111 protein-coding genes are annotated in these 100,692 nt (G+C 62.2%); 82 read left to right on the plus strand and 29 right to left on the minus strand.

Features of this window, described 5'->3' with window-relative positions:
* From AC0L2C_RS24890 to AC0L2C_RS25060, 35 genes are all read left to right on the plus strand, one after another.
* Positions 1 to 459 (plus strand): EF-Tu C-terminal domain-related protein (locus tag AC0L2C_RS24890; protein WP_353828761.1); only part of this gene is annotated, 459 nt, incomplete at its 5' end.
* 63 nt (positions 460 to 522) lie between these two features.
* Positions 523 to 831 (plus strand): 30S ribosomal protein S10, encoded by a 309-nt coding sequence (gene rpsJ / locus AC0L2C_RS24895; RefSeq protein WP_006205468.1) that lies wholly within the window; start codon positions 523 to 525, stop codon positions 829 to 831.
* 140 nt (positions 832 to 971) lie between these two features.
* Positions 972 to 1,718, plus strand: coding sequence for a 50S ribosomal protein L3 (gene rplC / locus AC0L2C_RS24900; protein ID WP_236372875.1), 747 nt, complete (start codon positions 972 to 974; stop codon positions 1,716 to 1,718).
* Positions 1,718 to 2,338, plus strand: a complete 621-nt coding sequence (gene rplD / locus AC0L2C_RS24905; RefSeq protein ID WP_027154042.1) for a 50S ribosomal protein L4 — start codon at positions 1,718 to 1,720, stop codon at positions 2,336 to 2,338. The genes rplC and rplD overlap by 1 nt, the downstream gene beginning before the upstream one ends.
* Complete coding sequence (locus tag AC0L2C_RS24910) at positions 2,335 to 2,628, plus strand: 50S ribosomal protein L23 (protein WP_010909275.1); 294 nt, start codon at positions 2,335 to 2,337, stop codon at positions 2,626 to 2,628. The genes rplD and AC0L2C_RS24910 overlap by 4 nt, the downstream gene beginning before the upstream one ends.
* Positions 2,629 to 2,651: 23 nt before the next feature.
* Entirely contained in the window at positions 2,652 to 3,485 is an 834-nt protein-coding gene (gene rplB / locus AC0L2C_RS24915) for a 50S ribosomal protein L2 (RefSeq protein ID WP_128177330.1), read from the plus strand.
* Positions 3,486 to 3,501: 16 nt separating this feature from the next.
* Complete coding sequence (gene rpsS / locus AC0L2C_RS24920; protein ID WP_006205463.1) at positions 3,502 to 3,780, plus strand: 30S ribosomal protein S19; 279 nt, start codon at positions 3,502 to 3,504, stop codon at positions 3,778 to 3,780.
* Positions 3,781 to 3,782: 2 nt separating this feature from the next.
* A complete protein-coding gene (gene rplV / locus AC0L2C_RS24925) occupies positions 3,783 to 4,172 on the plus strand; it encodes a 50S ribosomal protein L22 (RefSeq protein ID WP_023799292.1) in 390 nt (129 codons plus the stop codon).
* Complete coding sequence (gene rpsC, locus AC0L2C_RS24930; RefSeq protein WP_091591196.1) at positions 4,172 to 4,897, plus strand: 30S ribosomal protein S3; 726 nt, start codon at positions 4,172 to 4,174, stop codon at positions 4,895 to 4,897. Before rplV ends, rpsC begins: the two co-directional genes overlap by 1 nt.
* Before the next feature lie 27 nt (positions 4,898 to 4,924).
* Positions 4,925 to 5,338: a 50S ribosomal protein L16 gene (rplP, locus tag AC0L2C_RS24935; protein WP_023799290.1), complete on the plus strand. Its 414-nt coding sequence runs from the start codon at positions 4,925 to 4,927 to the stop codon at positions 5,336 to 5,338.
* Positions 5,339 to 5,351: 13 nt separating this feature from the next.
* Positions 5,352 to 5,552 carry a 50S ribosomal protein L29 gene (rpmC, locus tag AC0L2C_RS24940; protein WP_023799289.1) on the plus strand — a complete coding sequence of 67 codons (201 nt, stop codon included), beginning with the start codon at positions 5,352 to 5,354 and terminating at the stop codon, positions 5,550 to 5,552.
* Positions 5,553 to 5,563: 11 nt separating this feature from the next.
* Positions 5,564 to 5,803, plus strand: coding sequence for a 30S ribosomal protein S17 (rpsQ, locus tag AC0L2C_RS24945; protein WP_023799288.1), 240 nt, complete (start codon positions 5,564 to 5,566; stop codon positions 5,801 to 5,803).
* A 71-nt stretch (positions 5,804 to 5,874) separates the two neighbouring features.
* On the plus strand, positions 5,875 to 6,243 hold the full coding sequence (rplN, locus tag AC0L2C_RS24950) for a 50S ribosomal protein L14 (RefSeq protein WP_006205457.1): 369 nt from the start codon (positions 5,875 to 5,877) through the stop codon (positions 6,241 to 6,243).
* Positions 6,244 to 6,255: 12 nt separating this feature from the next.
* Entirely contained in the window at positions 6,256 to 6,570 is a 315-nt protein-coding gene (gene rplX / locus AC0L2C_RS24955; protein WP_013531428.1) for a 50S ribosomal protein L24, read from the plus strand.
* Positions 6,563 to 7,141: a 50S ribosomal protein L5 gene (gene rplE / locus AC0L2C_RS24960; RefSeq protein ID WP_023799287.1), complete on the plus strand. Its 579-nt coding sequence runs from the start codon at positions 6,563 to 6,565 to the stop codon at positions 7,139 to 7,141. The genes rplX and rplE overlap by 8 nt, the downstream gene beginning before the upstream one ends.
* Positions 7,142 to 7,168: 27 nt before the next feature.
* Entirely contained in the window at positions 7,169 to 7,474 is a 306-nt protein-coding gene (gene rpsN, locus AC0L2C_RS24965; RefSeq protein WP_023799286.1) for a 30S ribosomal protein S14, read from the plus strand.
* 12 nt (positions 7,475 to 7,486) lie between these two features.
* Positions 7,487 to 7,885, plus strand: coding sequence for a 30S ribosomal protein S8 (gene rpsH, locus AC0L2C_RS24970; RefSeq protein ID WP_006205453.1), 399 nt, complete (start codon positions 7,487 to 7,489; stop codon positions 7,883 to 7,885).
* 113 nt (positions 7,886 to 7,998) lie between these two features.
* Positions 7,999 to 8,532, plus strand: coding sequence for a 50S ribosomal protein L6 (gene rplF / locus AC0L2C_RS24975; RefSeq protein ID WP_023799285.1), 534 nt, complete (start codon positions 7,999 to 8,001; stop codon positions 8,530 to 8,532).
* 150 nt (positions 8,533 to 8,682) lie between these two features.
* On the plus strand, positions 8,683 to 9,042 hold the full coding sequence (gene rplR, locus AC0L2C_RS24980; RefSeq protein WP_023799284.1) for a 50S ribosomal protein L18: 360 nt from the start codon (positions 8,683 to 8,685) through the stop codon (positions 9,040 to 9,042).
* A 156-nt stretch (positions 9,043 to 9,198) separates the two neighbouring features.
* Entirely contained in the window at positions 9,199 to 9,762 is a 564-nt protein-coding gene (rpsE, locus tag AC0L2C_RS24985) for a 30S ribosomal protein S5 (protein WP_006333394.1), read from the plus strand.
* A gap of 25 nt (positions 9,763 to 9,787) precedes the next feature.
* Complete coding sequence (gene rpmD / locus AC0L2C_RS24990; RefSeq protein ID WP_006205449.1) at positions 9,788 to 9,985, plus strand: 50S ribosomal protein L30; 198 nt, start codon at positions 9,788 to 9,790, stop codon at positions 9,983 to 9,985.
* Between the two features lie 22 nt (positions 9,986 to 10,007).
* Positions 10,008 to 10,481, plus strand: a complete 474-nt coding sequence (gene rplO / locus AC0L2C_RS24995) for a 50S ribosomal protein L15 (protein ID WP_473524667.1) — start codon at positions 10,008 to 10,010, stop codon at positions 10,479 to 10,481.
* Between the two features lie 191 nt (positions 10,482 to 10,672).
* Entirely contained in the window at positions 10,673 to 12,013 is a 1,341-nt protein-coding gene (gene secY / locus AC0L2C_RS25000) for a preprotein translocase subunit SecY (protein ID WP_287067821.1), read from the plus strand.
* Positions 12,010 to 12,630, plus strand: coding sequence for an adenylate kinase (locus tag AC0L2C_RS25005; protein ID WP_287067820.1), 621 nt, complete (start codon positions 12,010 to 12,012; stop codon positions 12,628 to 12,630). Before secY ends, AC0L2C_RS25005 begins: the two co-directional genes overlap by 4 nt.
* A 191-nt stretch (positions 12,631 to 12,821) precedes the next feature.
* Positions 12,822 to 13,190 carry a 30S ribosomal protein S13 gene (gene rpsM, locus AC0L2C_RS25010; RefSeq protein ID WP_473524668.1) on the plus strand — a complete coding sequence of 123 codons (369 nt, stop codon included), beginning with the start codon at positions 12,822 to 12,824 and terminating at the stop codon, positions 13,188 to 13,190.
* Positions 13,191 to 13,347: 157 nt separating this feature from the next.
* On the plus strand, positions 13,348 to 13,737 hold the full coding sequence (rpsK, locus tag AC0L2C_RS25015) for a 30S ribosomal protein S11 (protein ID WP_023799279.1): 390 nt from the start codon (positions 13,348 to 13,350) through the stop codon (positions 13,735 to 13,737).
* A gap of 207 nt (positions 13,738 to 13,944) precedes the next feature.
* A complete protein-coding gene (locus AC0L2C_RS25020; RefSeq protein WP_023799278.1) occupies positions 13,945 to 14,955 on the plus strand; it encodes a DNA-directed RNA polymerase subunit alpha in 1,011 nt (336 codons plus the stop codon).
* 143 nt (positions 14,956 to 15,098) lie between these two features.
* On the plus strand, positions 15,099 to 15,530 hold the full coding sequence (rplQ, locus tag AC0L2C_RS25025; RefSeq protein WP_023799277.1) for a 50S ribosomal protein L17: 432 nt from the start codon (positions 15,099 to 15,101) through the stop codon (positions 15,528 to 15,530).
* A 194-nt stretch (positions 15,531 to 15,724) separates the two neighbouring features.
* Positions 15,725 to 17,212, plus strand: a complete 1,488-nt coding sequence (locus AC0L2C_RS25030) for a DegQ family serine endoprotease (protein ID WP_473524669.1) — start codon at positions 15,725 to 15,727, stop codon at positions 17,210 to 17,212.
* 51 nt (positions 17,213 to 17,263) lie between these two features.
* Positions 17,264 to 18,574, plus strand: a complete 1,311-nt coding sequence (locus AC0L2C_RS25035; protein WP_128177335.1) for a replication-associated recombination protein A — start codon at positions 17,264 to 17,266, stop codon at positions 18,572 to 18,574.
* Positions 18,575 to 18,641: 67 nt separating this feature from the next.
* Positions 18,642 to 19,019: a fluoride efflux transporter CrcB gene (crcB, locus tag AC0L2C_RS25040; protein ID WP_128169094.1), complete on the plus strand. Its 378-nt coding sequence runs from the start codon at positions 18,642 to 18,644 to the stop codon at positions 19,017 to 19,019.
* 133 nt (positions 19,020 to 19,152) lie between these two features.
* A complete protein-coding gene (locus tag AC0L2C_RS25045; protein WP_091591186.1) occupies positions 19,153 to 20,133 on the plus strand; it encodes an RluA family pseudouridine synthase in 981 nt (326 codons plus the stop codon).
* Between the two features lie 11 nt (positions 20,134 to 20,144).
* On the plus strand, positions 20,145 to 21,059 hold the full coding sequence (locus tag AC0L2C_RS25050) for a DMT family transporter (protein WP_287067831.1): 915 nt from the start codon (positions 20,145 to 20,147) through the stop codon (positions 21,057 to 21,059).
* Between the two features lie 11 nt (positions 21,060 to 21,070).
* Positions 21,071 to 21,862 carry an ATP12 family chaperone protein gene (locus AC0L2C_RS25055; RefSeq protein WP_473524670.1) on the plus strand — a complete coding sequence of 264 codons (792 nt, stop codon included), beginning with the start codon at positions 21,071 to 21,073 and terminating at the stop codon, positions 21,860 to 21,862.
* 285 nt (positions 21,863 to 22,147) lie between these two features.
* Positions 22,148 to 24,034 (plus strand): MFS transporter, encoded by a 1,887-nt coding sequence (locus tag AC0L2C_RS25060; RefSeq protein ID WP_473524671.1) that lies wholly within the window; start codon positions 22,148 to 22,150, stop codon positions 24,032 to 24,034.
* 85 nt (positions 24,035 to 24,119) lie between these two features.
* On the opposite strand, the gene AC0L2C_RS25065 is transcribed toward AC0L2C_RS25060, so the two are convergent.
* On the minus strand, positions 24,120 to 24,314 hold the full coding sequence (locus AC0L2C_RS25065) for a DUF2735 domain-containing protein (protein ID WP_128169090.1): 195 nt from the start codon (positions 24,312 to 24,314) through the stop codon (positions 24,120 to 24,122).
* Positions 24,315 to 24,630: 316 nt separating this feature from the next.
* Between AC0L2C_RS25065 and AC0L2C_RS25070 the strand changes: the two genes are divergently transcribed.
* Positions 24,631 to 25,671 carry a glutamine synthetase beta-grasp domain-containing protein gene (locus AC0L2C_RS25070; protein WP_023799266.1) on the plus strand — a complete coding sequence of 347 codons (1,041 nt, stop codon included), beginning with the start codon at positions 24,631 to 24,633 and terminating at the stop codon, positions 25,669 to 25,671.
* Positions 25,672 to 25,839: 168 nt separating this feature from the next.
* Here AC0L2C_RS25070 and glnA read toward each other — a convergent pair whose 3' ends face one another.
* Positions 25,840 to 27,249: a type I glutamate--ammonia ligase gene (glnA, locus tag AC0L2C_RS25075; RefSeq protein WP_023799265.1), complete on the minus strand. Its 1,410-nt coding sequence runs from the start codon at positions 27,247 to 27,249 to the stop codon at positions 25,840 to 25,842.
* A 54-nt stretch (positions 27,250 to 27,303) separates the two neighbouring features.
* A complete protein-coding gene (locus tag AC0L2C_RS25080; protein WP_006205430.1) occupies positions 27,304 to 27,642 on the minus strand; it encodes a P-II family nitrogen regulator in 339 nt (112 codons plus the stop codon).
* 437 nt (positions 27,643 to 28,079) lie between these two features.
* On the opposite strand from AC0L2C_RS25080, the gene AC0L2C_RS25085 reads away from it, so the two are divergent.
* Both AC0L2C_RS25085 and AC0L2C_RS25090 read left to right on the plus strand, forming a co-directional pair.
* Positions 28,080 to 29,612, plus strand: a complete 1,533-nt coding sequence (locus AC0L2C_RS25085; protein WP_473524672.1) for an NAD(P)H-hydrate dehydratase — start codon at positions 28,080 to 28,082, stop codon at positions 29,610 to 29,612.
* On the plus strand, positions 29,609 to 31,612 hold the full coding sequence (locus tag AC0L2C_RS25090; RefSeq protein ID WP_473524673.1) for a hypothetical protein: 2,004 nt from the start codon (positions 29,609 to 29,611) through the stop codon (positions 31,610 to 31,612). The genes AC0L2C_RS25085 and AC0L2C_RS25090 overlap by 4 nt, the downstream gene beginning before the upstream one ends.
* Positions 31,613 to 31,647: 35 nt before the next feature.
* Here AC0L2C_RS25090 and AC0L2C_RS25095 read toward each other — a convergent pair whose 3' ends face one another.
* Together AC0L2C_RS25095 and AC0L2C_RS25100 are read right to left on the minus strand one after the other, a co-directional pair.
* Positions 31,648 to 33,180 carry an acyl-CoA carboxylase subunit beta gene (locus AC0L2C_RS25095; RefSeq protein ID WP_128169087.1) on the minus strand — a complete coding sequence of 511 codons (1,533 nt, stop codon included), beginning with the start codon at positions 33,178 to 33,180 and terminating at the stop codon, positions 31,648 to 31,650.
* Positions 33,181 to 33,543: 363 nt separating this feature from the next.
* Positions 33,544 to 33,831, minus strand: coding sequence for a GIY-YIG nuclease family protein (locus AC0L2C_RS25100; protein WP_023799262.1), 288 nt, complete (start codon positions 33,829 to 33,831; stop codon positions 33,544 to 33,546).
* A 584-nt stretch (positions 33,832 to 34,415) separates the two neighbouring features.
* On the opposite strand from AC0L2C_RS25100, the gene AC0L2C_RS25105 reads away from it, so the two are divergent.
* Positions 34,416 to 35,837 (plus strand): DEAD/DEAH box helicase, encoded by a 1,422-nt coding sequence (locus AC0L2C_RS25105; RefSeq protein WP_245277658.1) that lies wholly within the window; start codon positions 34,416 to 34,418, stop codon positions 35,835 to 35,837.
* Positions 35,838 to 35,938: 101 nt separating this feature from the next.
* Here the strand turns inward: AC0L2C_RS25105 and AC0L2C_RS25110 are convergent, their stop codons facing one another.
* Both AC0L2C_RS25110 and AC0L2C_RS25115 read right to left on the minus strand, forming a co-directional pair.
* Positions 35,939 to 36,913, minus strand: a complete 975-nt coding sequence (locus tag AC0L2C_RS25110) for an alpha/beta hydrolase (RefSeq protein ID WP_023799260.1) — start codon at positions 36,911 to 36,913, stop codon at positions 35,939 to 35,941.
* 95 nt (positions 36,914 to 37,008) lie between these two features.
* Positions 37,009 to 37,830, minus strand: coding sequence for an SDR family oxidoreductase (locus AC0L2C_RS25115; protein WP_128169084.1), 822 nt, complete (start codon positions 37,828 to 37,830; stop codon positions 37,009 to 37,011).
* 214 nt (positions 37,831 to 38,044) lie between these two features.
* Between AC0L2C_RS25115 and AC0L2C_RS25120 the strand changes: the two genes are divergently transcribed.
* From AC0L2C_RS25120 to AC0L2C_RS25145, 6 genes are all read left to right on the plus strand, one after another.
* Positions 38,045 to 39,079, plus strand: a complete 1,035-nt coding sequence (locus AC0L2C_RS25120) for a cysteine synthase A (protein WP_077377624.1) — start codon at positions 38,045 to 38,047, stop codon at positions 39,077 to 39,079.
* Positions 39,079 to 39,822, plus strand: coding sequence for an alanyl-tRNA editing protein (locus tag AC0L2C_RS25125; protein ID WP_473524674.1), 744 nt, complete (start codon positions 39,079 to 39,081; stop codon positions 39,820 to 39,822). Before AC0L2C_RS25120 ends, AC0L2C_RS25125 begins: the two co-directional genes overlap by 1 nt.
* 51 nt (positions 39,823 to 39,873) lie before the next feature.
* Positions 39,874 to 40,725 (plus strand): 3-mercaptopyruvate sulfurtransferase, encoded by an 852-nt coding sequence (sseA, locus tag AC0L2C_RS25130; RefSeq protein ID WP_473524675.1) that lies wholly within the window; start codon positions 39,874 to 39,876, stop codon positions 40,723 to 40,725.
* A gap of 5 nt (positions 40,726 to 40,730) precedes the next feature.
* Positions 40,731 to 41,294, plus strand: a complete 564-nt coding sequence (locus tag AC0L2C_RS25135) for a GNAT family N-acetyltransferase (protein WP_027154015.1) — start codon at positions 40,731 to 40,733, stop codon at positions 41,292 to 41,294.
* A gap of 112 nt (positions 41,295 to 41,406) precedes the next feature.
* Positions 41,407 to 42,213 carry a 4-hydroxy-tetrahydrodipicolinate reductase gene (gene dapB, locus AC0L2C_RS25140; RefSeq protein WP_473524676.1) on the plus strand — a complete coding sequence of 269 codons (807 nt, stop codon included), beginning with the start codon at positions 41,407 to 41,409 and terminating at the stop codon, positions 42,211 to 42,213.
* 77 nt (positions 42,214 to 42,290) lie between these two features.
* Positions 42,291 to 42,758 (plus strand): DUF1203 domain-containing protein, encoded by a 468-nt coding sequence (locus AC0L2C_RS25145; protein WP_473524677.1) that lies wholly within the window; start codon positions 42,291 to 42,293, stop codon positions 42,756 to 42,758.
* A 221-nt stretch (positions 42,759 to 42,979) separates the two neighbouring features.
* Here the strand turns inward: AC0L2C_RS25145 and AC0L2C_RS25150 are convergent, their stop codons facing one another.
* Positions 42,980 to 44,281, minus strand: a complete 1,302-nt coding sequence (locus tag AC0L2C_RS25150) for an outer membrane protein (protein WP_473524678.1) — start codon at positions 44,279 to 44,281, stop codon at positions 42,980 to 42,982.
* A gap of 201 nt (positions 44,282 to 44,482) precedes the next feature.
* Complete coding sequence (gene ald / locus AC0L2C_RS25155) at positions 44,483 to 45,598, minus strand: alanine dehydrogenase (protein ID WP_091591151.1); 1,116 nt, start codon at positions 45,596 to 45,598, stop codon at positions 44,483 to 44,485.
* Between the two features lie 159 nt (positions 45,599 to 45,757).
* On the opposite strand from ald, the gene AC0L2C_RS25160 reads away from it, so the two are divergent.
* On the plus strand, positions 45,758 to 46,231 hold the full coding sequence (locus tag AC0L2C_RS25160) for an Lrp/AsnC family transcriptional regulator (protein WP_023799250.1): 474 nt from the start codon (positions 45,758 to 45,760) through the stop codon (positions 46,229 to 46,231).
* Here the strand turns inward: AC0L2C_RS25160 and AC0L2C_RS25165 are convergent.
* Positions 46,228 to 46,884 (minus strand): 5-formyltetrahydrofolate cyclo-ligase, encoded by a 657-nt coding sequence (locus AC0L2C_RS25165; RefSeq protein WP_128174463.1) that lies wholly within the window; start codon positions 46,882 to 46,884, stop codon positions 46,228 to 46,230. The two genes, AC0L2C_RS25160 and AC0L2C_RS25165, sit on opposite strands and share 4 nt — an antisense overlap.
* Positions 46,885 to 47,125: 241 nt before the next feature.
* Between AC0L2C_RS25165 and AC0L2C_RS25170 the strand changes: the two genes are divergently transcribed.
* Positions 47,126 to 48,391 carry an NAD(P)/FAD-dependent oxidoreductase gene (locus tag AC0L2C_RS25170; RefSeq protein WP_023799248.1) on the plus strand — a complete coding sequence of 422 codons (1,266 nt, stop codon included), beginning with the start codon at positions 47,126 to 47,128 and terminating at the stop codon, positions 48,389 to 48,391.
* A gap of 207 nt (positions 48,392 to 48,598) precedes the next feature.
* Here AC0L2C_RS25170 and AC0L2C_RS25175 read toward each other — a convergent pair whose 3' ends face one another.
* Entirely contained in the window at positions 48,599 to 49,855 is a 1,257-nt protein-coding gene (locus AC0L2C_RS25175) for an SAM-dependent methyltransferase (protein WP_023799247.1), read from the minus strand.
* Between the two features lie 243 nt (positions 49,856 to 50,098).
* On the opposite strand from AC0L2C_RS25175, the gene AC0L2C_RS25180 reads away from it, so the two are divergent.
* From AC0L2C_RS25180 to AC0L2C_RS25260, 17 genes are all read left to right on the plus strand, one after another.
* On the plus strand, positions 50,099 to 50,233 hold the full coding sequence (locus AC0L2C_RS25180) for a hypothetical protein (protein WP_023799246.1): 135 nt from the start codon (positions 50,099 to 50,101) through the stop codon (positions 50,231 to 50,233).
* 108 nt (positions 50,234 to 50,341) lie between these two features.
* A complete protein-coding gene (locus tag AC0L2C_RS25185) occupies positions 50,342 to 50,632 on the plus strand; it encodes a Dabb family protein (protein ID WP_023799245.1) in 291 nt (96 codons plus the stop codon).
* A gap of 207 nt (positions 50,633 to 50,839) precedes the next feature.
* Positions 50,840 to 51,751: a VOC family protein gene (locus tag AC0L2C_RS25190; protein WP_473524679.1), complete on the plus strand. Its 912-nt coding sequence runs from the start codon at positions 50,840 to 50,842 to the stop codon at positions 51,749 to 51,751.
* Positions 51,748 to 52,578, plus strand: a complete 831-nt coding sequence (gene kdsA / locus AC0L2C_RS25195) for a 3-deoxy-8-phosphooctulonate synthase (protein ID WP_023799243.1) — start codon at positions 51,748 to 51,750, stop codon at positions 52,576 to 52,578. The genes AC0L2C_RS25190 and kdsA overlap by 4 nt, the downstream gene beginning before the upstream one ends.
* Before the next feature lie 101 nt (positions 52,579 to 52,679).
* Entirely contained in the window at positions 52,680 to 52,883 is a 204-nt protein-coding gene (locus AC0L2C_RS25200) for a dodecin family protein (protein WP_023799242.1), read from the plus strand.
* A 97-nt stretch (positions 52,884 to 52,980) separates the two neighbouring features.
* Positions 52,981 to 53,346 carry a PRC-barrel domain-containing protein gene (locus AC0L2C_RS25205; protein ID WP_023799241.1) on the plus strand — a complete coding sequence of 122 codons (366 nt, stop codon included), beginning with the start codon at positions 52,981 to 52,983 and terminating at the stop codon, positions 53,344 to 53,346.
* A gap of 403 nt (positions 53,347 to 53,749) precedes the next feature.
* Positions 53,750 to 55,024, plus strand: coding sequence for a phosphopyruvate hydratase (gene eno, locus AC0L2C_RS25210; protein ID WP_023799239.1), 1,275 nt, complete (start codon positions 53,750 to 53,752; stop codon positions 55,022 to 55,024).
* Positions 55,025 to 55,223: 199 nt separating this feature from the next.
* Positions 55,224 to 55,547 carry an FtsB family cell division protein gene (locus AC0L2C_RS25215; RefSeq protein WP_023799238.1) on the plus strand — a complete coding sequence of 108 codons (324 nt, stop codon included), beginning with the start codon at positions 55,224 to 55,226 and terminating at the stop codon, positions 55,545 to 55,547.
* A gap of 172 nt (positions 55,548 to 55,719) precedes the next feature.
* Entirely contained in the window at positions 55,720 to 56,766 is a 1,047-nt protein-coding gene (pdhA, locus tag AC0L2C_RS25220; protein WP_023799237.1) for a pyruvate dehydrogenase (acetyl-transferring) E1 component subunit alpha, read from the plus strand.
* Positions 56,767 to 56,781: 15 nt separating this feature from the next.
* Entirely contained in the window at positions 56,782 to 58,170 is a 1,389-nt protein-coding gene (locus tag AC0L2C_RS25225; RefSeq protein WP_473524680.1) for a pyruvate dehydrogenase complex E1 component subunit beta, read from the plus strand.
* A 4-nt stretch (positions 58,171 to 58,174) separates the two neighbouring features.
* Positions 58,175 to 58,468, plus strand: coding sequence for a DUF5076 domain-containing protein (locus AC0L2C_RS25230; protein WP_036262673.1), 294 nt, complete (start codon positions 58,175 to 58,177; stop codon positions 58,466 to 58,468).
* Positions 58,469 to 58,477: 9 nt separating this feature from the next.
* Positions 58,478 to 59,887, plus strand: coding sequence for a pyruvate dehydrogenase complex dihydrolipoamide acetyltransferase (locus AC0L2C_RS25235; protein WP_023799235.1), 1,410 nt, complete (start codon positions 58,478 to 58,480; stop codon positions 59,885 to 59,887).
* Positions 59,888 to 60,034: 147 nt separating this feature from the next.
* Entirely contained in the window at positions 60,035 to 60,673 is a 639-nt protein-coding gene (locus AC0L2C_RS25240) for an SGNH/GDSL hydrolase family protein (RefSeq protein ID WP_473524681.1), read from the plus strand.
* 19 nt (positions 60,674 to 60,692) lie between these two features.
* Positions 60,693 to 62,156 (plus strand): dihydrolipoyl dehydrogenase, encoded by a 1,464-nt coding sequence (gene lpdA, locus AC0L2C_RS25245; protein ID WP_473524682.1) that lies wholly within the window; start codon positions 60,693 to 60,695, stop codon positions 62,154 to 62,156.
* Between the two features lie 96 nt (positions 62,157 to 62,252).
* Positions 62,253 to 62,510 (plus strand): GlsB/YeaQ/YmgE family stress response membrane protein, encoded by a 258-nt coding sequence (locus AC0L2C_RS25250; RefSeq protein WP_023799232.1) that lies wholly within the window; start codon positions 62,253 to 62,255, stop codon positions 62,508 to 62,510.
* Between the two features lie 132 nt (positions 62,511 to 62,642).
* A complete protein-coding gene (lipA, locus tag AC0L2C_RS25255; protein WP_027153994.1) occupies positions 62,643 to 63,608 on the plus strand; it encodes a lipoyl synthase in 966 nt (321 codons plus the stop codon).
* Positions 63,609 to 63,620: 12 nt separating this feature from the next.
* On the plus strand, positions 63,621 to 64,079 hold the full coding sequence (locus AC0L2C_RS25260) for a type II toxin-antitoxin system RatA family toxin (protein ID WP_023799229.1): 459 nt from the start codon (positions 63,621 to 63,623) through the stop codon (positions 64,077 to 64,079).
* Here the strand turns inward: AC0L2C_RS25260 and AC0L2C_RS25265 are convergent.
* Positions 64,055 to 64,564 (minus strand): CinA family protein, encoded by a 510-nt coding sequence (locus AC0L2C_RS25265; RefSeq protein ID WP_023799228.1) that lies wholly within the window; start codon positions 64,562 to 64,564, stop codon positions 64,055 to 64,057. The genes AC0L2C_RS25260 and AC0L2C_RS25265 overlap by 25 nt on opposite strands.
* Positions 64,561 to 65,790 carry a bifunctional 2-C-methyl-D-erythritol 4-phosphate cytidylyltransferase/2-C-methyl-D-erythritol 2,4-cyclodiphosphate synthase gene (locus tag AC0L2C_RS25270; protein ID WP_473524683.1) on the minus strand — a complete coding sequence of 410 codons (1,230 nt, stop codon included), beginning with the start codon at positions 65,788 to 65,790 and terminating at the stop codon, positions 64,561 to 64,563. The genes AC0L2C_RS25265 and AC0L2C_RS25270 overlap by 4 nt, the downstream gene beginning before the upstream one ends.
* A 218-nt stretch (positions 65,791 to 66,008) precedes the next feature.
* Between AC0L2C_RS25270 and dusB the strand changes: the two genes are divergently transcribed.
* From dusB to hflX, 8 genes are all read left to right on the plus strand, one after another.
* Positions 66,009 to 67,037: a tRNA dihydrouridine synthase DusB gene (gene dusB, locus AC0L2C_RS25275; RefSeq protein ID WP_287066645.1), complete on the plus strand. Its 1,029-nt coding sequence runs from the start codon at positions 66,009 to 66,011 to the stop codon at positions 67,035 to 67,037.
* Positions 67,034 to 68,176, plus strand: a complete 1,143-nt coding sequence (locus AC0L2C_RS25280) for a two-component system sensor histidine kinase NtrB (protein WP_473524684.1) — start codon at positions 67,034 to 67,036, stop codon at positions 68,174 to 68,176. Before dusB ends, AC0L2C_RS25280 begins: the two co-directional genes overlap by 4 nt.
* Positions 68,173 to 69,633, plus strand: a complete 1,461-nt coding sequence (ntrC, locus tag AC0L2C_RS25285; RefSeq protein WP_023799224.1) for a nitrogen regulation protein NR(I) — start codon at positions 68,173 to 68,175, stop codon at positions 69,631 to 69,633. Before AC0L2C_RS25280 ends, ntrC begins: the two co-directional genes overlap by 4 nt.
* Positions 69,634 to 69,803: 170 nt before the next feature.
* The gene (locus tag AC0L2C_RS25290; protein WP_287066643.1) at positions 69,804 to 72,089 is read left to right on the plus strand and encodes a sensor histidine kinase NtrY-like; all 2,286 of its coding nucleotides are present in this window, start codon (positions 69,804 to 69,806) and stop codon (positions 72,087 to 72,089) included.
* Positions 72,079 to 73,440 carry a nitrogen assimilation response regulator NtrX gene (ntrX, locus tag AC0L2C_RS25295; protein ID WP_027153990.1) on the plus strand — a complete coding sequence of 454 codons (1,362 nt, stop codon included), beginning with the start codon at positions 72,079 to 72,081 and terminating at the stop codon, positions 73,438 to 73,440. The genes AC0L2C_RS25290 and ntrX overlap by 11 nt, the downstream gene beginning before the upstream one ends.
* A gap of 188 nt (positions 73,441 to 73,628) precedes the next feature.
* A complete protein-coding gene (locus AC0L2C_RS25300; RefSeq protein WP_473524685.1) occupies positions 73,629 to 74,489 on the plus strand; it encodes a D-amino-acid transaminase in 861 nt (286 codons plus the stop codon).
* Positions 74,490 to 74,634: 145 nt separating this feature from the next.
* Positions 74,635 to 74,880 (plus strand): RNA chaperone Hfq, encoded by a 246-nt coding sequence (gene hfq, locus AC0L2C_RS25305; protein ID WP_006202172.1) that lies wholly within the window; start codon positions 74,635 to 74,637, stop codon positions 74,878 to 74,880.
* Positions 74,881 to 76,272 (plus strand): GTPase HflX, encoded by a 1,392-nt coding sequence (gene hflX, locus AC0L2C_RS25310; RefSeq protein ID WP_473524686.1) that lies wholly within the window; start codon positions 74,881 to 74,883, stop codon positions 76,270 to 76,272.
* 6 nt (positions 76,273 to 76,278) lie between these two features.
* On the opposite strand, the gene mazG is transcribed toward hflX, so the two are convergent.
* The 3 genes from mazG to AC0L2C_RS25325 all read right to left on the minus strand — a co-directional run bounded on the left by mazG (position 76,279) and on the right by AC0L2C_RS25325 (position 79,721).
* Positions 76,279 to 77,103: a nucleoside triphosphate pyrophosphohydrolase gene (gene mazG, locus AC0L2C_RS25315; RefSeq protein ID WP_473524687.1), complete on the minus strand. Its 825-nt coding sequence runs from the start codon at positions 77,101 to 77,103 to the stop codon at positions 76,279 to 76,281.
* An 84-nt stretch (positions 77,104 to 77,187) separates the two neighbouring features.
* Positions 77,188 to 78,372 carry an amino acid aminotransferase gene (locus tag AC0L2C_RS25320; protein WP_473524688.1) on the minus strand — a complete coding sequence of 395 codons (1,185 nt, stop codon included), beginning with the start codon at positions 78,370 to 78,372 and terminating at the stop codon, positions 77,188 to 77,190.
* A gap of 182 nt (positions 78,373 to 78,554) precedes the next feature.
* Positions 78,555 to 79,721 carry an OpgC family protein gene (locus AC0L2C_RS25325; RefSeq protein WP_473524689.1) on the minus strand — a complete coding sequence of 389 codons (1,167 nt, stop codon included), beginning with the start codon at positions 79,719 to 79,721 and terminating at the stop codon, positions 78,555 to 78,557.
* A gap of 352 nt (positions 79,722 to 80,073) precedes the next feature.
* Between AC0L2C_RS25325 and AC0L2C_RS25330 the strand changes: the two genes are divergently transcribed.
* The 4 genes from AC0L2C_RS25330 to AC0L2C_RS25345 all read left to right on the plus strand — a co-directional run bounded on the left by AC0L2C_RS25330 (position 80,074) and on the right by AC0L2C_RS25345 (position 82,539).
* Complete coding sequence (locus AC0L2C_RS25330) at positions 80,074 to 80,592, plus strand: sigma-70 family RNA polymerase sigma factor (RefSeq protein ID WP_023799217.1); 519 nt, start codon at positions 80,074 to 80,076, stop codon at positions 80,590 to 80,592.
* Between the two features lie 8 nt (positions 80,593 to 80,600).
* Positions 80,601 to 81,374 carry an anti-sigma factor family protein gene (locus tag AC0L2C_RS25335; RefSeq protein ID WP_473524699.1) on the plus strand — a complete coding sequence of 258 codons (774 nt, stop codon included), beginning with the start codon at positions 80,601 to 80,603 and terminating at the stop codon, positions 81,372 to 81,374.
* A 21-nt stretch (positions 81,375 to 81,395) separates the two neighbouring features.
* A complete protein-coding gene (locus tag AC0L2C_RS25340) occupies positions 81,396 to 82,112 on the plus strand; it encodes a Bax inhibitor-1/YccA family protein (protein WP_091591079.1) in 717 nt (238 codons plus the stop codon).
* A 115-nt stretch (positions 82,113 to 82,227) separates the two neighbouring features.
* A complete protein-coding gene (locus AC0L2C_RS25345; RefSeq protein WP_473524690.1) occupies positions 82,228 to 82,539 on the plus strand; it encodes a hypothetical protein in 312 nt (103 codons plus the stop codon).
* Between the two features lie 455 nt (positions 82,540 to 82,994).
* On the opposite strand, the gene AC0L2C_RS25350 is transcribed toward AC0L2C_RS25345, so the two are convergent.
* On the minus strand, positions 82,995 to 83,942 hold the full coding sequence (locus tag AC0L2C_RS25350) for a homocysteine S-methyltransferase family protein (RefSeq protein ID WP_473524691.1): 948 nt from the start codon (positions 83,940 to 83,942) through the stop codon (positions 82,995 to 82,997).
* A 243-nt stretch (positions 83,943 to 84,185) separates the two neighbouring features.
* On the opposite strand from AC0L2C_RS25350, the gene AC0L2C_RS25355 reads away from it, so the two are divergent.
* Positions 84,186 to 84,839, plus strand: coding sequence for a TetR/AcrR family transcriptional regulator (locus AC0L2C_RS25355; RefSeq protein WP_287346941.1), 654 nt, complete (start codon positions 84,186 to 84,188; stop codon positions 84,837 to 84,839).
* Here AC0L2C_RS25355 and AC0L2C_RS25360 read toward each other — a convergent pair.
* From AC0L2C_RS25360 to AC0L2C_RS25395, 8 genes are all read right to left on the minus strand, one after another.
* Positions 84,805 to 85,320 carry a YbaK/EbsC family protein gene (locus AC0L2C_RS25360; RefSeq protein WP_473524692.1) on the minus strand — a complete coding sequence of 172 codons (516 nt, stop codon included), beginning with the start codon at positions 85,318 to 85,320 and terminating at the stop codon, positions 84,805 to 84,807. The two genes, AC0L2C_RS25355 and AC0L2C_RS25360, sit on opposite strands and share 35 nt — an antisense overlap.
* Positions 85,321 to 85,403: 83 nt before the next feature.
* Positions 85,404 to 86,222: an MBL fold metallo-hydrolase gene (locus tag AC0L2C_RS25365; protein WP_473524693.1), complete on the minus strand. Its 819-nt coding sequence runs from the start codon at positions 86,220 to 86,222 to the stop codon at positions 85,404 to 85,406.
* A 3-nt stretch (positions 86,223 to 86,225) separates the two neighbouring features.
* Positions 86,226 to 87,020, minus strand: a complete 795-nt coding sequence (locus AC0L2C_RS25370; RefSeq protein ID WP_473524694.1) for a TatD family hydrolase — start codon at positions 87,018 to 87,020, stop codon at positions 86,226 to 86,228.
* On the minus strand, positions 87,020 to 88,573 hold the full coding sequence (gene metG / locus AC0L2C_RS25375; protein WP_473524695.1) for a methionine--tRNA ligase: 1,554 nt from the start codon (positions 88,571 to 88,573) through the stop codon (positions 87,020 to 87,022). Before metG ends, AC0L2C_RS25370 begins: the two co-directional genes overlap by 1 nt.
* An 80-nt stretch (positions 88,574 to 88,653) precedes the next feature.
* Positions 88,654 to 89,709, minus strand: coding sequence for a DNA polymerase III subunit delta' (locus AC0L2C_RS25380; protein WP_473524696.1), 1,056 nt, complete (start codon positions 89,707 to 89,709; stop codon positions 88,654 to 88,656).
* Positions 89,706 to 90,377 (minus strand): dTMP kinase, encoded by a 672-nt coding sequence (tmk, locus tag AC0L2C_RS25385; RefSeq protein WP_128187412.1) that lies wholly within the window; start codon positions 90,375 to 90,377, stop codon positions 89,706 to 89,708. Before tmk ends, AC0L2C_RS25380 begins: the two co-directional genes overlap by 4 nt.
* Before the next feature lie 64 nt (positions 90,378 to 90,441).
* Complete coding sequence (locus AC0L2C_RS25390; protein ID WP_473524697.1) at positions 90,442 to 91,608, minus strand: D-alanyl-D-alanine carboxypeptidase family protein; 1,167 nt, start codon at positions 91,606 to 91,608, stop codon at positions 90,442 to 90,444.
* A 107-nt stretch (positions 91,609 to 91,715) separates the two neighbouring features.
* Positions 91,716 to 92,939, minus strand: a complete 1,224-nt coding sequence (locus tag AC0L2C_RS25395; RefSeq protein WP_473524698.1) for a septal ring lytic transglycosylase RlpA family protein — start codon at positions 92,937 to 92,939, stop codon at positions 91,716 to 91,718.
* A 745-nt stretch (positions 92,940 to 93,684) separates the two neighbouring features.
* Here AC0L2C_RS25395 and AC0L2C_RS25400 point away from each other — a divergent pair.
* Complete coding sequence (locus AC0L2C_RS25400; protein ID WP_128248162.1) at positions 93,685 to 94,116, plus strand: hypothetical protein; 432 nt, start codon at positions 93,685 to 93,687, stop codon at positions 94,114 to 94,116.
* An 18-nt stretch (positions 94,117 to 94,134) separates the two neighbouring features.
* Here AC0L2C_RS25400 and AC0L2C_RS25405 read toward each other — a convergent pair whose 3' ends face one another.
* The 3 genes from AC0L2C_RS25405 to AC0L2C_RS25415 all read right to left on the minus strand — a co-directional run bounded on the left by AC0L2C_RS25405 (position 94,135) and on the right by AC0L2C_RS25415 (position 96,146).
* Positions 94,135 to 94,449 carry a hypothetical protein gene (locus AC0L2C_RS25405; RefSeq protein ID WP_128248163.1) on the minus strand — a complete coding sequence of 105 codons (315 nt, stop codon included), beginning with the start codon at positions 94,447 to 94,449 and terminating at the stop codon, positions 94,135 to 94,137.
* Between the two features lie 485 nt (positions 94,450 to 94,934).
* Complete coding sequence (locus AC0L2C_RS25410; protein ID WP_473524700.1) at positions 94,935 to 95,687, minus strand: ATP-dependent DNA ligase; 753 nt, start codon at positions 95,685 to 95,687, stop codon at positions 94,935 to 94,937.
* 36 nt (positions 95,688 to 95,723) lie between these two features.
* The gene (locus AC0L2C_RS25415; protein ID WP_128248508.1) at positions 95,724 to 96,146 is read right to left on the minus strand and encodes a low affinity iron permease family protein; all 423 of its coding nucleotides are present in this window, start codon (positions 96,144 to 96,146) and stop codon (positions 95,724 to 95,726) included.
* A 198-nt stretch (positions 96,147 to 96,344) separates the two neighbouring features.
* Between AC0L2C_RS25415 and AC0L2C_RS25420 the strand changes: the two genes are divergently transcribed.
* The 4 genes from AC0L2C_RS25420 (at position 96,345) to AC0L2C_RS25435 (ending at position 99,792) form a co-directional block, all read left to right on the plus strand.
* Entirely contained in the window at positions 96,345 to 96,827 is a 483-nt protein-coding gene (locus AC0L2C_RS25420) for a pyridoxamine 5'-phosphate oxidase family protein (protein WP_287240868.1), read from the plus strand.
* Positions 96,828 to 97,467: 640 nt separating this feature from the next.
* Positions 97,468 to 98,376, plus strand: a complete 909-nt coding sequence (locus tag AC0L2C_RS25425; RefSeq protein ID WP_287240869.1) for an MFS transporter — start codon at positions 97,468 to 97,470, stop codon at positions 98,374 to 98,376.
* Between the two features lie 61 nt (positions 98,377 to 98,437).
* On the plus strand, positions 98,438 to 98,587 hold the full coding sequence (locus AC0L2C_RS25430) for a hypothetical protein (RefSeq protein ID WP_287240870.1): 150 nt from the start codon (positions 98,438 to 98,440) through the stop codon (positions 98,585 to 98,587).
* Between the two features lie 908 nt (positions 98,588 to 99,495).
* Positions 99,496 to 99,792, plus strand: a complete 297-nt coding sequence (locus tag AC0L2C_RS25435) for a hypothetical protein (protein ID WP_128248512.1) — start codon at positions 99,496 to 99,498, stop codon at positions 99,790 to 99,792.
* A 451-nt stretch (positions 99,793 to 100,243) separates the two neighbouring features.
* Here AC0L2C_RS25435 and AC0L2C_RS25440 read toward each other — a convergent pair whose 3' ends face one another.
* Positions 100,244 to 100,369 (minus strand): hypothetical protein, encoded by a 126-nt coding sequence (locus AC0L2C_RS25440; protein WP_288142346.1) that lies wholly within the window; start codon positions 100,367 to 100,369, stop codon positions 100,244 to 100,246.
* Positions 100,370 to 100,692: the final 323 nt, after the last annotated feature.

Raw genomic sequence — 100,692 nt, forward strand, 5'->3', positions numbered from 1 at the left:
CTTGAGATCGTCGGCATCCGTCCGACCACCAAGACGACCTGCACCGGCGTCGAGATGTTCCGCAAGCTGCTCGACCAAGGCCAGGCCGGCGACAACATCGGCGCGCTCTTGCGCGGTGTCGACCGTGAAGGTGTCGAGCGCGGCCAGGTTCTGGCCAAGCCGGGCACGGTCAAGCCGCACAAGAAGTTCGTCGCCGAGGCCTACATCCTGACCAAGGACGAGGGCGGCCGTCACACGCCGTTCTTCACCAACTACCGGCCGCAGTTCTACTTCCGCACGACCGACGTGACCGGCATCGTGTCGCTGCCGGAAGGCACCGAGATGGTGATGCCGGGCGACAACATCACCGTCGATGTCGAGCTGATCGTGCCGATCGCCATGGAAGAGAAGCTGCGCTTCGCCATCCGTGAAGGCGGCCGCACCGTCGGTGCCGGCATCGTCGTCACCATCAAAGAGTAATTTGGACTTAAACCGATCTGTCGCGGGCGCTGCCCGCGCCGCGCCAGAACAAGGAAGTGACGCATGAACGGACAGAATATCCGCATCCGCCTGAAGGCGTTTGATCACCGGGTGCTTGACGCCTCGACGCGGGAAATCGTGTCGACGGCCAAGCGCACCGGCGCCAACGTCCGCGGCCCCATTCCGCTGCCGACGCGGATCGAAAAGTTCACGGTCAACCGGTCGCCTCACGTCGACAAGAAGAGCCGCGAGCAGTTCGAGATGCGCACGCACAAGCGTCTGCTCGACATCGTCGATCCGACCCCGCAGACGGTCGACGCTTTGATGAAGCTCGATCTTGCCGCCGGTGTCGACGTCGAGATCAAGCTCTAAGGAACCAGAGCGGCGGGGCGACCCGGAACTCTGAAGGAACAAGAGGCGTGGAGGGGCGAAAGCCCCGACAGGGAACTCTGAAGGAACAAGAGGCGTGGAGGGGCGACAGCCCCGACAGGGAACTCTAAAGGAATGAACCGATGCGTTCAGGTGTGATTGCAAAGAAGGTGGGAATGACCCGCATCTACAACGATGCCGGGGAACATGTTCCCGTCACCGTTCTCCAGATGGAGAACTGCCAGGTCGTGGCGCAGCGCACGCAGGAGAAGAACGGCTATACCGCCGTCCAGCTCGGCGTTGGCCTTGCCAAGGTGAAGAACACGTCGAAGGCGATGCGCGGCCATTTCGCGACCGCTTCCGTCGAGCCGAAGGCCAAGGTTGCCGAGTTCCGCGTCTCCGCCGACAACATGATCGATGTTGGCGCCGAGATCACCGTCGATCATTTCGTCGTCGGCCAGAAGGTCGATGTGACGGGAACCACGATCGGCAAGGGTTTCCAGGGCGTCATCAAGCGGCACCACATGGGCGGCGGCCGCGCGACCCACGGCAACTCGGTCTCGCACCGTACGCACGGCTCGACCGGCCAGCGCCAGGACCCGGGCAAGGTGTTCAAGGGCAAGCATATGGCCGGCCACATGGGTGACACCCGCGTCACCACGCAGAATGTCGAGGTCGTCTCGACCGATGCCGATCGTGGTCTGATCCTGATCCGCGGCGCGGTTCCCGGTTCGAAGGGCGCCTGGATCCTGGTCCGTGACGCGGCCAAGGTTGCGCTGCCGGCCAATGCGCCGAAGCCCGCCGCAATCCGCGCCATTGCAACCAATGGTGGCGCCAAGAACGATGCCCCGGCCACAGCAGATGTCCCGGCCACAGAGGGAGCGGAATAATGGACCTCAAGATCACAACGCTTGGCGGCAAGGACGCCGGCAAGGTGAAACTCTCCGAGGAGATTTTCGGCCTTGATCCGCGCGAGGACATCCTGCAGCGCGTCGTGCGCTGGCAGCTTGCCAAGAAGCAGCAGGGCACGCACAAGACCAAGGGTCGCGCCGAGATCGCCCGCACCGGCGCCAAGATGTACAAGCAAAAAGGCACGGGCCGCGCCCGTCACCATTCGGCACGCGCTCCGCAGTTCCGCGGCGGCGGCAAGGCCCACGGCCCGGTCGTCCGCAGTCACGAGCACGATTTGCCGAAGAAGGTGCGTGCGCTGGGCCTCAAGCATGCGCTCTCGGCCAAGGCCAAGAGCGCCTCGCTCATCATCATTGATGAGCTGATGCTGACTGAGGCCAAGACCAAGGCGCTGATCGCGAATTTCGCGACGCTGGGCCTGTCCAACGCCCTGCTGATCGGCGGCGCCGAGCTCGATAAGAATTTCAAGCTGGCGGCGACGAACATCCCGAACATCGACGTGCTGCCCATCCAGGGCATCAACGTCTACGACATTCTGCGCCGCGGCACGCTGGTCCTTTCGAAGGCCGCCGTCGAGGCTCTCGAGGAGCGCTTCAAATGACCGACCTTCGTCACTACGACGTGATCGTCTCGCCGGCGATCACCGAAAAGTCGACCATGGCTTCCGAGCAGAACCAGGTCGTCTTCAACGTCGCCAAGAAGGCGTCGAAGCCGGAAATCAAGGCTGCCGTCGAAGCGCTGTTCGGCGTCAAGGTGATGGCCGTGAACACGCTTGTCCGCAAGGGCAAGATCAAGCGCTTCCGCGGCACGATCGGCCGCCAGAGCGACGTCAAGAAGGCGATTGTGACGCTGGCCGACGGCCAGTCGATCGACGTCGCGACGGGTCTCTGAGCAAGACCGCGAGGACAACAGACATGGCACTGAAAAAATTCAACCCGATAACGCCGAGCACCCGCCAGCTGGTCATCGTCGACCGCTCGGGCCTCTACAAGGGCAAGCCCGTCAAGGGCCTGACCCAGGGCCTGACCAAATCGGGCGGCCGCAACAATTACGGCCGCATCACCGCCCGCTTCATCGGCGGCGGTCACAAGCGTACGTACCGCATCATCGACTTCAAGCGCCGCAAGTTCGACATTGTCGGCACGGTCGAGCGTATCGAATACGATCCGAACCGCAGCGCCTTCATCGCGCTGATCAAGTATGACGATGGCGAGCTGTCTTACATCATCGCTCCGCAGCGCATTGCTGCCGGCGACAAGATTGTGGCCGGCGAAGCGGTCGACGTGAAGCCGGGCAATGCAATGCCGCTGGCCTCGATGCCGGTCGGCACGATCGTCCACAACATCGAGCTGAAGCCGGGCAAGGGCGCCCAGGTTGCCCGTTCGGCTGGCGGTTATGCCCAGCTCGTCGGCCGCGACCAGGGCATGGCGATCCTGCGCCTGAACTCCGGCGAGCAGCGTGTCGTCCACGGCTCGTGCATGGCCACTGTCGGCGCCGTGTCCAACCCGGACCACGGCAACATCAATGACGGCAAGGCAGGCCGCACGGTGTGGCGGGGAAAACGTCCGCACAACCGCGGCGTGACCATGAACCCGGTCGACCATCCGCACGGCGGCGGCGAAGGCCGCACCTCGGGTGGCCGCCATCCGGTTTCGCCTTGGGGCAAGCCGACCAAGGGCAAGAAGACGCGGTCCAATAAGGCGACCGACAAGTTCATCCTGCGCTCGCGCCATCAGCGCAAGAGCTAAGAAGAGGTAACGCCAAGTGACTCGTTCGATTTGGAAAGGCCCCTTCATTGACGGTTACCTTCTCAAGAAGGTGGACAAGGTTCGTGAAGGTGGTCGCAATGAGGTGATCAAGATGTGGAGCCGTCGCTCCACCATCCTGCCGCAGTTCGTCGGCTTCACCTTCGGTGTCTACAACGGCCAGAAGCACGTTCCCGTTTCGGTGAACGAGGACATGGTCGGCCACAAGTTCGGTGAATTCGCTCCGACCCGGACCTATTACGGTCACGGCGCGGATAAGAAGGCGAAGAGGAAATAATCATGGGCAAGGCCAAAGCTCCGCGCAGGCTTGCTGACAACGAAGCGCGCGCCGTGTTGCGCACGATCCGTATCAGCCCGCAGAAGCTGAACCTGGTTGCCGCGCTGATCCGCGGCAAGAAGGTCGCGACAGCGCTCTCCGATCTCGAATTCTCGGCCAAGCGGATTTCCGGCACGGTCAAGAAGACGCTGGAATCGGCGATCGCCAACGCGGAAAACAACCACGACCTCGACGTCGATGCGCTGATCGTGGCGGAAGCCTATGTCGGCAAGTCGATCGTCATGAAGCGGTTCCATGCCCGTGGCCGTGGCCGCGCCAGCCGTATCGAGAAGCCGTTCTCGCACCTCACGATCGTCGTTCGTGAAGTCGAAGAAAAAGTGGAGGCCGCATAATGGGCCAGAAAATCAATCCGATCGGTCTGCGTCTCGGCATCAACCGCACCTGGGATTCGCGCTGGTTCGCCAACACCGGCGAGTACGGCAAGCTGCTGCACGAGGACATCAAGATCCGCAACTATCTTGAGAAGGAACTCAAGCAGGCTGCGATTTCGAAGGTCGTGATCGAGCGTCCGCACAAGAAGTGCCGCGTCACCATCCATGCGGCGCGTCCGGGCCTGATCATCGGCAAGAAGGGCGCCGACATCGAGAAGCTTCGCAGGAAGCTGATGGAAATGACGAAGTCCGAGACGCATTTGAACATCGTCGAAGTGCGTAAGCCCGAGATCGACGCGACGTTGGTCGCCCAGTCGATCGCCCAGCAGCTCGAGCGCCGTATCGCGTTCCGCCGCGCCATGAAGCGCGCCGTGCAGTCGGCGATGCGCCTTGGTGCCGAAGGCATCCGCATCAACTGCGCCGGCCGTCTCGGCGGCGCCGAGATCGCGCGCATGGAATGGTATCGCGAAGGTCGCGTGCCGCTGCATACGCTGCGCGCCGACGTCGACTACGGCACGGCCGAAGCACACACCGCCTACGGCATCTGCGGCGTCAAGGTCTGGGTGTTCAAGGGCGAAATCCTCGAGCACGACCCGATGGCTTCGGAGCGCCGCGCCACCGAGGGCGATCATGCGCATGGCGGTGGTGGTGAGCGCGAACGCGGTCGCCGTCGCGAAAACGCCTGAGACAGTTGAGAATTTGGAGTTAGAACGATGCTGCAGCCAAAGCGCACAAAGTTCCGCAAGCAGTTCAAGGGTCGTATCCACGGTGCCGCCAAGGGTGGCACCAATCTGGATTTCGGCGGTTTCGGGCTGAAGGCGCTTGAGCCGAACCGCGTCACCGCGCGTGAGATCGAGGCGGCCCGCCGCGCGATCACCCGCGAGATGAAGCGCGCCGGCCGCGTCTGGATTCGTATCTTCCCGGACGTGCCGGTGACGTCGAAGCCGACCGAAGTCCGCATGGGCAAGGGCAAGGGCGCGGTCGATTACTGGGCGGCGCGCGTCAAGCCCGGCCGCATCATGTTCGAGATCGACGGCGTCAATGAGGAAACCGCCCGTGAGGCGCTGCGTCTCGGCGCGGCCAAGCTCTCGGTCAGGACGCGCTTCGTACAGCGCATCGCAGAATAAGGACGGGCTGATCATGAAAGCCGAAGACATCCGGACCAAGACCCAGGACCAGCTGACCGACGAATTGGCCAGCCTGAAGAAGGAGCAGTTCAACCTGCGCTTCCAGAAGGCCACCGGCCAGCTCGAGAAGACCGCGCGCGTGAGGCAGGTCCGCAAGGACATTGCGCGTATCAAGACCATCGCTGCGGAAAAGTCCGCGGCTAAGAAGGCTTAAGGACGAAAACCATGCCAAAGCGCATTCTGCAGGGCACCGTCGTCAGCGACAAAAACGAGAAGACGGTTGTCGTCAAGGTCGAACGGCGCTTCACGCATCCCGTGATGAAGAAGACCGTGCGCATGACCAAGAAGTACAAGGCGCACGACGAGAACAACGCCCACAAGGTCGGCGATCAGGTGTTCATCCAGGAATCGAAGCCGATTTCCAAGGACAAGCGCTGGACCGTCGTGTCTTCGGACCAGGCGTAAACAACGAATTTTGGACAGACCGGGGAGGGGCTTTGCGCCCGTCCCGTTAGAAGAGAAGAAGGCGGCCAGTCATGATTCAGATGCAAACAAACCTCGACGTCGCGGATAATTCCGGCGCCCGTCGTGTCATGTGCATCAAGGTGCTGGGCGGCTCGAAGCGGAAATACGCTTCCGTGGGCGACATCATCGTGGTGTCGATCAAGGAAGCCATCCCGCGCGGCCGCGTCAAGAAGGGCGATGTGATGAAGGCGGTCGTGGTTCGCACGGCCAAGGACATCCGCCGCCCGGACGGCAGCGTGATCCGTTTCGACAAGAACGCGGCCGTTCTCGTCGACAACAAGAAAGAGCCGATCGGCACGCGTATCTTCGGACCGGTTCCGCGCGAACTCCGCGCCAAGAACCACATGAAGATCATCTCGCTCGCGCCTGAAGTGCTGTAAGGAGCCGGACCAATGCAGAAGATTAGAAAAGGCGACAAGGTCGTCGTGCTGGCCGGCAAGGACAAGGGCCGTTCGGGCGAAGTCCTCTCGGTACAGCCGAAGGAAGACACCGCGCTGGTGCGCGGCGTCAACATGATCCGTCGTCACCAGAAGCAGTCCCAGTCCCAAGAGGGCGGGATCATCACCAAGGAAGCGCCGATCCAGCTGTCGAACATCGCGCTGGCCGACCCCAAGGATGGCAAGCCGACCCGTGTCGGCTTCATCTTCCAGAAGGACGGCAAGAAGGTGCGCGTCGCCAAGCGCTCGGGAGAAGTCATCAATGGCTAAGGCTCAAACCAAGCAGGCGACTGCCCAGAACACGCCGCGCCTCAAGCAGGTCTACAACGAGACCATCCGCAAGGCGCTGCAGGAGCAGTTCGGCTACGAGAACGAGATGCAGGTTCCGCGCATCGACAAGATCGTGCTGAACATGGGCGTCGGCGAAGCGACCGGCGATTCGAAGAAGCCTTCGATCGCGGCGGAAGATCTGGCGCTGATCGCCGGCCAGAAGGCCGTCGTCACCCATGCGCGCAACTCGATCGCTGGCTTCAAGGTCCGCGAAAAGATGCCGATCGGCGCCAAGGTCACGCTGCGCAAGGAACGCATGTACGAGTTCCTCGACCGCCTCGTGAACATCGCGCTGCCGCGCGTCCGCGATTTCCGCGGACTCAATCCGAAGAGCTTCGATGGCCGTGGCAACTATGCCATGGGCATCAAGGAACACATCGTGTTCCCGGAGATCAACTACGACAAGGTTGATCAGATCTGGGGCATGGACGTCATCGTTTGTACGACTGCGAAGACGGACGACGAAGCCAGGGCATTGCTCAAGGCCTTCAACTTCCCCTTCCGCCAGTAACGGCAGCGAGAAAAGGAAAAATCTGAAATGGCAAAGACCAGCTCAGTCGAGAAGAACAACAGGCGCCGCAAGCTTGTGGACCAGTACGCTGCCAAGCGTAAGGTCCTCAAGGCGATCATCATGGATCAGTCCAAGCCGATGGAAGAGCGCTTCCGCGCTCAGCTGAAGCTTGCGGCACTGCCGCGCAACTCGGCCAAGATCCGCATCCGCAACCGCTGCGAAGTCACCGGACGTCCGCGTGCCTATTATCGCAAGCTCAAAGTATCGCGCATCGCGCTTCGTGATCTCGGCAACAACGGCCAGATCCCGGGCCTGGTCAAGTCGAGCTGGTAAGGAGGACATAACATGTCATTGAGCGATCCTCTCGGCGATATGCTGACCCGCATCCGCAACGCCTATGGCCGCAAGAAGTCGAGCGTTTCGACGCCGGCCTCGCGCCTGCGGACCCGCGTCCTCGACGTGCTGAAGGCGGAAGGCTATATCCGCGACTACAGCCAGACCGACTTCGACAACGGCAAGTCCGAAATCGAGATCGAGCTGAAGTATTTCGACGGTGCGCCGGTAGTGCGCGAAATCGCCCGCGTCTCGAAGCCGGGCCGTCGCGTTTACGTTTCGGCGAAGTCGATCCCGCACGTCGCCAACGGCCTCGGCATCGCCATCCTTTCGACGCCGAAGGGCGTGATGGCCGACCACGAAGCGCGTGAACAGAATGTCGGCGGGGAAATCCTCTGCCAGATATTCTAAGGGTGAATGGTCAATGGTGAATAGTGAATGGTGAGACTGCACGAGACTTTGATCGCGCTATTCACCATTTTACCATTCACCATTCACAGCAGTTAAGGAAAGAGGAGACAACAATGTCTCGTATTGGAAAGAAACCCGTTTCGCTGCCGCAGGGCGTGACCGCGACCGTCGACGGCCAGACCGTCACGGCGAAGGGCCCCAAGGGTGAGCTGAAGTTCGTGGTCAACGACGAAGTGCTGGTCAAGATGGAAGGCAGCGAGATCGCTGTCCAGCCACGCGACCAGACCAAGACCGCCCGTTCCAAATGGGGCATGTCGCGCACGCAGATCGTCAACATCCTGCAGGGCGTCAAGGACGGTTTCGAAAAGAAGCTCGAGATTACCGGCGTCGGCTATCGCGCCGCCATGCAGGGCAAGAACCTGCAGCTGGCGCTCGGCTTCAGCCATGACGTCGTCTACGAAACGCCGCAGGACATCACCATCACCGTGCCGAAGCCGACGGAAATCACCGTGACCGGCATCGACAAGCAGAAGGTCGGTCAGGTTGCTGCCGAGATCCGCGAATATCGCGGTCCCGAGCCGTACAAGGGCAAGGGCGTTCGTTACGCTGGCGAGAAGATCGTCCGCAAGGAAGGCAAGAAGAAGTAATTTCGTCGATGGCGAACGGTGAATGGTAAATGGCAGCACCATTTTTCCATTCACCATTCACTGCAAATCAACGCCGCGGGGAGCGGTCGCGGGAGGCTTGTCCTACCGCACAGGGTTGCCCCCGTTTTTTGAAGGCAAGGAACTGATATCATGGGCTCGAAAGACTCCACCCAACGCCGCGCTCAGCGCGTCCGCCGCCAGATCAAGAAGGTCGCCGGCGAGCGTCCGCGTCTGTCGGTCCACCGCACGTCGAAGAACATCTACGTCCAGGTCATCGACGACGCCAAGGGCCACACCATCGCTGCCGCCTCGACGCTGGAGAAGGACCTGAAGGGGTCGCTCAAGACCGGTGCCGACACTGCCGCCGCTGTGGCAATCGGCAAGCTGATTGCCGAGCGCGCCTCGAAGGCCGGCGTCAAGGAAGTCGTCTTCGACCGCGGACCGTACATCTATCACGGCCGCGTCAAGGCGCTGGCCGAGGCTGCCCGTGAAGGCGGCTTGAGTTTCTAAAGCATGATCCCCAACCGGAGGTCAGCGCAGCAATAAGTTGCAGACTTTTCGGATAAGATCATGCGAAGGGAAAAATGAGTTTCGCTCCCGGCAACCCACAGAGGGAACCGGATATCATCATCAACCGTGCTTCCGGAAAAAAACAAGGAACAGGATATGGCACAGGAACGTAGGGATGGCGGCCGCGGCCGTGATCGCGAAGAGCGCGACGACGGCATGGTGGACAAGCTCGTCCACATCAACCGCGTTGCCAAGGTCGTCAAGGGCGGCCGGCGCTTCGGCTTTGCAGCACTCGTCGTCGTCGGCGACCAGAAGGGCCGCGTCGGCTTCGGTCATGGCAAGGCGCGCGAAGTGCCAGAGGCGATCCGCAAGGCGACCGAATCGGCCAAGCGCGACATGATCTTCGTGCCGCTGCGCTCGGGCCGTACGCTGCATCACGACGTCGAAGGACGCTGGGGCGCCGGACGCGTTCTGCTGCGCGCTGCCAAGCAGGGTACCGGCATCATCGCCGGCGGCCCGATGCGCGCCGTCTTCGAGACGCTCGGCATGCATGACGTGGTCGCCAAGTCGATGGGTTCGTCGAACCCCTACAACATGGTTCGCGCCACCTTCGACGCGCTGAAGAGCCAGATGCATCCCAAGGATGTGGCTGCCGCGCGCGGCATCAAGTATTCGACCCTTCAGGCCCGCCGCGGCACCGCCGTTGCGGCCGAAGAATAGTCAACGCTGACCAGGGATATTGACCATGGCCAAGAAAGCAACCAAGACCATCACCGTCGAGCAGATCGGTTCGCCGATCCGCCGGCCGAAGGAGCAGCGCGCGACGCTGGTCGGCCTCGGCCTCAACAAGATGCACAAGCAGCGCACGCTGGAGGACACCCCCTCAGTGCGCGGCATGATCGCTGCCGTCCAGCATCTCGTCCGCGTCGTGGACGAGGGCTGAACCAGAGCGCAGGAGAACTCAGATGAAACTCAACGATCTGCGTGACAAGGACGGCGCGACGCATTCCAGGAAGCGTCTCGGCCGCGGCATCGGTTCCGGCTCGGGCAAGACCGCCGGTCGCGGCGTCAAGGGCCAGAAGGCGCGCTCCGGCGTCGCCGTCAACGGCTTCGAGGGTGGCCAGATGCCGCTCTACCGGCGCTTGCCGAAGCGTGGCTTCAACAACATCTTCGCCAAGAGCTTTGCCGTCGTGTCGCTGGCCCGCATCCAGACTGCGCTCGATGCCAAGAAGCTCGACGCCAAGACGACCGTGACCGCCGAAGCGCTGGTCGCGGCCGGCGTCATCCGCCGCGTCAAGGACGGCGTGCGCATCCTCTCCGACGGCGAGATCAAGTCAAAGCTTGCCTTCGACGTGGCCGGCGCCTCCAAGGCTGCCATCGAGAAGATCGAAAAGGCCGGCGGTTCCGTGAAGCTGCCGGAAAAGGCAGCAGCCGAGTAACGGCGATTTGAAGCGCGATCGGCAAGAGTGGAACACGTTTCGCTTTTGATTGCGCTTTGATCTTCTCAATATGGCGGCCGCGTCAACGCGGCCGCTTGCATGTTTGCAGTCCGGAGCTTATCTCGTGAGCTTCGGTGACACGCGCCGCCTGAGTTGCGGGCCATCGAGCGTGACCAAGCGGAGAATCAGGCATGGCTTCGGCTGCTGAACAACTAGCCTCGAATCTGAATTTCTCGGCCTTCGCCAAGGCGGAGGATCTGAAGAAGCGCATCTGGTTCACCGTTGGCGCGCTGCTCGTCTACCGCCTCGGCACCTATATCCCGCTGCCCGGCATCAATCCCGACGCTTTCGCCCAGGCCTTCTCGTCGCAGAGCAAGGGCGTGCTTGGCATGTTCAACATGTTCGCCGGTGGCGCCGTCGAGCGCATGGCGATCTTTGCCCTCGGCATCATGCCCTATATTTCCGCTTCCATCATCATGCAGCTGATGACCTCCGTCATCCCGTCACTGGAGGCGCTGAAGAAGGAAGGCGAGCAGGGCCGCAAGGTCATCAACCAGTATACCCGCTACGGCACCGTGCTTTTGGCGCTGGTCCAGGCCTACGGCATTGCGGTCGGACTGGAAGGCGGCAACGGCATCGTCAGCGATCCCGGCATGTTCTTCCGCATCTCGACCGTCATCACGCTGGTCGGCGGCACCATGTTCCTGATGTGGCTCGGTGAGCAGATCACCGCCCGCGGCATCGGCAACGGCATTTCGCTGATCATCTTTGCCGGCATCGTCGCCGGCCTGCCGCAAGCCATCTCCGGTACGCTGGAACTTGGCCGCACCGGCGCGCTGTCGACCGGCCTGATCCTGGCGATCATCGTTCTTGCCGTCGTCGTCATCGCGCTGATCGTGTTCTTCGAGCGCGCCCAGCGGCGCTTGCTGATCCAGTATCCAAAGCGCCAGGTCGGCAACCGCATGTTCCAGGGCGACACCTCGCACCTGCCGCTCAAGCTCAACACCGCCGGCGTCATTCCGCCGATCTTCGCCTCTTCGCTGCTGTTGCTGCCGGCGACGGTCGCCGGTTTCTCGCAGACGACCAACATGCCAGCCTGGGCCAGCACCGTCCTCGCGGCACTCGGCCATGGGCAGCCGCTCTACATGGCGTTCTATGCGGCGATGATCGTGTTTTTCGCCTTCTTCTATACGGCGATCGTCTTCAACCCGAAGGACACCGCCGACCAGCTCAAGAAGCATTCGGGTTTCATTCCGGGCTACCGTCCGGGCGAGCGCACCGCCGATTACATCGACTATGTCCTTACCCGCATAACTGTCGTCGGCGCCATTTATCTGGTGCTGGTGTGTCTGCTGCCCGAGTTCCTGATTTCAGCGACTGGCGTACCATTCTACCTCGGTGGCACATCGCTTCTGATCGTGGTCAGTGTAACGCTCGACACGGTGGCGCAAATTCAGGGTCACCTGATCGCGCACCAGTATGAGGGCCTGATCAAGAAGTCGAAGCTGCGCGGGGGGAAGAAGGCCAGATGAGGTTGATATTGCTTGGGCCGCCAGGGGCGGGCAAGGGGACACAAGCACAAAGACTGGTAGAAAAATACGGCATTCCCCAACTCTCGACGGGCGATATGCTGCGCGCTGCTGTCCAGGCCGGCACTGAAGTCGGCAAACGGGCCAAGGCGGTGATGGACGCTGGCGAACTGGTTTCCGACGCCATCGTCAACGCCATCGTCGCTGAGCGCATCGATCAGGCCGATTGTGCCGGGGGATTCATCCTTGACGGATATCCGCGAACCCTGGTGCAGGCGGACGCGGTTGAATCGATGCTCTCGGCTCGCGGCCTCACTCTCGACGCCGTCATCGAGCTTGTCGTCGACGACAAGGCGCTGGTTGGTCGAATCGGCAAGCGCGCCGAAGAGGCCAAGGCAGCGGGTCTGCCGGTGCGCAAGGACGACAATCCGGCGGTGTTCGAAGAGCGCCTGAAGGAGTACTACAAGAAAACGTCGCCGCTGATCGGCTACTACTATGCCAAGGGCAAGCTCAGAGGTGTCGACGGCATGGCCGACATCGATGCGGTGACGCGGCAGATCGACGCGGTGCTCACGGCTGCGACCCCAGCGGCGGCCCAACGGTCTGCGAACGGAAAATAAACGATTGCGCTTGACTGGAGCGGTTCGCTGGGGTATGGCGGCCCGTCTTCCTATCAGGCATGAGGCTTGCTTGCCCGCAAGGGCAAGGCAGCCGCTTTGAACTGGAAACTCCCGCATGGGCCGGCCTCCACCGGACGCGGGGCAACTTTGATAGCGCCGGCTTGTCCGGCCCACATGGAGAAGAGAAGAACATGGCTCGTATAGCCGGCGTCAACATTCCGACCAACAAGCGCGTCGTCATTGCGCTTCAGTACATTCACGGCATTGGCAAGAGCTTCGCCCAGGAGATCGTCGAAAAGGTCGGCATCCCGGCCGAGCGCCGCGTCAACCAGCTGACCGACGCGGAAGTGCTGCAGATCCGCGAGACGATCGACCGTGACTACCAGGTCGAGGGCGATCTGCGCCGCGAAGTGTCGATGAACATCAAGCGGCTCATGGACCTCGGCTGCTACCGAGGCCTGCGTCATCGCCGCTCGCTGCCGGTTCGCGGCCAGCGCACGCATACCAATGCGCGCACCCGCAAGGGTCCGGCCAAGTCGATCGCCGGCAAGAAGAAGTAATTTAGGGGAATAAGGGAGTAGGGGAGTAAGGCAGTAGGAACAGCCGCCAATTGGATTGCGCGTTTCCCTACTCCCTTACTGCCCTATTCCCCTACTCCCTTACGAAGGTGGAGCCGCTGGCATTACGGCGGTGTAGAGATCAACTGAAAGGACCATCATGGCCAAGGAAGCCACACGTGTTCGCCGTCGCGAACGCAAGAATATCTCGTCGGGCGTTGCCCACGTCAACTCGACCTTCAACAACACGATGATCACCATCACCGACGCGCAGGGCAATTCGATTGCCTGGTCGTCGGCGGGAGCCCAGGGCTTCAAGGGATCTCGCAAGTCGACCCCGTTCGCTGCCCAGATGGCTGCCGAGGACGTTGCCAAGAAGGCCCAGGAACACGGCATGCGCATGCTTGAGGTCGAGGTCTGCGGACCCGGCTCCGGTCGTGAATCGGCGCTGCGCGCATTGCAGGCAGCCGGCTTCACCATCACCTCGATCCGTGATGTGACGCCGATCCCGCACAATGGCTGCCGCCCGCGCAAGAAGCGCCGCGTCTAAAGATTGTCGCCCAAGCATTGCCTCGGGCCTGAACCGAGAGCGCAGCGGTTTTGGGGCAACGACAGGCATAAGAACAGAGACCTGAAGCGCTACGCGCTTTAGGGAAAAAATTACCGAACGCCGCGCGAACGCCAGGAGCGTTCCTCCACGGCATTCCAGGTCGCCCGCCACGATTGGATGGTGGCGGGTCAACGGAAGGAAAGCATCATGATCCAGAAAAATTGGCAGGAACTGATCAAGCCGAACAAGATCGAGTTCTCTTCGAAGAAGAAGACACTGACCACGCTGGTCGCCGAGCCGCTCGAGCGCGGCTTTGGTCTGACCCTCGGCAATGCGCTGCGTCGCGTGCTTCTGTCTTCGCTGCGTGGCGCGGCTGTGACCGCCGTGCAGATCGACGGCGTTCTGCATGAATTCTCGTCCATCGCCGGCGTGCGCGAGGACGTGACCGACATCGTCTTGAACATCAAGGAAATCGCCATCCGCATGGAAGGTGACGGCCCCAAGCGCATGGTCGTGCGCAAGCAGGGACCGGGCGCTGTTCTGGCCGGCGACATCCAGACGGTCGGCGACGTCGAGATCCTCAATCCCGACCACGTCATCTGCACGCTGGACGAGGGCGCAGAAATCCGCATGGAGTTCACCGTCGATACCGGCAAGGGCTACGTGCCGGCCGACCGCAATCGCGCCGAAGACGCGCCGATCGGCCTCATCCCGGTCGACAGCCTCTACTCGCCGGTCAAGAAGGTCTCCTACAAGGTCGAGAACACCCGCGAGGGCCAGGTTCTCGACTACGACAAGCTGACCATGACGATCGATACCGACGGTTCGATCTCGGGCGAGGATGCGGTGGCTTTCGCCGCCCGCATCCTGCAGGACCAGCTTGGCCTGTTCGTCAATTTCGACGAGCCGCAGAAGGAAGTCGCCGCCGAGCAGGTGACCGAGCTTGCCTTCAACCCGGCGCTGCTCAAGAAGGTCGACGAACTCGAGCTTTCGGTGCGTTCGGCCAACTGCCTGAAGAACGACAACATCGTCTATATCGGCGACTTGATCCAGAAGACCGAAGCCGAGATGCTGCGCACCCCGAACTTCGGCCGCAAGTCGCTGAACGAGATCAAGGAAGTCCTGGCGGCGATGGGCCTGCACCTCGGCATGGAAGTGCCGGATTGGCCGCCGGAAAACATCGAAGACCTCGCCAAGCGTTACGAAGATCAATACTGACCGGTGAATTGGGAATGGTGAAATGGTGAATGGTCGTGGTCGGCGACTTCGGAGAGGTAGAGCCCTTCCATTCACCATTCACTATTGACCATTCACAAAACGAAACAGCCGGGCCAACCGCCCACAACACCAGGAGAAGAGCCATGCGCCACGGATTTAAAGGCCGCCGGTTCGCCCGCAGCATAAGCCACCGCAAGTCGATGTTTGCCAATCTTGCCGTGTCGCTGATCGAGCATGAGCAGATCCTCACCACCTTGCCGAAGGCGAAGGATCTGCGTCCGATCGTCGAGAAGCTGGTGACGCTAGGCAAGCGCGGCGACCTGCATGCCCGCCGCCAGGTGATTGCCCAGATCGGCAATGAAGGCGTCGTCAAGCGCCTGTTCGACACGATCGCGCCGCGCTACGCCACCCGCAACGGCGGCTATCTGCGCATCATGAAGGCGGGCTTCCGCCACGGCGACAATGCCGCCATGGCGGTCATCGAGTTCGTCGATCGCGACACCTCGGCCAAGGGCGCCGGCGACCGTGCCCGCATCGAGGCAGAAGGCACCGACGAGGAAGCCGCAGCCGCATAAGCTTCGGTTTCCCTCAAGGAGTTCAAAAGGGCCTGCGGGCCCTTTTGTGCGTTCTGGACGCGGTAGGGAGCATTGCGGGGACTGTCTTGACTTAAGCCCATGTCTTTTCCTCGAGAATAATTAGATTTCATCGACTTAGCCTTTCATTTTGCACAATCGTCGGGACAATGGCGCCCGACCCCGGAGGATTCGGAATGCGCGTAAAACGGATGTCCCTTGTTCTACTCTGCGCCTTGATGGCGGCGGCGCTCGTGCCGGCGGCCAGGCAGGCGCTGGCTCAGGACACCAAGGCCGATCCCGGTCTGTCCGACGTGCTGACCGACATGTTGCGCGGCGCCGAAGGCGAAAATGCCACCTCCGGCCCAGACAAGCGCGTGCCGTTCGGCCGCGAGGAGATGCAGCTGTCGTTTGCGCCGCTGGTCAAGCAGACGGCGCCGGCCGTGGTCAATGTCTATGCCTCGCAAACGGCCAGGCTGAGGTCGCCCTTCGACGGCGATCCGTTCTTCGAAGAGTTCTTCGGCCGTTCGCAGCCGCGTGCGCAGTCTTCGCTCGGCTCCGGCGTGCTGGTCGACCCGACAGGCATAGTGGTCACCAATTTCCACGTCATCAAGGACGCCGATCAGGTCAAGGTCGCCACCGCGGACGGGCGTGAATTCGACAGCAAGGTGCTGCTCAAGGACGAGACGCTTGACCTCGCCGTGCTCAAGATCTCCGCCGACAAGCCATTTCCGGTCGTCGCCATCGGCGATTCCGACGCGCTCGAGGTCGGCGACCTGTTGTTGGCCATCGGCAACCCCTTCGGTGTCGGCCAGACCACCACCAGCGGCATCGTTTCGGCACTTGCCCGCAGCCACATCGGCGTTTCCGATTCCAGTTTCTTCATCCAGACCGACGCTGCGATCAATCCCGGCAATTCCGGCGGTGCGCTGATCAACATGGGTGGCCAACTGGTCGGCATCAACACGGCAATCTACAGCCGCAGCGGTGGCTCGATCGGCATCGGCTTTGCTATTCCCTCCAATATGGTTCGCGCGTTTGCCGATGCGGCCAAGGCCGGGCGCGACTTCTTCGAGAGGCCGTATATCGGCGCCGAATTCGAGCGCGTGACGCCGCAAATCGCCGAATCGCTCGGTCTCGAGACGCCGACCGGGGCACTGGTTTCCTCCATCGACGAAGCTGGGCCGGCGGCCAAGGCGGGGCTCAAGGCCGGTGACGTCGTGCTGTCGCTCAATGGCACGCCGGTCGAGAGCATCGAGGCGCTGGATTACCGGATGGCCACGCTGTCGATCGGCATCAATGCCAGCTTCGCCGTTCTGAGCAAAGGCCAGCAAGCGGCGATGGACATCGCGCTGGAGCGTGCGCCGGAAGGTGCGAAACTCGCGGAAGTGACGCTGCGCGGTCGCAGCCCGTTCTCCGGTGCCAAGGTTGCGGAACTGTCGCCGCGGCTCGCCCAGCGGCTCGGCATTCGCACGGACGTCAAGGGTGTTACGGTGATCGACATCAATCGCGGTTCGCCCGCAGCCGGTTTCGGCTTCCAGCCGGGCGACATCGTTCGCGAGGTCAACGGCTTGACCATCGATACCGCGGCGACCCTGGAGCAGGCAGCCATGCAGGAGACGCGCTGGTGGCGCTTTACCGTCGAGCGCGGCGGGCAGATACTGCGCCAGGTGTTGCGTTACTGAGCCCGAGCGTCGATCCTTCGGACGAGATCGCGCTCCAACGAAAAGACGTGCATGGCCGATCTGTTCAGTGTCGATGAACCGGAAAAGGCGCCGCCCGGCAGGCCGCTGGCCGACCGGCTGCGCCCGCAGAACCTCAGCGAGGTCGTCGGCCAGGAGCATCTGACCGGACCCGACGGCGCGCTGACGCGGCTGATCGGCTCCGGCTCGCTCGGCTCGATGATCTTCTGGGGGCCGCCCGGGACGGGCAAGACCACGGTCGCGCGGCTGCTTGCCGGCGAAACCAGCCTTGCGTTCCAACAGATATCGGCGGTCTTTTCCGGAGTCGCCGACCTGAAGAGAGTGTTCGAGGCGGCGAAGCTGCGCCGCACCAACGGCCGTCAGACGCTGCTCTTCGTCGACGAGATCCATCGCTTCAACCGCGCCCAGCAGGACAGTTTTCTGCCTGTGATGGAAGATGGCACCGTGGTGCTGGTTGGCGCCACCACCGAAAACCCGTCCTTCGAGCTGAATGCCGCGCTTCTATCCCGCGCCCGCGTGCTGGTCTTCCATTCGCTCGGTGAGGACAGCATCGCAAAACTGCTGGCCCGTGCCGAGGAGACCGAGGGCAGGGCGCTGCCGCTCGACGACGAGGCGAGGGCGATGCTCGTCCGCATGAGCGATGGCGATGGTCGTGCGGCACTGACGCTGGCAGAAGAGGTTTGGCGCGCCGCGAAGTCAGGCGAGGTGTTCGGCGCCGAGGGCCTGCAGCGCATCGTCCAGCGCCGCGCGCCGATCTACGACAAGGGCCAGGACGGCCATTACAATCTGATCTCGGCGCTGCACAAATCGGTGCGCGGCTCCGACCCCGACGCCGCCCTCTATTATCTCGCCCGCATGTTCGATGCCGGCGAGGACCCGCTCTATCTCGGCCGCCGCCTGGTGCGCATGGCGATGGAGGATATCGGGCTGGCAGACCCGCAGGCGCTGGTCGTCGCCAATGCCGCCAAGGATGCCTACGACTATCTGGGCTCGCCAGAGGGCGAGCTCGCTTTCGCCGAGGCCACGGTCTATCTCGCCAGCGCGCCCAAATCCAACGCCGTCTACACCGCCTTCAAGGCCGCCACACAGGCGGCTAAGGAGTTCGGCTCATTGCTGCCGCCCAAACACATCCTCAACGCGCCGACCAAGCTGATGAAGGAAGAAGATTACGGCGCCGGCTACCGTTACGACCACGACGAGCCGGACGCTTTTTCCGGACAGGATTATTTTCCGGAAAAGATGGGCCGCCGTAAATTCTATGATCCGCCCGAGCGCGGTTTCGAGCGTGATATCAGGAAGCGGCTCGACTATTGGGCGAAGCTGCGCGGCGAGCGGAAAAAGTAGGCTCGCGCTACTTTCCCGCTCAGGGGCAGGGATTGACCGAGCCACCCTGTAAGGGCAGTAAACGGCGATGATCAATCTCCTCCTCGTTGCTGCGGGCGGCGCTATTGGTGCCGGGCTCCGGCACGTCGTCAATTTCGTTGCGCTGCGTCTTGTCGGCCCGAGTTTTCCCTGGGGCACGATGGCGATCAACATTGTCGGCTCCTTTGCCATGGGCCTGTTCATCACGACCCTGGCGCGGCGCTACGGCGGATCGAACGAGCTTCGGCTGTTCGTCGCCACCGGCATCCTCGGCGGCTTCACCACGTTCTCCGCCTTTTCGCTCGATTTCGCGACGCTGTGGGAGCGCGGCGCGACGCTGCCGGCGTTCGGATACGCCCTTGCCAGCCTCATTGGCGCGATCATTGCCCTGTTTCTGGGTCTTTGGCTCGCAAGAAGCCTGCCTTAATGCTATTGCCCCCGCTTGCAGCGCCGCGTGCCCCTCAGGGCGCGCCAAGGACGCTGTAGCTTTTTGATTTGCGCATGACCCTTTCCGAAGATCGATTTCAGGTCATGCGCTAGAAACGGGTAAAAACGAGACAATGGCAGGCGTAGAACAGATCACGGTGGAGGCCGGCGAGGCGGGCATGCGGCTCGATCGCTGGTTCAAGACCCATTTTCCGGGTCTTGGCTTCGGCCATCTGCAAAAGCTGCTGCGATCCGGCCAGATCCGCGTCGATGGCGGCAGGGTTAAGGCCGATACCCGCGTCGAGCCGGGCCAGACGGTTCGCATCCCACCGCTCGAAGTGGACAAGAAGGGCGAGAGCCCGCTCACCGGTCACTCGATCCGCAACCAGGGCGACGCCGACGTTCTGGCCAAGATGCTGATCCATGAAGATCCAAAAGTGTTTGTCTTCAACAAGCCGGCCGGCCTCGCCGTCCAGGGTGGCTCAGGTGTCACCCGCAATGTCGACGACATGCTGGAAGCCTGGCGCAGCCAGAAGGGCGAGAAACCGCGTCTGGTGCACCGGCTCGACCGCGACACGTCAGGCGTGCTGGTCGTCGCCCGCACCAGGCTCGCCGCCATGAAGCTTGCCGAGGCGTTCCGGGCGCGTGAGACCAAGAAGACCTATTGGGCGCTGGTCAAGGGCGTGCCGCCGAAGCGCGAGGACAAGATCTCGACCTGGCTGATCAAGGAACCGACGCCCGACGGCGACCGCGTGCGCGTCGCCAAGCATGGCGAAAAGGGCGCCGACCACGCAGTGTCTTATTACCGGATCGTCGAGCAGGCGGCGCAGACCCTGTCCTGGCTGGAGATGGAACCCTATACCGGCCGCACCCACCAGCTTCGCGTCCATGCCGCTCACATCGGCTGCCCGATCATCGGCGATCCCAAATATTTCGAGGCCGATACCAATTGGGATTTTCCCGGCGGCATGCAGAACCGCTTGCATCTGCACGCGCGCCGCATCGTCATCCCGCATCCCGACAAGGGTTTCATCGACGTCACCGCACCGATGCCGCCGCATATGCGCCAGAGCTGGAACCTGATCGGCTTCGACGACGCCAGCGCGGAGGACTAGTTCCAGTGGGCATGGCCACAGATACGCTCGACCGTCGCGACAGGGTCGACATGGCGGCCGCCGCCATCATGGTCGGGCTGACCTTTTCCTGGGGGCTGAACTACGTCGCCGCCAAGATCTCCTATGCCGGCTACGATCCCGTTTTCCTGTCGATCGCACGGTCGGTCATCGGCGGGCTGTGCGTTCTCGTCTGGTGCCGCTGGCGCGGCATTGCGCTTTTTACCCGCGACGGAACCCTTGTCGCCGGCATTCTGGCAGGCGCGCTTTTTGGTCTCGAGTTCCTGTTTCTCTATGTCGGGCTCGAACAGACGACCGTCGCGCGCAACACCTTGCTGGTCAACACCATGCCGTTCTGGGTGCTGGTCGGCGGGCATTTCCTGCTCAACGAACGCATCACCGCGCGCCGGCTCGTCGGCCTTCTGCTCGCTTTCGCCGGATTGGTCGCGGTGTTCTCCGACCAGTTGAGCGCCGATAACGGTGCGACCCTGATTGGTGATCTGCTCAGTCTCGGCGCCGGCATTCTGTGGGCTTTGACCTACATCGTCATCAAGCGCACGAAACTGGCGGAAACGAGCGCCGAGAAGTTGCTGCTCTACCAACTGGCCGGCGCTGCGATGGTCGGCGCCTTGGTGCTGCCTTTCGCCGGGCCGCCCGTCCGCGACTTCGCCGCTTTGCCGACCTTGGCCCTCCTTTTCCAGGCGGTCTACATCGTCGCCTTCACCTATGTGCTCTGGTTCTGGCTGCTGCGGCGCTATCCGGCATCGGGCCTGTCGAGCTTCACCTTTCTTTCGCCGGTGTTCGGCGTTCTGTGCGGCGCCATCTTCTTGAACGAGCCGCTGACCATCCGTATTTTCCTGGCACTCGGCCTCATCGCAGCCGGTCTGATCATTGTGAATCGGCCGGCCCGAAAACAGATCCCCGGATGAAAGGCTCCGGCATGCGCGATATTCTCAACGACCTCGAAGCGGGAAAGCAGCTTTCCGATCCGGATCCGGTACGCCGTGCCCAGATCCAGATGAAGACGCATCTGCCGAAACGCTTCTACAAAACCGTCTCGGTCGCACCGGCCGAAGCTGGTTTTGCGGTTCATCTCGATGGCAAGCCGGTCCGTACGCCGGGCAAAGCGCTTCTGATCCTGCCGACCGAAAAAGCCGCCGCTCTGGTCGCCGGCGAGTTCGCTGCGCAAGGCGAGACGATCGACCCGATGACGATGCCGGTCATGCGTCTGGTCAACACGGCCATCGACGGCGTCGCCAGCGACCCGCAGGCGGTTTTGGAAGACATCCTGCGCTTTGCCTCGTCCGACCTGCTCTGCTATCGCGCCGACGCCCCCCAAGGGCTCGTCGATCGGCAGAACGAATATTGGGACCCCGTCATCGATTGGGCGCGGAGCGCGCTCGGCGCCCGGTTTCAACTCGCCGAAGGGGTGATCCATGTCGAGCAGCCGCGCGAGAGCATCGCGGTGCTCGGCGTTCATCTTGCCCAGCGTGCCGACCCGCTCCGGCTTGCCGCCATCCACGTCATGATGTCGCTGACGGGATCGGCACTGCTGGCGCTGGCCGTCGATTTCGGCGAGATCGACGGCGAGGCAGCCTGGGCCGCCGGCCATGTCGACGAGGACTGGCAGGCCGAGCACTGGGGCCATGACGCGGAAGCCGTCGCCCGCCGTGCCCACCGCAAGCGCGACATGATGGCCGCCGTCGGTCTCCTCGAGGCGCTCAAGGGCTGACGGCAATCGCCGCCCTCATTCGTTTCGCCTTGCCCTATTAGAGCGACGTGCGTTCCAGTTGGACGTGCAAAATACGCTCTAACACTTTGAATCTATGCATCGTGCTTTCCGAACATCGATTCCGATGTTCGGGCGATGCATTGGACCAAAGTCATAATCCCAAAGACGGGCTGCCTCTGGGCGGCGCTTTCTGTCACTTCTCGCGGCGATAGCTGCCCGAGTTCGTGTCCAGAGGCGACACCGCGCAGCATCAAGCACAGCGAGATGTCACGGGAGGACGAATTCATGGCAATGGCAGCGACCGCCGGCAGAGCAAGCCGCGGAATGACGCGGGAAGAGAAGAAAGTCATCTTCGCTTCCTCGCTCGGCACCGTTTTCGAATGGTACGATTTCTATCTCTACGGCGCATTGGCGGCAGCGATCGGCTCGACATTCTTCAACTCGTATCCGGAAGCGACGCGCAACATCTTTACGCTGCTGGTTTTCGCCGCTGGCTTCCTCGTGCGCCCGTTCGGCGCGCTGGTGTTTGGCCGCATCGGTGATCTCGTAGGTCGCAAATACACCTTTCTCGTCACTATCATGATCATGGGCCTGTCGACCTTCCTGGTCGGCCTGCTGCCTGGTTCGGCAAGCTGGGGCATTGCAGCGCCTATTATCCTGATTGCGCTGCGGATGCTGCAGGGCCTGGCGCTCGGTGGTGAATATGGCGGTGCGGCGACCTATGTGGCCGAGCATGCGCCCGACGACCGTCGCGGCTTCTACACATCGTGGATCCAGACGACGGCGACGCTCGGCTTGTTCCTGTCGCTGGTCGTCATCCTTATCGTGCAAAATTCGCTGAGCAAGGAGGATTTCGAGGCCTGGGGCTGGCGTGTTCCATTCCTGCTCTCAGCCATTCTGCTCGGCATATCGGTCTGGATTCGCCTGTCGCTTGCCGAATCGCCGACCTTCCAGCGGATGAAGGACGAGGGTAAGGGCTCCAAGGCGCCGCTGACGGAAGCCTTCGGACAGTGGAAAAATGCCAAGATCGCCATTTTGGCGCTTTTCGGCCTTACTGCCGGCCAGGCCGTGGTTTGGTACAACGGCCAATTCTACGCGCTGTTTTTCCTGCAGAACGTGCTCAAGGTCGACGGCCAGTCGGTCAACATCATGATCGCCATCGCGCTGGCGCTCGGCACGATCTTCTTCGTCGTGTTCGGCTGGCTCTCCGACAAGATCGGCCGCAAGCCGATCATCATGGCGGGCCTGGCGCTGGCGATCGTCACCACCTTCCCGTTGTTCAAGGCGCTGACCTGGGCAGCCAACCCGGCGCTCGCCACCGCACAGCAAAACACCCGTGCGACGATTACCGCTGCACCTGGGGACTGCAAGTTCCAGTTCAATCCGACCGGAACGCGCAAGCCTCTGACGTCGTGCGATATTGCGACGGACTTCCTTGCCAAGAGCTCGGTGCCCTATGACATTGTCACGACAGCGGCACCGGGGGCCGCGGCCAGTGTCAAGATCGGCACCGCAACGGTGGCGTCCTATGATGCCGTGGCAGCCGCAGGCAAGGCAACTTCAAGCGACGCCGCGTTCAAGAAGGCAATCAACATTGCATTGCGGGACGGCGGCTATCCGCTGAAGCGTGCTGCGGCCAAGGTCGCCGACCAGAAGCTTGACGCCTTCGTCGCGGCCAATCCGGAACTGAAGCTCGACGCCGCCGCAATCCGCGCCGGCGACAAGACGACGGTTGCGGCCGACCGGGCGGTCAAGGACAAGCTGCTGACGGCCGATGAGGCCGCGGCGGTGCCCGAGATCACCATCTACAGCGTCCCGGCGGCAGGCGCCTTTGCGATGTTTGCCGACCCTGAACAGGTCAACTGGGCAAAGGTCATCGGCGTCCTGTTCATCCTGGTCATTTACGTGACCATGGTCTACGGACCGATCGCCGCGATCCTGGTCGAAATGTTCCCGACCCGCATCCGCTATACCGGCATGTCGTTGCCCTATCACATCGGCAATGGCTGGTTTGGCGGCCTGCTGCCGGCGACGGTGTTCGCGCTCAGCGCCTACAGCGGCGATATCTATTACGGCCTCTGGTATCCGGTGGTGATTGCGGCGATGTCGCTGATCATCGGTACGATCTTTGTTAGGGATACGCTGGGAACGGACTTGCACGCCAAGACCTGATCCTCGCCTGACAGCAAAAATGAAAAGCCCGGCGCGAGCGATCGCGCCGGGCTTTGCAATTCGTCAAAGCGATGCGGAGGAAAGGTTAGCTGTTCCGGTCCTGTTTTTCTTCCTCGATGGCCGCTTCGTGATACCAGCCGCTTCCGAAATCCGTACGGTTGCGCAACGAAGCAAGCTCTGCCGCGAACTTAGCCTTTCCGCTTAAATTTGAGGCAGAAGCGCGCGCTGCCACCGGGAACATCAGGATTTTGGCCGACTGACGGACAGGAGTGATTTCCATAGTCGGTTTCCCTTCTTCTGCAGAGCCTTGCCGATTCAATCTTTCCCGAAGATAGGTTCTGCAATCCAGTTAGGCAATATGATTATAAAAAGATCAGTATCTGCCTGTTATTTATGCAGAGCATGCTTGTGATTGATCCGGACGCATTGCGATTACGCGGCAGCGGATTTGTCGGGATGCGGCGTCAGTTTTGTCGCATCCTTGGCCGGTGAGAATGGCACACGAATTGCTTTTTAATAACCCGGCAGGTCGGCTGCAGGGTGGCTGGCATGCCGGCGCCGTCCAGGTTCGGTGATCAAAGCAACGAGAGGCTAGAATGACGAAATACAAGCTCGAGTACATTTGGCTCGATGGATACACCCCGGTTCCCAACCTTCGCGGAAAGACGCAGATCAAGGAATATGCCGAATTCCCGACGCTCGACCAGCTTCCGCTGTGGGGCTTCGACGGTTCCTCGACCATGCAGGCCGAAGGCCACTCGTCCGACTGCGTGCTGAAGCCGGTCGCCATCTATCCGGATCCCGCGCGCAGCAATGGCGTGCTCGTCATGTGCGAAGTCATGATGCCGGACGGCGTGACGCCGCATGCATCCAACAAGCGCGCCACCATCCTCGACGACGAGGGCGCCTGGTTCGGCTTCGAGCAGGAGTATTTCTTCTACAAGGATGGCCGCCCGCTCGGCTTCCCCGAGAGCGGCTACCCCGCGCCGCAAGGCCCGTACTACACCGGCGTCGGCTACAGCAACGTCGGCAACGTCGCCAGGCAGATCGTCGAGGAGCATCTCGACCTTTGCCTTGCCGCCGGCATCAACCATGAAGGCATCAACGCCGAGGTGGCCAAGGGCCAGTGGGAATTCCAGATTTTTGGCAAGGGCTCCAAGAAGGCCGCCGATCAGATGTGGATGGCCCGCTACCTGATGCAGCGCCTCACCGAGAAATACGGCATCGATATCGAATACCACTGCAAGCCGCTCGGCGACACCGACTGGAATGGTTCCGGCATGCACGCCAACTTCTCGACCGCTTATATGCGCGAAGTCGGCGGCAAGGACTATTTCGAGGCGCTGATGGCAGCCTTCGACAAGAACCTGATGGATCACATCGCCGTCTACGGCCCGGACAACGACAAGCGTCTGACCGGCAAGCATGAGACCGCGCCATGGAACAGGTTCAGCTATGGCATCGCCGATCGCGGCGCCTCGATCCGCGTGCCGCATTCGTTCATCAACAACGGCTACAAGGGCTATCTCGAGGATCGCCGCCCGAACTCGCAGGGCGACCCCTACCAGATCGCTTCTCAGATCCTGAAGACGATCGCCTCCGTCCCGACCAGCGCCGAGGTTTCGGCCGCCGCTTGAGCGCTCGTCACGGCTCGGACCTGAGTGTCTGCGCCGTGACTGCTCTCCGTCGCGTCGGCCTTTTGTCAGGGCGACAACACCAACTGCTGGATTGAGTGTTCGCCATCCCAAACAAAAACCCCGCCGGATCGCTCCGGCGGGGTTTTGTTTGTCGCTTAGCTCGTCCGCTCAGACCGAGTAATACATGTCATACTCGACCGGGTGCGGGGTCATTTCGAAGCGCATCACTTCGGCCATCTTGAGCTCGATGTAGCTGTCGATCTGGTCGTCGTCGAAGACGCCGCCGGCCTTCAGGAAGCCGCGGTCCTTGTCGAGGCTCTGCAGCGCTTCGCGCAGCGAACCACAGACGGTCGGGATCTTCTTCAGTTCCTTAGGCGGCAGGTCGTAGAGATCCTTGTCCATCGGCTGTCCCGGGTGGATCTTGTTCTTGATGCCGTCGAGCCCGGCCATCAGCATGGCGGCAAAGGCGAGGTAGGGGTTGGCGCCCGGATCGGGGAAGCGGACCTCGACGCGCTTGGACTTCGGCGACGAGCCGAATGGAATGCGGCAGGAGGCAGAGCGGTTGCGGGCCGAATAGGCAAGCAGCACCGGCGCTTCGTAGCCCGGCACCAGACGCTTGTAGGAATTGGTCAGCGGGTTGGTGAAGGCGTTGATCGCCTTGGCATGCTTGATGATGCCGCCGATGTAGAACAGGCAGCTCTCCGAGAGGCCGGCATATTCATTGCCGGCGAAGGTCGGCTTGCCGCCCTTCCAGATCGACTGGTGGACGTGCATGCCCGAGCCGTTGTCGCCGAAGACCGGCTTCGGCATGAAGGTGGCCGTCTTGCCGTAGGCGTTGGCGACCTGGTGCACGACATATTTGTAGATCAGCATCTTGTCGGCGTTGCGGACCAGCGTGTCGAACTTGATGCCGAGCTCGTGCTGGGCAGCGGCGACTTCGTGGTGGTGCTTTTCGACACGCACGCCCATTTCGGCGAGCACGGTCAGCATTTCAGAGCGCATGTCCTGCGCCGAGTCGATCGGCGGCACCGGGAAATAGCCGCCCTTGATGCGCGGGCGGTGGCCGAGATTGCCGGTCTCGTAGTCGGTGTCGTCGTTGGACGGCAATTCGGTGGAGTCGAGCTTGAAGCCGGTGTTGTACGGATCGGCCTTGTACTTGACGTCGTCGAACACGAAGAACTCGGCTTCCGGGCCGACGAAGATCTGATCGCCGATGCCTTCCGCCTTCATATAGGCTTCAGCCTTCTTGGCGGTGCCGCGCGGGTCGCGGTTGTAGGATTCTCCGGAGATCGGATCGAGGATATCGCACAGGATGACCATGGTCGACTGCGCGAAGAACGGGTCCATATGCACCGTCTCGGTGTCGGGCATCAGCACCATGTCGGATTCGTTGATCGCCTTCCAGCCGGCGATGGAGGACCCGTCGAACATAACGCCGTCGGCAAACATGTCTTCCTCGACCTCAACGACATCCATCGTCACGTGCTGCAGCTTGCCCTTCGGATCGGTGAAGCGCAGGTCAACGAATTTCACGTCGTTGTCCTTGATCTGCTTCATGATGTCTTTGGCTGTCGTCATGTCATGTTTCCCTGTCTGATGACGTTTCGAGGAGATGATCTGAAATCAGAATCCTCAGACCGCGTCCATCCCTGTTTCGCCGGTGCGGATGCGCACGACTTCCTCGATGTTGGAGACGAAGATCTTGCCGTCGCCGATGCGGCCGGTCTGGGCCGCCTTGCGAATGGCTTCGATCGCGCCTTCGACCGCGTCGTCGCCGAGCACGACCTCGATCTTCACCTTGGGCAGAAAATCCACGACATATTCAGCGCCGCGATAGAGTTCGGTATGGCCCTTCTGCCGGCCAAAACCCTTGGCCTCCGTTACGGTGATGCCTTGCAGCCCGGCCTCCTGAAGCGCTTCCTTCACTTCGTCTAGCTTGAACGGCTTGATGATCGCTTCGATCTTTTTCATGTAAAAAGTGGCCTCCACTGTCAAAAAAGACGGGTTGTGAGCCCCGCTTGCGCCTCTTTCAAGCACGAACTGTGCCAATTTGAGGAGATTCGAAGCGGTATCACGCGATTTCGATGCCATGCCGCGTTGAGGGCTAAATTCGCGTCATTCGCTGCATTGGCTGCGTCATGGATACTGGGAACCTACACATTGTCGACGCTACAGTCCGCACAATAATTGGGCAGATAGAGCATTTCGCGGGCAGTTGTGCTTCGAGGACGCCATTGTCCCTAACGATGTGCTTACAGATCGTGCCATTTCATCGCCGTTTGCTTCGAACCGAAAACTGGACAATGTTTGACCACAGGGATCGGGGTTTGACCACAGGGATCGGGGTTTGACCACAAGGATCGGGGTTTGACCACAGGATCGGCTTGAGCCAATGCGGATCGGCATCCATGAGCAATGAAATTCTGTCTCCGGCCGAAATGGCTGAGGCCGACCGGCTGACGATTTCCGCCGGACCATTCGACGGCATTGTCCTGATGCGCAATGCAGGTGGCGCAGTCGCTGCGGTGGTGCTCGCCCATTTTCCGGCTGCCAGGCGCGTCCACGTGCTGTGCGGGCCTGGCAACAATGGCGGCGATGGCTATGTCGTCGCCCGCATTCTAAGGGACAGCGCCGTCGACGTGTTGCTGTGGGCATCCGGCTCGCCCAAAGCCGGCAGCGACGCGGCGCTCGCCGCGTCGGAATGCCGGGTCAGTCCACGGCCGCTGTCGGAATTTGCTGCCGATAAAGGTTCGATCCTGGTCGATGCGGTTTATGGGGCGGGGCTGTCCAAGCCGCTGTCCGGTGATGCCGCCAGGGCGGTCGAGGTTGCGACAGAACTGAACATGCCTGTCGTCGCGGTCGATCTGCCCTCAGGCGTGTCAGGCGACAGTGGCCAGATTCTCGGCCAGGCATTCCGCGCCCAATTCACGGTAACATTCGCGCGAAAAAAGCCCGGCCATCTGCTGTTGCCGGGGCGCGGGATGTGCGGCGAGCTGGTGCTTGCCGATATCGGCATTAGCGACGATATCGTTGCTCAGCTTGAACCGCTCACCTTCGAGAACATCCCGCCGATTTGGCTCGAAAATTTCCCGGTCCCAGCCGTCGACGCGCATAAATACAGGCGCGGCCATGTCGGCGTCTTTTCCGGCGGGCCATCGGCGACGGGTGCCGCACGGCTGTCGGCGCTTGCCGCGGCCAGAAGCGGGGCAGGGGCGGTGACCGTGCTGTCGCCGGCGAATGCCGTGCAGGTGAATGCCGCGCATCTGACTTCGATCATGCTGAAAAAGGCCGACAGCATCGCGGACGTGCAGGAATTCATCGAGGGCCGCCGGCCATCGGCATTTGTCCTCGGACCCGGATTTGGCGTTGGCGAGAAAACACGCGATTTTGCCCTTGGCGTACTGGCCACCGGGGGGCGGCAAGACGGCAAGGTCGACGGGCTGGTGCTCGATGCCGATGGCATCACTTCGTTTCGCGATACGCCCGACGTTCTGTTCGAAGCCGCCCGTCGTCTGAACGCGCCAGCGCTGGTGCTGACGCCGCATGAGGGCGAATTCGCCAGGCTGTTTGCGGACATCGCCGCAGACAAGACCCTGTCCAAGCTGGCCAAGGCGCGCACTGCCGCCGCGCGCGCCGGCGCCATCGTCGTCTACAAGGGCGCGGACACGGTGATCGCGGCGCCCGATGGCAGGGCGGCGATCAACGGCAACGGCGCGCCATGGCTGGCCACCGCCGGTTCGGGCGACGTGCTGTCGGGCATCATCGCCGGCCTCCTGGCACAAGGCATGCCGGCTTTCGAAGCCGCCTGCGCGGCGGTCTGGATTCATGCTGAGGCCGGCAGCCGTTTCGGACCTGGGCTGATCGCTGAAGACTTGCCGCTGGCGCTGGTGCCGGTGCTGCGCGAGCTTGCCGAAAATCGCAACAGGATGACCGCTGAATGAACCGTCGGCTCGCCCTGATCGCCGTGATTCTCGCCAATTTTTTCTTGGCCAGCCTGGCGCGCGCCGAAGGTCCGGTAATGATCGTCGACGATCCGGCCGTGCTGGCCGCTCTCGACGCCAGGGGTTTTGATTTCGCCGGCATTTTCGATGTCGACGGCAAGGGCGACCTGAAGACGCTCTACGACAGGGCGCCGGCCTATCATCGGATCATCGAAACGATTGCGGGCGATGTCGCCGCGCTGCGCGCCGAGATGAAGGCTGGCGGGCGGTCGCTCTACGAAGTCACCGACGGCAATGTCGGCCGCATCATCGACATGCGCTGGCTGAAGACCGACGCCGCGCGCTTTCGGCTGGTCGGTGTCGTCAACCGGCTCGATCGGCGTGATTTCGCCGAAATAGGAGGCGATGGGGGCTGCGGCGAGGTCCGTTTCATCTACCGCCTTGCCTACAGCTTCAAGAAAAACGGCAAGGTTCTGGCCTCGCGCTTGCCGTTCAATTTCAATGCCATCTATAGCGCCGCGCCGGACGCCGATGGCGGCTGCGTCGGCGTTGCCGGACGCTGGACGCCGCAGCTCGATGAGACCGTCGATATCGGCTGGCTCATCGGCGGGCCGCTTGAAAGGGCCGGGCTGAGCTTCAAGCAGCTCGAGCTCAACGCCCAGATTGTGCGCTTTCCCTCCGGCCAGGAGACCGAATTTGGCGGCCAGGCTGCCTACCTCATGCGGATTTTTGGCGTCGGTGGAGAGACGGTCAGCGAAAAGCCGCTGGAAAACACGCCCGACTTGGCGCGGCTTGCCGACGACGCCGCGCTGAAAGCAAAACTTTCCGACTATATCAGCGCCAATGTCGCGGCGGTCGATCTCGGCGTCTACGAAATCCCGGATGAATTCCTGGCCAAGAAAGTCGTCTCGTGGTCGACTTTCGGCAGCGCAAGGCAGGCCAATCACCCGTTCACGCCGCTGTTCCAGCCCGCGGATTTTTCCGGGCTGGACTATTCCGCGCTGAAGCTGCTGCGCACGCCGGAAGCGCTGGTCGAGCGGCTCGACAATGGCGCCTGCCAGGGTTGTCATCAGGCTGGTTCGACCGCCGGTTTCCATTTCATCGGCCTCGACGACAAGACGACATCGCCGCTGAACCGCATCGAGGTCGGCATCTCGCCGCATCTTCATGCCGAGATGCCGCGGCGCGAAGCCTGGCTGCGTGCGACCGCCGACGGCAAGGAGCCGAACCGCCTCCGCCCGCTGTCCTTCGCGCCGCCGGCCGCATGGAAAGACGCCCGCGAGGTCGCTTACGCACCGGCCGAGATGGCGATGCCGTGTTTGATGCCGGAGGATGCGGCCCGCTTCGGCACGACCTGGCAATGCGGCGGCGGCACCGTCTGCACGGCGCTGGCGACGGCATCGGGGGTGCGGCCGAAACTGGCGCAATGCCTGCTGCCCAAGGACAGCGAAAAGATGTTTTCCGGCCATCCATGCCTGACCGGCTCGATCGCCAGCAACGGCACGCAGCCTTTCAATGACCGCTACAGCATTACAGGCCAGTTCGCGGCCTTCGCCACCGACATGTCGCGCACCGCCTACACCTGCCGGCCACCGAAGATCGGTGTGCCGGCCGGCATCGCCTATCGCGGATGCAATGACAAGGACCGTGCCTTTGCCGGCTTCAAGCCGGGCAAGCCGATGCCGAACGAGATCTGCGGCCTGGTCGGCGGCAAGAAATTCGACATCTGCGTGGCGACCAATAATTTCGACCAGTGCTTGGGCGGCGCCGTCAACCGCGGCAATCGGCCGGCTTGCTCGGCCGACCATTTCTGCCGCGAAGATTACATGTGCCAATCGCTGCCGCCCGATACGCCCGGTATCGGCAAGGTGAAAGGTGTCGGTTTCTGCTCGCCAACCTATTTTATCTTCCAGATGCGCATCGACAATCATGCCACCCCGTGGTCTGGAGCCGTCCGCGCGACGATGGGCGCTGGGTTCGGCGCCGCGGAAGCGGAGTGAGCTTTTGCGGTGGTCGCTTTCGCGACATCAGCGCCTCACAACGGAATGTTGTCGTGCTTCTTCCAGGGGTTCTGCATATCCTTGTTGCGCAGCATGCGCAGCGCACGCGCAATGCGGCGGCGGGTCGAATGCGGCATGATCACCTCGTCGACATAACCGCGCTCGGCGGCGACGAAGGGCGACAGGAAGCGATCCTCGTAAGCCTTTGTATGTGCTGCGATCTTCTCAGCATCGCCGATGTCCTTGCGATAGATGATCTCGACCGCGCCCCTGGCGCCCATCACTGCGATCTGCGCCGTCGGCCAGGCATAGTTCATGTCGCCGCGCAGATGCTTCGACGCCATCACGTCATAAGCGCCGCCATAGGCTTTTCGGGTGATCACGGTGATCTTCGGGACGGTCGCTTCGGCATAGGCGAACAAGAGCTTGGCGCCGTGCTTGATCAGGCCGCCATATTCCTGTGCGGTGCCGGGCAGGAAGCCTGGCACGTCGACGAAGGTGACGATCGGAATCGAGAAACAGTCGCAGAAGCGCACGAACCGCGCCGCCTTGCGACTGGCGTCCGAATCGAGCACGCCGGCCAGCACCATCGGCTGGTTGGCGACGAAGCCAACCGTGCGCCCTTCGACGCGCCCGAAACCGGTGACGATGTTTTTCGCAAAATCCTGCTGGATCTCGAAGAAATCACCCTCATCGGCAACTTTAAGGATCAACTCCTTGATGTCGTAGGGTTTATTGGCATTGTCGGGGATCAGTCGGTCGAGCGACAGATCGTCATCGGTGACCGACTGATAACACTCGATCTCGGGGATTTCAGCCGTGTTGGAGGCAGGCAGCAGATCGACCAGTCGGCGCATCTGCAGCAGCGCCTCGACGTCATTGTCGTAAGCGCCATCGGCGATCGACGACTTCGTCGTGTGGACCAAGGCGCCGCCGAGGCTCTCGGCGGTTACCGTCTCGTTGGTGACGGTCTTCACCACGTCCGGGCCGGTGACGAACATGTAGGAGGTGCCGCGCACCATGAAGATGAAGTCGGTCATTGCCGGCGAATAGACGTCGCCGCCGGCACAAGGGCCCATGATCACTGAAATCTGCGGGATGACGCCGGAGGCGAGCACATTGCGCTGGAAGATCTCGGCATAGCCGCCAAGTGCTGCCACGCCTTCCTGGATGCGGGCGCCGCCGGCGTCGTAGAGGCCGATGATCGGCGCGCGGTTGCGCAGCGCCATCTCCTGCACCTTGACCACCTTTTCGGCGTGGGCCTCGGACAGCGAGCCGCCGAACACGGTAAAGTCCTTGGCAAAGACATAGACCGGCCGGCCATTGACGGTACCCCAGCCGGTGACGACGCCGTCGCCGGCGATCTTGGTTTTTTCCATGCCGAAATCGGTTGAGCGATGCTCGACATACATGTCGAACTCCTCGAACGAGCCTTCGTCGAGAAAGACGTCGATGCGTTCGCGCGCGGTGAGTTTGCCCTTCTTGTGCTGAGCGTCGATACGGGCCTTGCCACCGCCCATGCGCGCCATGGCGCGGCGGCGCTCGAGTTCCTTCAGCACGTCCTTCATCGCTCGATCCCCAAAAGAAGCTGATTTGTGGTAATCATGGCGGTAAGCGAGCGCAAGCGCCGCTTTTCGGCCTGCTTTGTTTTCGCAACGCTGGCGTGCTTTCGCCGCCGATCTCGATACGCTGGCGGGCATAGCTGGCCGTCTGTTAGGTGCGGCTTACCAACCGCTCTCGCTTCGCTTGCTGGGGCAGCGTCCGTCACAAACGGGCCGATCTCAGCGGCAAATCACTGACCTTCGAGATTAGCCGAAGCATCCCTCCACTTCGTCATCCTAGGGCGGAGCAAGGAGCGAAGCGACGCGGCGCAGACCCTAGGATCCATTCCGTGACATCAGCCGAAGAATGCAGCGGCTCTGAACCGAACGCTACCACCCGGTTCCGCGAAAAAGCTCGAACCACTCCGGATTGGCCTTCTCGATCAGCTCGATCTTCCACTGGCGCGGCCAGCGCTTCAGCGACTTCTCCCGCTGGATGGCGTCTCGAATATCGAAGTGCTCCTCGTACCAGACCAGACGCTGCGCGCCGTAGCGGCTGGTGAAGCGCGAGCCTTGGCCGGATTTATGCTCCGGCATGCGGCGGCCTAGGTCGTTGGTGACGCCGATGTAGATCGTGCCACGCTTTTGGCTCGCGGTCATGTAGGCATAGCCGGTCATGGTAGAAGGTTAGCTGGCACCGTTGCGGACGCAAGCGCCATTCTGAGCCGCTGCATTTTTCGGCCTGGGTAACGGCATGGATCCTAGGGTCTGCGCCGCGTCGCTTCGCTCCTTGCTTCGCCCTAGGATGACGAAGGCGCGGATTGGATCTGACCAATCGCCAGCGTATCGGGTGAAAGACACTCAAATAGAAGTTCTGTTCGTCCAGCATGGGGCGAGGGAATGGCCGGGTGAAGTTTGAGCAGACGTTCACGGCTGCTCTTCTTGACTGGTTCGCTGCGCTGCAACATGACGGCCCTTGCATTTCGCGGCGAACTGGGCCATATGCGGCGGCATAGGCGCTTGGGCCGGACTATCCGGCCTTCTCGACGAATGAGACTGGTTGCGTCTGTTTTCCCTCTTTCCGACATATCGGCAAGGCGGCGAAAAAGCCCCGTGGCATGATGCCTGCGGGCACGACAGCGCAGCCGTGCGGACGATAACGTCCGCCCGCCTTGTCGTTTTCATGACAGTTTTTTCGACGGCAGGTTGCGCCCTGCCGCCATCGATGTTTGCGGCCAGGAGCCGCGTGAAAGAAGAATATTTTGACCAACGAAAACACTCTGACCGGCAAGAACACTCTGCCCGGTAAAGACACTGGGGAACTTTCGGGTTTCGCAGCACTTGGCATTACGGGCGCGCTGCTCAAGGCGACCCATGGCGCAGGCTTCACCGAGCCGAAGCCGATCCAGGCCCAGGCGATCCCGCCGCAGCTGGAAGGCCGTGACATTTTCGGCATCGCCCAGACCGGTTCGGGCAAGACCGCGGCGTTCGCGCTGCCGATCCTGTCGAAGATCATCGCGCTCGGCACCAAGCGCCGGCCGAAGACCGCTCGTGCGCTGATCCTGGCGCCGACGCGTGAGCTCGCCGTGCAGATCGAAGAGATGATCAAGCTGCTCGCCAAGGGCGCGCATGTCTCGACAGCACTCGTGCTTGGCGGCGTCTCGCGCTTCAGCCAGGTGAAGAAGATCGCTCCCGGCGTCGACATTTTGATTGCCACGCCCGGCCGGCTGACCGATCTGGTGCGTGAGGGCGACCTCGTGCTTGCCGACACCAAATGGCTGGTGCTCGATGAAGGCGACCGCATGCTCGACATGGGCTTCATCAACGACGTCAAGCGCATCGCCAGGGCGACCGCGCCGGACCGTCAGACGGTGCTGTTCTCGGCGACCATGCCGGCCGAAATCGCCGAGCTGGCGAAAGGCCTGCTGAAGAACCCGATCCGCGTCGAAGTGGCGCCGCACAGCACTGCGGCGGCCGAGATCGTACAGGGCGTCGTCTTTGCCCGCACCAAGCAGAAGCGCCAGGTTCTGGCGACGATGCTCGCCGACCAGGCGATGAAGTCCGTCATCATCTTTTCGCGCACCAAGCATGGCGCCGACAGGGTGACCAAGGATCTCGAGCGCGATGGCTTCAAGGCCGCCGTCATCCACGGCAACAAGTCGCAGAACGCCCGTCAGAAGGCGCTGAACGATTTCCGCGAGGGTTCGGTGCGCATTCTTGTTGCGACCGATATCGCGGCGCGCGGCATCGACGTGCCCGGCATCAGCCATGTGGTGAATTTCGACCTGCCGGACGAGGCAGAGAGCTATGTCCACCGCATCGGCCGCACCGGCCGTAACGGCATGGACGGCATCGCCATCACGCTTTGCGACCCGTCCGAGAACAGCAAGCTGCGCCAGGTCGAGCGCATCATCCGCACCAAGCTGCCGATCGTTGCCGATCATCTCGGCAGTCCCGACCCGCAGCGCAATCCTGCCGAAAAGAACGAGCGCAGCTTCGAGCCGGCCAACGACCGCAGCGGTCGTCGCGACGGCAGGCGGCCGGGCGGCCACAACAACGGCAACAAGCGCTTCGGCGACAAGCCGGCCTTCGCCGGCGAGCGCAAGCCGGAAGGCGCCAAGGCGTTCAAGGGCAACAACAAGCGTCGTTTCGGCGGCAAGCGGCCAGCAGCGCGGGCTGCGTAACCAGATAGTGCATCCGGCCCGCGCCGGTCGGCTCGGCCCGGCTGCTCACAATTGAAAAAGGCGATCGGAGCGATGCTTCGGTCGCCTTTTTCGCCTGAGACCTACTTCACCACCGCCTGTACCCACACGACAATGCGCTGCGCCAGGAAAGCTGTGGTTGCTGGCGACAGCGCGTCTCCGGCAATGACATGATTGTCCCGATCGCCGGTATCGTCGACCGGCACCAGTTCGTGCGCCGCGCCCCAGCGCCCGGCGATGTCGCGGGTGCGGTCCGGCCGCACGATCTTGTCCGAATCGGAAAAGATGAACAGGGCAGGGATGGTCGCCTTCTCCACCGGCGCGCCATTGGCCAGCTCGGTCAGCGCCACCATCGGCAGCGTCGCCGCGATCGGATAGCGCCAGGTCCAGAATTTCTCGTGCAGCGCATTGCGCGGCACGAAGCTGCGCTCCTTGCCGGCGACCAGCTCGGCGATCTCTCGGCCCCACGGCATGGTCAGAAGTTCGGCGCCGGAAGCCTTGACGCCGAAATTCGGCGAGATGAATGCTATGGCCGCCACCCCGTCCGATGCGCCCGGCTGCGTCGCAGCCCAGGCTGCCAGCGAGCCGCCGGTCGAGGTGGCGATGACGATCACCTTGTCGCCGATCGCTCGGCCGATGGCGAGCGCTTCCTCATAATCGTTGATCCAGGCGTTGACGCTGCCGTCCGCCATCGCGGCACCGCCCTGTCCGTGACCGGTGAGACGGGTGTAGTAAAGATTGGCGTCGAGCCCTTCGGCCACCTCGTCGGGAAGCGGACGAACCTCGCCCTTCGACGCCGAAAAGCCGTGGATATAGACGATCGACAGCGGCGTCCTGGCGTGAACCATCGGATTGACCCAGATGATTTCCTTTTCCAGCCCGTCGTGGATATCAGGTACGGCCGCCTCCTTGCGTGCCAGGTAGGCTTGCGGGTCATCGCCGATCACGGAAGGATCGAAGCGGATCGTGATGTCGGCTGGGGCGCGCGGGCCGAAGACGTAGGCAAGGACGAGAATGACGGCGAGACCCAATACCGCAAGCACGATCCGTCGCCCCATCGCAGACTCCATGCAATTAATCTCAACCTATGGCCACGATGGCAAACAGGCAACGACGTCCCGCCGGCGGCGGGAGCGCCAACTTGATGGCCGGTCTATTCGCTCGGCGGCTTGCGGTCGAAATTCAGCGGACGCGCCTTCCAGCGGGTCGCGGTGCTGATGACCCATCGGCAGAACGGTCTCGGCAGGATTCTGAGCAGCTTCAGGCCCCAGCACAAGCGCCACGGGAAGGTGACTTCGAAGCCGCCGGATTTGATGCCGCGCGCCATGCGGCGCGAGGCGCGATTGACGGGCATCAGCCCGGGCATCGGCAGCAAATTCTTCTCGGTCAGCGGGGTGTCGACGAAGCCCGGGTTTATCACCTGGATGCGGACGTTCATCTTGTCGAAATCGTACTTCAGCGACTCGGCGAGGATATTGATTGCCGCCTTGGTGCCGCCATAGGCGGCCGTGGTCGGCCAGCCGAAATAGGCAGTGACCGAACCGACCAGGACGATATGGCCGCGCGCGCGGACGCGCATGCGCTCGATGACCGGCACCAGGCCATTGATGATGCCGAAATAATTGACATCGAAGGACTGGCGAAATCCACGGGCAGTGAGGTCTTCGCCGACGGTCGCAATATAGCTCCCGGCATTGAACACGGCCAAGACGATCGGGCCGAGATCCTTCTCGATCGCCGCGACCGTCCTTGCCATGCGTTCTTCGTCGGTGACGTCGCAAGGATAGGCCGTGACGTGGCCCGGCATCTGCGCCGTCTCGACAACAAGCGTGTCGATCGGATCGTCGTCGAGCGCCGTCACCGCGACGACATAGCCTTGCGCCGCAAGGTCCTTGGCCAGTGAACGGCCGATGCCGCTGCTGCCGCCGGTAATCCAGGCGACGCCGTGCTTCGGGTCGGCCCGATAGAGTGTCATGCTATGCCCCGCGACTTTTTCTTAGCCTGTGCTCTAGCGGTGAAGAAATCGGATGAAAAGAGCGCTTTTCAATGGTGAGCTTCAATGATTGGCTCAACGCAACATCTGTTTTAGGAAATTGCAGCCCGGAAATGCCGCTGGATCAGGCAAATTCTTGCCTTGAAACCCAAGCTTCGGGTTTCTAGGGTTCGGCCGCAAGCATAAAGGAATCTCCATGCCCCGTTCTGTGATCGAAGCGATCGGCAATACACCTCTGATCCGCCTCAACAAAGCCTCGGAAGAAACCGGCTGCGAGATCCTGGGCAAGGCCGAATTCATGAATCCGGGCCAGTCGGTCAAGGACCGTGCCGCGCTGTTCATCATCCGCGACGCCGAGCAGCGCGGACTTTTGAGGCCGGGCGGGGTGATTGTCGAGGGGACGGCCGGCAACACCGGCATCGGATTGACGCTGGTTGCCAAGGCGCTTGGCTACCGCACCGTAATCGTCATCCCGGAGACGCAAAGCCAGGAGAAGAAGGACACGATCAGATTGCTCGGCGCCGAGCTGATCGAGGTGCCTGCCGTTCCCTACAAGAACCCCAACAATTATGTGAAACTGTCGGGCCGTCTGGCCGAGCAGATGGCCCGGTCCGAGCCGAACGGCGCGATCTGGGCCAATCAGTTCGACAACGTCGCCAACCGTGATGGCCATACCCGCACCACGGCGGAAGAAATCTGGGCCCAGACCGGCGGCAAGGTCGATGGTTTCGTCTCGGCGGTCGGCTCCGGCGGAACACTGGCAGGGGTCGCCTTCGGGCTCAAGGCCAGGAGCAAGGACGTCAAGATCGCGCTCGCCGATCCGCTCGGTGCGGCGCTCTACAGTTTCTACACCAGCGGCGAGCTGAAATCCGAAGGCAGCTCGATCACCGAAGGCATCGGGCAGGGGCGGGTCACCGCCAATCTGGAAGGGTTCACGCCGGATTTCTCCTTCCAGATTCCGGACGAGGATGCACTGCCGATCGTCTTCGACCTGATCCAGGAGGAAGGCCTGTGCGTCGGCGGCTCGACCGGCATCAACATTGCCGGCGCGATCCGGCTGGCACGTGAGATGGGTCCCGGCCATACCATCGTGACCGTGCTTTGCGACTACGGCACGCGCTATCAGTCGAAATTGTTCAACCCGGAATTCCTGCGTCAGAAGCAGCTGCCGGTGCCGGGCTGGATGGAACAGCGGAGCACAATCTCGGTGCCGTTCGAAAAGGTTGCGTGATGGCTTACAGGACGGATGCCCTGTTTCGCGACGACGCCTATCTCAGGACGGCTGATGCCGTGGTTGTCGCCGTCAACGACCGTGGCGGCATCATTCTGGACCGGACGATCTTCTATGCCACGTCGGGCGGGCAGCCTGGCGATACGGGCACCCTCGAACGCGCCGACGGCAGCCTGATCGCTGTTGCCGGCACCATCACCGGTGAGACCAAGGATGACATCATCCATGTGCCGCCGCCTGAGCAGGCGGTGCCTGAGGTCGGTGAGCCGGTAAAGCTTGCCCTCGATTGGCAGAGGCGGCATCTTCTGATGCGCATGCACACAGCCTGCCACTTGCTTACCGTCGTCTGCCCGTTCCCGATCACCGGTGCCTCCGTTTCCGAGGACGACAGCCGTATCGATTTCGATATTCCGGATGCCGGCTTCACCAGGGAAGACGTGACGGCCCGGCTGATGGAATTGGTGCGGGCCGACCACCCGGTCTTTGTCAGGCTGATCACCGACGAGGAGTTGGCGGCCAATCCGGGACTGGTGAAATCGAAGAATGTTCGGCCGCCGGTCGGCACGGGCAAGATCCGCTTGGTCTGCATTGGCGAGAACGCCTCGATCGACAGCCAGCCTTGCGGCGGCACTCATGTGAAGAGCACTGGAGAAGTCGGCGAGATCCATATCGGCAAGATCGAGAAGAAGGGTCGCGAGAACCGGCGCTTCCGAATACGCTTTGGACCAATGCCGCCGGCCTGATAAACAGCCGGCCTGATAAACAGATTGTCGAAGGCGGGCAGGAGAAGAACAATGGCCGAAGACAGCCCTTTCACCGTCGATGCGGACTGGTTGCAGAAGCGCCTCGGCGAGCCTGGCCTGACCATCGTCGACGCGTCCTGGTATTTGCCGGCGCAGAAACGCGACGCGCGCGCCGAATATGACGCAGCGCACATTCCGGGCGCCCGTTTCCTGGATCACGATGCGATCTCGGATCCTGATTCCCCACTGCCGCACACGCTGCCGTCGCCGCAGCATTTCGCCCAGTATGTCGGCGCCATGGGCATTTCGGCCGACGACACCATCGTTGTCTATGACGGCCAGGGCTTCTTCTCGGCGCCGCGCGCCTGGTGGATGTTCCGTGTCATGGGGGTGTTCCAGGTCTACATATTGGACGGCGGCTTCGATCGCTGGAAAGCGGCTGGACGGCCGGTGACGGCGGAGCCGACGAAGATCGCGCCTTGCGTGTTCCATGCCGACTTCGATGCCGCTCGCGTCGCCAGCCTGGCCGACATGCGCCGGATCGTCGAGACCGGAGAAAGCCAGATCGCCGACGCGCGTTCGCCTGGCCGGTTTGCCGGTACCGAGCCGGAGCCTCGCGCCGGCGTCCGCTCGGGTCATATGCCCGGCGCGCGCAATGCGCCGTTTTCGGCGCTTGCCGAGGATGGCGAGTTGCTGTCGAAAGACCGGTTGCGCAAGGTGATCGAGGACGCCGGCATCGACCTGTCAAAGCCGGTCGTCACCTCTTGCGGCTCAGGCGTTACGGCGGCGGCGATCACGCTGGCGCTCGAGACGCTAGGCCACACCGACAACAGGCTCTACGACGGTTCATGGACCGAATGGGGTGGGCTTGGCGATACGCCCGTCGTGACGGGCAAGGACTGACTGCGATGGAAAACGGCGCGCTTGAAGACATCGAGGTCACGGTGACGTTTCTCGAAATGCATGCGCCGCCGGCCTATTCGCCGCCGCTGCCGTACAACCGCCAGATCGCATTGCTGAAAACCAAGGACATTCCGCTGCATTTCTACCGCTATTTGATGGATCGGGTGGGCCGCAAATGGCACTGGGTCAATGTGCTGAGGCTGAGCGACGAGGAGCTTTCTGCCGGGATCCACCGCGAGGACCGCGATATCAGGGTGCTGTATCTCGACGGCTCGCCGGCCGGCTTTTTCGACCTGAAGCCGCATCTGCCGGGAGAAGTGGAACTGGCCTATTTCGGCATGATGGAGCACGCCACCGGCCAAGGCATCGGCCGCTGGTTCCTGGGTGCGGCGATCGACGCCGCCTGGTCGCACGGACCAAGGCGGGTGACGGTGCAGACCTGCACGCTCGACCATCCGGCGGCATTGCCGCTCTATCAGAAGCTCGGCTTTGAACCGGTCGCGCAAAAGAAGGAGATGGTGCATCCGATGACCTTCGCCGAGCGTGCGGCCAGCGTCATGCGGCCATGATTTTCTCGGCAAGCTGAACCTTCATCGATGCTTCAGCTTGCAGTCAAACTGTTGGAGCGTTCGTCATGCATCTAAGGCGGGTGCGCTCAAACAGCGATGGGAGGATCAAACGATGACGATTCGGGTGGTGATGGCCGGTGCGACCGGCTGGGTCGGCAAGGCACTGGTTCCGGCGATCGGGGCGCAAAGCGACATGGCGCTGGCCGGTGCCGTGTCACGCAGCGGCGCTGGGCAGGATTCAGGCCTGCTGGTCGGCCTGTCGGCAAACGGTATCATCGTTGCCGCCTCGCTGGCCGAGGCAATGGAGGTGCCGTCGGACGTGCTGGTCGACTACACCAAACCGCATGTGGTGAAGGACCATGCGCTGCTGGCCATCGAAAACGGACGGCACGTGGTGATCGGCACCTCGGGGCTGGGTTCGACCGATTTCGCCGAGATCGATGCTGCAGCCCGCGCCAACCATGTCGGCGTCGTTGCCGCCGGTAATTTTTCGATCACCGCCACGCTGATGAAGCGGTTTGCCCTGATGGCGGCGAAATACGTGCCGGATGTCGAGGTCATCGATTATGCCAGCGCCAGGAAACCCGACGCGCCGTCCGGCACCGCGCGCGAGCTTGCCGAAGCGCTGGCCGATGTCCGCAGAGCTTCGACCGCGCGGCCGGTCTCGGAGGTCTCCGGTGTGCCGGGAACGCGCGGTGCGGCGGTTGGCACGGGCGAGGGGGTGCAGGTGCATGCGCTTCGCCTGCCTTCCTACATCCTGTCCTGCGAAGCGCTGTTCGGCCTGCCCGACGAGCGGCTGACCATCCGCCACGACGCCGGCTCGTCCGCTGCCCCTTATGTGGCCGGGACGCTGCTCGCCATCCGGCGGGTACAGGAGATCACAGGGCTGGTGCGCGGTCTCGACGCGCTGATGGACTGATCCAGATTGGCAGGAATCGGGTGGGAAGCGCTGGCGCAGCGACGTAATTTCCGGTCGATGACATCGGAGATTTCACCATGACCATCCAGTTCAAGGCCTTGCCCACGGAAGGCGTCAGAGCTTTGCAGCGCGGCGGGCCGGACGCCTATGGCCGGATCCCAGAGCGGAAAATATCCGACGGTGACGGCGTGCCTTGCCGCCACTGCCTGAAGAACGTCGCCGCTGGAGAAGCCTACCTTGTCCTGGCTTATCGGCCATTCCCGCAATTGCAGCCTTATGCCGAGACCGGCCCGATCTTCCTCCATGCCGAGCCTTGCGAGCGCGCTGCCGAGGCCGAGGCGCTTCCCGAAATTCTCGAAGGCAGCGACTACATCGTGCGCGGTTACGGCAGCGACGATCGCATCGTCTACGGCAGCGGCGGCGTCATCCCAACGGCCGCTATTGCGGCACGGGCCGAGAGTTTGTTCGAGCGCGACGACATCGCCTATGTGCATGTTCGCTCGGCACGCAACAACTGCTATCAGTGCCGGATCGAGCGCGCGTGACCGGATCGGTCGCAGCTGTCGTACGCCTGTCGCAATGTCGCGTTATGGAATGATTGTCGATCGATTTGCCGACCGCGGATGAACCGGCGGGAGATCTCGATATCAGAGGAAGCGGGGCTTTGGCTCCGCTTTTTTGCTGCCTGCTTTATATTTCTTTACCCAAAGAAAAAGCCCGCCGGAATGACCGACGGGCTTTGACTGTTGTCTGGACGGCTCGAAAATTAGTTGAACTTGTACTTCGCACCAATGCGGACGGTATGGAACGAAGGCGTCGAGGTGAGAGTGTCGTCCGGCAGCCCAAGTTCCGACGAGAAATCCTCCTCGGAGAACTGCGAATAGCGGTACTCGAGGCCGACGGTCACGTTGCTGGACATGGCCGTTTCCAGACCACCACCCACCGAGAAGCCGCTGGAGTCCCAATCGAGGATATCGCCGATCGGCGAAGACGCGTTCAGATCGAAGTGCTGCCAACTGTAACCACCGAGCACGTAGGCGAGGGTTGATTCGTTGACTTTCATACCGACGCGGGCAAGCACATCGAAGCCGTAATCGGTATCCAGATTGATCGATCCGCCTGGAAGTTCCAACTCGGAAGTCATGCCGGAGTAGCGGGCATCCACTATGACACCTGCGACCCAGCTGCCGAAATCATGGTCATAGCCGACGTTCAATTCGCCGAACACACCTTCGCCGCCGAGCCCGTTGAACTCGAGCCCGCCAAGCGGCGGAACCTCGATCTGATGCACCGACGCACCCGCGCCGGCGGCGCCGCCGACGTAGAAGCCGGTCCAGTTGTAGGCAGGCGCTTCAAAAGAGGCGACGCCGCCATTCTGGGCGCCAAAGCGATAGTTGGCCCCGACCTGGAACGTATGCCGCGACGTGTCGATATTGAGGGCGCCATCCGGCAAACCGAACTCGGAAAGCAGATCATCATTGGTACCGAAGCGGGTATAGCGATATTCTGTCTTGATGGTCCAGTTGCTGTTGATGGCCGTTTCAACGCCGGCTCCGACGAAGTAACCGCTCTGGTCCCAATCCAGGTCAAAACCAGCGTTGGTGTCGAGTTTGTATTTCTGCCAGGAATAGCCGCCGAGCACATAGCCCAACGTGTTCGGCGTGAACAGGTAACCGGCTCGCAGACCAGCATCGAAACCGTAGGTCTCGCGGACCGAAGCCTCTAGTCCAGCTACATCGAGCGTGGTTTCAATGTTGCCGATATGGGCGTCCAGGAGTCCGCCGATCAGGAAGCGCGGCGACACCATATAGTCGTACCCAACGGTCAGTTCACCGTATACGCCTTCACCACCAATGCCGTTCAACGAGAAGCCCGGAAGGAAATCGCTGCTGAGCTCGTGGACATTGGCGCCGGCGCCAACGCCGAAGCCGACATAGATGCCACTCCAGTTGAAGGCCGACGTTTCGACCACCGGCACAAGCGCGTCGGCGGCCTGAGAAGCCGATCCGAGCGCCAGTACGGAAACCGCGCCAAGAAGAAGAGATTTTGCGAATCGTTTGCTGGTCATTGCCCCTGCCTTTTGAAAAACCCGTCAGCCGTCTAGCACCTGCCCACGCCGGCGGATGTAACAAAAAAGCCACAACAATGACACATTGCAAGCAAAACGGGTAAAGCCGGCCGGCCTAGCGCAATTCGTGAAATTTTCTTGTGGAAAAAAGAGCCGCCGGGGGCGTCGGCGGCTCTTTCGGGAGAGGATCGAGCGGCGGGTTCAGGCGGCGAGAACGGCCTTCGGCTCGACCAGTTCATAGCCGAGCGATTCGGCCACCGCGCGGTTGGTGATCTTGCCCTTGTGGACATTGAGGCCGTTGCGCAAATGATGATCGTCGACCAGCGCCTTCAGGCCTTTGTCGGCGAGCTGCAGGCCGTAATGCAGCGTCGCGTTGTTCAACGCCTGGGCCGAGGTGACCGGCACCGCGCCCGGCATGTTGGCGACGCAATAGTGAACGACGCCGTCGACCTCATAGGTCGGGTCGGCATGAGTTGTGGCGTGCGAGGTCTCGAAGCAGCCGCCCTGGTCGATGGCGACATCGACCAGCACCGAGCCCTTCTTCATTCCCGACAGCATTTCGCGCGAAACGAGTTTTGGCGCGGCGGCACCCGGGATCAGCACGGCGCCGACGACGATGTCGGCCGAAAAACATTCCTCTTCCAGCGCCTCGACCGTCGAGTAGCGGGTGTGGACGCGGCCGCCGAAGATATCATCGAGCTGGCGCAGGCGCGGGATCGAGCGGTCGATGATGGTGACGTCGGCGCCAAGGCCGGCCGCCATCCGTGCGGCATGCAGGCCGACGACGCCGCCGCCGAGCACAGTGACCTTGCCAGGCAGCACGCCGGGCACGCCGCCGAGCAGAACGCCGCGGCCGCCATTGGCCTTCTGCAGCGCGGTGGCGCCCGCCTGGATCGACAAGCGGCCCGCGACTTCCGACATCGGCGCCAGCAGCGGCAGGCCGCCGCGGTCGTCGGTGACCGTCTCGTAGGCGATGGCCGTCACGCCCGAGGCCAGCAGGCCCTTGGTCTGCTCCGGATCCGGAGCGAGATGGAGATAGGTGTAGAGGATCTGGCCGTCACGGAGCTGGACCCATTCGTTGGGCTGCGGCTCCTTGACCTTGACGATCATGTCGGACTTGGCAAACACGTCGGCGGCCGTCTTGGCGATGGTGGCGCCGGCGGCGCGATAGGCGTTGTCGTCAGCGCCGATGCCGGCGCCGGCGCCGGTCTCGACCAGCACTTCGTGGCCATGCGCGACATATTCGCGGACCGATCCCGGCGTCAGGCCGACGCGGTATTCGTGGTTCTTGATTTCCCGGGGGCAGCCGACGCGCATCTTCTCCTCCTCCTGATCCAGCCTTTTGGGGCATGTTCGCTGTTGAGAGACAGTGAACCACGAATCGTCGCGTAGGTGTTTGCGAATACGCTTGCGCAAGACGGTGCGGTTCGATAATCGTTGCGTAAAACAGCTGGATTGTCGCAGGAATCCCGAAAAATGCCGCTCGACAGGATTGATATCGCCATCCTCGAAACGTTGCAACGGGATGGGCGGATACCCAACGCGGCGCTTGCCGAGAAGGTCGGCCTGTCGCAGTCGGCCTGCTCGCGGCGGCTCGACAATCTGGAGAAATCCGGAACCATCCGCGGCTACCACGCCCGGCTTTCCAATGCCGCTCTTGGCCACCAGATGACGGCGATCGTGCATATATCGCTGTCGGGGCAATTCGAAAAGACACTGTCGGATTTCGAGGCGGCGATAAAGCGCTGCCCGAATGTGTTGTCCTGCCACCTGATGTCGGGTGAATACGATTATATCCTGCGCATCGCGGCAAAGGACCTCGTCGACTATGAGCGCATCCACAAGGAATGGCTGTCGGCAATGCCGCATGTGACGAAGATCAACTCGTCGTTCGCCTTGCGCGAGATCGTCGACCGGACGGCGGTCGGGATGAAGCCGGAACTTGCCTAGGCTTTGAAAGCCTCCGTTACCACCCGGTCCATCGGGATATCATGCGGCTGCGGGTAGATGGTGGCGATGCGCTGCAGTTCGTAGCCGACACCGATGACCAGCGGCTTGAACGGCATCGCCGCCAGCGTGCGGTCGAAGAAGCCGCCGCCATAGCCCAGCCGATACTGTCCCGGATCGATGCCGACGATCGGCGAGATGACGATGTCGGGCAGCACCGGATCGCCTTCAGCCGGGATCGGGATATTCCAGACACCTTTTTCCAGCCGATCGCCCGGAACGTAGGCGCGAAAGATAAGCGGGCGGGCTTTTTCGACGACAACAGGCAGCGCGGTACGGCCGCCGCGGTCATTGACGGAAGCCATCCAGGCCCGCAAATCCGGCTCGCCGCGGAACGGCCAGTAGAGGCTGACCATGCGGCCGGCAATGTCGCCGATCATCGCGTCGAGGCTTTCGCCGATGCGCTGCGACATTGCCGTCCGCACGTCAGCCGGGACAGCGAGGCGGGCCGCAATCAGCCGCTCGCGCTCGGCCTTGCGCCATCGTTTCACGTCGTTCCAATCGGATAGGGGCGGCCGGAATTCCGGGTCGAACTCGTGCATGAAGCAAGGCGGCGAGGAATATCGCCCCGGACCGTCGTCATGATCGCTAGCCAAGTTCCTCTCCTTTCGTCTGCTTTCGATGAAATTATACTCGGCGGCAGGATGGGGCATGTACAACAGCGACATGTTAGGGCCGGCAGTAGGCAAAGTCGGATGTTGTTGCGGTGCACAAAAGTAGCTACATCAGCCTTGGCGAAATTGCTCCCCAGTCTGCCCTCACGGCCAACTGCCCTCACGGCCCACCTGCTCTCCCGGCCAACCTGCTCCCGGCCAGCCTGCTCCCGGAGTGAATGAGATGAACGAAACCAGACATCATGTCGTCGTCGTCGGGGCGGGCTTTGGGGGTCTCGAATTCACCCGCGCGCTTGACGGTGCGCCGGTGCGCATCACCATGATCGACAAGCGCAACCATCATCTTTTCCAGCCGCTGCTCTATCAGGTGGCGACTACGGCGCTGGCGACCTCGGAAGTCGCCTGGCCGATCCGCCATCTTCTGCGCAAGCGCAAGGATGTGACGACACTGCTCGCCACTGTCAGCGGCGTCGACCGCGCCGGCAAAAATGTGCTGCTCGATGATGGCGACGCGATCGCCTACGACACGCTGCTGCTGGCCACCGGCGCCCGCCACGCCTATTTCGGCCATGACGAATGGGAGCCTTTCGCACCGGGGCTAAAGACGCTGGAGGACGCCACCACCATTCGACGGCGCATTCTGCTCGCCTTCGAGCAGGCCGAGCGGGAAAGTGATCCCGCCAGGCGCCAGGCGCTGCTGACACTGGCGATCGTCGGTGGCGGACCGACCGGCGTGGAACTGGCCGGCACCATTGTCGAACTGGCGCACGAGATGCTGCGCGGCGAGTTCCGCAACATCGATACGCGGCAGACGCGCGTGGTGCTGATCGAGGCCGGCGACCGTATCCTTCCCAATTTCGCGCCGGAACTCTCCGACTATGCCAGCAAGGCGCTCGAGCGGCTTGGCGTGACGGTCGAACTCGGTCGGCCCGTGACACGTTGCGACGCGGAGGGTGTCGTCTTCGGTGAAACGCATCTGCCGGCCAGGACTATCCTGTGGGCAGCAGGCGTCGCCGCTTCGCCGGCCGCCGAATGGCTGGGGGCGGCAGCGGACCGCGCGGGCAGGGTGCTGGTCGAGCCTGATCTGACCGTGCCGGGCAACCCGGAGATTTTCGTCGTCGGTGACGCTGCACACGTCCTGCGGCCGGATGGCCGCATGGTGCCCGGCGTAGCACCCGCCGCCAAGCAGCAGGGCCGGCATGTCGCCGCGACGATCAAGGCCCGGCTTGCCGGCGACGCAGCCCCGCGGCCTTTCCGCTACAGGCATGACGGCGATCTGGCGACGATCGGCAAGCGCGCCGCCGCGATCGATTTCGGCTGGATCAAGCTCACCGGCCGGCTGGCCTGGTGGCTTTGGGGCCTGGCGCACATCTATTTCCTGATCGGCTTCCGTAACCGGCTTGCGGTTTCGCTGAGCTGGCTATGGATCTACCTGACAGGGCAGCGCAGCGCGCGGCTGATCACCCAAGGCGACGACGACAGGAACTGACGTCTCCGCCCGCGCACATGCATCCGCACCTCATCTGTTCCCTTATGGACTCGACCGGATTCAGGCGCGAAGCTCTGCTTCGGTCAGGACTTGACACGCTGTTGAAGGCTGGCACGTCGTTGAACAGCAGCCGCCTCGAACCGCATCATCGACTTGATGTTCGACGGAGAACCAATTGATCCCATGCGGAAATTAGTCGTCGCCACCCTAAGCCCTGTAAACCACCTGGCGGACATCGATGTAGCTGGCGCGGAAGCCGGCTTCGCAATAATGCAGGTAAAACTCCCAGAGCTTCTTGAAGCGGTCGTCGAAACCGAGCGGGACGATCTTTTCCCATGACCCACAAAAACGGTGGCGCCATTCGGCGAGCGTGCGGGCATAGTCGTCCGGGAAAATGCGCTCGCGCAGATGAGCAAGGCCATGGTCTTTGCCGAGCGTTTTCAGGATCGACGGCGTCGGCAGCATGCCGCCCGGGAAGACGTAACGCTGGATGAAATCCGGCCGGGCGCGATAGGTATCGTAGGCTTTCTCGTTGATGGTGATGATCTGCAGGCCGGCGGTGCCGCCAGGCCGCAGGCAATCCTTCATCTTGCCGAAAAACACGGGCCAGTACTTTTCGCCGACCGCCTCGAACATCTCGATCGAGGCGATGCGGTCGTAGGAACCGGTTTCGTCGCGGTAGTCCTGCAGCTTGATGTCGATCTTGTCGGCAAATCCAGCCTTCTGGACGCGTGCTCTGGCGAAGTCATGCTGCTCGCGGCTGATCGTCAGCCCGGTGACGCGGCAGCCGATCTCGCGCGCGGCGAATTCGGCAAAACCGCCCCAGCCGCAACCGATTTCAAGCACGTGGTCGTTCGCGCCGATGCCCGTGTCCTTGGCCAGCGCGCGATATTTGGCGGCTTGCGCGCTTTCCAGATCGTTGGCGCCAGCCGCATAGAGCGCCGACGAATAGGTCATGCTCGGATCCAGCCATTCCTTGTAAAAGGCGTTGCCGAGATCGTAATGCGCCGAAATGTTGCGCTTCGAGCCGGTGCGGGTGTTTTGGTTGAACCAGTGGCGGACACGCTGGACGGCGTTGATCAACCAACTGGCGCCGCCGGCGATGCGCTCTCCGATTTCTGAATTGACTACGAACAGTTCGAGGAAACTGGTCACATCGGGGCTGTCCCAATCGCCGTCGATGTAGGATTCGGCGATGCCGATGGTGCCGCCGGTGAAGGCGCGGCCGGGCAAGCGCCAGTTCTTGAGCACCAGTTCGGCGTCCGGACCCGGGCCCTTGCCGCCGACGAGGACGGCGCGGCCGTCCGGCATCCTCACCTTGAGCGAGCCACGCTGCAGGTTCATCGCCGCCGACAGCACCATGCGCGCCTTGGCCGGCAGGCCTTTGACGGTCTCGGCGAAATTGAATTCGTCCAATCTGACCGCGTCGCCCGACGCAACGCCGGTGTCTTCCTTGTGAGCCATGTCACGCCCCCGGGACTTCTGCGGCGCCGGCGCAAAATCGCCGGTTTCCAACTCTCTCGCAGTTCATCGGCAGGGCGCGAACGCCGCTTCCCGATGAATCCCCGCAGCAATCTTTCACGTCATCAAGGGGAACTTCAAGAGCCAAGGCAAGCGAGCACGGATCATGGAAAGATTTTGGGGGAGGGCGCTGATCAACGCCGGAATCACTATGGTTGCAGCCACCCGGATGCAGTAGTTTTAGCCATGCGTTATGTCATCGTCATCTGCGCCGTCACGTTCTTCCTGATCTGGGACGGGCTCTACAATCAGGGCAGCTATCTCGACACCACGGTCAGGGAGATTAACCGCATCGTGCGCTACATCACCAGCATGATGTAGGTTTCCTCGCCTTCGCCCCAACGCGTTGGTGCCGCGACATCGTTGCCGATTGACGCGATCGTGTCGCCCACACAAAACATGCCTGCACATCGATCGAGGAGGCTGGGGTTGATCCGGCATATCGTTTTCTTCAGCGCACGGCACAAAGAGGATGTCGAGGCCGTACGCACGGGCTTGCTGGCGCTGGGCAACATCCCCCATTCCCGTCAGTTCGAGGTGACGCTCAACAGCAAGGTCGACCCGCTTTCGGACGAGATCGACGTGGTCGTCTATGCCGAGTTCGAGGATGACGCCGCTCTGGCCGCCTACAAGGCGCATCCGCTCTATGCCGAGACAACCAGCCAGGTCAAACCGCTGCGCGAATTGCGCTATTCGGCGGACATTGTGGCTGCGACTTGAAGGGAAACTGACCGAAGCAGGAGCGCACCCGTCTGCGGCCATTGGTTCGGTCGGATCAGCGCCCTGCCGCTTTCGCGCGTCGCCAAGGCAGCGTGGCCAAGAACAGCCATCGCGCGTCCGCTGCCGCCATGAAATCCCTGCGCGTCAGGCGAGGGCCCTTGAACCAACTTCCGGAATGATGCACACCGCGCCGGCATGACCGAGACGATGCCAGCACGCCCTCATTCGCCCGGCGCTTATCCGCCCGGCGCTTGTCCGCTTGACCATCTTGTGCTGCCGACCGCGAGCCTCGACGTGGCGCGGGCGCGGCTGGTTTCGCTTGGCTTTGTTGTGGCGCCGACCGGCATCCATCCTTTCGGCACGGAAAACTGCTGCGTCTTCCTTGAGGACGGCACCTATCTCGAGCTGCTGGCAGTGGGCAATGCGCAAGCGGCGGCGAAAGCGGTCGCTGACGGCAACGTCTTCGTCGCGCGCGATCGTGCCTATCGCGACAGCTGCGGCAATGAGGGATTTTCCGCCCTTGCCCTGGGCACCCAGAATGCCGATGCCGATCACGCACGCTATGTCGAAGCCGGCCTGTCGGCTGGAGACATGCTGAGCTTTTCGCGCGCCTTCACCGACTCGGCGGGAAACAGCGACACGGCATCGTTCAAACTGGCCTTCGCCTCCGGCACCGGGGCGACGGATGCATTCCTGTTTGCCTGCGAGCGGATCAATGCGCCGAAAGTGGACCGGAGCGCGCTGCAGGTCCACGCCAATGGCGCAACCGGCATCATCGAAGTCGTGGCGGTCAGCACCGAGCCAGCCGAACAGCACCGATTGATTTCGATCGCGACGCGCAGTCCGGCGACCGGGCAGGGGAGCAGCACCGCGCTTGACCTGCCGAACGCGACCTTGACCCTGCTTGACCCCGCCGCCTTCGAAACGCGCTTCGGCATACCTGCCGGCGCGCCATCGGACCTCCGCTTCGTGGCGATCGTCTTTTCAGTTGGTTCCGCCGACACGGTCGCCAGGCTGCTTGCAGCAAGTTCCGTCGAACATGACATACGCGGCGATGATATTGTCGTGCGGCCGGCATCCGGGCAGGGTGCGGCCTTCGTTTTCCAGGAGAAAGCATGAGCAAGCCCAATTCGTCCGTAACCGTCGGCAATGTCGTCTTTGGCAACAGCGCGCCGCTGTCGCTGATTGCCGGCCCGTGCCAGCTTGAATCGCGCCAGCACGCCTTCGACATGGCTGGCGCGCTGAAGGAACTGACCGAGAAGCTCGGGCTGGGCCTCGTCTACAAGACCAGTTACGACAAGGCCAACCGCACCTCGCTTGGCGGCACGCGCGGCGCCGGGCTCGATGCGGCGCTGCCCGTCTTCGACGATTTGCGCAAGGCGTTTTCGCTGCCGATCCTGACCGATATCCACACCGAGGAACAGTGCGCGCTCGTGGCGCCGCATGTCGATATCCTGCAGATTCCGGCTTTCCTCAGCCGCCAGACCGATCTGCTGATCGCGGCGGCAAGAACCGGCAAGGTCGTCAATGTGAAGAAGGGCCAGTTCCTCGCGCCGTGGGACATGAAGAACGTCGTCGCCAAGGTCACCGGTTCCGGCAACGCCAATGTGCTGGTCACCGAGCGCGGCGCGTCCTTCGGCTACAACACGCTGGTGTCCGATATGCGCGCCCTGCCGATCATGGCCGAGATCGGCGCGCCGGTGATTTTCGACGCCACGCATTCGGTGCAGCAGCCGGGCGGGCAGGGCGGCTCGTCAGGCGGCGATCGGCGCTTCGTCGAGACGCTGGCGCGCGCCGCGGTTGCGGTCGGTGTCGCCGGCGTCTTCATCGAGACGCATCAGGATCCCGACAACGCCCCCTCCGACGGTCCCAACATGGTGCCGCTGAAGGACCTTCGGGCGCTGCTTGAAAGGCTGATGGCATTCGATCGCGTCGCCAAGGGCTGAGCAAGTTCAGCGGCCCAGCCCTAAGTCCGACCCGAAACTTGTGATCAACAGGCGCCAGTTGTACGCTGCCCAGGCAACCGAGTGCCTTGGAGGAGGAAGCCATGTCCGTCGCCCGCGTCACCGAAATCACATCATCGTCGAATAAGAGTTTTCAGGACGCCATCGAACAGGGGATTGCCCGCGCCGCAAAGACATTGAAGAACGTCGAAGGCGCCTGGATCCAGGACCAGAAGGTCGTCGTCGAGAACGGCACGATCTCCGCCTACCGCGTCAACATGAAGGTCACCTTCATCCTCGCTGAGTGATCAGCCCTGTACGTATGACCGCGTCCATAAAAGTCTGGAACCTTCGCAGCCCTCTCCTCATTGTCGAAGCTGAAGTGAACGACAAGAGGAGCACATCATGACAACCCAGACAGGACACACTGAAGCCATCGCTGCCTCGCGGGTGATCGGCACTTCCGTCTACAACACGGAAGGCACGCACATCGGCGACATCGAGGATGTCATGCTCGACAAATTGTCGAATGGAATCATGTTTGCCGTGATCGGCTTTGGCGGATTTCTCGGCATCGGCGAGAAATACCACGCCATTCCGTGGGCGAGCCTCGACTATGACGAGAACAAGGGCGGCTATGTCGTGCCGTTCACCAAGGAGCAACTGAAGGCAGCTCCCGCCTATTCGATCAACGAATTGACGGGCGCCGACGGCGAGGCCGCGCGTGATGCTTCATACAGTTACTACAGGGTCGAGCCTTATTGGCATTGATCTTGCTCTGCCGGAATCAAAAGGCCCCCGGTTGAACCGGGGGCCTTTTCTCTGGGATATCTACTCCGCTGCAAGGGTGGACAACTCTACCGCGCCCTGTTGAGGCTGCTGAGTGTCACACGACGTCAAAAACGCCGCCGCGATCAGGAACAAACTCACAATACCGCTCAACTGAGACATGGCGAAACTCCTCCTGTTTCGCCCCGCGCAGCTGTGAGCATAAACCAGAAAGCCGCATGCCGCCAAGGCCTATGACTGACATGACTTATGATGACAGCAATTTGTGCTTCGTGATTCGATGTGGCGGAAGTGGCGGCACTATTTGCGGACGCCCCGATTGCGTTTTGCGGCACTTTGGCTAAGACGTGCGCGACGCTTCGTCAGATCAATCGGGGACATCGCAATGACTGCCATCATCGACATTGTCGGGCGCGAAATCCTGGACAGCCGCGGAAACCCGACCGTCGAGGTCGACGTCGTGCTCGAAGACGGCTCGATGGGCCGCGCTGCGGTGCCTTCCGGCGCCTCGACCGGCGCGCATGAGGCGGTCGAGCTGCGCGACGGCGGCGCCCGCTACCTCGGCAAGGGCGTCCTGCGGGCGGTAGAGGCCGTCAATGGCGAGCTGTTCGAGGCGATCGGCGGGATGGAAGCCGAGAACCAGATCCACATCGACCAGACCATGATCGAGCTCGACGGCACACCCAACAAGAGCCGCCTCGGCGCCAATGCGATCCTTGGCGTGTCGCTGGCGGTGGCCAAGGCTGCGGCGGAAGCGGCTGGCCTGCCGCTCTACCGCTATGTCGGCGGCACCAAGGCGCATGTGCTTCCGGTGCCGATGATGAACATCATCAACGGTGGCGCCCATGCCGACAACCCGATCGATTTCCAGGAATTCATGATCCTGCCGATCGGTGCGCCGACACTGCGTGACGGCTTGCGCTGGGGTTCGGAAATTTTCCATACGCTGAGGAAGCGGCTGAAGGACGCCGGCCACAACACCAATGTCGGCGACGAGGGTGGCTTCGCTCCTAACTTGAAAAGCGCGCCCGCAGCGCTCGATTTCATCATGGAATCGATCGAGAAGGCCGGCTTCAAGCCGGGCGAAGAGGTTGCGCTCGGCCTCGACTGCGCCGCGACCGAATTCTTCAAGGACGGCAACTACGTCTATGAAGGCGAGAAAAAGACCCGCGATCCGAAGACCCAGGCCAAGTATCTGGCCAAGCTCGCCGCGGACTATCCGATTATCACCATCGAGGATGGGCTGGCCGAAGACGACTGGGACGGCTGGAAAACGCTGACCGACCTCATCGGCAACAAGACCCAGCTGGTCGGCGACGATCTGTTCGTCACCAATACGGCCCGGCTGCGCGACGGTATCCGCATGGGCGTCGCCAATTCTATCCTGGTCAAGGTCAACCAGATCGGCTCACTGACCGAAACGCTCGATGCCGTCGAGACCGCGCACAAAGCCGGCTACACCGCGGTCATGTCGCACCGCTCGGGCGAAACCGAAGATTCGACCATCGCCGATCTCGCCGTCGCCACCAATTGCGGGCAGATCAAGACGGGTTCGCTGTCGCGGTCGGATCGCATGGCCAAGTACAATCAGCTCATCCGCATCGAGGAAGAGCTCGGCAAGCAGGCGCTCTACGCCGGCAAGTCGATCGTGAAGGGCTGAGCCGCAGAAAATCCTAAAACCCAGAAAATCCGAAAACGAAAGGGCGGGGCATTCTCGCCTTTTTTGTTTCAACACCGCCAGATCCGGTCGTCCGTAACCGTCCATTAAGCACAATCGGGCGAGAAAGGGCTAGGTCGCAGAGTGGTTAGAGTGCCCTTTGCGCGTCCAGGCGCGCGCGGCGCTCTAAGGGATTTGGGTCATGTGGACACGTCAGCACAAGCAGAGAAATACCGGTCGGCTGATCATCCCCTCGCTCTGCGTGGCGTTCCTCGCCTATTTCGGCTTTCATGCCTACCACGGCGAATTCGGCATCTATTCCAAATACCGGTTGCAAGCCGAAGCCGTCGACCTGCAAGGTAAGCTCGATGCCGTCAAGGCGCGCCGGCTCGATCTGCAGCGGCGTGTTCAGCTCATGCATCAGGGCACGCTGGAGAAGGACATGCTCGACGAGCAGGCGCGCAAGGCGCTCAATGTGTCCCACGCCGACGAAATCACCATCATGTTGCCGGCTACGGCAAGATAACCGAATTCAAGTTAATCGCCGATATTTTCAACGATTTTAATCGCTTAGACGCATGTCAGCCATGCATTTTTCAGCATGGCGAAACGCTTTCCCGCGTGTTAGCCTTTGCCAAATCGGTGGGGAGAACTGATCTCCCTCAGTGTCCGCAAGAGACGCCAACAGGGAGTGATGAATGGCCACCGCCGCCAGAAAAGCGCCTGCCAAAACCAAACCCAAATCCGACGGCAAATCGGCAGGGCTTTCAGCCCCCAAACCTGTCGACTTCACCAAGGATGAGGAGCTTGACGCCTACCGGCGCATGCTGCTGATCCGCCGCTTCGAGGAAAAGGCCGGCCAGCTCTACGGCATGGGCTTCATCGGCGGCTTCTGCCACCTCTATATCGGCCAGGAAGCAGTTGTCACCGGCATGAAGATGGCGCTGATCGACGGCGACCAGATGATCACCGCCTACCGCGACCATGGTCACATGCTGGCGATGGAACTGTCGCCGCGCGGCGTCATGGCCGAATTGACCGGGCGCCGCGGCGGCCTGTCCAGGGGCAAGGGCGGCTCCATGCACATGTTCTCCAAGGAGAAGCATTTTTACGGCGGCCACGGCATTGTCGGCGCGCAGGTTTCGCTCGGCACCGGCCTCGCCTTCGCCAATCGCTATCGTGGCAACAACAATGTGACACTGACCTATTTCGGCGACGGCGCCGCCAATCAGGGCCAGGTCTATGAGAGCTTCAACATGGCCTCGCTGTGGAAGCTGCCGGTGATCTTCATCATCGAGAACAACCGCTATGCCATGGGCACCTCGGTAACGCGTTCGTCGGCCGAGACGGATTTTTCGCACCGCGGCGCCTCCTTCAAGATCCCGGGCATCCAGGTCGATGGCATGGACGTCCGCGCGGTCAAGGCAGCCGGCGATCTCGCCACCGAATGGTGCCGTGACGGCAAGGGGCCGCTGATTCTCGAAATGCAGACCTATCGCTACCGCGGCCACTCGATGTCCGATCCGGCAAAATACCGCTCCAAGGAAGAAGTGCAGAAGATGCGCTCCGAGCGCGACCCGATCGAGCAGGTCAAGGCGCGCCTGCTCGACAAGAAGTGGGCTGATGAGGACGAGCTCAAAGCGGTCGACAAGGAGGTCCGCGACATTGTCGCCGACGCCGCCGAATTTGCCCAGAACGACGCAGAGCCGGATCCGTCCGAGCTCTGGACCGATATCGTACTGTAACGAGAGGGCAAGGCCATGCCGATCGAAATTCTCATGCCCGCTCTCTCGCCGACTATGGAAGAGGGCAATGTTTCCAAATGGTTGAAGAAAGAGGGCGATAAGGTTGTCGCTGGTGATGTGATCGCCGAGATCGAAACCGATAAGGCGACGATGGAAGTCGAGGCCGTCGACGAAGGCACGCTAGCCAAGATCGTGGTTCCTGCCGGCACCGAAGGTGTCAAGGTCAACACGCTGATCGCCGTGCTCGCCGTTGATGGTGAAGACATCGACAAGGCAGGCGAAGGCATCGGCGAGGAACCTGCCAAGGCGGAAACTGCAGCGCCAGCGCCTGCTGCGGCCAAAAGCGAGGGCGCAGCACCTGTCGCCGCGGCGCCGAGAACCGAAATCGCCGCCGATCCCGACATCCCGGCCGGCACGGAGATGGTCTCGACCACGGTGCGCGAAGCGCTGCGTGACGCGATGGCCGAGGAAATGCGCCGTGACGCAGACGTCTTCGTGATGGGCGAGGAGGTCGCCGAGTACCAGGGCGCTTACAAGATCACGCAAGGGCTGCTGCAGGAATTCGGGGCGCGTCGCGTCGTCGACACACCGATCACCGAGCACGGTTTTGCCGGCGTCGGTGTTGGCGCGGCGATGGCCGGCCTGAGGCCGATCGTCGAGTTCATGACCTTCAACTTCGCCATGCAGGCGATAGATCATATCATCAACTCTGCCGCCAAGACGCTCTATATGTCCGGCGGCCAGATGGGCGCGCCCATCGTCTTCCGCGGGCCAAACGGCGCGGCCGCCCGCGTCGCCGCCCAGCACTCACAGTGCTATGCCGCCTGGTACAGCCACATTCCCGGCCTCAAAGTGGTGATGCCCTACACCGCCGCCGACGCCAAGGGATTGCTGAAGGCCGCGATCCGTGACCCGAACCCGGTCATCTTCCTCGAGAACGAAATCCTCTACGGCCAGTCCTTCGATGTGCCGAAGATCGACGATTTCGTGCTGCCGATCGGCAAGGCGCGCATCCACAAGTCGGGCAAGGATGTCACCATCGTCTCTTTCGGCATCGGCATGAGCTACACGGTGGAGGCAGAGGCCGAATTGCGTGGCATGGGCATCGATGCCGAGATCATCGACCTCAGGACCATCCGCCCTCTCGATTTCGACACCATCATCGCCTCGGTCAAGAAGACCAATCGTCTCGTGGTGGTGGAGGAAGGATTCCCGCAGAGCTCGGTCGGCGACCACATCGCCAGCCAGGTGTCGCAGCGCGCCTTCGATTTCCTCGACGCGCCGGTCATCACCATTGCCGGCAAGGACGTGCCGATGCCCTATGCGGCAAACCTCGAAAAGCTGGCATTGCCCAATGTCGCGGAAGTCATCGAGGCGGTGAAAGCCGTGACGTACCGGGGTTAACAAGATGTCGCGCGAACTAGAAGTTCCCGCGGTGGTCGTCGAGAACAGCGAATTCGATGAAATACTCCGCGTCTGGATTGGTTCGGACGCGGTCGTCACGATGCAAGACCTCTTTGGACCAAACGCTCACAACTGGGGCATGGTGCTCGCGGATGTCGGCATGCACATAGCCAGGATGAGACTGGAACAAGATGGCATCCCTGAAATCGAGACGCTTCAGGCATTGGAAGAAGGCTATCGAGGCAGAATGTCGGAGCAGTTCAATATCCAGCACCGTTCGCTAACCGGGCGGAACTGAGGAGGAAAAATGCCGATCAACATCACCATGCCGGCCCTGTCGCCCACGATGGAAGAGGGCAATCTTGCCAAGTGGCTGGTCAAGGAGGGCGACAAGGTTTCGCCGGGCGACGTGATCGCCGAGATCGAGACCGACAAGGCGACGATGGAAGTCGAAGCCGTCGATGAGGGCACGGTGGCCAAGCTGGTGGTTCCAGCCGGCACCGAAGGCGTCAAGGTCAACGCGCTGATCGCCGTGCTCGCGGCCGAAGGTGAAGATGCGGCGGCTGCCGCGAAAAGCGGCGACGGCGCTGCGCCGGCAAAGGCCGAGGCAAAACAGGATAAGGCGCCAATCTCCCCACCCGTGGGGGAGATGTCGACGAAGTCGACAGAGGGGGGCGCTGTCCCGCCAGCGGCAAGGAACGAGGCGCCCCCCTCTGGCCTGCCGGCCATCTCCCCCACAAGGGGGGAGATCAGCCAGTCGGACGGTCGCACCTTCGCCTCGCCGCTGGCCCGTCGCATCGCCCGGGAAGCCGGTGTCGATGTCTCCGCCGTGACCGGCTCCGGCCCGCATGGGCGCGTGGTCAAGGCCGATGTCGACGCAGCGATTTCCAGCGGCGGCGCCAAGGCGGCACCCGCCGCGAAAGCCGCACCTGCCGGCGCTCCGGCTCCGGCGGCCGCAGCCAAGCCAATGTCGGACGACCAGGTGCTGAAACTGTTTGCCGACGGCTCTTACGAGCTTGTCCCGCATGACAACATGCGCAAGACCATTGCGCGCCGGCTGGTCGAGGCCACGACCACCATCCCGCACTTCTACCTGACGCTCGACTGCGAGCTTGATGCGCTTCTGGCCCTGCGCGCGCAGCTCAATGCGGCCGCCCCGGTGAAGAAGACCGACAAGGGTGAGGCGCCGGCCTACAAGCTGTCGGTCAACGACATGATCATCAAAGCGATGGCAATGGCGCTGATGGCGGTGCCGGATGCCAATGCGTCATGGACCGAGAGCGCCATGGTCAAGCACAAGCATGCCGACGTCGGTGTCGCCGTGTCGATCCCCGGCGGGCTGATCACGCCGATCATCCGGCGCGCCGACGAAAAGACGCTGTCGGTCATCTCCAACGAGATGAAGGATCTTGCCAGCCGCGCGCGCAGCCGCAAGCTGAAGCCGGAAGAATACCAGGGCGGCACCACGGCGGTGTCCAATCTCGGCATGTTCGGCATCAAGGACTTTGCCGCCGTCATCAACCCGCCGCATGCGACGATCCTGGCGGTCGGCGCCGGCGAGGAGCGCGCGGTGGTCAAGAACGGTGAGATCAGAACAGCGACAATCATGTCGGTGACATTGTCGACCGATCACCGCGCCGTCGACGGGGCGCTCGGCGCCGAACTCCTTGTCGCCTTCAAACGCATGATCGAAAACCCGATGGGCATGCTGGTCTAGAAAGGAAGGAGGGGGTGCGGAAAAACTCTTCACCAGCCTTTTTGCCTTCAGCCTTTCCAGCGTCGCAACGATCGTCGTGCATTGGCTGTTCGTGGGTTGGCGGGTGAGGCGCGCGCAGGCGAATTTCGACCGGAGTGGGGCAAACGCATGAAAACAGTCCTTTGCTACGGCGATTCGCTCACCTGGGGCTATGATGCGGCAAGTCTGGATCGTCACCCGCTCAACGACCGCTGGCCGAGTGTGCTGCAGGCGACGTTGGGAGGCGGTATCGAGGTCATCGCCGAAGGCTTGAACGGCCGCACAACGGCTTTCGACGACCATCTGGCCGGCGCCGACCGTAACGGCGCAAGAGTGCTGCCGACGATCCTGATGACGCATGCGCCGATCGACCTGGTCATCATTATGCTCGGCGCCAACGACATGAAGCCGTGGATTCACGGCAATCCGGTCGCCGCCAAGCAAGGCATGCAGCGCCTGATCGACATCGTGCGCGGTCACGACTACCCGTTCGATTGGCCGTCGCCGCAAATCCTGATCGTCGCGCCGCCCGCCGTCAGCCGCACGGAAAACGCCGAATTCAAAGAAATGTTCGCCGGCGGCGATGAAGCGTCGAAGCGGCTGGCGCCGCAATATTCTGTCCTTGCCGATGAGGTCGGCTGCGGCTTCTTCGATGCCGGCTCGGTAGCCGAGACCACGCCACTCGACGGCGTCCATCTCGACGCAGAGAACACGCGGAAAATCGGGCAGGCATTGGCGCCAATCGTGCGCGTCATGCTGGAACTCTAGAGAATCATGGGAGAAATCCGTGGCTGAGAACTACGACGTCATCATCATCGGCTCCGGCCCCGGCGGCTATGTCACGGCGGTGCGTTCCGCCCAACTCGGATTCAAGACAGCGATCGTCGAGCGCGAGCATCTCGGCGGCATTTGCCTCAACTGGGGTTGCATCCCGACCAAGGCGCTGCTGCGTTCGGCCGAGATCATGCACTACTCGGATCATTTGAAGGACTACGGCTTGAAGATCGACGGCAAGGTCAGCGTCGATACCGCTGCCGTGGTCGACCGCTCGCGAAAGGTCTCGCTGCGGCTGAACGGCGGCGTCGCCTTCCTGATGAAGAAGAACAAGGTCGATGTCATCTGGGGCGAAGCCAGGCTGTCCAAACCGGCTTCCGGCGACAGACCGGGCGAGATCGTCGTGTCGAAATCGTCGAAGAAGCCGATGGAGCCACAGCCGCCGGCGCCCAGGGGCGTCAAGGGCGAGGGCACATGCACTGCCAAGCACATCATCCTGGCGACCGGCGCCAGGCCGCGGGCGTTGCCCGGCATCGAGCCCGACGGCAAGCTGATCTGGACCTATTTCGAAGCGATGGTGCCGAAGGAGATGCCGAAATCGCTGCTGGTGATGGGTTCGGGCGCAATCGGCATCGAATTCGCCTCATTCTACCGCACCATGGGCGCGGAGGTGACGGTGGTCGAGCTGTTGCCGGCGGTGATGCCGGTCGAGGACGCAGAGGTCTCGAAATTCGCGCAAAAGCAGTTCGAGAAGCAAGGCATGAAGATCATCCTCGATGCCAAGGTCACCAAGGTCGAAAAATCTGCGAACTCGGTAACCGCGCATGTCGAGATGAAGGACGGCAAGGTCGAGAAGATCACCGCCGACCGGATGATCTCGGCCGTCGGCGTGCAGGGCAATATCGAGAATCTCGGCCTCGAGGCGCTCGGCGTGAAGACCGAGCGCGGCTGCGTCGTCGTCGACGGTTACGGCAACACCAATGTGCCCGGCATCTATGCCATCGGCGACGTTGCCGGCCCGCCTATGCTCGCCCACAAGGCCGAGCATGAAGGCGTGGTCTGCGTGGAAAAGATCGCCAACGTCCCCGGCGTGCACGCCACTGACAAGCTGAAGATTCCGGGCTGCACCTATTGCAACCCGCAGGTTGCCTCCGTCGGGTTGACCGAAGCGAAAGCCAAGGCCGAAGGCAAGGACATCCGCGTCGGCCGCTTTCAGTTCGCCGCCAACGGCAAAGCCATCGCGCTCGGCGAGGACCAGGGTTTCGTCAAGACCATCTTCGACAAGAAGACCGGGCAGTTGCTCGGCGCGCATATGGTCGGCGCCGAAGTGACCGAGCTGATCCAGGGCTTTGTCGTGGCGATGAACCTGGAGACCACCGAGGAAGAGCTGATGCACACGATCTTCCCGCATCCGACGCTGTCGGAGATGATGAAGGAAAGCGTGCTCGACGCCTATGGCCGCGCGCTGAACGCATGATAAATTGAGTGCGTGAGACTCGGCACGTGAGAGCCAAGGAACTCAACCGCAAGGTAATTCGTTTCCGGATGCATTCGTCACACAAGGAGAGGGCATATGGACGTGAATGGCGTGGGCTGGATCGCAGCCATCATCATCGGCGGGCTGGCGGGCTGGCTTGCCGAGATGTTCATGAAAAGCAACATGGGCATCTTGATGAACATCGTTCTGGGCATCGTCGGCGCGATCGTGCTGAATGCCATCCTGCAGGCGCTCAACATCGGCGCCTTCGGCACCGGCTGGATCGCCTATCTGATCACCGGTTTCGTTGGCGCCTGCCTGCTGATCTTGGCAGGGCGCATGGTGCGCCGTTAGTTGCTGAACTCTTGCCATGCGAAAACGGCTGTGGCGGCATGCGCCGCCGCGGCCTTTTTCTTTGCAGCGAAAAGTCCTAGATGACTTGCTGTAAGCGAACGCGGAAGCGATCGCGAATGAACTGGATTTCTGATGGTCACCGTCCTCGACACGATCGCCAATGCGCCGCGCCTGCGGCATCCTGAAAAGGCGCACAAGCCTGACCAGGATGTGCTGCGCAAGCCCGACTGGATCCGCGTCAAGGCGCCGATGTCGAAAGGCTATGCCGAGACGCGCGACATCGTGAAGTCGCACAGGCTGGTGACGGTGTGCGAAGAGGCCGGGTGCCCCAATATCGGTGAGTGCTGGGAGAAGAAGCACGCCACCTTCATGATCATGGGCGAGATCTGCACGCGCGCCTGCGCCTTCTGCAACGTCGCTACCGGCATTCCGACCGCACTCGATCCCGATGAACCGGCGCGCATCGCCCACGCCGTCAAGCAAATGGGTCTAACCCATGTCGTCATCACCTCGGTCGACCGCGACGATCTCGCCGATGGCGGCGCTCAGCACTTTGCTGAGGTCATCCGCGCCATCAGGGCGGCAACGCCTTCGACGACGATCGAAATCCTGACGCCCGACTTCCTGCGCAAGGACGGCGCGCTGGAGATCGTGGTGGCGGCCAAGCCTGATGTGTTCAACCACAATCTGGAGACCGTTCCGTCGAACTATCTGACGGTCCGGCCGGGCGCCCGCTATTTCCATTCGATCAGGCTGCTGCAGCGGGTCAAGGAACTCGATCCCTCGATCTTCACCAAATCCGGCATCATGGTTGGCCTTGGCGAGGAGCGGAACGAGATCCTGCAATTGATGGACGATCTGCGTTCGGCCAATGTCGACTTCATGACCATCGGTCAGTATCTGCAGCCATCGAAAAAGCACCATCCGGTGATCCGTTTCGTCACGCCGGAGGAATTCAAGTCCTTCGAGACGATCGGCAAGACCAAGGGCTTCCTGCTGGTGGCATCGAGCCCGCTGACGCGTTCGTCGCATCACGCCGGGGACGATTTCGCCAAGCTGCGCGCGGCACGGGAAGCGTTTCTCAAGAAGTCCGCCTAACACACTGGTTTCATGCCACAATTCGAAGCCCATCGCCGCGTTGCGCATACGCCGGAACAGATGTTCGCTCTGGTCGCCGATGTCGAATCCTATCCGCAATTCCTGCCGCTTTGCGAGGCGCTGACGGTTCGCTCGCGCAAGGAACGCGACGGACGCACCCTCCTCGTCGCCGACATGAGCATTGGCTACAAGGCGATCCGCGAGACTTTCACCACGCAGGTGTTGCTAAAGCCTGACGAGAAGGCCATCGACGTCAAATATATCGACGGTCCGTTCAAATATCTGAGCAATGCCTGGCGTTTCGAGCCGGCCGACGGCGGCTGCAATGTCTGCTTCTTCATCGACTACGAATTCAAGAGTCGTATTCTGGGTGCGGTGATGGGAGCGATGTTCGATCGCGCCTTCCGCATGTTTTCCGAGGCGTTCGAGAAGCGCGCCGACGTCATCTATGGCGCAGCGCCGGCAGCCTGATCCGCAGCGAGCGCGCGCAAGCCCAGTTCAAGCGCGTGCCTGACCGTCTCCCGGCGGATGAACTTGCGGCCTTTGTCGGCAAACAACTGGCATTCGCTGACGACCGGCCGGCCGGTCAAGGCGATACCGAACCAGACCAGGCCGACGGGCTTTTCCGTCGAGCCGCCGCCCGGACCGGCAATGCCGGTGACGGCAAGGGTTAGCCCGGCGCGCGAATGGTCCAAGGCGCCGGCCGCCATCTCGACCGCCGTTTCCCGTGAGACCGCGCCGTGCGCCTCGAGCGTGGCGGCGGAAACGCCGAGCATCTCAGTCTTGGCCTCGTTGGAATAGGTGATGAAACCGCGGTCAACCACTGTCGAAGAGCCGGCGATGTCGGTCAAGGCGGCGATGATCATGCCGCCGGTGCAGCTCTCGGCCGTCGCCAGCATGATGCCGCGCTGTTGGCAGGCTTGAAGCAGGGCATCTGCGAGATCGCTGTTGCTCATTCGGGGACATCACCTGGAAACACGACGCTGGCGGTGGCGATGGCGGCTATGCCTTCCTCGCGTCCGACAAAGCCGAGCTTTTCGTTGGTTGTCGCCTTGATCGAGATGCGGTCCCGGGAAATCGCCAGCATTGCCGAAAGGATTTCGGTCATCGCTTCGCGATGCGGGCCGACGCGCGGCGCCTCGCAGATCAGCGTGATGTCGGCATTGGCGATGCGCCCGCCGCGCGCGCGTACCAGTTCTGCCGCATGCTCGACGAAGATCCGCGAGGCCACGCCTTTCCACTGCGGGTCCGATGGCGGGAAATGCGTGCCGATGTCGCCGGCGCCGCAAGTGGCGAGCAGCGCGTCGGTCAAGGCGTGCAGGCCGACATCGGCGTCCGAATGGCCGGACAGCTTCTTGTCGTGCGGGATGGAGACGCCGCACAGGACGACATGGTCGCCGGGCTCGAAGGCATGGACGTCGTAGCCATTGCCGGTGCGGATGTCCGGAAAACGCGGCCGTTCGCCGGAAAGCCGCTGATCCGCCATCGAGATATCCCTTGCCCAGGTGAGTTTGACATTTTCCGGCGAGCCCGGGACGATTTTCACTGGAATATTCGCCCATTCGGCAATCGCGGCGTCGTCGGTGAAGTCCGCCTTGCCCAGATGATGGGCCTTTTCGTGGGCAGCCAGGATCGGCCAGAACGGGAAGCCCTGCGGCGTCTGCGCGGCATGAAGCCCGTTCCTGGAAACCGTCTCGCCGATCATGCCGGCGGCCGATTCACGTTTCAGCGTATCGGCGACGGGCAGGGCAGGCAGCGCTCCCTGGCGCTCGCCGATGGCGGCGACCGTGCGGTCTATCAATTCCGCGTCGACGAACGGGCGGACGGCATCATGGACCAGAACCCGGCGCGGCGCATGGCTTCTCAGCGCAAGCAATCCGAGCCGCACGGAGTCCTGCCTGGACGCGCCACCAGTCACCGTGACGACCCGATCGGCGTTGGCGCCGGCGGCGCTGCGAAAAAGCTCGCTGTCGTCGGCATGAATGGCGACGACGACAGGACCGATTCGCGGATGCGCCAAAAACACGTCCAATGTGCGCGCGATGACGGCACGGCCGCCGATCCTTTGGTATTGCTTCGGCCCGTCGGCCTGACCGGCGCGCGCGCCGCGGCCGGCGGCGACGATAACGACGGCAACCTTGTCGTCCGCAGCCAAAGCCTGCTTTTTGCTTGCGTCTGTCATGCCGAGACGCTTAGCGCATCATCCCAAAAAGTGGAATCGCTTTTCGGAACAGATCATGCGCAGATGCAAAGTGCCAATAGCGTCCCCAACACGCATCGCACTTTGGCTAGTGCCAGCATTTTCCCAAATGCGCCTTAATGCGACGTCATTGCGCGTTGCACATTGCCGCCATTCTGGCTAGTGAATGTGCAGCTATTAAAAATGCTTGGTTTTTGTGCATGCTTGACCTGACCAAATTGGCATCTCCGCTGGATGTGGGTCGTGTGAGAATCCGCAATCGCGCTTTTCTCGCCCCCATGTCGGGCATAACAGATGAGCCGTTCCGGCAGCGTGCCTATGCGCATGGCGCCGGGTTGGTGGTGTCGGAGATGGTGGCGAGCGGCGAACTTGCCAGGGGCAGAGCCGGTTGCGGCCTGCGCATCCGCCATTCCGGGCTGCCGGTGCACATGGTCCAGCTTGCCGGCCGTGAGGCGGTACATATGGCAGAGGGCGCCCGTATAGCCGCGGGCGAGGGCGCCGACATCATCGACATCAACATGGGCTGCCCGGCCAAGAAGGTGACGGGCGGCTATGCCGGTTCGGCGCTGATGCGCGATCTCGATCACGCTTTGTCGCTGATCGAGGCGGTGGTCGGCGCCGTCGAGGTGCCGGTCACGGTCAAGATGCGACTCGGCTGGGACGAAAGCGCGCTCAATGCGCCGATACTGGCGCGCCGCGCCGAGCAGGCGGGGGTTCAGATGGTGACGGTACATGGCCGCACGCGCTGCCAGTTCTACCAGGGCAAGGCCGACTGGCGCGCCATCGCACGCATAAAGCAGGCTGTTTCGATCCCGGTCGTTGCCAATGGCGATGTCGGCTCGCCGGCGGAGGCAGCAATGATCCTCGACCAGTCGGGCGCCGACGCGGTGATGATCGGCCGCGCCCACTACGGCGCACCCTGGACGGCAGGCAGCATCGCGGCAGCCGCGGCAAAAGAGATGACGCCCGGTGTGCCGGAAAGCACGCAAGCGCTGGCCGACTACGTCGTTGCTCACTACCACGACATGCTATCGCTCTACGGCATCGAAAGCGGCGTGCGACAGGCGCGCAAGCATCTTGGCTGGTATCTCGACCGCCACGCCGCTGGCGTCGTCGATGAACAGCGAAAGGCCATCCTTACCTGCTTCGAGCCCGTCCGCGTCATTGCCGCGTTGCACGAGGTGTTTTCAAGCGCTGCCGAACCGATGAACCTGCGGAGCGCAGCATGAATGCCACCGTTGCACAAAACGCGGACATGGCGGACGCCGCACACATCGTGCTCAACACCATCCGCCGCCCGGTGATCATGCTCGATGCGGAAGGGTTCATCACCTTCGCCAACGCCGATGCCGAGGATTTCTTCCGCTCGAGCGCGACCATGCTCGCCCGCAACACATTACCCAAGCTCATTCCATTCGGCAGTCCGTTGCTGACGCTTGTCGACCAGGTGCGCGAGCGCCGGGCACCCGTCAACGAATACCGGGTCGACGTATCGTCGCCGCGCCTCGGCATCGAGAAGGTCGTCGACCTCTATGTCGCGCCGGTGTCGGAATTCCCGGGCTCCGTCGTGGTGATGTTCCAGGAACGGTCGATGGCCGACAAGATCGATCGTCAGATGACGCACCGCGGTGCGGCACGCTCGGTGACCGGCCTTGCCGCGATGCTCGCCCACGAGATCAAGAACCCGCTATCCGGCATCCGGGGTGCTGCCCAACTGCTCGAATTGTCGGCTTCCGACGAGGATCGCGCGCTGACCCGGCTGATCACCGACGAGACCGACCGCATCGTCTCGCTGGTCGATCGCATGGAGGTGTTTTCCGACGAGCGGCCCGTCGATCGCTATCCGGTCAACATCCATGTCGTGCTCGACCATGTGAAGGCGATTGCCAAGAACGGTTTTGCCAAGCGGATCAAGATATTGGAGGATTATGATCCATCATTGCCTCCGGTTTTCGCCAACCGCGACCAACTCATCCAGGTGTTCCTCAACCTGGTCAAGAATGCGGCCGAGGCCATTGGCGGCGACCCGCAAGGCGAGATCACCCTGTCGACCGCGTTCCGGCCGGGCATTCGTGTTTCCGTTCCAGGATCGCAGGGCCGCGTGTCGCTGCCGCTGGAATTTTGCGTGCGCGACAACGGTTCTGGCGTCTCCGAAGATATCCTGCCGATCCTGTTTGATCCCTTCATCACCACCAAGCCTAACGGGTCGGGACTTGGTCTGGCGCTGGTCGCGAAAATCGTCGGCGAGCATGGCGGCATCATCGAATGCGATTCGACGCCGCGCGCAACCACCTTCCGCATCCTGATGCCAGCCTGGAAAGAAACGCCGTTCGGCACAGACGACGACGGCGAAGGAGACCGCAAATGACGGTTCGCGGCAATATTCTCGTCGCCGACGACGATGCGGCCATCCGCACCGTCCTCAATCAGGCGCTTTCGCGCGTCGGCCATGAGGTGCGTGTTACATCCAACGCCTCGACGCTGTGGCGCTGGGTGGCCGCGGGCGAGGGCGATCTCGTCATCACCGATGTGGTCATGCCGGACGAAAACGCCTTCGACATGCTGCCGCGCATCAAGAAGGCGCGACCGGAACTGCCCGTCATCGTCATGAGCGCCCAGAACACGTTCATGACCGCGATTCGCGCTTCCGAAACCGGCGCCTACGAATATCTGCCGAAACCGTTCGACCTGACCGAGCTTCTCAACATCGTCAACCGGGCGCTTTCCGAGCCCCGACGGCCGAAGATCGATGCACGGGCGGACGAGCCGCCGGAAACGATGCCGCTGGTCGGCCGCTCGGCCGCCATGCAGGATATCTACCGCATGCTGGCGCGCATGATGCAGACCGACCTGACGGTAATGATTTCAGGCGAATCGGGCACCGGCAAGGAACTGGTGGCGCGCGCGCTGCACGAGTATGGCCGCCGCCGCGGCGGCCCCTTTGTCGCGATCAACATGGCTGCGATCCCGCGCGACCTGATCGAATCGGAACTGTTCGGGCACGAGAAAGGCGCCTTCACCGGCGCGCAGAACCGCTCCACCGGCCGTTTCGAGCAGGCCGAAGGCGGCACGCTCTTCCTTGACGAGATCGGCGACATGCCGATGGAGGCGCAGACCCGCCTGCTGCGTGTCCTGCAACAGGGCGAATACACCACCGTCGGCGGCCGCACGCCGATCAAGACCGACGTGCGGATCGTCGCCGCCACCAACAAGGATCTGCGCACGCTGATCAATCAGGGGCTTTTCCGCGAGGATCTGTTCTATCGCCTGAATGTCGTGCCGCTAAGGCTGCCGGCGCTGCGCGAGCGGTCCGAGGACGTTCCGGATCTCGTCCGGCACTTCTTCAAGCTTGGCGCCAGCGAAGGCCTGCAGACCAAGCGCATTTCCACGGGCGGCATCGAGCTGATGAAGCGCTATCCGTGGCCAGGCAACGTGCGCGAGCTCGAAAATCTTGTCCGCAGACTTGCCGCGCTCTATTCGCAGGACGAGATTTCCGCCGAAGTCATCGAGGCGGAACTGAAGACCGGCGAGCGGCCGGTCGTTCCCGGCGGCGGCAACCTCATACCCGACGATCTGTCCATCGGCCAGGCGGTGGAACATTTCCTGCAGCGCTATTTTGCGTCGTTCGCCGGCGATTTGCCGCCCGCCGGCCTCTATCAGCGCATCCTTTCCGAGGTCGAATATCCGCTGGTGCTCGCGTCGATGACGGCAACCCGCGGCAACCAGATCAAGGCTGCGGAACTCCTCGGGCTCAACCGCAACACCCTGCGCAAGAAGATTCGCGAACTCGGCGTCAACGTCTACAAATCGACCAGGCAAGCTTAGAGCGCCGTTTTCTTTCATCAAATCGTGCCCGAATTTCGGGCCGGTGAGACAGAGCGAAGCCTTTTCCGGGGGATCGAGCGCCGAAACAGTTCCGTCCAGGCCACACTTGTTGCATAATCGCCACAATGCGTTGCATACATCCGACGCAATCACTGGCTCTAGACGGCGACATGGCTCCACGGGCATCGAGACTGAGCGAAACGCTTTTCAGCGAACCCCGCACAAGTGACGGGCGCCGGCTGCTTGCGCTGCCGGGCGTGGTGGCAATTGCCGGTGCGCTGGTTACGGCGGCGATCTCCTTCGCCATCCTCGTCGGTGCCACGCCGATCACGCCGGACGAGAGCACAACGCTGGCGCTAATCGCCGTCAATGCGGCGTTCATCCTGTTCCTGATCGCGCTGGTTGGCCGCGAAGTACATCGTATCGTGATGGCGCGCCGGCGCGGCAAGGCGGCATCGCGGCTGCATGTGCGGATCGTCGCGATGTTCGCACTGGTCGCCGCGATTCCCGCCATCATGGTGGCGATCATCGCCTCGATCACCCTCGACATCGGTCTGGATCGCTGGTTCGAAATCCGCACCAAGACGATTGTCAATTCGTCGCTGTCGATAGCCGATGCCTATGTGCAGGAGAACGCGCGCAATCTCCAGGGAACGACCCTGTCGATGGCTTACGATCTCGACGCCTCCCGCACGCTCTACGGCCTCGATCGAACCGGTTTCCTCGATCTGATGAACAAGGAAGCCGTCGGACGCTCGCTGGCCCATGCCGCACTGATCAGGTCCGACGGTTCGTTCGTGATGAGCGCCAAGACCGACGCCGATTTTGCCATGCCGGAGCCGCCGGAAGGCGCCATGAGCGGTGCCGCTGACGGCAGGCCGGTGCTGATCGAGCCGAAGACGCGCAACATCATGGGCGCCATCGTCAAGCTGCGCGAGATCGAAGGGCTCTATCTCTACACCATCCGGCTCGTCGATCCCGAGGTGATCAAGGCGCGGCAGATTGTCAGGTCCAACACCGACGAATATCGCGGCCTCGAAGACAGTCGCCGCACTTCGCAGGTGGCCTTTGCACTTCCCTATCTGTCGCTGACGCTGATCATCATCCTGTCCGCCATCTGGACGGGCATCGCCGTGGCCGACCGCCTGGTGCGGCCGATCCGCCAGCTCATCGGCGCCGCCGACGAGGTCGCGACCGGCAATCTCGACGTTGCCGTGCCGGTTCGGCCTTCCGACGGCGACGTCGCCTCGCTCGGCGACACCTTCAACAAGATGCTGCTGGAGCTGAAATCGCAGCGTAACGAGATTCTGTCCGCCAAGGATTTGATCGACGAGCGGCGGCGTTTTTCGGAAGCCGTGCTTGCCGGTGTCACCGCCGGCGTTATCGGCGTCGATCCCTATGGCATCGTCACCATCGTCAACCGGTCGGCCGAAACGATGCTGGCCATATCCGCCACCGCCGCACTCGGGCAAAATCTCTCCGCCGTGCTGCCGCATGTCGGCCGCGTCTTCGAGATCGGCCGCAAGTCGGGCAAGCCCGTCCATCGCGAGCAGGTGACCTTCTATCGCGCCGGTGCGGAGCGCACCTTCAACGTGCAGATCACGGTCGAGGCCGGCGACGACGGTTCGGAGGAGAAATCCTATGTCGTGACGGTCGACGACATCACCGATCTGGTCCAGGCGCAGCGTTCCTCGGCCTGGGCGGATGTGGCGCGGCGCATCGCCCACGAGATCAAGAACCCGCTGACACCGATCCAGCTTTCCGCCGAGCGCATCAAGCGCCGCTACGGCAAGGTCATCACCGAAGACCGCGAGGTTTTCGATCAATGCACCGATACGATCATCAGGCAAGTGGAGGACATCGGCCGCATGGTCGACGAGTTCTCCGCCTTCGCACGCATGCCCAAGCCCGAAATGAAGGCCCTTGATTTGCGCGAATCGTTGCGCGAAGCCTCGTTCCTCGTCGAGGTGAGCCGCTCCGATATCACCTTCGAGCGCGTATTCGGCAACGAACCGCTCAAAGGCACATTCGACAGCCGCCTGATGGCGCAGGCTTTTGGCAATGTCATCAAGAACGCAGCCGAGGCGATTGACGGACTTGATCAAAAGGACCGCTCGCACGGCATAATCCGGATTCAAGCCGGGCGCCAGGATGGTGCGGTTCGCATCGATGTCATCGACAACGGCAAGGGCTTGCCGCGTGAGAACCGCCAACGATTGCTCGAGCCTTACATGACGACACGCGAGAAGGGCACCGGGCTCGGCCTCGCTATCGTCAAGAAGATAGTGGAGGACCATGGCGGCCGGCTCGAACTGCATGACGCGCCGGCGGATTTCCACGACGGGCGAGGCGCGATGATCAGCATCATCCTGCCGCTCGCCGCCACCGTGCCGTCGCGCGGCGAAGGCAGGACAGAACCCGAAAGAGAAACTGAAAAGGTCGGTAATGGCGTCTGACATTCTCATCGTCGATGACGAGGAAGACATCCGCGAGCTTGTCGCCGGTATCCTGAGCGACGAAGGTCACGAAACCCGCACGGCATTCGATGCCGACAGCGCCCTGGCGGCGATCGCCGACCGGGCGCCGAGGCTGATTTTCCTCGACATCTGGCTGCAAGGCTCGCGCCTGGACGGGCTGGCGCTGCTGGACGAGATCAAGACGATGCATCCGAGCCTGCCGGTGGTGATGATCTCGGGCCACGGCAACATCGAGACCGCGGTCTCGGCAATCCGCCGCGGCGCCTATGACTTCATCGAAAAACCGTTCAAGGCCGACAGGCTGATCCTCATCGCCGAACGTGCGATTGAAACCTCGAAGCTGAGACGCGAGGTTTCGGATCTCAAGCTGCGCAGCGGCGAGACCTTCGACCTGATCGGCATGTCGTCGGCGATGAGTCAGTTGCGCCAGACCATCGAGCGCGTCGCGCCGACCAACAGCCGCGTCATGATCATCGGCCCCTCCGGCTCGGGCAAGGAACTCGCGGCGCGCGCCATCCACACGCTGTCGGCGCGCAAGGGCGCCCCGTTTGTCACGCTGAGCGCCGCCAACATCACGCCCGAGCGCATGGAGGTCGAGCTGTTCGGCACCGAATCAAACGGTGTCGAACGCAAGGTCGGCGCGCTTGAGGAAGCCCATCGCGGCATTCTCTACATCGACGAAGTGGCCGACATGCCGCGCGAAACGCAAAACAAGATCTTGCGCGTGCTGGTCGAGCAGCAGTTCGAGCGGGTAGGGGGCACCAAACGGGTCAAGGTCGATGTCCGCATCATTTCGTCGACGTCGCAGAACCTGGAGGCGATGATCGCCGACGGTCGTTTCCGCGAGGATCTCTATCACCGCCTGGCGGTGGTTCCGGTTATGGTGCCGGGATTGGCCGAGCGGCGTGAGGACATCCCCTATCTTGTCGACAATTTCATGAAGCAGATCGCCCGCCAGGCCGGCATCCGGCCGCGGCGCATCGGCGACGACGCGCTGGCGGTGCTGCAGGCGCACAACTGGCCAGGCAACGTTCGCCAGTTGCGCAACAACGTCGAGCGGCTGATGATCCTGGCGCGCGGCGACGATATCGACGCACCGATCACCGCCGATCTCTTGCCTGCCGAGATCGGCGATGTCATGCCGCGCACGCCGAACCAATCCGATCAGCACATCATGGCGCTGCCGTTGCGTGAAGCGCGCGAACAGTTCGAGAAGGACTATCTGATCGCCCAGATCAACCGTTTTGGCGGCAACATCTCGAAGACGGCCGAGTTCATCGGCATGGAGCGCTCGGCGCTTCACCGGAAGCTGAAGTCGCTGGGCGTCTGACAGCCAATCCGGTCGTGGCCTACGCAATTATCGGTTACGGCGGCGGCGGAATCGCATAAGAAACGCTGCCGCACGTCTTTCGGGACGCGCAACGGACGCTGTAGCATTTTGTTTTTTGTGCATGGTCTTCCCCGAAAAATGGATTCCGATTTTCGGGGGCCATGCGCAGACTTCTTCAGGGGTGACCCATGCCGCGCATTGCCTATGTGAACGGGCGCTATGTCGCTCACGCCGACGCTTTCGTGCATATCGAGGACCGTGGCTATCAGTTCGCCGACGGTGTCTACGAGGTCTGCGAGGTGGCGCGCGGCTTCATCGTCGATATGCCTCGCCATCTCGGACGGCTGAACCGCTCGCTGACCGAATTGTCGATCGACTGGCCGGTCACGCCGGGCGTGTTGCCGATTATCCTGCGCGAGGTGGTCCGCCGCAACCATGTCGCCGATGGCCTGGTCTATCTTCAGGTGACGCGCGGCGTCGCCAGCCGTGATTTTGCTTTCCCGGCAGGCACGAAGCCGTCGCTGGTGGTTACCGCCAGGAAAGCCGACCCCGCTGCTGCCGCCAGGAGGGCCGAAAGCGGAATCAAGGTCATCACCGTACCGGAGAACCGTTGGGACCGGGTCGACATCAAGTCGGTCGGCCTGCTGCCAAATGTGCTCGCCAAGCAGAAGGCCAAGGAAGCCGGCGCCCAGGAAGCCTGGTTCGTCGATGCCGACGGCACCGTCAAGGAAGGTGGGTCGTCGAACGCCTGGATCATCACCAGGGACGGCGTGCTGGTGACGCGTCCGGCCGAGCACGGCATCCTGCGCGGCATCACCCGCACCACGCTGTTCGACGTGGCCGCCAAGCTCGGCCTGAAGATCGAGGAGCGGGGCTTTTCGGTCGCCGAAGCCAAGGCCGCGCGCGAGGTTTTCATCAGCTCCGCGACCACAATCGCCATGCCGATCGTGGCGATCGACGGTGCTCCGGTCGCCAACGGCCATCCGGGCTCGATTACACTTTCCTTGCGGCACGCCTTTTTTGACGTTGCGGAAAAAAGTCCAGCCTGATAACCGCACAGGTGGAATGAACATCAATATATCTCGTTCTGCTTGTCGTTATTGACGGCAAGACGGTGTTTGCGCGCTTGACATGTGCCAGCTAATTTGGCGCATTGGCCTGCAAACCGAAGGGGATCGGCGAAAGACAAGAACAATGGCGGAACGATCGCAAAATCTTCAGGACCTGTTCCTGAATTCAGTTCGCAAAAGCAAAAACCCACTCACCATCTTCCTCATCAACGGCGTGAAGCTGACCGGCGTGGTCACTTCCTTCGACAATTTCTGTGTTCTGCTGCGTCGAGACGGCCACTCCCAGCTCGTCTACAAGCACGCCATTTCCACGATCATGCCGAGCCAGCCGGTTCAGATGTTCGATGGCGAGGAAAGCCAGGGCGCCTGATTGGCACGTAAGAAAGACGCGGATCGCAGCGTTCGCGAAAAACCAGCATATCAGCCGGGGGCGGAGGCCGAAGGCCCGACCCGGGCCGTGGTCATCGTGCCGGTGCTTACCCGTCAGCCGCGCGGCGACGAAGACACCAATCGCCCGCGCCTGACGCGTTCTGCCGAGGCCCGCCACGACGAGGCGGTCGGCCTTGCCCAAGCCATAAACCTCGACCCGATCCATACCGCTGTTGTGACCGTCAGCGATCCCCGGCCTGCCACCCTGCTCGGCAGCGGCAAGGTCGCGGAGTTCGCCGAGATCGTCAAAGAGGGCCGTGCCGAACTGGTCATTGTCGACCATCCGCTGACGCCGGTGCAGCAGCGCAACCTGGAGAAGGAATTGAACGCCAAGGTGCTGGATCGCACCGGCCTGATCCTGGAAATTTTCGGCGAGCGCGCGCGGACCAAGGAAGGCACGCTGCAGGTCGATCTGGCGCACCTCAACTATCAGAAGGGCCGGCTGGTGCGAAGCTGGACTCACCTCGAGCGCCAGCGCGGCGGTGCCGGTTTCCTCGGCGGGCCTGGCGAAACGCAGATCGAATCGGACCGCCGTGTCCTGCAGGACAAGATCAACAAGCTCAAGCACGAGCTCGAAACCGTGCGACGCACCCGTGACCTGCACCGCGCCAAGCGCAAGAAAGTGCCGTTCCCGGTCGTGGCCATCGTCGGCTACACCAACGCCGGCAAGTCGACGCTGTTCAACAGGCTGACCGGAGCAGGGGTGCTGGCCGAAGACATGCTGTTCGCCACGCTCGACCCGACACTGCGTCGAGTGCGGCTGCCGCACGGCACGCCGGTCATCCTTTCGGATACGGTCGGTTTCATTTCGGACCTGCCGACGCATCTGATCGCGGCCTTCCGGGCAACGCTCGAAGAGGTGGTCGAGGCCGATCTCGTCATCCATTTGCGCGATATTTCGGACCCCGACACGGCCGCCCAGGCCGAGGATGTCGAGCGCATCCTCGCCGATCTCGGCGTCGATGCCGGCGACGGCAGGCGCGTCATCGAAGTGTGGAACAAGATCGACCGGCTCGATGCAGGCAACCGGGAGCGGTTGCTCGCCGACGGGATCGACGGCAGCAAGGCGCCGCCGATTGCCATATCGGCCGCCACCGGCGAGGGCATCGATGTGCTGAAGGCGATCATCGAGACACGAGTTTCAGGCGAACTGGAAACGCAGACCGTCACGCTCCAGCCTGACCAGCTTGGGTTCGTCGACTGGCTCTACCGCAATGGCGACGTCGTCTCGCGCACCGACAATGAAGATGGCGGCATAACCGTGTCGCTCAAAGCGACGCGAAGCGCACACGAAGAGATAGAAACCAGATTACACCGTAAAAACAACGGGTAATCGCCGTTACTTCGCGCTTTTGGCTTGCTGCCAAAGCGCCTCCATCTCGTCGAGCGTCGCCTTTTCAAGCGTGTTTCCGGACCTTTCCAGAGCGAGCTCGACATAGTGGAACCGCGAGCGGAATTTCTCGTTGGTGCCGCTGAGCGCCGCTTCGGAATCAACCTTGAGATGACGCCCGAGATTGACGAAGGCAAACAGCATGTCGCCGAACTCGTCCTTGATCGAAGCCGTATCGCCATTGGCAAGGGCCTGGCGCAACTCGCCGATCTCTTCCTCGATCTTGTCGAGGATCGGCGTCGCCTCGCTCCAGTCGAAGCCGACGCGGGCCGCTTTTTCCTGCAGCTTGAGCGCCCGCGTCAAAGCGGGCAGGGCAACCGGAACGCTGTCCAGAAAACCCTTGCCATGATCCTCCGGATCGTGCCCGCGGGCGAGGCGGGCATTTCGCTTTTCCGCTTTTTCCTCGGCCTTGATCTTCTCCCACATGCCCTTGGCCATGCCGGCGCTGCGCGCCTCATCGTCGCCGAAGACATGCGGATGGCGGCGGATCATTTTTGTGGTGATGGCCTGGACCACGTCGCCAAAGGCGAATTCACCGGCCTCCTCGGCCATCTGCGCATGGTAGACGACCTGCAGCAGCAGGTCGCCGAGCTCGTCGCGCAGATCGTCCAGGTCGCCACGCGCGATGGCGTCCGCCACCTCGTAGGCTTCCTCGATCGTGTAGGGCGCGATGCTCGAGAAATCCTGCTCGACGTCCCACGGGCAGCCGGTTTCCGGCGCCCGCAGCGCCGCCATGATCTCGATCAGCCGGGAAATGTCTTTCGAGGGTTTCATCGGTCGCATGCTAGCCTGCGTCCGACGGTGCAGCCAACGCCGTCGCAAGGCGAGGGGCGATTGTCCACAGCGCCGCTCAAAGTCTCAGTCGAGCACAGAGACGATCGCCTTGGCGAGCGCGTCCATGCCGTCCTCCGGCAGGCCGGCGACGTTGATGCGGCTGTCGCCGACCATATAGAGGCCGTGCTCGGCGCGCAGCCGCTCGACCTGCGCTTCGGACAGGCCAAGCCGGGAAAACATGCCGCGATGGCTGGCGACGAAATCGAAGCGATCGGAATTGGACTGCCGCCGCAGCGCTTCGGCGAATTGCACCCGAAGCCGCAGCATGCGCAGGCGCATCTCCTCGAGCTCCGCTTCCCAGTCGGCGCGCAGCGTGGCGTCTTCAAGCACGATGCGCACGGCGGCCGCGCCGTGGTCCGGCGGCATCGAGTACATGGCGCGCGCCGCCGACAGCATCTGGCTCATTGCGACATCCGCCTGCGCGCTGTCTTTTGCCAGGATCATTGCCGCGCCGACGCGGTCACGATACACGGCAAAGTTCTTCGAGCAGCTCGAGGCAACGACCATTTCCGGGACTTTTGCTGCCAGCAGGCGCAAGCCGGCGGCGTCAGCGTCAAGGCCCTCGCCAAACCCCTGATAGGCAATGTCGACAAAGGGCAGCAGGCCGCGCTCGACGACGAGGTCTGCTATTTTAGCCCACTGCGCGATGTCCAGATTGGCGCCTGTCGGATTGTGGCAGCAACCATGCAGCAGCACCACGTCGCCGCTCCTGGCGGTCGCCAGCGCGCTCATCATGTCGGCGAAGCGAACAGCACCTGAGGCTGCGTCGAAGTAGGGATATTCGCGTATCTGCAGGCCGGCGGCGCGCATCACCGGCATGTGGTTCGGCCAGGTCGGGTCCGACAGCCAGATCGTCGCGTCGGATCGCGTCCTCTTGAGCAGCTCGGCCACCAGCCGCAGCGCGCCCGAGCCGCCGGGCGCCTGCGCCGCACGGATGCGCGTTAGCGCGGCCGCAGGGCCAAAAACCAGCCTCGCCATCGCCGTGTTGAAGCCGGTATCGCCGGCAAGCCCAAGATAGGTCTTGGTGTCCTGGCTCTGCCGCAATCGTTTTTCGGCTTCGCGCACGGCGCGCATCACCGGCGTCTTGCCATCGCGATCCTTGTAGACGCCAACGCCGAGGTCGACCTTGCCGGGGCGGGGATCGGCACGATAGAGGCCGATCAAGGCGAGGATCTTGTCGGCTGGGGCAGGCTGGAGGTTTTCGAACATCGGCGCGGCTCCGTTGGCGGCGGAGTGATACGCAAATCGGCTGTGCTGCGCCAGCGGTTTTCATTTGCGCCAGGCTGAAAACCGCCAACCGGGAGACTGGACACAGGAATCCAAAGCGTGGCCTGGAGGCGAGGCTCGCACCGGCGAAAGGCCTTGATCGCACGGCGCGTCGCGCCGTTCCATCATGCCGGTTTGAGAGCAGCAGACGGCAAGGCGGCTCCAGATTGCCGCTTCTTGCCGCCCCAACCGATCCGCGGCAACCATTCGAGGTAGTAGGCGAACCCGAACTGCAGCGCGATGCCTGTCGAGATCAGGATCGCGTCGTCGAGGAGGCCGCCCGGGCTGACGACCTTCATGACCTGCGCGATCATGGCGAGGATCGTTCCGGCGATGAAGACCGGCAGCGAATGCTTGCCGAGAACCGCGAGCGGGTGTCCGGGCCTCGTCTTCGCCAGGTTGGAAAGCGCCGGGATTGCCACGATCAGATAGGCGATCGCCAGAATGTGCATGAGGCGCGACAGCGACAGGAACGTCTTGTCGAAGCCAGTCAGCACGGTAGGCAGGCCGGAGGCCGTCTCGATGCCCCAAAGCGGCAGCCGCACCCAAATCAGCGCGCCGACCAGATACAGGACGGCCGCGCTCGCCATCATCCAGTTGAAGCGGATTTCGCCGCCGCGCTTGATATGCAGCATGCCGGCGATGCCGATGACGAAAAGAAACTGCCAGGAGAGCGGGTTCAGGAACCAGAAGCCGTCGCCGGGAAAATTCGAAGGCGCGATCTGGAAAATGCCGGCGATGAGCCAGAGGAGAGCGGACGCAGCAAGCATCAGGCGCAGGCTGAAAGTGCCGATCCACAGGAAAAGCGGCATCATCAGAAGTACGACGGCATACATGGAAAGAATGTTGTTATAGCCGATCTGATGCCCGAGCGCCGCGATGCCGAGCAGCGCTTCCGGCGTGTCCTCGATGATCATCTGGATGTTGATCAGCTTCAAAAGATCGGGCCGCGAGAAATGCAATGCAGCCGCCGAGAAGATCGCCAGCGTCGCGACAGTGGTCATGACGTGGGTGACATAGAGGACACCGGCACGCCGCCAGGCCTTCAGGGTGATGAGCAACCGATTCCCCGGCTGGAACTTCAGTCCGTAGGCGAGCCCAACGGCAATCCCCGAAATCAGCACGAAGGCTTCGGCCGAATCGGAAAAGCCGAAATTCTTGTGCGTGACATACTCGAAGATCGTCCCCGGCACGTGGTTGACGAAGATCGTCAGCAGCGCCAGCGCGCGGAAGACATCGATGCGGGTATCCCGCTGGGCTGGCACATTGCCTGTCATGTCGGGGCTTGTCATGTCGGGTCGATAATTCGTTGAACAAAAGCGGGCCCAAAGGGCCGTCGGCGAAGGAAGATTCGGCGGTGAATGTTTCCTGCCTATAACTCGCAAGTGCCCCGAAAAAGATGACAGTTTCGCGATTTTTCGCGTCACAAATTAATTCAGGGATAAACATCGAAATCCCCGGTGGCGCTAAAACCGCGCGGCGAATTGAGGCGGCTGCGGGGAGGGCCGCTCGTTCCCGGACAAGGAAAGCCGTACGCGCGCTGGTGGCGTTGTACCGGTTGTGCCTGACATTCCGGATCGCAAAAAACTCAAAGAGCGGGATTAAAAACCTGCCATGCTCCGTAAACAGGACGTGAGAGGGTCGATGCCACGCTTCGATATCGTAGGACAGCTTGGTTCTCTGCGGCGCTACGCGCGTTCGCTGACGCGCGACGGCGCAGAAGCAGAGGATCTGGTGCATGACGCGCTGGTGCGTGCCTATGAGCGGCGCGGCACCTTTCGATCCGGCGGAAACCTGCGCGCATGGCTGCTGTCGATCGTCCACAATGCTTTCATTGACGGCCTGCGGTCCCGCAAATCCGAAGCGGCGCGCGTCGAGCAGGCCGGGTATCTTGCCGACGCCAGTATGCAGGCACCCCAGGAGCATTCCGTCCGCCTGGCACAGGTGCGCGAAGCTTTTTTCAAATTGCCGGATGAGCAGCGTTCGGCGCTGCATCTCGTCGCCATCGAGGGACTTACCTACAGCCAGGCGGCCGAGGCCAGCGGCGTGCCGCTGGGAACGCTGATGTCGCGCATCGGCAGGGCGCGCGCAGCGCTCCGCGAGATGGAGGACAAATTGCCGGCACATGCGAAAAGCCACCTCAAGATCGTGGGAGGCCCGTGATGTCCATGATGAGCGAACTGCGCGACCCGGTGACCGATGCCGACCTCGACGCCTATGTCGACGACCAGCTGGACGTTGCCCGCCGCATTGAGGTCGAGGCGTTTCTGTCCGCCCGTCCGGAGGCTGCCGCCCGCGTGATGTCCGACCTCAGGACGCGCGACGAACTGCGCCTGGCGCTTGCCGGATGCAAGGGCATGGCGCGGCTGGCGACGGCTGATGCGGCACGGCGGCTGGAACGGGGACTGGCTCGAGGGCGCGCCTTGCGCACGTTGCAGCGGGCTGCGGCGGTCGCAGTCCTGGTGGCTGCGGGCTGGCTGGCCAACGGGATCGTCGGGCCGATATCGGTGACGAAAGTCGTCGCCTCGACCCAGCCGCCTATCTATCTGGAAGAGGCGATCCGGGCACACAGGACGACGATCCTGCGCGAGGCGATGTCATCCCAGCCCGAAGCGCCGGATTACGATGCGGACGAAATCCGCGCCGCCACGGCAATCGTCATGCCGTCGCTGCCGAAGGACTGGAAGGTCCGTGACGTCCAGATCTATCCATCGCAGTTCGGCCCGAGCGTCGAGATGGCTGTCGAAACAAGAGACCTGGGACTGGTCTCGCTGTTCGCGATCAGGCCCGGAACGTTCGACGTGGTCCAGCCGACCGTCGCCCCGTCGGGCGAAATTTCCTCGGCCTATTTCCAGATCGGCGAAGTTGCTTACGCAGTCGTCGCCCGAAGCGGTGTCCGCGATCTCGATCGCACCGCAGAAACGCTCGCCAACACGCTTTACTGACCTTCACAAAGGAGAACCCGCATGAACACCCCCAATCTAGGATACCGCACCGGCGTCGGAGCCCAAACCGGCGCCGTCTATGACGAAGGCCTGCGCCAGCACATGCTGCGCGTCTACAACTACATGGGCGTTGGCCTCGTCGTTACCGGCGTGATCGCCTTCGTCGTGGCTTCCACGCCAGCCCTCTACGTGCCGATCTTTTCCACTCCGTTGAAGTGGGTGGTGATGCTGGCACCGCTCGCCTTCGTGCTTTTGTTCTCGTTCCGGATGCAGACGATGTCCGCGGCCGGCGCTCAGGCGATGTTCTGGGCATTCTGTGCGGTCATGGGCCTGTCGCTGGCGTCCGTGTTCCTGGTGTTCACCGGGACCAGCATCGCGCGCACCTTCTTCATCGCCGCCACCATGTTCGGCGCGACCAGCCTTTACGGCTACACGACCAAACGCGACCTGACCCAGTTCTCGTCCTTCCTGATCATGGGTCTGATCGGCGTGGTGATCGCCAGCATCGTCAACATCTTCCTCGGCTCGACCGCGCTCCAGTTCGCCATCTCGGTGATCGGCATCGCTGTGTTCATCGGCCTCACCGCCTGGGATACCCAGACGATCAAGGAGCAGTTTGCTGAAAACTTCGGTGCGGAATCGCAGCAGAAGCTCGCCGTCTTCGGTGCATTCTCGCTCTATCTGAATTTTATCAACATCTTCCAGCTGCTGTTGAACTTCACCGGCGAGCGCGAATAGCCGCGTCAAATCCATGCATGTCGCGGCAGCGGTTTTGGAGCAGCGACATGCGTGAACAGCGACTTGAGGCGCTTCGCGAAAATCTCTCGCAACGCGGCGCGCCTGGATATCGGAGTTGCTTGCCATGGACAGGAACGATCAGCAGGCGATCGGCACTCTTTTCGAGAAACTTGCCAACGTCGAGCGGCAGACGCCGCCGCGCGACGCCGAAGCGGAACGCTTCATCAACGATCAGATTGCCCGGCAGCCCGGCGCCCCATTACTACATGGCGCCAGGGAGGGTAGGAGGCACGGCAATCGAGGAAAAGGTCGGGCTGATACGGACCTGTCGCTGGGTGGCTGCATCGCGCGAAGCTGGCTGGTAGGAGACCGGGCATCCATGGTGGCGATACGCTTGCGATCCAGCCGACGAAGCAAGCCGCTGTGACCACTGTGTCTTCGAGGTGCCCAAGGCGAACTCTGCCAACCTGAGGAGCTGCACGTCAGAAGTGCCCGCCGGCGCGAAGATGTGGTGCGCATCCCGCAGCAATCTTTCGATGGGCCGGTCGGCGAACAATCCACAGGCGGCATGCACCTCCATGGCATTGCGGGCGTCGACAGCGACGCCGGGCGCGTCGCCAGCACTCGATCTTCCGACGTGAATCCAAATCGATCTGGGATAGGTGCGTTTCACGAGTGACTCCTTGCTATGCGATAAGACGTTGATCGCTGCAATGTCGCACTTCAAGATAGAACCCGCTTCCACCCATCAGAAAGTCGCATAAGATAGATTATGGAACTGATAGCGTTGCTTTTCGGCCCAACCGCAGTTCCTTGTTTCCTTGGAACCAGCGGAACTGCGGTTGGTAGTGCATTGCGCGTCTCCTGCGACGCACCCAAGTCCTACGCCGCTTGCGGCACGCAGGCCTCGCAGATCGCCGCGATGTGCCGATGGTCGGTGCCGCAGCAGCCGCCCAGGATACGCATCGTCGGAAACGAAGCTGTCAGCCTGCTGTAGCGCCGCCCGAGATCGTCCGGGTCGCCCGCGTCGAGCGTTTCCGATTCGTCCAGTTCGGCATGGCTTTTGGTTGACGCGTTCGCCTTCACGCCATAGACGCGATCGAGCCAGCGCTCGCCCTTGTTCAGCGCCTGCATGAAATGCGTCGGATGGGCGCAGTTGATCATATAGTAGGCCGGCGCACCGTCTGTCGCGTCATCGACCCTGTCGATCGCCTCGCCGAGCGTCGTGCCGGTCACCAGCTTGCCGTCCGTCTCCACCGTGAACGAGATCATGCACGGCATATCATGCGCCTTGGCCGCCCGCGCCACGCCGATTGCCTCGTGGAAATTGGTGAGCGTATAGGCCGCAACCATGTCGGCCTCGGTCCGCGCGAAACTCTCGATCTGCGCCGCGTGATAGGCTTCCGCCTCGCTGGCGTCCATCTTGCCGGCTTTGTAGCCGTCGCCGCGCGGCCCGATCGCGCCGCTGATGACGCAAGGCGTTTCGGTGGTCTCGAACTCTTGGCGCAGGTCGAGAAGAAGCTCGATCGAGGCCTCGTTGACGGCGCGTAGCGCTTCCGGCCCGTAGCCGAGCAACGCTCCCCAATCCGGGTTGGCCCGCCACGTCGGCGTGTCGAGGATGAAGCCGGTTCCGCTTCTGCGCGCAATGGTCAGATAACGGACGTAATATTCCCTCAGCTTCTGCCGGCCTTCAGGCGTTGCCATCAGCGTGAATGAAGCAAAGTGCGGAAGGTCGAGGCCGTCGTGAAAGATGAAAGTCGTTTCCATGCCGCCATCGCTCAGGAATGTTCTGTTGGCGAGTTGCGGCAGATTCTGGCGGTACTTGGCCATGTTTGTCTCCAGTGGTAAGATGACACCATGCCGCCCTGATGGCGGCCGGCTCGGAATAGCCAAGTTTTAGCAGCACGTGCCGCCAGTGCGGTAGAAGGCTTGTGGTCCGGTACTCCACCGAAGCGGAAACCGCAGCAATTACAGACGGATAGCCGCGCTGGGCCGGTCGTATTGCTGTCGGTGCCGACGTTGCCGGGTGTAAAAACCATACCGCCGGTACAGTAGATCTAGGGGCATTCGGTCATGCGCAAGGGTGCGGAAACGCGCGAACGCATTCTGGAGATCGCCGAGGCCTCGGTGCTCGCCAAGGGGTTCGGCGCGACGTCCATCGAGGAGGTGATCGCCGAAGCCGGCATCACCAAGAGCGGCTTCTTCTATCACTTCAAGGACAAGAACGAACTCGCCCGCGCCTTGATGCTGCGCTACGTCGAGGAGAACGACCGCATCTTCGACGATGTGTTTCACCGCGGCCGGCAATTGTCCGATGATCCGTTGCAGTCGTTCCTGATCACGCTCAAGCTGCTTGCCGAGCTGATGGGTGACTTGCCGAACGGCCACCCCGGCTGCCTGATCGCGACATTCACCTATCAGGAGCGCCTCTTCGACCGTACCGTTCGCGACATCGCCGCCGCCGCCGTCCGCTCCTGGAACGGGCGGTTTCGCGATGCGCTGAACGAGATCGCGGCCGTTTACCCTGCCCGCAAGGGCATGGACCTCGACGACGTCGCCATCATGTTCTCCTGTGTGATCGACGGCGGCATCATCATGTCGCGGGGGCTCGGCGACCCGCGTGTCCTCGAACGCCAGATCCTCGCCTTCCGCAACGTCATAAAGATGTTGTTCGCGCCGGCGGCGCCCGAAATCATGCAGCCGCCCACCGCCATCGCCGCCGAATAGAGTGCTCCGGTCGCACGTTGCGGCGCGCCGAGGTCCCATTGCCCGGCTGTTCGCCGCGCTGCGATATCCAGCGTGTTCGATTCAGACTGCCAGCGTCGCCACGACAGCCTGCGCTGCCTGGACCATCGCCTGTGGCTCGGCGGCGAACACCGCGTCGTGCGCGCCGGCCGCAGCCCACACGCTTGAAACCGAGCAGCGTTTCGTCGGCGAACGCCGGGATTGCAATCAGATGGCCGATCGGCGCCACGCCGCCGATGGCAAAGCCGGTCTCGTCGCGGATCTGCCGCGGATCGGCGCGCTTCAGCGGCTCGCCAGCCAGTGCGGCAGCCCTGGCCAGATCGAGCTGATTGGAGCCGGAAACCAGGAAGAGAAACAGCTTTCCGCTGGTTTCTCCCTGGAACACCAGGGACTTGACGATCTGGGCGACTGTGCAGCCGCATTGCGCGGCGGCTTGCTCGGCGGTGCGTGTCGATGCGCCCATGCGCCTGATTTCGATGTCGAGGCCGGCATCGGCGCTGCCCTGGTCACACGATCAATGCTTCCAGCCATGAAGAACCAAACCTATCATGATGATTCAAAAGGGATTTCTATCGCCATGCCGTCATAGGCCGGGTCGACGTCGGCCGGCGTCTCGGCCATCACCGCAGCGTAGTCGAGCGGCACATGCATGTGCGTCAGAACGGCCTTTTGCGGCGCCAGTTTTTCGATCCAGCCGAGTGCCTGGCGGAGCGACAGATGGCTCGGATGCGGCCTGTATTGCAGCGCGTCGATGACCAGCACGTCCAGGTCGCGCAGTCGTTCGGCGGTGGCGTCGGGGAAATCACTGACATCGGGGCAATAGGCGAGGCCGCCGATGCGAAAACCAAGCGATATGATGTCGCCATGGATCTGCGGCAGCGGCTCGAGGGTGAGGGCACCCCCCTCGCCTTCGACCACCACCGGCCTGGCATGGTCGATGATATGAGGCTCGACGATAGGCGGATAGGAACTGCCTGGCGGTGTTTCAAAACAGTAGGCGAACGCTTCCCGTAACCGCAGCATGGTCGGCTGGTCGGCGTGGATATCGATCCGATGACGCTGCTCGAGCACGAAGCCGCGCAAATCGTCGATACCGTGGATATGGTCGGCATGCGGATGCGTATAGACGACCGCATCGATGCGCCTGACCGCCGCCAGCAGCATCTGCGCGCGAAAGTCCGGCCCGGTATCGATGACGACTGTGGTCCTGTCGCCGTTTGCCGCGATCCGCTCGATGAGCGCTGCGGTGCGCATGCGCCGGTTCCTCGGATTGGCCGGATCGCAGTTGCCCCAGTCGCCGGTGATGCGCGGCGTGCCCGGCGATGAGCCGCAGCCGAGAATGGTGAGGCGCAGCCGGTCGCTCATGCGTCAGGCGCTCAGCGCGGTCGGGCGCGGCATCTTGCTGAACAGCCGGAAGAAATTGTCGGTGGTAATGGCAGCAATGTCGGCCTCGCTGACGCCGATCGTTTCGGCCACCACCTTGGCCGTATGCGCGACATAGGCAGGCTCGTTGCGCTTGCCGCGAAACGGGATCGGCGCCAGGTACGGCGCGTCGGTTTCGACCAGCAGGCGGTCGTGTGGCACATCGGCGGCGATGGCGCGCAGCTCGGCCGAATTCTTGAAAGTCACGATGCCGGAAAAGGAAACATAGCCGCCGAGCGCCACGCCGATCTCGGCCAGCCTGCGCCCGGACGAAAAGCAGTGCAGGACGAAGGGGAAGGCCCCCTTCCCTGTTTCGTCCTCGAGGATATCAGCCATGTCGCTGTCGGCATTACGCGCATGGATGACCAGAGGCAGGCCCGTCTCGCGCGCTGCCGCGATGTGCGTGCGAAAGCCCTGCGCCTGCGCATCGCGCGGCGCATGATCGTAGAAATAGTCGAGCCCGGCCTCGCCGATCGCCACCACTTTGCGATGAGCGGACAGCCGGGCAAGCGCCTCGACAGTCACGTCCAGCTCCTCGGCGGCGTTGTGCGGATGGGTGCCGACAGAGCAATAGACTTCGTCGAAAGATTCTGCGATCTCAAGCACTTGTTGAAATTTTTTCACACGCGTCGAGATCGTCACCATGCGACCGATTCCAGCGGCCAAGGCGCGGGCGACGATGGCCGCCCGCTCCTCAGCGAAATCCGGAAAGTCGAGATGGCAGTGACTGTCGACCAACATCAGATGTTCGCGTCCGGCTGCTCGACGTAACGCGGAAACACGCCCTCCGGCGCGGGCAAGGCAACCCCCGATACCAGCGCATGGTCCGCGTGGACATGCGCGAAATCGCGGCTGTCCGCCGGTACGGCCAGCAGGTCGAGCAGCTTGGCGGCCGATCCCGGAATGAAGGGCTGGCACAGCAGCGCCACGCGTCGGACGACTTCCGCGGTCGTCCACAGCACCGTTTCCATGCGCTCCGGATCGGTCTTTCTGAGCGCCCAGGGTTCCTGCGAGGCGAAGTAGCGATCGGCCTCCGCCACGACGCCAAAAATCGCCGCCAGCGCTAGATGGATGCCCTGCTCCGCCATCATCTTGCGTGCAGTAGCAAGCGCCTCCACCGTCTGGTCGAGGATCGCCCTGTCGGCCTCCGCCAACTCGCTGCGTTTCGGCACTACGCCGCCGCAGTTCTTGGCGATCATCGACAGCGAGCGCTGCGCCAGATTGCCAAGGCCGTTGGCGAGGTCGGCATTGGTGCGGTTGACGATGGCGTCGTGGCTGTAGCTGCCGTCCTGGCCGAACGGCACTTCGCGCATGAAGAAATAGCGCACCTGGTCGAGACCGTAATGCTCGATCATCGCGAACGGATCGACGACATTGCCGACCGACTTCGACATTTTCTCGCCGCGGTTGAACAGAAAGCCATGCGCGAACACGCGCTTCGGCAGCTCGATCCCCGCCGACAGCAGGAAGGCCGGCCAGTAGACGGCATGGAAGCGGACGATGTCCTTGCCGATGACGTGGACGTTCGCCGGCCAGAAGGACCATCTGTCATCGGCCGCATCCGGATAACCGGCAGCCGTGATGTAGTTGGTCAATGCATCGACCCAGACATACATCACATGCTTGTTGTCGCCCGGCACCGGCACGCCCCATTTGAACGTGGTGCGCGAGATCGACAGGTCCTTCAGCCCGGATTTGACGAAGCTGACGATTTCGTTGCGCCGCTCCGCCGGTCCGACAAATTCGGGGCTGCTCTCATAGAGCGCGAGCAACCTGTCCTGATAGGCGGAAAGGCGGAAGAAATAGCTCTCTTCCTCGGTCCACTCGACGGGCGAGCCGAGCGGTTCGCGACGCACGCCGTCGTCGCCGACCTTGGTTTCGGCCTCGTCGAAATAGGCTTCCTGCCGCACCGAATACCAGCCGCTATAGCGGTCGAGATAAATGTCGCCATTTTCCGCCATGCGTGTCCAGATCGCCTGGCAGGCCTTGTAGTGGCGCTCCTCGGTGGTGCGGATGAAAATATCGTTCGAACAGCCGGTCGCTTCAAGCATCGAGCGGAAGATCGCCGAATTGCGATCGGCAAGCGCTTTCGGCGTCAGGCCTTCGGCGTCCGCCGTCTGCTGCATCTTCAAACCGTGCTCGTCGGTTCCCGAGACGAAGAAGACGTCCTTGCCGTCGAGCCGCTGAAAACGGGCCAGCGTGTCGCTGGCGATGACATTGTAGGCATGACCGATATGTGGCTTGCCGTTCGGATAGAAAATCGGCGTCGTGAGGTAGTATTTTTCGCGTGACATGAATGAACCGTCATGAATGTCTGAATGAAAGATGTCGGTGGATATCGCATCGAAACGGCGATTGCCATCCCGATGGGCCGTCACATTCGCATTGCAGAATTCAGGCGGTCGATCATGGTCAAGGCATGCTGCTTCTTGTCGAGATTGTAGGTGTCGGTTTCAGATATAGCGTTCAAAGCCTCGTGCCAAGTGTCTGACAGCGTTTTGGCCCGCGCCAGATCGCCCGCCAGCGCGGCCTGGCTTGCGCCGGTCGAGAGCAGGTCGAGCGCACGGCGATTGAAAATATCGAACTGGATCGCCCGGTCGCGCCCGGCGACCGCCTCGGCGAGGCGATAGGCGCCGGCAACATCGCTCTTTGCCGCTCTCGCCAGGGCGTCGAGCGTCTCGGCGATTTCCAGCCCGCCATACTGCGTCAACAGGATTGCGGTGCGGGCGCTGCCCCTTGCCCGCTTGGCCAGTGCCGCGCGCGCCGCGGGATCGTCCGGAGGCGGTGGTTCGACGCTTTCCAAAACCGTCATCAGGCTCTCGGCATCGAGCGGCGTCAGCCGCACCATCTGGCAGCGCGAGCGGATCGTCGGCAACAGGCTGCCCGGCGCATGGACGATGAGGATGAACAAGGTGCGTGCCGGTGGTTCTTCAAGATTCTTCAACAAGGCGTTGGCCGCATTGGTATTCATGTCGTCGGCGGGGTCGACGATCACCACCCGGTAGCTGCCGTCATGCGAGGTCAGCGACAGGAAACGGCTGACCTTGCGGATCTCGTCGACGGTGACGACCGTCTTGAAACTCTTGGTCTTGTCGTTCGGCGGGCGGGTCAGATGCAGCACCGAAGGATGCGCGCCGGTGGCGATCTGGCGAAACAGCGATGACGCCGGATCGGGAACGGCAAGCACCTCCGGCGCCTGTTCGAACGCGGGATGCTTCAACAGATGATGCGCCAGATGAAAGGCGAGCGTCGCCTTGCCGATGCCGACCGGCCCGACAAAGATCAGCGCATGCGGCAGCTTCCCGGAGCGATAGGCTGAGGCCAGCATGTTCGCTGCCTGGTCATGTCCGACCAGGCGCGGCGTCTCGGACGGCTCCGGTACGCCGTCGAGCGTGTCGTGCTGTTCTGGTGCGATCCGTTCGAAAATCATCCCGGCGCCTGCTTCCTGTGCCTCGGCGTCATCGTCTCCAAGGCCGCGAACACGGCGCCGGCGATGACATTCTCCACCGTGTCGGGGTCGGCGGACGCGTCGATGACGATGCAGCGCTCGGGTTCTGCCGCGGCGATCGCCAGAAAGGCTTCGCGGCGGCGCTGGTGGATATCGAGCGTTTCCTTTTCGAAGCGGTCGGCGCCGGCATCGGTGCCCCGCCGTGCAGTGGCGCGCCGCAGTCCTTCGGCCGGGTCGATATCGAAGATCAGCGTCATGTCGGGCACCATGCCGTTGATGGCGACCTTTTCCAGCGCGTCCATGAAGGCTGGATCGAGGCCGCCGGTGACGCCCTGGTAGACGCGCGAGGAGTCCATGAAGCGATCACAAAGCACGATCGAGCCGCGCTCGACCGCCGGCCGGATGACCTGCTCGACATGGTCGGAACGCGCGGCGGCGAACAGCAGCGCCTCCATCCTGGGACCGAATGGCTCGGCAGCGCCGGAGAGCAGCACATGCCGGACCGCCTCGGCGCCTGGCGAGCCGCCCGGCTCACGCGTGACAAGGACATCGTATTGCTTGGCGCGCATCTTGCTGGCCAGCCGCTCGATCTGCGTCGACTTGCCTGCCCCCTCTCCGCCTTCGAAAGTGATGAAGAATCCGTGCGCCAAAGCCTGTGTCCATGCTGCGGGACCGTAATAGTCCTGACTTGAGAAAAGGTCCACGCCGCGGCTGCTAACGCAGCCAGCCGACCGCCAGTTCCTTGGCGGCATCGAGCGCGCGTTGCGGCAGCGAGCCGACGCCAACCGGCTCGGCGGCGAACAGCGGCGTCTCCTGGCTCAGCGTGTCACCGATCCAGACCCGCAGCGCACCCACCGGCTGTCCCTCCTCCACGGGGGCCGCAACCGGTCCCTCATAGACGATCCTGGCGATCAGCTTGTCGCGGTTGGCGATCGGCAGGAAGATGACCACGGGCGCTTTGGCCTTCAGCGCCACGCCGGATTTCGCACCGCCGAAAACCTGGGCCTCGCCGACCACCTCGTCCTTGGCGAAAATCTGGGTTTTCTCAAAGGAACGAAGGCCCCAGTCGAGCAGCTTTCGCGCTTCTTCGGCGCGCTCGCGGTCGCTTTCCAGGCCGCTCATCGCCGCAATGACCCGCCTGCCACTGTGGCTGACCGAGCCGACGATGCCGAAGCCGGATGCATCGCTCCTGCCCATCGCCAGGCCGTCGGCGCCGATATCCATCGCCAGCAGCGGGTTACGGTTCCTCTGGGTGATCTTGTTCCAGGTGAAGTCCTTCTGGCCGTAGTAGCGATAAAGGTCCGGGTACTCGCGCCAGATATGCAGGGCAAGGAGCGCAAGCTCTCGAACCGTCGTTTGCTGACCATCGGCCGGCAGTCCGGTTGCATTGACGAATGTCGATTTCTCGAGGCCAATCTGCCTTGCTCGCTCGGTCATCTCAGTCGCGAAATTCGCCTCCGACCCGGCAAACCCTTCTGCGATGATGATGCAGCCGTCATTGGCTGCCTGGACCGTCACGCCCTGGATCAGGTCTTGAAGCCGGATCGTCGATTTGAGTTGGGCAAACATCGTCGACGTTCCGGATGGCGCGCCGCCGGTGCGCCATGCGTTCTCACTCACCACGTATGTGTCGTCGAGCGTTACGCGCCCCGATTTGATGGCGTTGAACACCACCTCCATCGTCATCAGCTTGGCCAGCGACGCCGGCTGAATCGGCCTGTCGGCATCCTTGGAAAACAGCACCGTTCCGGTTTCGGCATCGATCATGAAGGCCTGCGCGGCCTTGGTTTCGAAAAGCTGCGCCGCGGCCGGAGCCAGCGAAAGCAGCAGGAGGCCAAAACCCAGAAGCCCGGCGAGAGGCGCGGCGAAGCGAAATTTCATGAGAAGTTCGACCTGTCAGCCGGTAGTTCCGGGCAAGCTCTATCAGGCTTTGTCCCGGCCGAGCAACCGCGCGATGGAGAACTGGCCAAAACTTCAGATTTTGCCGGTCAATTCCGAACCACGAGCGCGTCCGGCGCGCCATGCGACCATGCCGCCTGCAGCATCTCGTCCAGGCTGCCATGGCCGTCCGGGTAGAGATTGACCGAATACCAGTCCTTGCCCTCGAACTCGGAGCGCTGGATTTCGGTCTTGCCAAAGCCGGAAAGTTGGGTTGCCACCTGCTGCGCCTCGGCGGCATCCTCGAACGAGCCCGCCGCGATATAGTCCGTGGGCAAAGCGGCCGTAGGAACTTGCCGCTTCCACGATTGCAGGATTTCGGCGGGCCCGGCGCCATCCAGCGCGGCAAAGACAGTGGAGGCGCGCTGCACGCGTTCGTTGGCGTAAGACAGCGTCGCTACCCTGAACGGCGATTGCGGCGGCAGATTGATCTGCGGCCGTTCCGGTACGATCGGCCCGAAATCGGGCAGCGTCACACTGCCAGCGGCCGACGTCTGCGCTGCCACGACAGGCTGTGCTGATGCGGAATTCGTCAACTGGCCGGGAAGGGCAGCAGCGGCGGCCAACGCCGTGCTCGGCGATGGTCCATTCATGGCGATCATGACGCCGGTGGGCAGGCCGTCCGACGGATCCGGCACTCTGTTGCCTGGATTATAGGAGGCCATCAGATACTGTTCGTCATTGCCGTGAAGCGGCGCCCGTCCGACATATTCGACCTTCACCTTGGCCGTGCCGATATTGGCGTAGTCGAGCATTTCGGCGGCCCGCTTCGACACATCGATGATGCGCCCGTCATGGTAAGGACCGCGATCGTTGACGCGCACGACGACCGAGCTGCCGGTCTTCAGATTGGTGACGCGCGCATAGCTCGGCAGCGGCATTGTCGGATGCGCGCCGGTCAGATGTGTCATGTCGTAGACTTCGCCGTTGGCGGTCAGCCTGCCGTGGAAGGCTTCGCCATACCAGGAGGCGAGGCCCTTCTTGGCGTACTGCTTGTCTTCCTTCGGATAATACCACTTGCCGCGCACTTGATAGGGCTTGCCGAGCTGATCGCGTCCGCCGCCACGCTGCAGGCCCGACATCTTGAAGGTAACGCGCGGGCTAGCTTTTACGCCATATTCGGATTCGGAAAAATATTCCTTGGAGCGAGGCTTCTTGTTGACCATTGCCTTCGGCTGTGGCGGCGCCGCGCAAGCCGCCAGCAAGGCAGCCGACAGGGCACACAACGCGAAAGCGGAAGCGCGACGAAGACGCGGGCGCGTCGTGCTTGGCATTTTTCGATTGTCCCCTCTCAACAAAGGCGCCGCGACTTGACCGTCGGCCGGGCCAAAACCTACCCGACAATGCCAGCGCCGCCTTGATTCCCAATCCCTTGTGCACAGGAATTGTTTATCACCGTATTAACCGATTATGGTCGGAACCGGGCGAGATTGTGGCACAAGCCGTCCCGGCGATCGCTGTGAGAAATCACAGCGTATCGAGCTTTGGCGCAGCGCTGCTCGTCCTGCTCAAGCCCCGCCGTCAAGCGCCCGTGCCCTGCCCCTGGCAGGAACCGGCAACAGCCGGTTGACAGGACTTCGTTGGGCGCACTAGAGCAATGAAGCGCGAACGATCTCCGAGGCGCGCCCACAGGGTACGCGTTGCGATCAGGACGAGCATCCAGGTGGTTGAAAAATCACGATGGAGGGATGGCCGAGCGGTTTAAGGCACCGGTCTTGAAATTCGGTGCCAGCCATACCGAGCCATATCGCAGCGTCCCTGCAAAGCCTTCTCTAGCAAGGGTTTGAAGACTCGCCAGCGCCGTTTGTGCCACGTCGTCCCGTCCGATACCGTAGCGTTGCGTTGCAAAAAGCGTAGCAGCACGTTCTTAGCCTGTTCCCCAAAGGACGAAGCCGCCACCATGAGGCAGCGGGCTAACCGGGAATATCGCGTTGAGACGTCAGGGGCGCCTCTTGCGGGGGCGAAGCTTTTGAAGTTCAGTGTGTGGAGGGGGAACCACAATGCGCAAACGCTTTCTACTTGCAGCCCGCCGCTGTGATTGCCGGCTGTCAGACAGGTCCGGCGCCGATCATCTTCAAGCCGGGCGTGGATCTGAATTCGACCGTCGTAGCGCTTGACCAATGCAAGATCGACTCCTTCAAAGAGATTCCGCAGTCGCTCGCGACGGATGTTCGCCCTGGATACAACAACCCAGGCACAATCCAGTGCAACACCTATGGAACGATGGTGACGTGCAACCGAATCGGCGCCGTGAATATCCCGGCCTCTTCGACAACCTATGACGTTAATGGCGAATTGCGCGACCGATATATAGTTCGCTGCCTCCAGTCCAACGGCTTCACCGTCAAGATGGATGGCCGAGCCTGCGTGACAGAAGCTGAGACGAAAAAGGCGCTTGCAGATCGGGCCGCGGGACAGTTTCCGCAATGCGCCGTCAAAGCAGGGCCCTAAGCACAAGACGAGCTACGCTCAAATCGTCGAGCGCGCCTTGCAGCAAGCGGCGCCGGCCACTTTCAGCCCTTTCGTTCGAAGGTTGGCTTCCAGTCGCGATTGCGCGCCCGCTGCTGTGAAGAACACTTGCCGGCGGTCACGGCCAGCAGCCTTGCAATTTGAGCAGACAAAGAGCCCGACCAGGTCGTCATGCATCGAGCCGTGGTCACGCCCGAGCCTGTCAATCAGCGCCTGGATGTCGAGCTTCGTCGATTTGCAGCACATCGGGTGCGCACAATTGACATAGATGGTTTCGCGGGCGGCCAGGGTGTCGGCGAGGGTTTTTTGAGGCATGGCGATCTCCGTAAAAGGGGTTCGCCGCAATGGAGATTATATTCCTAAAATTTGATGTCGCTGGCAAGCGGGTTGGAGCGCGAGGAAGCTTGCCGACCCTCGCTTCTCGGCCTCGCTGATAGCGTCTCGAGTCTTCAGCGATGCCGCCCGGCTAACTGGCCCGGCGTCATAGCGGACATGAGGCGTTCGCTGACCCACCCTCGAACTACGCCGCGGCCCCATCCAGGGCACCTGAACATTAGCAGCTTCTAACATTTTGTGGTATAACCGGCATCAAAATTTGCTCTATCACATCAAGCGGGGGCACCATGATCGACCTGCCACCGGGCATCGAGCCAGCCGACTACGCCCGCCTCCTCATGGACAAGCAGACCCCAAGAGCGACGACAAGTGGGGTCCAGCTGGCCGCCTCGACCTCGGTGGCGGCGAGCACTACTTCTTTGGATGAGGCGTCGACATGAAGACGCTAGTCGTCGCGGCCATTCTCATCGTCTGCATCCTCGTGCTGGATAACATTCGAGGATCGCGGACCGAGTGCTACACCCAGGGGAACCTCCAGATCGGAGGCGTTCAGCAGCCGTGGGTATGCGTGGGGCCGGATGGAGTGGCGTATGGGCCATGAATAGAGGGAGACACACGTCGTCGTCTTCAATCGTCGTCCAGAAATCCTGCAGTGAGGCGTGCCGAAGGTCTTCCTCGCCTCTGAGGTGCTTTACGCGGGCTTTGATCCCCGGCTTAACCCACTGCGTTGCCGGCCGCTTTGGCATGTCCTTGGGCGGTGGCCCGGCATGTTCCTGGACGCGCTTCCAAAGCCGCTTCCGCATCTCGCGATTGACGCTCACGAACGCACTGCCGACATATTTCCGGGTACCTGGGTCAGCCATCAGAGCAAACGCCGGCTTGCCCCTCTCGCGTTCAACTCCGAGAAGTTCAAACTCGCTTTCGGTGAAGGATTTTGTCTTCAGCCAATTTGTAGTCGGGCCGCTGCGATATTTGCTGTCTCGACGCTTCGATACCATCCCTTCCAGGCCTGCCGCGTCGATCAGATGATAGATCCCGTTGGCTTCGCCTGGCATCGTCTCGCTGAACTGGATGCGGCTGTCAGACCCTATAAGGCCGGCCAGGATTTCCCGCCTGTCCTCCAGCACCATGTCGCGCAAGTCGTGGCCGTTGAGATGCAGCAGATCGAACGCGACGAAATAGAGGTCGTGCTGGCGCCTGGTGATGGCCTTGCGCAGCGCGGCAAATCGCTCACCGGCATGTTGGCGGTGTGGTTAGCTGCGAGATCCTAGATTGCGGCTACGCTGCCTGCGCATTTTGTTGCGCTTAGCAGTCGCTGGCGTAACTCCCTCGTGCTCAGCTTCTTGATCAGCCGCCGCCGCTTCCAGTTCAAGCCGCGCCAAATGGGCTTTGATCTCCTCGGGCTCGGCATGCTCGAGCCCGACGACATTGTTCCTCGTTTCCTTCAATGCGACAATGATCTCGTCGAGCTTCGCATGGATGGCAGCAGTGTCGCGATAGCCCTGAATCAGCACGACGCCGGTAATCACTATCGCAGCTACAGAAAGCGCATAGGTGATTACGTTTGTTAGCCCAAACGGAACCATCGCAGTGCAGGCTATCATCGCGGCGATCAGCACATAGAAGCCGGGCGGGCGGGACAGAAAGTCGGCTATCACGAAGAGAAATCGGTTCATGCGAATCCCCGTACGATGTGATCCGATTGGGGCCGCATTTCGGGTGCTCGTCAATGGCACCCTCTTTTTGTTGGCCTACTGCCCATGTTGGTCCTCGGGCCGTCCCGATCTGGGGCCGGCGGAACTCCTTATATTCCAGGTACGCGCTTGGAACCACGGCAGACACGCGGCGTTTGGCGTTCTCACAGGAGACAAGCCATGCCCGACAACGATGAGGAATTCAAAAGCAAGTTTTGGGATTCGATCCGTTCCGACATGACGGCAATGATCGGCGTCCCGAGCGTCCACCCTCGACCGATGACAGCGCAGTTCGATGGTGACCGCAACGTCATCTATTTCTTCACAGCGAAGGACACCGACCTGGCCGAGGCCGTTGCATCTGCAAAGGAAGCGACACTGGTCTACTCCTCCAAGGGACACGACCTGTTCGCCACCGTCGAAGGCAAACTGAGGATCGACGATGATCGGGAAGTCATCGACCGATTGTGGAATCGCTTCGTCGCCGCATGGTTCGAAGGAGGCAAGGAAGATCCGAAGCTGTGCTTGCTCAGGTTCGATCCTGCGGACGCCGAAATCTGGAAAGATGCATCCAGTATCGTCGCCGGGGTGAAACTTTTCCTCGGGATGGGCGACCCGAAAGCGGACTACAGGGACAGCGTGGCACAGGTTCGCATGAAGTAACCGGCCCTCTATACTGGACCCAGGCAGTGCCCTTTCGACCGTGCTGAAGAGCGCGTCCCTGCCATAGCGCCTGATGAGGGCGGGCGCCTTGACCTCCGCATGGTGCGAGCAATTTCTGCACCAGGCCCGTAACATGTGCCATTTGCGGAGATCGCTCAGCGATACGTCCAGCCCGGCATGTATGCTGCCCTCTACGATGGTCTGCGGCGCCCGGATGGCGGTTTGCCAGGCCGCTTGGCTGACAAATGAGTCCGGCGATCGACAGATGGTCTCGACAAGCGCCTTCTCCTCGCGGTCCCAAACCTCGATCCGGAAATTGTCCTCCGCTGTTGTTGCCATGGCTCGAGTCGCGCCTCGAGCGATAGCGCGTTATCGCCTCGCCGTCGCCTGCGATCGTTGCCCTGACCTCGTCACAGCTCATGCTGGTCGAGTTGTAACGAGAAATCGCCTGCGCCTCGAACGAGACCAGCAACGGGCATAGGATAATCAATGTGCGTTTCATGATCATCTCCGCACGGCAATTCGGAACATTTCTCTCTCCCTGCGGTTGGAGAGTCGAGGGCGGTCAGCCCCAGCAATGAAGGCCATCATCGCAGCGCTGGTTCCCCAGGAGCTTGCCGCAATAACAAGGACAACAGTGATGAGCGACGCAATTCCCAACCCCCGCCAAGAAGAAAATTTGGCTTACTCGACCGCAAGTGATGATGCTCACGCGATCCTTCTGAACAAAGTCAGTTGGGGCGCCATTCTCGCCGGAGTGGTTGTGGCTCTCGTGACGCAAGTCCTGCTGACGATGCTGGGTGCTGGTGTCGGCATCGCGACGCTCGATCCCGGGACCGGTGACAATCCCGAGGCATCGACGTTTTCAATTGTAGCCGGTATCTGGTACGTCCTGTCTGGCATTGTTGCTGCGTTCGTCGGCGGCTACATCGCTGCTCGGATGTCCGGCAAGACGCCCCCCACCACGGGCGCGCTCCATGGGCTGACAACCTGGGCACTCACAACCTTGCTGGTGCTATATTTCCTCACCAGCACAGTCGGCATTATTGTTGGCGGAGCTTTTAGCGGTATCGCAAGCGCCGTCGGCGGCTTGGGCGAGACCGTAGCGCAAACCGCGGAACCAATTGTGGCAGAGGCTAATCCTCTGGAAGCCATTGAGGCTCAGGTGCGCTCGACCGGTACGGACCCGGAGGCGCTTAACAATGCGGCCATCAGTGCGATGCGTGCGCTCGTCATGGGCAACGAGGCGGATGTCAATTCAGCCCGTCAAAACGCAGCACAAGCACTGGCGACGGCACGTGGTATCCCTCTCGAACAAGCCACGGAACAGGTGACGCAGATGGAACAGCAATATCGCCAAGCCGTCGAGCAGGCGAAGCAACAAGCGGCGGAAGCCGCAGATACCGCTGCTTCGATCGCATCGACCGGCGCGCTTCTGGCATTCGTCTCCCTTGTGCTTGGCGCGATTGCTGGCTGGTTTGGCGGCCGTTCCGGGGTGGTTCACCCAGTCTTTGCAGACCGTCTCATACCTTCGCGGCGCGGTTTGTAACGTAACGCGTCGCGCTCCATTGATGCTTAGAAACGTCTCCGGCGTGCTGCTGGAGCCCGCAATGGATGACGCTCTCAACTTCATAGCGGCTGAAATGAAAATTGGCCGGTCGGAACTCATTCAGATCGTGCTGCGCGAATGGCTGGAAATCAACGCCTATCAGCCAGTTCGAACGATCGACGAGGGAATCGAAATAGACGGCAGCGCTTAGGACTTCCGTGATCCCTACCTACCCTCTGGTAGTTGTCGTGCGGCCGACCCCAATCCGCCAGGCCGGCACCCTACAGGCAATCCACCCCAACGCCCCCCCAGCGGCGCCGGCCTTCCCCGTGTCTGACGTTGCCAATCAGTAGTCTTCGGTAGTCTTCTTCATTTGCCCGGGGGGCGGCGGTATTGGCGTCCGTGTCCTGCTGACCGGGGGCGGCTTCCCCTACTTTAGGCGCGGCGCCCCGTGCCTGGCCGGCAACCGATTGAGAATGCAGCGCTTTTGAATTTTACTCCCCCCGTTCGCTCTATTTTAGACCCCCGAGACTGACGTTAAAAAAGCAGTAGCGTCGAAGCATGCCGAGCCATCAGAACGCCCTTAACACTTGATTTCATAAAGAAATGCCCGGTTAACTGGTGGATGCCTGCGCGCGGGGAGCCTTCTCCAGCCTAGGCAATATCAGGTGAGGCAAAACACTCACGTATTGCCGGCGGGGCTGGTGGGATCGATTTTCGTTCCCCGGCACAGTCAGATCGCTCCGTCCCGGCGTTGCGCCGCGTGCGGTCGGAACAAATGGGATCGAAGCCGGTTAACAATCGAAGGGACCGCAAACGAAGCGGTATGATGATGATTGATATTTTTAGCTTCGAATTGGCCAGTGCCAGGCTGCGCGTAAAACGAGCCGAGCGCTCGCTTAAGCATGCGAAGTTGGCGGACCATGGCTGCGTCGCCGTCAATCTCGCGTTGTGCGACCGCATACGGTCCGAGCAAAGACGCGTGAGCGAGGCGAGGGAACGCATGACGGTCCCCACCTCGCAACCAAGCCGCGGGGCCGTCCCCGCTAGAGCGAAGCGCGCTGTCTCGGAGATTACCAATCTGTTGACTAAGATCCCACCCGCTCCAGAATCCTATCCATGCCGCGGGAGATCAATATCGGCGACAAGGTGGCGATCATGGCCACGGTGGGCAAGCGTATCGAGGATCGCGTGACCCTGCATATCTGGACGGCAAATCAGTCCTATTCAACCATCGAACCGAAGGCCAAGCCAGGCGACAAGATCAGGCTTGAAGGCGAGGTCGTACACGTTGACGAGGAGTTGCGCCGCGTAACGGTGCAGGTGCTCGGGCGGATCACGGTCGATGCCAGTTCGGTCGAACTGGTGAAAAAAATCCGCCGACCGAAAGGCACAACGCCGCTGCCGGCCGACTAGGCAGCTTCGAGACTCTCGCCCGCAATAGCGGCATTCTCTCTTCGGGGGGATAAGGCGTGGGCAAAGGTCACCGTTATCAAGGCGCCAATCAGGCTGACCGCTGGCGAAGGCGCGCTGGCAGAAGAATGCCGGCACGGCGGCTGCCGCGACCGCTCTTGGGGCTGATGTTCCGTAGGTACGCTTGCCGCCACAATCACCCAATTCGTAATGCAGAGCACCGCAAGCCTTCAGGGCACGTAACGAATTGGACCGAGCCGCTGCCTGCTTCGATGGAAGGCCGCGCCTCCGTGATCGATGGTGACACGGTAGAGATTGCCGGCCAAAGGATTCGGTTCAGCGGCATCGACGCGCCTGAGAGCCGGCAATATTGCGATGACGCCAAAGGCTTCGATACCCCTGCGGGCGCCGCGCTGCCGCCGCGTTGGATACCTTCCTGTCCGCATCTAGGCCCCTACACTGTAACTTTGTCGACCGGGATCGCCACGGTCGGCTCGTCGGCGATTGTGCGCGTGCCGACGGTCGCGACGTCCAGCAGTGGCTTGTAGAGCAAGGTCTGGCACTCGACTGGCCGAAACATAGCAGCGGCGCCTATGCACCCGCGATGCGTTCGCGGCGCTGATCGCGGTCAGGTCATGACTCAGGCAACCTCGATCTCGCGGGCAGGACCTTCGCCACCGTTGACCGAATCCGGCGTTAACATTGCCGCTAATTGCCCGCCGTTGTCAGCGCGCGACGCTGCCGCTGCCTCCGACGCTGCCGCTGCCGTCAATGCTGCCGGTGGCGCTGCCGTCAATGCTGCCGCTGCCGTCAATGCTGCCGGTGGCGCTGCCGTCAATGCTGCCGGTGGCGCTGCCGTCAATGCTGCCGCTGCCGTCAATGCTGCCGGTGGCGCTGCCGTCA

It is taken from the genome of Mesorhizobium sp. WSM4845, assembly GCF_055811455.1.

What these genes read in the sequence shown, in the direction of transcription:
- rpsJ (WP_006205468.1), top strand. Translation starts at nt 523, where the DNA reads ATGAACGGACAGAATATCCGCATCCGCCTGAAGGCGTTTGATCACCGG.
- rplC (WP_236372875.1), top strand. Translation starts at nt 972, where the DNA reads ATGCGTTCAGGTGTGATTGCAAAGAAGGTGGGAATGACCCGCATCTAC.
- rplD (WP_027154042.1), top strand. Translation starts at nt 1,718, where the DNA reads ATGGACCTCAAGATCACAACGCTTGGCGGCAAGGACGCCGGCAAGGTG.
- AC0L2C_RS24910 (WP_010909275.1), top strand. Translation starts at nt 2,335, where the DNA reads ATGACCGACCTTCGTCACTACGACGTGATCGTCTCGCCGGCGATCACC.
- rplB (WP_128177330.1), top strand. Translation starts at nt 2,652, where the DNA reads ATGGCACTGAAAAAATTCAACCCGATAACGCCGAGCACCCGCCAGCTG.
- rplV (WP_023799292.1), top strand. Translation starts at nt 3,783, where the DNA reads ATGGGCAAGGCCAAAGCTCCGCGCAGGCTTGCTGACAACGAAGCGCGC.
- rpsC (WP_091591196.1), top strand. Translation starts at nt 4,172, where the DNA reads ATGGGCCAGAAAATCAATCCGATCGGTCTGCGTCTCGGCATCAACCGC.
- rplP (WP_023799290.1), top strand. Translation starts at nt 4,925, where the DNA reads ATGCTGCAGCCAAAGCGCACAAAGTTCCGCAAGCAGTTCAAGGGTCGT.
- rpmC (WP_023799289.1), top strand. Translation starts at nt 5,352, where the DNA reads ATGAAAGCCGAAGACATCCGGACCAAGACCCAGGACCAGCTGACCGAC.
- rpsQ (WP_023799288.1), top strand. Translation starts at nt 5,564, where the DNA reads ATGCCAAAGCGCATTCTGCAGGGCACCGTCGTCAGCGACAAAAACGAG.
- rplN (WP_006205457.1), top strand. Translation starts at nt 5,875, where the DNA reads ATGATTCAGATGCAAACAAACCTCGACGTCGCGGATAATTCCGGCGCC.
- rplX (WP_013531428.1), top strand. Translation starts at nt 6,256, where the DNA reads ATGCAGAAGATTAGAAAAGGCGACAAGGTCGTCGTGCTGGCCGGCAAG.
- rplE (WP_023799287.1), top strand. Translation starts at nt 6,563, where the DNA reads ATGGCTAAGGCTCAAACCAAGCAGGCGACTGCCCAGAACACGCCGCGC.
- rpsN (WP_023799286.1), top strand. Translation starts at nt 7,169, where the DNA reads ATGGCAAAGACCAGCTCAGTCGAGAAGAACAACAGGCGCCGCAAGCTT.
- rpsH (WP_006205453.1), top strand. Translation starts at nt 7,487, where the DNA reads ATGTCATTGAGCGATCCTCTCGGCGATATGCTGACCCGCATCCGCAAC.
- rplF (WP_023799285.1), top strand. Translation starts at nt 7,999, where the DNA reads ATGTCTCGTATTGGAAAGAAACCCGTTTCGCTGCCGCAGGGCGTGACC.
- rplR (WP_023799284.1), top strand. Translation starts at nt 8,683, where the DNA reads ATGGGCTCGAAAGACTCCACCCAACGCCGCGCTCAGCGCGTCCGCCGC.
- rpsE (WP_006333394.1), top strand. Translation starts at nt 9,199, where the DNA reads ATGGCACAGGAACGTAGGGATGGCGGCCGCGGCCGTGATCGCGAAGAG.
- rpmD (WP_006205449.1), top strand. Translation starts at nt 9,788, where the DNA reads ATGGCCAAGAAAGCAACCAAGACCATCACCGTCGAGCAGATCGGTTCG.
- rplO (WP_473524667.1), top strand. Translation starts at nt 10,008, where the DNA reads ATGAAACTCAACGATCTGCGTGACAAGGACGGCGCGACGCATTCCAGG.
- secY (WP_287067821.1), top strand. Translation starts at nt 10,673, where the DNA reads ATGGCTTCGGCTGCTGAACAACTAGCCTCGAATCTGAATTTCTCGGCC.
- AC0L2C_RS25005 (WP_287067820.1), top strand. Translation starts at nt 12,010, where the DNA reads ATGAGGTTGATATTGCTTGGGCCGCCAGGGGCGGGCAAGGGGACACAA.
- rpsM (WP_473524668.1), top strand. Translation starts at nt 12,822, where the DNA reads ATGGCTCGTATAGCCGGCGTCAACATTCCGACCAACAAGCGCGTCGTC.
- rpsK (WP_023799279.1), top strand. Translation starts at nt 13,348, where the DNA reads ATGGCCAAGGAAGCCACACGTGTTCGCCGTCGCGAACGCAAGAATATC.
- AC0L2C_RS25020 (WP_023799278.1), top strand. Translation starts at nt 13,945, where the DNA reads ATGATCCAGAAAAATTGGCAGGAACTGATCAAGCCGAACAAGATCGAG.
- rplQ (WP_023799277.1), top strand. Translation starts at nt 15,099, where the DNA reads ATGCGCCACGGATTTAAAGGCCGCCGGTTCGCCCGCAGCATAAGCCAC.
- AC0L2C_RS25030 (WP_473524669.1), top strand. Translation starts at nt 15,725, where the DNA reads ATGCGCGTAAAACGGATGTCCCTTGTTCTACTCTGCGCCTTGATGGCG.
- AC0L2C_RS25035 (WP_128177335.1), top strand. Translation starts at nt 17,264, where the DNA reads ATGGCCGATCTGTTCAGTGTCGATGAACCGGAAAAGGCGCCGCCCGGC.
- crcB (WP_128169094.1), top strand. Translation starts at nt 18,642, where the DNA reads ATGATCAATCTCCTCCTCGTTGCTGCGGGCGGCGCTATTGGTGCCGGG.
- AC0L2C_RS25045 (WP_091591186.1), top strand. Translation starts at nt 19,153, where the DNA reads ATGGCAGGCGTAGAACAGATCACGGTGGAGGCCGGCGAGGCGGGCATG.
- AC0L2C_RS25050 (WP_287067831.1), top strand. Translation starts at nt 20,145, where the DNA reads ATGGCCACAGATACGCTCGACCGTCGCGACAGGGTCGACATGGCGGCC.
- AC0L2C_RS25055 (WP_473524670.1), top strand. Translation starts at nt 21,071, where the DNA reads ATGCGCGATATTCTCAACGACCTCGAAGCGGGAAAGCAGCTTTCCGAT.
- AC0L2C_RS25060 (WP_473524671.1), top strand. Translation starts at nt 22,148, where the DNA reads ATGGCAATGGCAGCGACCGCCGGCAGAGCAAGCCGCGGAATGACGCGG.
- AC0L2C_RS25065 (WP_128169090.1), bottom strand. Translation starts at nt 24,314, where the DNA reads ATGGAAATCACTCCTGTCCGTCAGTCGGCCAAAATCCTGATGTTCCCG.
- AC0L2C_RS25070 (WP_023799266.1), top strand. Translation starts at nt 24,631, where the DNA reads ATGACGAAATACAAGCTCGAGTACATTTGGCTCGATGGATACACCCCG.
- glnA (WP_023799265.1), bottom strand. Translation starts at nt 27,249, where the DNA reads ATGACGACAGCCAAAGACATCATGAAGCAGATCAAGGACAACGACGTG.
- AC0L2C_RS25080 (WP_006205430.1), bottom strand. Translation starts at nt 27,642, where the DNA reads ATGAAAAAGATCGAAGCGATCATCAAGCCGTTCAAGCTAGACGAAGTG.
- AC0L2C_RS25085 (WP_473524672.1), top strand. Translation starts at nt 28,080, where the DNA reads ATGAGCAATGAAATTCTGTCTCCGGCCGAAATGGCTGAGGCCGACCGG.
- AC0L2C_RS25090 (WP_473524673.1), top strand. Translation starts at nt 29,609, where the DNA reads ATGAACCGTCGGCTCGCCCTGATCGCCGTGATTCTCGCCAATTTTTTC.
- AC0L2C_RS25095 (WP_128169087.1), bottom strand. Translation starts at nt 33,180, where the DNA reads ATGAAGGACGTGCTGAAGGAACTCGAGCGCCGCCGCGCCATGGCGCGC.
- AC0L2C_RS25100 (WP_023799262.1), bottom strand. Translation starts at nt 33,831, where the DNA reads ATGACCGGCTATGCCTACATGACCGCGAGCCAAAAGCGTGGCACGATC.
- AC0L2C_RS25110 (WP_023799260.1), bottom strand. Translation starts at nt 36,913, where the DNA reads ATGGGGCGACGGATCGTGCTTGCGGTATTGGGTCTCGCCGTCATTCTC.
- AC0L2C_RS25115 (WP_128169084.1), bottom strand. Translation starts at nt 37,830, where the DNA reads ATGACACTCTATCGGGCCGACCCGAAGCACGGCGTCGCCTGGATTACC.
- AC0L2C_RS25120 (WP_077377624.1), top strand. Translation starts at nt 38,045, where the DNA reads ATGCCCCGTTCTGTGATCGAAGCGATCGGCAATACACCTCTGATCCGC.
- AC0L2C_RS25125 (WP_473524674.1), top strand. Translation starts at nt 39,079, where the DNA reads ATGGCTTACAGGACGGATGCCCTGTTTCGCGACGACGCCTATCTCAGG.
- sseA (WP_473524675.1), top strand. Translation starts at nt 39,874, where the DNA reads ATGGCCGAAGACAGCCCTTTCACCGTCGATGCGGACTGGTTGCAGAAG.
- AC0L2C_RS25135 (WP_027154015.1), top strand. Translation starts at nt 40,731, where the DNA reads ATGGAAAACGGCGCGCTTGAAGACATCGAGGTCACGGTGACGTTTCTC.
- dapB (WP_473524676.1), top strand. Translation starts at nt 41,407, where the DNA reads ATGACGATTCGGGTGGTGATGGCCGGTGCGACCGGCTGGGTCGGCAAG.
- AC0L2C_RS25145 (WP_473524677.1), top strand. Translation starts at nt 42,291, where the DNA reads ATGACCATCCAGTTCAAGGCCTTGCCCACGGAAGGCGTCAGAGCTTTG.
- AC0L2C_RS25150 (WP_473524678.1), bottom strand. Translation starts at nt 44,281, where the DNA reads ATGACCAGCAAACGATTCGCAAAATCTCTTCTTCTTGGCGCGGTTTCC.
- ald (WP_091591151.1), bottom strand. Translation starts at nt 45,598, where the DNA reads ATGCGCGTCGGCTGCCCCCGGGAAATCAAGAACCACGAATACCGCGTC.
- AC0L2C_RS25160 (WP_023799250.1), top strand. Translation starts at nt 45,758, where the DNA reads ATGCCGCTCGACAGGATTGATATCGCCATCCTCGAAACGTTGCAACGG.
- AC0L2C_RS25170 (WP_023799248.1), top strand. Translation starts at nt 47,126, where the DNA reads ATGAACGAAACCAGACATCATGTCGTCGTCGTCGGGGCGGGCTTTGGG.
- AC0L2C_RS25175 (WP_023799247.1), bottom strand. Translation starts at nt 49,855, where the DNA reads ATGGCTCACAAGGAAGACACCGGCGTTGCGTCGGGCGACGCGGTCAGA.
- AC0L2C_RS25180 (WP_023799246.1), top strand. Translation starts at nt 50,099, where the DNA reads ATGCGTTATGTCATCGTCATCTGCGCCGTCACGTTCTTCCTGATCTGG.
- AC0L2C_RS25190 (WP_473524679.1), top strand. Translation starts at nt 50,840, where the DNA reads ATGCCAGCACGCCCTCATTCGCCCGGCGCTTATCCGCCCGGCGCTTGT.
- kdsA (WP_023799243.1), top strand. Translation starts at nt 51,748, where the DNA reads ATGAGCAAGCCCAATTCGTCCGTAACCGTCGGCAATGTCGTCTTTGGC.
- AC0L2C_RS25200 (WP_023799242.1), top strand. Translation starts at nt 52,680, where the DNA reads ATGTCCGTCGCCCGCGTCACCGAAATCACATCATCGTCGAATAAGAGT.
- AC0L2C_RS25205 (WP_023799241.1), top strand. Translation starts at nt 52,981, where the DNA reads ATGACAACCCAGACAGGACACACTGAAGCCATCGCTGCCTCGCGGGTG.
- eno (WP_023799239.1), top strand. Translation starts at nt 53,750, where the DNA reads ATGACTGCCATCATCGACATTGTCGGGCGCGAAATCCTGGACAGCCGC.
- AC0L2C_RS25215 (WP_023799238.1), top strand. Translation starts at nt 55,224, where the DNA reads ATGTGGACACGTCAGCACAAGCAGAGAAATACCGGTCGGCTGATCATC.
- pdhA (WP_023799237.1), top strand. Translation starts at nt 55,720, where the DNA reads ATGGCCACCGCCGCCAGAAAAGCGCCTGCCAAAACCAAACCCAAATCC.
- AC0L2C_RS25225 (WP_473524680.1), top strand. Translation starts at nt 56,782, where the DNA reads ATGCCGATCGAAATTCTCATGCCCGCTCTCTCGCCGACTATGGAAGAG.
- AC0L2C_RS25230 (WP_036262673.1), top strand. Translation starts at nt 58,175, where the DNA reads ATGTCGCGCGAACTAGAAGTTCCCGCGGTGGTCGTCGAGAACAGCGAA.
- AC0L2C_RS25235 (WP_023799235.1), top strand. Translation starts at nt 58,478, where the DNA reads ATGCCGATCAACATCACCATGCCGGCCCTGTCGCCCACGATGGAAGAG.
- AC0L2C_RS25240 (WP_473524681.1), top strand. Translation starts at nt 60,035, where the DNA reads ATGAAAACAGTCCTTTGCTACGGCGATTCGCTCACCTGGGGCTATGAT.
- AC0L2C_RS25250 (WP_023799232.1), top strand. Translation starts at nt 62,253, where the DNA reads ATGGACGTGAATGGCGTGGGCTGGATCGCAGCCATCATCATCGGCGGG.
- lipA (WP_027153994.1), top strand. Translation starts at nt 62,643, where the DNA reads ATGGTCACCGTCCTCGACACGATCGCCAATGCGCCGCGCCTGCGGCAT.
- AC0L2C_RS25260 (WP_023799229.1), top strand. Translation starts at nt 63,621, where the DNA reads ATGCCACAATTCGAAGCCCATCGCCGCGTTGCGCATACGCCGGAACAG.
- AC0L2C_RS25265 (WP_023799228.1), bottom strand. Translation starts at nt 64,564, where the DNA reads ATGAGCAACAGCGATCTCGCAGATGCCCTGCTTCAAGCCTGCCAACAG.
- AC0L2C_RS25270 (WP_473524683.1), bottom strand. Translation starts at nt 65,790, where the DNA reads ATGACAGACGCAAGCAAAAAGCAGGCTTTGGCTGCGGACGACAAGGTT.
- dusB (WP_287066645.1), top strand. Translation starts at nt 66,009, where the DNA reads ATGCTTGACCTGACCAAATTGGCATCTCCGCTGGATGTGGGTCGTGTG.
- AC0L2C_RS25280 (WP_473524684.1), top strand. Translation starts at nt 67,034, where the DNA reads ATGAATGCCACCGTTGCACAAAACGCGGACATGGCGGACGCCGCACAC.
- ntrC (WP_023799224.1), top strand. Translation starts at nt 68,173, where the DNA reads ATGACGGTTCGCGGCAATATTCTCGTCGCCGACGACGATGCGGCCATC.
- AC0L2C_RS25290 (WP_287066643.1), top strand. Translation starts at nt 69,804, where the DNA reads ATGGCTCCACGGGCATCGAGACTGAGCGAAACGCTTTTCAGCGAACCC.
- ntrX (WP_027153990.1), top strand. Translation starts at nt 72,079, where the DNA reads ATGGCGTCTGACATTCTCATCGTCGATGACGAGGAAGACATCCGCGAG.
- AC0L2C_RS25300 (WP_473524685.1), top strand. Translation starts at nt 73,629, where the DNA reads ATGCCGCGCATTGCCTATGTGAACGGGCGCTATGTCGCTCACGCCGAC.
- hfq (WP_006202172.1), top strand. Translation starts at nt 74,635, where the DNA reads ATGGCGGAACGATCGCAAAATCTTCAGGACCTGTTCCTGAATTCAGTT.
- mazG (WP_473524687.1), bottom strand. Translation starts at nt 77,103, where the DNA reads ATGAAACCCTCGAAAGACATTTCCCGGCTGATCGAGATCATGGCGGCG.
- AC0L2C_RS25320 (WP_473524688.1), bottom strand. Translation starts at nt 78,372, where the DNA reads ATGTTCGAAAACCTCCAGCCTGCCCCAGCCGACAAGATCCTCGCCTTG.
- AC0L2C_RS25325 (WP_473524689.1), bottom strand. Translation starts at nt 79,721, where the DNA reads ATGACAAGCCCCGACATGACAGGCAATGTGCCAGCCCAGCGGGATACC.
- AC0L2C_RS25330 (WP_023799217.1), top strand. Translation starts at nt 80,074, where the DNA reads ATGCCACGCTTCGATATCGTAGGACAGCTTGGTTCTCTGCGGCGCTAC.
- AC0L2C_RS25335 (WP_473524699.1), top strand. Translation starts at nt 80,601, where the DNA reads ATGAGCGAACTGCGCGACCCGGTGACCGATGCCGACCTCGACGCCTAT.
- AC0L2C_RS25340 (WP_091591079.1), top strand. Translation starts at nt 81,396, where the DNA reads ATGAACACCCCCAATCTAGGATACCGCACCGGCGTCGGAGCCCAAACC.
- AC0L2C_RS25350 (WP_473524691.1), bottom strand. Translation starts at nt 83,942, where the DNA reads ATGGCCAAGTACCGCCAGAATCTGCCGCAACTCGCCAACAGAACATTC.
- AC0L2C_RS25355 (WP_287346941.1), top strand. Translation starts at nt 84,186, where the DNA reads ATGCGCAAGGGTGCGGAAACGCGCGAACGCATTCTGGAGATCGCCGAG.
- AC0L2C_RS25360 (WP_473524692.1), bottom strand. Translation starts at nt 85,320, where the DNA reads ATGGGCGCATCGACACGCACCGCCGAGCAAGCCGCCGCGCAATGCGGC.
- AC0L2C_RS25365 (WP_473524693.1), bottom strand. Translation starts at nt 86,222, where the DNA reads ATGAGCGACCGGCTGCGCCTCACCATTCTCGGCTGCGGCTCATCGCCG.
- AC0L2C_RS25370 (WP_473524694.1), bottom strand. Translation starts at nt 87,020, where the DNA reads ATGTTGGTCGACAGTCACTGCCATCTCGACTTTCCGGATTTCGCTGAG.
- metG (WP_473524695.1), bottom strand. Translation starts at nt 88,573, where the DNA reads ATGTCACGCGAAAAATACTACCTCACGACGCCGATTTTCTATCCGAAC.
- AC0L2C_RS25380 (WP_473524696.1), bottom strand. Translation starts at nt 89,709, where the DNA reads ATGATTTTCGAACGGATCGCACCAGAACAGCACGACACGCTCGACGGC.
- AC0L2C_RS25390 (WP_473524697.1), bottom strand. Translation starts at nt 91,608, where the DNA reads ATGAAATTTCGCTTCGCCGCGCCTCTCGCCGGGCTTCTGGGTTTTGGC.
- AC0L2C_RS25395 (WP_473524698.1), bottom strand. Translation starts at nt 92,939, where the DNA reads ATGCCAAGCACGACGCGCCCGCGTCTTCGTCGCGCTTCCGCTTTCGCG.
- AC0L2C_RS25405 (WP_128248163.1), bottom strand. Translation starts at nt 94,449, where the DNA reads ATGCCTCAAAAAACCCTCGCCGACACCCTGGCCGCCCGCGAAACCATC.
- AC0L2C_RS25415 (WP_128248508.1), bottom strand. Translation starts at nt 96,146, where the DNA reads ATGAACCGATTTCTCTTCGTGATAGCCGACTTTCTGTCCCGCCCGCCC.
- AC0L2C_RS25420 (WP_287240868.1), top strand. Translation starts at nt 96,345, where the DNA reads ATGCCCGACAACGATGAGGAATTCAAAAGCAAGTTTTGGGATTCGATC.
- AC0L2C_RS25425 (WP_287240869.1), top strand. Translation starts at nt 97,468, where the DNA reads ATGAGCGACGCAATTCCCAACCCCCGCCAAGAAGAAAATTTGGCTTAC.
- AC0L2C_RS25430 (WP_287240870.1), top strand. Translation starts at nt 98,438, where the DNA reads ATGGATGACGCTCTCAACTTCATAGCGGCTGAAATGAAAATTGGCCGG.
- AC0L2C_RS25435 (WP_128248512.1), top strand. Translation starts at nt 99,496, where the DNA reads ATGCCGCGGGAGATCAATATCGGCGACAAGGTGGCGATCATGGCCACG.
- AC0L2C_RS25440 (WP_288142346.1), bottom strand. Translation starts at nt 100,369, where the DNA reads ATGTTTCGGCCAGTCGAGTGCCAGACCTTGCTCTACAAGCCACTGCTG.